We start from the raw sequence: 113,271 nt of genomic DNA on the forward strand, positions 1-113,271 counted from the left end.
GCGTCGAACCAGCCGATCGGATCGGCCATCAGCCGGTCCACGACCGCGTCGGGCAGCGACCGGCGCGGTGCCGAACCGGGGGCGGCGGCCAGCAGCCCGCCGGGCAGCCGGTCGGTGCCGCGCCCGACCAGATCGAGCCACACGGACAGCACCCGGATGATCGCGTCCCGCTTGTCCGCCGTGGGCAGCGGGGCAGCGGCCTCCATGGCACAGGTCCTGATCAGGTCGTGCAGTCGGTAGCGCGGCTCGCCGAGGGCGTCGGTGGCGGTCAGCCGCACCAGGCTGGCATCGACGAGGGTGTCGAGTACTTCTTCGCCGTCCGGGCGGTCCAGGAGGGGGCCCACTACCCAGCCGGGCAGGGTGTAGGCGCCGAGCAGACCCAGCAGACTGAGGGCGCGCACCGCGTCGGCCGGCAGCAGCCGTAGGCTCAGATCGACGCTGGCCCGGACGCTGAGGTCCCCGATCCTCAGCTCGGCCAGCCGCCGTGACTCGTCCTCGATCCGCTCCCTCAGCACCCGCAACGACCAGGCCGGGCGGCCGGTGAGTTTGCCGCTCGCGATGCGGATCGCCAGCGGCAGATTGCCACAGCAGTCGAGGATCGCGTCGGCTTCGCCCGGTTCCCGTTCGACCCGCCCCCGGCCGACGATCCCGGTGAACAACTCCCGTGCCTCTGCCGGGCTCAGCACGTCCAGGTCGATGTGCCGGGCGCCGGGAAGCTGCGTGAGGAGAGTGCGGCTGGTGATCAACACGGCGCAGCCCTCGGCGCCGGGCAGCAGGGGCAGCACCTGATCGGCGTGACCGGCATCGTCGAGGACCACCAGCATGCGACGGTCCACCAGTAACGAACGGTAGAGCGCGGCCCGCTCGGAGAGGGCGTTCGGGATCGCGCTGCCCGCGATCGAAAGCGCGCGCAGCGCTTCGGCCAGCATCAGTCCCGGGTCGCGGGGCTCGTCCGATGTCGCCGCGAGGTTGAGGTAGAGCTGGCCGTCGGGGAAGTTGGCGCTCGCCAGCCGCGCGGCATGCGTCACCAGGCAGGACTTGCCGACACCGGGACCGCCCACGACGACGGCCACCCGGGCCCGGTTCGGCGCCGACCCGCCGAGCAGTCCGGCGATCTCGGCGAGTACTTCTGCGCGGCCCACGAAGTCGGGTACGTCGAGGGGTAGTTGACGCACCGGCATCGCCATGGCCGACCCGGGGGACGCCGGGGCAGGGCTGTCCGGTGGCGCGGCCGGGCGGGCATGTGAGGGAACCGGGGCCGCCAGGGCGGGGTCCGCCGTCAGGATGCGCCGGTGCAGCGCCTGGAGCGGCGGGGTGGGGTCGACGCCGAGTTCGTCGGCCAGGGTCCGGCGCAGCCGCTCGTACACCTGCAGCGCCTCGCCTTGTCTTCGACACCGGTAGAGGGCGACCATCAGGTGTTCGGCGACCTGCTCGTCGTAGGGGTGCTCGCGGAGCAGGGCGGTCAGTTCATCGATGACCTCTCGATGGAGCCCCAGGCCGAGTTCGATGGCCAGGCACTGCTTGTGCGTGGCCGCGCGTTGCTCGTTCAGCCGTGCCGCATCGATCTCCAGGACTTGGCTGGGGGTGTCGACCAGGGCGTCTCCGCGCCAGCAGGCGAGCGCCCGCCGCAGCGCGCCCGCTGTCTCCAACGGAGTCGTGTGCTTTTCGGCGAGGTGTCGCTCGTGATCGAACTCCAGCAGGTCGAGCTGGTCTTGAGCCAGGTGGATCTCGTAGCCGCCGCGCCGCGTGCTGATCAGGGTGCCGGGCGCTCCGCAGGCGGCGAGGTTGCGGCGCAGCCCGGAGACGGCGTCCTGGACCTGGCGGACCGCGGTGGCGGGCGCGTTCGCGTCCCACATCACGGCGACGAGCCGTTCCATGGCGACGACGTTGTTGGCGTCGATCAGCAGTGCTGCCAGCATCTTGGCCTGCCGCGGGCCGTTCAACAGGACCGCACGTCCGGCGATCTGGGCGTGCAACGGCCCCAGTAAGCCGAATCTCATGCTCCCCCTGCTACGTGACGATGAGCGCCGTTCCCCCTGGCCTACCTCGCACTAGGACGAATCTAGGACGGCCCACGGAGCGGTGTCCATAGCGTCTCCGCAGCACGGCTCGATACGTACGCCGCACCACTTCCGATCGGCACCACCACAGAGGGAGCAGTGATCAACCGTGCTTCGCGGCTGGAAGACCTTCGGCGTAGCCGGGCAGGACCGCGGCAAGGGCATGGCCCACTGTCTCCGGGGCAACGGCGGTAGCAACTGGTACGAGTCCTCGATCGTCGCGCGCAATGGCACGGACTCCTCGCACTACGACTGCACCGACAACGGCACCTACAACCAGGGTTTCGATCTGGTCGGCGTCGATCTGAGCAACTGGTGACAGGTGCCTGAACAGGCAACAGGAGCCCTGGTGCGCACCGTTCGGAGCGCACCAGGGCACACCGGTCGAGGGAGGAGGCCGGACGGCGCTGGGCAAACACAAGACCCTTGCGGTCACGCTGGGCGTAATCATTGCCGCGATGGTCGCGGCCGGTTTCGCGTACTTTCCGTCCGACGACACGGAAGCCAAGAGCTACGTGAAGACCCTTTCGGCCGCTTCCTTCAAGGCTCACGATGCGGCCGTTCCCGGCTGCGTCGACAGCTCGCAGCATACGGCCGAAAAGGAATACGGAATCCCGGAGGCGAACTCCGAGTGGGCTCGGGTGGACGGTTAGGTGCCACACGACAGCCGCTACCGGTCGGCATTTCGGACGTGGAGTTCTTGCGCCACGGCTGCCGGTCATCCGGCGCAATCCCGTCTCGCGCTCATCACGGACCTGCGCAAGGAATACACGTCCGTGGTGGCCGGCGTTCAGGGTGGGAACCACATGCCGCCCCAGAACGAATTGGCAGCGCTGGCCGCTCAGAATCCCGCGTGGCAGAAATTCCATCAAGCGGAACTCGATGCCGCGGAGGCCGCATTTCCCTGCTCACAAGCCACCGATCGGACGTACGTGTCCCTATTCCTGGAACGCCTGAGCCGGAAGGGTTGAGGGCGACGCGCCGGAGGGAGCCCCCGGCGGTTCGGCCGGGCGCTCAGTCGGCGTGAGGTGCTGTCGGCGTCGGCTTGTCGAACATGGCGCAGATCGTGGCGGACTGGAGGGCTTTGGAGGCCCTGGTGAGGCCGGGAAACGCGGCGGGCGTCTCGGCGAAGGCTTCCGTCGAGACGAGAACGGACGCCGTGCGGTGGCCGGTGGAGTCGGTGATGTTGGTGCTGAGGTATCCGGGAATGCCGCCGTCGTGAGCCCACACCGTGCCGCACGGGGTCGTGACAGTTTCGATGCCGAGACCGTAGCCGGGCCCGTCCGGCCGGTCCGGGTCGACCGGCACGGTCGTACGCATCTGCGCGAGCTGGGCGGCGGGCAGCAGTCTGCCGGACATCAAAGCGGTGGAGAACCGGCCCCAGTCCTGCGCGGTGGACACCACCGCCCCGGCCGCGCCGCCCCACGAGACGTTGTTGTCGGAGACGTTCACATGACCGTCGTGATGGGCCCCCGCGTAGTCCCTGACCTCGGCCGGCACCCCCGGCGGCATATGGGCGGCATCGGGTTCGTAGCCATGGGCGTGGCGACCGCGCCAGGTGGAGTCCGTCGGGTAATAGGTGTGCCGGAGGTGGAGCGGCCGCGCGATCCGGTCGCGGACCAGATCCGCCAGGCTCCTGCCGGTGGCCTTCTCCAGGACGGCGCCGATCGCCGCGTAATCGGTGTTGCTGTACGCCCACGCGGCGCCCGGCGCGAAGACCGGATCGTGGCGCACTCCGACGGCGAGCAGCTGTGCAGACGTCCACTGCCTCGCATCCTTGCCCAGGATCGACGGCAGGAGCACGGGATCCTGCGTGTAGTCGTACAGGCCGCTGGTGTGATTGAGGAGCATGCGCAGCGTGATCTCCCTGCCGTCGGGCACCTGGCCGGGCAGCCACTTCTCCACCGGGTCGGTGAGGGCGAGCCTGCCCTCACCGACCAGTTGCAGTACGAGCGTGGCCATCATGGTCTTGGTGTTGGACCCCATCCGGAACTCGTCCTCCGCCTGGAGCCGGTGTTGCTGCCTGCTCCACTCGGTCTGCCCGGCGATCTGGATCGGCCGGCCGCGGCCGTCGTCCACCCGCACGATCACGCCGGGCGCCCCGGTGGACAGCAACTGCCGTACCACACCTTCCAGTTGGGCCTGTCGCGCTGCATCGCCAAGGCTCCCCACGGAAGGAGGCGCGACCTGCACGCTGATGTGAGTGGTGACCGGTTGGGCGGCTGCGAGTCCTGGCCGGTCGAGTACGGCGACCAGGCAGGACACGGCAAGTAAGGAGGTTGCCACACGCCACCCGCGAGCAGGGCGGCGTCGGGACGGTGCGGGCACGGTGATGGGCTGTGACCCTGTTGTCATGCCGACCACTGTGGCGTACGGGGCGGCCCGGAGTCACGGGCGGACGCCCCCGGCGTCCCCAACCCCCCTCCAGTCACAGCTTGATAACGTCCCGTCAGTTCTCTAGCTGTAAAATTTCACATATCACATCATGCTCTCCATGAGAAAAGTCATCGCCCTGCTCTCGGCAGCCACTGCCGTCGCGGCCCTCACTGGAACGTCCGCCAGCGCGGCACCCGAGGCGGCCGTCCCCGCGGACACCGGACAGGGGAAGCTCGTCTGGAGTTCCTGCAACGACACCGGCACACCCGCGCTCCAGTGCGCGATGCTCGACGTGCCGGTGGACTACGCCGACCCGCACGGCCGGAAGATCAAGATCAAGCTGAACCGGCTCCCCGCCACCGCGCCCAAGAGCAAGCAGCAGGGCCCGATCCTGCTCAACCCCGGTGGCCCCGGGGACTCCGGGCTCTGGATGCCCGCCTACATCTCCGGCCGGATCCCGAAGGACGTCGCCTCGACCTACGACTGGATCGGCTTCGACCCGCGGGGCACCAACGGCAGCGAGCCCCATGTCCTCTGCGACGCCCACTACTTCGACGGCGAGCGGCCCGACTACCAGGTCAGCCAGGGCACTTCGAAGGCATGGCTCAAGAAGGCCGCCGGGTACGCCGCGGACTGCGCGGGCGACTGGTCCTGGCTCATGCCGCACATGACCACCGTCGACAACGCGCGCGACATGGACAGCATCCGCCGGGCACTCGGTGCGCCGAAGATCAACTTCTACGGCGGCTCCTGGGGCACCTCGCTGGGCTCCACCTACGGCCAGCTCTTCCCCTCGCGCGTCCGGCGGATGGTGCTCGACAGCATCGTCGGCCCCACCATCAGCTGGTACGACCACAACGTCCTGCAGGACAAGGAGCACCAGCGCCGCTTCGACGCCTTCGCGGCATGGGCGGCCAAGGCGGACCCGGTCTACCACCTGGGCACGGACGCCGCCGCAGTCGAGAAGGCGTACCAGCAGGTCGAAGCCGACCTGCGGAGCAACCCCGTGGAGGCGGCCCCGGCTCCCGGCAAGATCGGCCCGGCCGAGTTCGAGGACACCTTCTACGGCGGTGGGTACAACTTCCTGCGCTGGCCGCGGATGGCCACCGTGCTCTCCGCCTACGTCGCCCACCACGACACCCGGCCGTTGAGCATCGCCTACAACCTGTACGCGGCGCCGGGCGCCGACGACGGCACCTTCCCCGCATACAACGCGGCGCAGTGCACCGAGAGCGCCTGGCCGCGTGACTGGGAGTTCTGGAAGAAGGACCAGGCCAAGGTCAACACCTCGGCACCCTTCTACACGTACAACAACATGTGGTACAACGCCGCCTGTATGTTCTGGCCCTACCAGGGCAACCCGGCGGGGCGTATGAAGATCACCGGCAAGGGCCTGCCGCCCGTGCTGCTCTTCCAGGCCACCGAGGACGCCGCCACCCCGTACGAGGGCGGGCTCGCCATGCACGACGCTCTGCCCGGTTCGAAGCTGGTCGTCCAGAACGGCGGCAGCTTCCACGAGATCCTCTTCCACGGCAACGCCTGTCTGGACGACACCTTCACCGACTACCTCCGCGACGGCAGCCTCCCCAAGGGCGGCGGCCGCATAGCGAAAACCTGCGCTCCCGAAGCCGACCCCACCCCCACCTACGTGACTCCGCCGTCCGCCCTCACCCGCAAGACCGCCATCAGCCCCCTCTCCCCCACCGACCCCGAGGCCGTGCACGGCGTCCTGCGGTAGCCGAAGCGTCAACTCGGCCCCGTGCGGCGGCAGTCGGCGCCATGCCGACTGCCGCCGCGCTCGGGCATTGGCGTCGACCCCACGCCTCAGATGTAGCCTGCGGGCTCGGTGGCGTAACGGCTCATCGTCTGCGCGGTCGCATGCGGGGTCATGGGCCGGCCACTGGTGATCATGTCCTGCAGATCGCGGAAGTACTGCACGTACAGGTCCGGTGTGAACGTGCTGAGCATGACGGCCGGTTGGTCTCTCACGTTGGCGAAGGTGTGCGGGGTTCCGGGCGGGACCACCACCAGGGTGCCCGCGGGCGCGTCGTGGTCGTTCACTCCGACGGTGAACCGCACGGAACCCGAGATGATGTAGAAAGCTTCGTCGTGCTGAGCGTGACGGTGCTGCGGCGGCCCGGGCGTGTGCGGCGCGAGGACGGACTCGGCGACCCCGAGGCGGTGCCCGGTGGTGCTGCCGTCTTCGAGGATGCGCATGCGTGTGGTGCCCAGAACGATCGTCTCGCCGTCGCCCGGACCGACCACCGAGACGGCAGGATCGGTGATCGGCTCAGTCGCCTTCGTTTCTTCAGTCATGCCTCGATTCCACCGCCGGGAACGGCACATCGTCCAAGACCCGTTCGGGAGCGCCGATACCGTGCGGGTATCGTCACAGCATGGAGCTACGCACGCTGCGCTATTTCGTGGCGGTCGCCGAGGAACTCCATTTCGGCCGGGCCGCCGGGCGGCTGCACATGAGTCAGCCGCCACTGAGCCGGGCGATCAAGCAGTTGGAGACCGAGCTCGGCGCCGCGCTGTTCGACCGCTCCCCGGGCGGTGTCACGCTCACTTCGGTGGGAGCGGTGCTGCTCGACGAGGCCCGCGCCCTGCTCGCGCAAGCCGATCGGGTACGGGGACGTGTGGCCGCGGCGGTCGGCGCCACGGCCATCACCGTCGGCATCCTGGGTGACAGCACCGACCCGGGCGCGACACGGCTGGCCGCCGCCTACCGCCGTCGGCACCCGCATGCCGAGGTCCACGTCCGCGGCACCACCCTGAACGATCCCACCTGCGGGCTGCACGCCGGGACGGTCGACGTCGCCCTGACCCGCGGGCCTTTCGACGAGACCGGCCTCACCGTGCGCGAGCTCCGCACCGACCCGGTGGGGGCGCTGCTCCGCGCCGACGATGTGCTGGCCGGGCGTGACGGCCTGAAACCGGCCGATCTGGCCGACCGCCGCTGGTTCCGCTTCCCGGAAGGCACCGACCCTCTCTGGCAGGCGTACTGGAACGGAGGCGAGCCGCGCGAAGGGCCGGTGGTACGCACCGTCCAGGAATGCCGGCAAGCCGTGCTCTGGAACGGCACGGTCGGCATGACGCTCCTGGACCACGAGCCGGGAGAGGGGCTCACCGTGGTACCGCTGATCGACATGCCGCCGAGCCGCATGGTGGTGGCCTGGAAGGAGGGCGACACGAATCCCGTCATCCGGTCGTTCGTCCAGATCGCGATCGCCGCCTACGAGGATTGAGTACTCACCGGGAAGCCCGCCCGGCCGACGTGGGTGCGGGTGCGGGCCGCAGGACCGATGAGTTCCGCCTCGCCGCGTCGTCTACCTGTCGGGGAACGTCCCTCCTCCGCGTCGGCGGGACGCCCGGGACGAGATGACGAGGAGCATGCACACCATGGCCGAGGACAACGTGAGCGCCACCCTGACGGTCGCCGTGCCCGCCGCGAGGGTGTTCGCGGTGCTGGCGGACCCGACGACCCATGCCGCGATCGACGGCACCGGCTGGGTTCAGGAACCCGTCGACCGGGCGCCGCTGACCGAGGTGGAGCAGATTTTCCGGATGGACATGTACCACCCCAACCATCCCGACGGTGACTACCAGGTGGCCAACAAGGTCCACGTATTCGACCCACCGCGCACCATCGGCTGGCTGACGGGATACGACCCGAAGGGCGACGGTCACCTGGAGTTCGGCGGCTGGCTCTGGCGTTACGACCTCGTATCGCTCGGCCCGTCCGAGACCGAGATCACGCTCACCTACGACTGGTCGGCGGTGCCGCAGTCCGTCCGCGAGCACATCCAGTTCCCGCCGTTCGGCCCCGAGCACCTGCCCAACTCACTGCGCCACCTGGCCGAGCTGGCCTCCGGTGGGTGAGCTCACCTGGAATGCAGGGCCTGGCCGACTGCCTTCGTCAGGCACTCCGTCGGTGTCCGGGGCACACCGGACAGTTGCTCAGAACGGAACTATTGCTTGCCGATCTGGGCATTGCCGTCGCGTCATCGCGTACCAAGACTCAAGGAGTCCGCGTCCGCGGACGATGCCGTCACCGGCGTCACGTCCCAAGCACTGGGAGAAGCCGTGCGCAACAGGAATGTTCTGATCTCCGGAGCGAGTGTCGCCGGGCTGACGCTGGCTCACTGGTTGCAGCGCGCAGGGTTCCATCCGACGATCGTGGAGCGGGCGCCCGGCCTGCGCAGGGGTGGGCAGGCCATCGACATCCGCGGCGTCGCGTTACAGGTCGTGGAACGGATGTGGCTGCTCGACAAGGTGCGGGCAGCCACCACCGACATGCGCGGGATGTCGTTCGTGGACGGTCGGGGTGAGGAGCTGTCCAGGTCCACCGAGGCCACGCTGACCGGCGGGTTGATCGACAACGACGACGTCGAAATCATGCGGGACGACCTGACGACCCTGCTGTTCGACGCGACTCGTTACGGCAATGAGTACTTGTTCGGCGATGTCATCACCTCCCTCACACAGGACGACGACGCGGTCGAGGTCCGCTTCCGGCACGAACGTCCGCGTCGCTTCGACCTGGTGATCGGCGCGGACGGGCTGCATTCCGGGGTGCGCCGGCTGGCCTTCGGCCCGGAGTCGGAGTTCCTCCACTTCCTCGGCAGCTATCTCGCCATCTTCAGCGTGGACAACTTCCTCGGACTCGACCACTGGCAGATGTACCACACCACCGATGACGCGCTGGTCGGCGTCTACAGCGCCCGGCACAACACCGAGGCCCGGGCGATGCTGCTGTTCGAGTCCGCGGAACTCGCCTTCGACCACCGCGATCCCGAGCAGCAGAAGAACATCCTCGCCGAGCGCTTCGCCGACGTCGGCTGGGAAACGCCCCGCCTCCTTGCGAGCATGTGGGACGCGCCGGACTTCTACTTCGACACGATGAGCCAGGTCCACCTCGACCACTGGTCGAACGGGCGGATCGGGCTCGTCGGCGACGCGGGCTACTGCGCTTCGCCGCGCTCCGGCCAGGGCACCAGCATCGCCATGGTCGGCGCCTACGTACTCGCGGGAGAACTCGCCAACCACCCGGACGACCACCGCGCGGCCTTCGCCCGCTACGAGCAGGTGATGCGGGAGTACGTCCACGAGAACCAGCGGCTCGCCCATCGCAGGGCCGACGGCACGTCGAGCTCGTCCGACGGGCTCGCCCACGCGGCCAACGCCATCGCACTCCCCGGCTACCCCCACCACAGCTGACGTTCCCCAAGGCCCCGAGGTCTGCCGCCGGTGGCCGCTCCTCCGCCTCGTCATGCAGACTTGACGAGGCGACCAGTGGCGCCTCAGCACCAACTCGCTTGGCCACCAAGGGAGATGGGCCAGGCGCCGTGAGTGCCGGACGATGTCGAAGGAGCGCCTTGTGAGGGACTACGTCAAGCGCCTGCCGCCGGGAGCTCGGCCCGAGGGCGACATCGGGGTGTGGCCTCTCGTCGATGCCGAGCGGTGGCTCAAGGCCCGAGTCCCGGCCGTCTTCGCCCCGGTCGCGGGCAGTTGGGCCCTGCTCGTCGCGGTCGTCGCGTCGTACGTGCTGACCTCCGGCTGGTCGGGCGCCGCGTCCGGGGGTACGGACTGGCAGGGTTATCCCGCGACGGTCCTGCTGGCCGCGCTGCCGTTCTGGTATCGCTTCCTTCCGGTTCCGACCGTTCCGGCCGCGCTCCTGGTCGCGGGGAACGCGGCCATCTCGTGGGCATCGACCGACACCTTGGACCAGCGTGCCAAGATCGGACACCTCCTCGAACTGGCCGTTGCCGCCTGGGCGTTGACCGGTGCGGGCCTGCGGCTGCGGGCCCGGCGCCGCCAGCGTGCACTCGTGCTCGCCACGGCGGGGCAGCGCCGCTACGCGCTTCCGGGCCGGGTGCCCGAGTCGGACGGCTACCGAGGGTTCCGGCAGTTCTACCTCGGGCTCGCCCTCTGTCTCACCGGCGTCGCCATCCTGGCCGACGGCCTCGTCGCGAGCCTGTCCGTGCCGGACGGCACACCCGCCTACAACGCCATCGGACAGCAGACCACGGCCCTGCTCCTGTTCGTCGCCGGAACCACCGTGTACGGGTGGGGCCATGTCGCCTTCCGCGCGGCGCGGCGCCTGCACGACGAGTCCCAGCCGGCCCTCGGGGTGGGTGTGCGCATCGGCGCCGACGGCTACCACTGGCTGTATCCGGACGCCCTCACCACCTCCGCCCGCCCCCTGATCGCGTACTTTCCCAAGGGCCGCGACACCGTCCACGAGGCGCGCTTCCTGGGCACCAGTTCCGCCTACGGGCCGGACGACGGGCACTACGACATCGACCCGCGCAGCGAGCCCTTCGAGGCGGTGCTGTACGGCGTGCCCTGCGAAGGCGCCGAGATCGCCGTCGAGTACGCGGTCATCGAGCGCTCCGCCTACGCGGCGCAGGAGCGCACCCACGCGGCGGTCACGGTCGCCGCGCTGCTGCCTCGGCGTCGTCACGGGTTCGGCCCGTGGCAGCCCGCCGACGGCGCGGTTCGCGATGCGACGCGGCGCGATCGGATCCGCGAGGAGGAGCGTGCGGAGCGCCAGCGGGAGGTGCGCCGGGAAGCACGCCAACGGCAGCAGGACACGAAGTCGGCAGCCCGGCCCCGGACGGGTCAGGGTGGGCGGAGCCGCCCTACGCGGAGCGGCAGGCCCAAGCGCTGGGACGGCGGCGGATCGGGCTGCGGCGGCGGGGCAGCAGGCTGCGGAAGTGGAGGCGGGCACGGAGGGGGCCACAGCTGCGGTGGACACGGCTGTGGCGGGCACGGCTGCGGAGGCCACTGAGTCCCGTCGCACCTGGGGGTGCCCAGTGGCCATCCGGCGGACCGACGCGGCAGGTCCCCGGCCAGATCCCGGGCCGGGGACCTGAACCACACCGCGTCGGCCAAGCCGTACGAACGGAGCCTGCGAGAACCGCTACGGCGCCATCTCGTACGTTCCCGCCAGCGCCTCGACGCGCTCCCAGACGCGGGCCGAGCGGGCCTCGTCGACGACCGGGCGCCGCACCGCGCCCAGCGCCCAGTTCTGCTGTGCCTCGGTCGCGGAGTCCTTGCCGTGGAGCTCGACGGCGTGCGCGGAGAAGTCGCGCACCAGGACGGCGAAGAGTTCGTCGAGCACGTCCTGCTCCAGGCCCGTCAGGCGTGCCTGCTCCAGGATCAGCTGGCCGTGCACGACCAGCGCGAACAGCTGGCCGACGGCGAGCAGCAGGTCGAGGTCGCGGCTCTGCTCCTCGTCGGGGGCGGCCGTCGTGACGAACTCGCAGAGCGCGTCGGCCTGTTCGCGCAAGCGGGCGACATTGGGCACCTCGGCGTACGCGTCGAAGGCGGTGCGCCAGTCGTGGAAGCGGATGGCACCGAGGCCCCGGGCCGGTCCCTGCCGGAAGAGGAAGGCGTCGTCGGCCGCGTCGAGGCGGGTCGGCACGGGCGCGTACTCGGCCGGCTTCAGGAGGTGGTTGCCCATGAACTTCAGGATCAGGGCGAGGTTGACGTGGACCGTGCCCTCCAGCTTGGGCAGGCCGCGGATCTCCACGGCCGCCTGGGCGAAGTAGTTGTCCTTCTCGAAGCCCTTGGCGGCGATGACGTCCCACATCAGGTCGATGACCTTCTCGCCCTCCGTGGTCACCTTCATCTTCGTCATCGGGTTGAAGAGGAGGTAGCGGCGGTCGTCGGGTCCCGCGGTGCGGAAGTAGTCCACGGCACGGTCGCTGAACAGCTTCATGCCGACGAGGCGGACGTAGGCGTCGGTCAGCTCGCGGCGCACGTGCGGGAAGGCGGTGACGGGGCGGCCGTAGAGAATGCGCTGATGAGCGTGGGTGACGGCCTCGTACATCGCGTGTTCGCAGATGCCGATCGAGGCGGTGCACAGGTTGAACTTGCCGACGTTGACGGTGTTCAGGGCGGCGTCGAAGGCGGCTCGGCCGGTGTGCAGGACGTCCTCGGCGCCGACCGGGTAGTTCTCCAGGCGGAACTCGCTGACGTACTTGGAGGAGTCGACGACGTTCTTCACCAGGTGGTACGCCTCGTGGCGGCTGTCGGCGGCGAAGAAGACGTAGCCGTCGGGGCCCTCGACGTCGGTGCGGCGGCCGAACACCGAGACGAGGCCGGCCGCGTTGCCGTTGCCGATGTAGTACTTGGAGCCGGTGGCCCGGAAGCCGCCGTCGCCGTCCGGCTCCAGGAGCATGTCGGTGGAGTAGATGTCCGCGCCGTGGGTCTTCTCGGACAGGCCGAACGCGAACACCTCGCCCTGGTCGAGGAGTTCGGCCGCGCGGGTACGGGCCACCTCGTTGTCGCTCTGCCAGACCGGGCCGAGGCCCAGGATGGTGACCTGCCAGGCGTACCAGTAGTCGAGGCCGTAGAACCCGAAGATCTCGTTGAGGGCGGCGATCCGCGCGGTGTCCCAGCGCTTGTCCTCCTGGCCCTCCCCGGCGGCGGAAGCCGGGGTGAGGAAGGTGGCGAACAGCCCTTCCTTGGCGGAGAACGCGAGGAAGTCAGCCAGCCAGGCGCGCGAGCGGTAGTCCTCGATCAGCCGGCGCTTGCCGCGCTGCTCGAACCAGTCGACGGTCGCGCGCAGCAGCCTGCGGGTCTCGGGGTCGAAGTGGGTCGGGTCATAGGTGCGCGGGTTGAACAGCAGCGCGTCGGCCATGCCATTCGCCTTTCCGGGTCGGGAGGTCGGGGACTGAGAACGTGTGATGCTCAGGGGCAGCTTGCTCCACCGGCTCAGCGCTGGGCGCCGAGCCGGTGGAGAGTGGCGATCACGTCGTCGAGCCAGGCGAGCGTCATGCGTTCGTACGCGATGCCGCCGCGCAGCACGACGTGCTGGAGCTCCTGCCCGGCGTCGGGTCTTTCGGGGGCGTCGGGCCCCGTGAAGTCGCGCTGCTCCCCAGCGAGGTAATGCGCGAGCCGGTCGGCGTGCGCCCGGCGGTGCCGCTCCACCTCGTCGAGCAGTGCGGCCGGGTCGTCGAAGGCGGCGCCGCGGATCTTCACGGCCAGCTCGTGCCGGACGCTCTCGGGTTCGATCGGCTCGTGCAGCCACCGGGAGAGTGCGGCCCGGCCGGGCGCCGCGACGGAGTACTCCTTCTTGTCCGGCCGGCTCTGCTGCGCCACCTCGCGGGCGTCGATCCAGCCGTCGTTCTCCATGCGCTTGAGGATGCGGTAGATCTGCTGGTGCGTGGCGGCCCAGAAATAGCCGATGGACCGGTCGAAGCGCCGGGCCAGCTCATAACCGGAGCCCGGCTTCTCCAACAGCGAGACGAGAATCGCGTGCTCAAGCGCCATGCCCGAATCCTTCTATGCAACTCGTTGCATAGACAAGCGGCACCGCCCAGGTGAGACACGGCTCACCTGGACGGTGCCTTCAGCAGCGACGCGCCGTCGCCGGGCGCTGTGCCTTGCAGAGCCCGCTCTCGATGCCGTCGAGGTCGCGGATGGCAGATCCTCCTGGTCGGTGGATGAGCGGTAGGCGCGGCCGCGGCCCGCTCAGTTGTCGGTGAGCCAGGTGCCCCGGCTCGCGGTCCAGTGGATGGTGACCTTCTGGAACCGCTGGGCCTTGCCGCCCGCCTCGTCGACCTCGTCGGTCATGGGGTAGCCCAGTGCCTTCTCGTGGCCCGCGGCGTGGAAGGCGTCGTAGATCGCGCCCTGCACGGTGTGCGCGCCGGTCGGCGGTGACCACGTGAACAGGCCGCGCTCGAAGAACTGGTAGCGGCCCCGGGTCCCGTCCGGCGCCTGCGCTCCGTCGGCCTCGTCCATCGTCGGGAAGCCCCAGCGCTGCTCCGAGTCGGTGTCCCAGTACTTCTTGAGGATGTCCCCGTAGATGGCGAAGGCCGAGTCGGGGTGCCAGAGGACGATGCCGTTCTGGAAGAGCTGGAAGCGTCCGCCGAGCCGGGCGTCCTCCTCGGCGCGCAGCGGCAGGCCGAGCGGGCCGTTCGGGCCGCCGAGGCCCGCGTACTTCGCCCCGATCGTGCCGTACGGCTGGAACGCCTCACCCATCAACTCCCGTGCGTAGCCCTCCGCCTGGGGGTAGCGCTCGGGGTAGGCGGAGCGCTGGACGGCCTGGGCGAGCTCGCCCGCGGTGTTCCAGTTCGGCTCCATCTGCTGAGCCACTTCGAAGAACTTGTTCGCCGCGTAGTCGACGTCCAGGCACTGGTCGGGGTTGCACCACCCCTGCGAGGGCCGCTGCTGGAAGACGCCGAGCGAGTCCCGGTCCCCGCAGTTCAGGTTGTTCATACGGGACTCGACCCAGCCCGTCTCGAAGCCGGCGAGCATCACCTTGTCGGACACGCCGCGGCGCTGGCCGACCTCGTACACCTTGCGGGTCACCGCGATGTCCCGCTCGGCGGGGATGCCGCAGAACAGCTCGGCCGTCGCGGCGTGCCCGAGCGGACCGGGTACGTCCTTGGCACTCTGTGCCCGCGCCGGTCCGGCCAGGGTGGAGACGGCGGTCGCGACCAGCAGCATCACTGTTCCGAGTCTCGCGCGCCGTGCGGTTGAACCATGCACGTGGCTGCTCCTTCGTCGATCGGGATACGTGCCTCGTGGGAGGTTCGTGGCCCGGTGAGGGGTGGGCGCGGTCCGGGGACCGACGGTCCGCAAGGTAGCCGCGGGAGCGCGCGGCCCGGCATCCGGAACGATCCGGAGTGACACGGGCGAGGATCCGCGATGGAGTCGAGTCGTGCGCCGGTGCCCCACAGCCGCGGCCCAACTACCCTGCCGAGCAAGGTGATGGGCCGTGGCGAGGTACGGGGGCGGGCATCGGACACCCGTAGCGGTGGGGGTTTTCGGCGGGTTCGCCGGGAACCCCTCACCGGGCGGGGGTGGGAGCCGGGCAGTCGGGGACGGCAGGGCGGTCCTTGGTGCGCACGGCGGGCAGCCAGGCGGTGGGCCGGCCGGAGTCCCGCGGCAGCCGGACGCGATACCACTCGGCCGAGTGCGTGTCGGCCTCGTCGATGATCTGCATGCCTGCGGCGAGCCAGCAGTCGACGGCGAGTTCGTCGCCGTGCCACACCCGGGTCGGCACGACGTTGTCGACGGTGTAGGGCCGCATCGGGTCGATCGCCAGGCCGAGGCTGCACTGCGGGTCCTTGTCGGTACGGCCCCGGCATCCCTGGTCGGCGTTGAACACCCGGATCCGGCCGGGCGGTTCGGCGGCCGTGGCGCCGGAAGCGGTGCCGCCCTCGACGTGCGGCCAGATCGTGGCGCCCACCGCGCACACCGCGAGGGTGACGAACGCGGCCCGTCTTCGTCCGAGTCGGCGGACCCCGGGCCGCCCGGACGGCGCAGGGGCGTCCGTCTCTGTGGGCGGCCGCTCGGCGATGCGCGCGAGGAGGCTCTCGGCCGTGTGCTCGGCGCGGGCGGCGTGCGTCGGGGCCAGGCAGTCGGCGGTCAGCGCCCGCCAGAACGGCGGCACCGCACCGTCCAGGCGCAGCGGCGCCCGCCCGTCGGCGTATTCCTGTGTCGCGGCGCCGCGCGCCATGGGGGTGGCGCCGGGGAACGGCGAGGCGCCGGAGGCGAAGAGCTCGTGGATGGTGATGCCCAGGGCCCAGATGTCGGCGCTCGGCCGGACTTCGACGCCCTGCTCGCCGAGCGGCGCCTTCCAGCGCTCGGGCGGCAGGTAGTCGAAGGTGCCCATCGGGGGCGCGTACCCATGGGTGCCGTGGGTGCCGGTCAGCTCGGTGACGAGCCCGAAGTCGGAGAGCTTCACCGAACCGTCCGCCATGAGCAGGATGTTGTCCGGTTTGAGGTCGCCGTGCACCCACCCGCTGCGATGCAGATGGGCGAGGCCCTCACAGATCTCGGTGACGAGCCGGGCGCCTTCGGCCTCACTCACCCCGGCATCGAGCAGATCCCGCAGACTGCGCTCGGCCCGCTCCATGACCAGCACGATCGCTCCGTCGAGGAAGGGGTGGTCGGGTTCGCTCAGTACGACGGTGTCAAGGAGGCGGATCAGCCTCGGGTGCGAGGACCGGCGGCCGAACTCGACCTCCCGCCGGGCGGTTTCGGCCACCTTGCGGGCCTGGCGCGGGGCGAGCCCGGCGGTCGGCAGCACCTTGAGCGCGACGGCCTCCTGCTCATCTGCGTCACCCTCAACCAGCCGTCCCGCATGGACAGTTGCCCATCCGCCGGCACCGATCGACTCGGTGACCTCCCAGCGGCTCACGCGGTAGCCGGGCGGCAGCAGTTCCGTACGGTCACTTCCCGAAGTGTCGGCCGGACGGTGCACCGTATCCCCTCCGGTCCGCCGGCCGTCACGGTGTGCGGGCATGTCTGTCATCCCGCCGTCCCCCGCTCCTGCGCGGCGCCCCCGGTCCGGGGCGGCAACAGCGCGAGGTGTTCCTCCCGTACGAGGCCGAAGCGCAGCACGAGCCCGACGATCGCCTCCCGCTTGCCGTTGCGGCGGGCTTCCCTGCGGGGCCCGGACTCGGCGGGTGCGCTGATCCGCATCTTCTCGTCGGCGAGGTAGTCGATGTGCGAGCTGACCGCCCGCGCCGTGAGCCGGGCGCACGCGGGGTGCCCCTTGAGCCGTTCGACGATCTGGGGCGTGGTCGGCACCGCGACGGGCGACTCGTCGCGCAGCCGCGGTTCGCAGAGCGCTACGAGGATCAGGAAGTAGAGGGCCGTCTCGTCCAGGGAGTACGCCGTGACGGTTCGGCTTCCCCACTGGCCGCCCATGCCGTCCGGGTCGAGGTAGACGTGGTCCGGTGCGAACACCTGGAAGGCGACCGTGGTGTTGCGGCGGGTGGGCAGCACGACCCGGGAGAACTCGAAGGGGATGGGGGCTCCGGCCCGCCGTGGCGGCACGCGCAGATACTCCCCGGCCCCTTCCGGGTTCTCGACGAGATAGCTCTGCGTCGTACTGAGGTTGCTGAGCTGCCAGTGGTCGTCCGTCACCCTGATCTCGCCCGCGAGCCGGGAGATCGCCTCGTCGTCGAGGCGGAGCTCGACGGGGGTCGTCGCGGAGCCCCGCCCGAAGCGTGCCACCTCGCCCGGTCCGAGCCGCAGCGTCACCGCGTCACCGGACGGCTCACCCGCGACCTCGCCGTACCCCTGCGGCACATGGATCACTACCCCACTCACTGCCCCCTCCTCGCCCCCGCGTCACCGAACCTCACTCAGATCGAACGTTACACATCCTGACGATCGGTCAACTCCTGGGATCTGGCCGATTTCGTACGCGGGAAGCGGGGTTGTTCTGTCCGGATCCATCGGGGTGCCGCCGGGGCTCGCGTCGGCCTCCACCGGCTTCCTTCACAGGCGGGCGGCGGATGTCTTCTCCCCGGCCGTTTGTCAGCCCGTAGCGTTCCGGGTGCCGCCGCGGGGCGTACGCGGCTACCGTCCACCCCGACCCGTTCTCAAGGCATCCCAAAGGGATCTCGAAGGGATCGCAAGGGATCCCGAGGGGGAGGAACGCCACGTGCTTCACGGTCTTTCCCGGCGCGCGCTGGGTTTCGCGCTCGCCGCGGCCGCCGCCGTACTGCCGTCGCTGGTGACCGCGTCCCCGGCGGCCGCCCAAACCGCCGGATTCGCCGGATCGTGCCCCACCACCGGCTTCGTGTCCCAGCGCTACAGCGACGCCCACGACGGGATCGACATCGCCGACGCCTACGGGACACCCATCTACGCTGTCGGCGACGGCGACGTCATCAACTCCGGCCCGGCGCAGGGCTACGGCCAGTGGATCCGCATTCTGCACCCGGACGGCACGGTGACCGAGTACGGGCACATGTACCAGCGGGACGTCGCCGTCGGCGAGCACGTGGTGGCCGGGCAGCGCATCGCGCTCATGGGCAGCGAGGGCGAGTCCAGCGGCCCGCACCTCCACCTGCGGGTGCGCGTGGGTACCTCGACCGACATCCGCGGCATCGACCCCATCCCCTACCTCGAAGAACGCGGCGTGGGACTGCCGTGCACCCCTGGCGGCGGGCCCCGGCCCAAGCCGTTGGTGTATCCGGTCGAGTCGGGCCGGATGGTCTCGACGCGCTCGGCCGACGGACGGCTCGAAGCGTTCGCCGCCGGGGCCGACGGGGTCCATCACGCGTGGCAGTCGCAGGTGAACGGCGCCTGGTCGGAGTGGGAGGCGCTGGGCGGGCCGGGCAGCGCGGAGCTCGCGGTCGCACCCAACGCCGACGGACGCCTGGAGGTGTTCGCGCTCAACGGTGACGTACTCCAGCACCGTTACCAGACGTCCCCGTCCGGCGGCTGGTCGGGCTGGGAGAGCTTCGGCACCGGTGGGCGTTACGTCACCGCCGGGGCCAACGCCGATGGACGGCTCGAGGTGTTCGCCTCCGGCCCGTCCGGGGTGTTCCACACGTACCAGACCGCTCCCAACAGCGGGTGGTCCGCATGGGAGTCCACGGGAGGCGGGCCGAGCTCCGGCCGTATCGAGATGGAGAAGGCGCCCGACGGCCGCCTCGAAGTTTTCGCGCTCAACGACAACACCTTCCAGCACCAGTACCAGACCGCCGTCAACGGCGGCTGGTCGGCGTGGGACGACTTCGGCGGCGGAGGGCACGACCTGACGGTCGACCACAACGCCGACGGGCGCCTGGAGGTGTTCGCCTCCGGCCCGGTGGGCGTCTTCCACAAGTACCAGACGGGGAGCGCCAGCTGGTCGGAGTGGGAGCCCGCGGCAGGACCCGCCAACTCCCAGCTCGCCAGCGACCGCACTCCCGACGGCCGGGTCGAGGTGTTCGCCATCAACGGCGACGTGGCCATGCACACCTGGCAGACCGGAGTCAACGCCCGCTACGGAGACTGGGCCGCCTTCGGCGAGGGTGGCACCGAGATCGCGGCCACCACCAACGCGGACGGCCGGATCGAGGTGTTCGGCACCAGCCGCGCGGGAGTCCACCACAGGTGGCAGACGGGCTTCAGCACGTGGTCCGAATGGTCCTGGCTCGCCAACAGTCCTGGCCCTGGGGTGAGTTGAGCCTCACACGACAAAGCGCCTCGCGCGGAGACAGAGCCGATGTCAGACTGCCCAGGTGATCGAAGATCTTCCCGCCGGCCTCAGCGCCCGGCACCCTGCCTGTGACGACCATCTCCGCGTGCTCGCCGTACTGGACACCTGGTGGGGCGGCCTCAAGGGGGCGGAAGGGGCGACGGAACGCGCGCTGCTTCTGCCCCGGCTGTACTTCCAGCACTTCACCACCACCAGTTTTCTGGTCGAGCGTGCCGACGGCGAGGTCGCGGCGTTCCTGGTCGGCTTCCTGTCGCAGACAGAGCCCGAAACCGCCTATGTGCACTTCGTCGGCGTGGACCCGGCTCTGCACGGACGGGGCATCGGACGCACCCTTTACCGGGCCTTCTTCGCACTCGCCCGGTCACAGGGCCGCCGCTATGTGCACTGCATCACCAGCCCGGAGAACACCGCGTCACAGGCATTCCACACCCGGCTCGGCTTCTCGGCCTCCGAGGTGAAGCCGGACTACGACGGGCCCGGGCTCGACCGGGTGGCGTTCACCCTCGACCTGGCTACGGAGCCGACGGCGAGCCACTGACGCGGGAGGAAGGGCTCTGGTGGACGACGCGTGAATCGCGGATGCTCATGGACATGTTCCGAAAACCATGAGGAGCGGCCATGAACATCCCCGGTCCCGAGCCCCGTACGGACGACGGTGTCGGCGCGATCGCGGCGGCGGGCGGACTGCACAACTACCAGCGGTGGCTGCACGCCGAGTACGGGCCGGTCGTACGGTTCCAGCTCCCGGGCGCGGAGACGGCCGTCTCGGTCGCCGATCCCGTACTCCTTGAGGCCACGGCGCACATCAACAAGCGACCGGAGCGGCTCTTCGACTTCCTGGCCCCGCTGTTCGAGGCGGGGAACCTGCAGGTGCTTCCGGCCGACGAGCACACGCCCTTACGGCGCCTGCTGCTCTCGGTGCTGGCCGGACGCCCGTCGCACGAGCGGCACTTCGCGCGGTTCACCGAGCTGACGACAGCGCTCGCGGACCGCTGGGCCGAACGGGCCGGCCAGGAGCCCGTCGCGCTGCAGAAGGACCTCACCACGCTGACGCTACGGATGATCTGTGCGTACGCGCTGGGAGGCGACGCCGAGGACCCGGACGCCGTCATCGCCGCGTTCGAGGAAGTGCTCACCGCATACCTGGGGCGGCTCTACGAGGCGCCGGCCCCGGATGCCGGAGAGGAGGGCGCCAAGGGGGCGGAGGAGGCTCTCGCCTACCTCCGGGCGACGGTCGACCGCATCGTCGCCGCGCACGAATCCGGCGGCGGCACGGACAGGAGCGACCTGATCGGCGCGCTCGTCGAGGCGGGCGAGCGGCCGGCCCGGATCCGCGACACCGTCATGATGTCGCTCCTCGCCTCCCACCACACCACCGGCGTGGCCGTCTCCTGGACCCTGCATCTGCTGGGCAGCCATCCCGAGGCGGCCGACCGCGTCGCCGACGAGCTGGACCGCGTACTCGGTGACCGCCCGGCGCCCGAGTACGCCGACCTACGACGGCTCACCCACCTCGACATGGTCTTCAAGGAGTCGATGCGGCTCTATCCGCCCGGCCCGTACGGTGCGCGCGAGACGACCGAGGCCATCGCCCTGGGCAAGTACGAGATCCCGGCCGGGACGACGGTGTTCTATCCGTTCTGGGCGGTGCACATGAACCCCGATTACTGGCCCGAGCCGGAGAAGTTCGTGCCCGAGCGGTTCACCCCTCAGGAGGTGGCCAAGCGGCCGCGGCTGGCCTACATTCCCTTCGGTATCGGGTCGCGCAGCTGCGAGGGAGCCGGCCTGGCGGTGATCGAGGCCCAACTGGTCCTTGCCGTCCTGCTCAAACGCTTCCGGTTCCGGCCCGTGCCCGGACACGATGTGACTCCGATCGAGCGGTTCGTGCTGTGGGCGGAGGATGACATCCGTATGACCGTGAGCCCGCGCCGCTGACCGGGGACCGGGGTGGTGAAGCGGACGCCGCTCCACCACCCCGGCGACCTCCGATGTGCTCAGACCAGCATGTTCTCGATGAGGTCGGCCGCGCGCCGGGTGCCGCCCTCGGACCGTGCGTCGGCACGCAGCTGTGCCGAACGCCGGGCGACCTCCGGGTCGGTGACCAGGTCGTCGAGGGCTGCCCGGAGGGCCTCGGCGGTGGCGTCCGGGGTGTCGATGCGGCGGGCCACGCCCAGTTCCACGAGCCGATCGGCGTTCATGGGCTGTTCGGCCCCCTGCGGCACGGCGATCATCGGGACACCGGACATGAGTCCTTCGCTGCAGCCGCCCATACCGGCGTGCGTGACGAAGGCGTCCGCCTGCTCCAGGATCGCCCGCTGCGGGACCCAGGAGTGCACCTCGACGTTGGAGGGGATGTCGCCGAGTTCGCGCGGGTCGGTGTACTTGCCGATCTGGAGGACGACGTGCCAGCCGGGCAGGTCGCCGTAGGCCGCGAGGCACTGCCGGTAGAACTCGGGCTGACGGGTGAACGCCGACCCCAGGGACACGAGGAGCACATGCTCCACATACGCCGGGCGGGTCCAACCAGCCATCTCCGAACGTGGGTCGAAGCAGGGCCCGACGAAGGTCACCGTGTCGGTGTCGACCCGGTCGGCGTGCGGCTGCATCGCCCGGCTGATCAGCGCCAGGGCCCGGGCGGGAGGACCGGAGAATTCGTCCACGCCCGTGGTGGTCGCTCCACAACTCGCCAGCCACTGCGCGAACTTGGCGTGGTACGCGTCGGCGCCCGGCAGCTTCCGGAGATGGACCGCAACCTCCTCTTCGTAGCCGTCCCAGCCGACGAACGTCGGGTACAGCTGCATGAGCGGCCGGCCCTGGGACTCGGCGAGGGCACGCGCGGCGTAGGCGCCGATGTCGTACAGGTACAGGTCCGCCGGGGCCCGGTCGTAAACGGCGCGCAGCTGCGGGAGCGCCTGCATGGCGTCGTCGAGGAAGAGCCCCATCGCGGCGAAGGGTTCGTCGGGCCAGTTGTTGTCGGCGACCGGCAGCACGGAGGTGCAGGGAACGAATTCGGCGCCGGTGGGTGTGATCAGGCCGGCCACGGCCGGGTCGTTGGCGTAGCTCACCCGGTGACCCCGCGCCACCAGCTCGCGGATGATCTCAAGACTGGGCAGGACGTGACTGACGGCGGGGATGCCGACCATCGCGATGTGGGCACGGCGAGGGAACGCGGAAGGCACAGTGGGTCACTCATTTCAGGTCTACGGCGAAAGGGACACGGCAAGCCGGTGCGTCGGCCTTGCCCGAGAGACTCGGTCGCAGGCGCGTACGCACGCGGGTGTGCGGGGTGAAGCGGGACGCTTCCCCGACCGCGTGTCAGCCGTAGAGCTGGAAGAGGTTCATGCCGGCGACCCTAACCCGCCGCCCGCCTTCCAGCACCTCTTTTTCGGTCGACCGCACGTGTGGAGTGTTCCGCCCAGGGTCGACGCACCGGCATGCACGGCAACTTCCCTGGCCCCCCTACGGGTTGACGCTCTTCGGGGCGGCGGCTTCCAGCTCGTCGACGCGGCTCGCGGCTCGGGTACCGGTTCGCCGCGGCAGGGCTGACGCCCGCGGATGCCGAAGAGCTGGTGCCTGAGCTGCTGGCTTTCGCGGACCGGCCGCGGAGCATGGCTGAGATGCGGGCGTGGGTAGAGGAGCGGCTCGGTGTCGAGAAGGCGGAAGGCGGTTGGTGGGGGCTGAAGGCGTACGCGCCGCTGCGCCACGCTCCGTCGGGCCCGCCGTGGTCGTTCGGTGCCCGGTCGTCCTTCGTGGCGGCCGGGACGGGGCCGGGGCCCACCGGCCGGGCAGCGGACCCGGAGGCCCTGCGGACCCTGATCCTGCGCTACCTGGCAGGGTTCGGGCCGGCCTCGGTGGCGGACGTGGCGCAGTTCGCGATGGTGCATCGCGCGCCGGTACGTGAGTCACCCGGGTCACCGCGAAGACCGTCACCCAGTTGACCGAGATGGACGCCCACGCGGACGGTTTTCGTGATCTGGCCGAGCTCCACGACAGGCTGCGGTTCCACTACCCCGACATCGGGCCGGCCGACGACGTCACCATCGTTCACTTCCGGTTGGCGGAACGGAAGGCCTGACCCCGGGCATCAACGGGAGTGTCCATCCGCGTGGTCACACCGCGGGGCGGCCCCCGCGGTGTCACGTTCAGGGTTCCCATAGAGGACCGAACCTGACCCAGACCATGACTACTGTCATCACCACGTCGAGCCAGGACACTCCCACCCCAGGAGGCAGTCACATGTCGGTCCAGCCGGTTCCCCAGGGATACAGCACCGTGACGCCGTGGATCATCTCGCGGGACACGCTGCAACTCATCGACTACCTGAAGAGGGCCTTCGGGGCGGTGGAACTCGCGTGCCTCGTCGGCGCGGACGGAACCGTCGAGCACGCCGAGGTGCGGATCGGCGACTCGGTGGTGATGATGTTCGACGCACGCCCGGAGTGGCCGCCGACACCTGCCTTCCTCCGCCTGTACGTCGAGGACGCCGACGCCGTGCACCGTCAGGCCGTCGCGGCCGGGGGTACTTCGGTCACCGAGGTCACCCACCTGTCCTTCGGCGACCGCGTCGGGCGGGTGCGCGATCCCCTGGGCAACCTGTACTGGATCCAGACGCACGTGGAAGACGTGAGCCCGCAGGAGATGCAACGCCGCTTCGGCGACCCGGAGTTCACCAAGGCCATGGAGTACGTCCAGGGCGCCGACTTCTTCCCCGGCCGTAAGCCCGACCTCGGCTGACGGGGGGCAGGCCGGCGTCGGCCACGGAGAATCCGGGCTGCTTGTCCAAGCCCCGAGGTCAGAGGTCCGAGGTCCGACGCCATCAGGCCGACTGATCGCCCCCCGGATCCGACACATCCGGAAACGAGTGGTGGGGTCTCGTGCGCCACCACCCAACGGCCGCGCTCCTCACGCAGCCCGAGCGACAGCCGCAAACGTAAATCCAGGCGACCGGCCAGCTCCTCGGGCGTGCCGCAGCGCAGCAGGGCGTGGGCGAAAGCCACTGCAGGAAGTTGTCGTAGGCCGCCGGCGGTGGCGTGGGCTTTCCGCGTTCCGTCCCCGACGCCCCCACAACCGGACATAGCATCGCCGAAACCGGCTTAAAACAGCCTAAACCACAAGTTTATCGGCTATTCCGCCGGGGAGTGATCACTCGTTCCCACCATTGCTCGCCGCGGTGACACTCACAACAGCCACCTCGGCCACATCCCTCAGCCACGTCATCGAGACAGGAGCCCCACACATGCTTCCCTCCATGCCACGTCAGGACCGCGAGCGATTCCTCGCGGAGCCACGCGTCGGTGTCCTCGGCGTCACCGACTCCCGCGGCGGCGACCGGGCGCCCCTGATCGTGCCGGTGTGGTACGGGTACGAGCCCGGAGGCGAGGTGGTCGTCGGTACGAACCGGGAGAACATCAAGTCGCGCCTCCTGCGCACCGCAGCGCGCTTCAGCCTCTGCGTGCAGGACGAGCGGCGGCCGTACCGGTACGTCAGCGTCGAGGGGCCGGTCACGGCGATCGAGGACCCGATACCCCCGGCCGTGCGCGAAGCACTGGCCCATCGCTATCTGGACCCCGAGGAGGCGCGCGCGTACCTGACGGCCACCTCCGCCCAGCTCACCGACGACATCCTCTTCCGCATGCGCCCCGAACGCTGGCGCAGCGCCGACTTCGCCGCGTTCGCGGCCGACTTCGCCGAAGAAGGGGCGGGTGGCAACACCGGCTGAGCGCCCCCACCCCGCAATCCCCGCGCCGGCCGCGTCAACGGCCCGGCGCACGCAAGCCGTTCGACCGAGAAGGACTTGATGAACCACACCGATGTTCCGTTAGCCCCGTCACGCCCGTTATCCGTTCCTCCGCGCCCGGCGGCCGGCACGCCCGCGCCCGGCTACCCGCGGGACAGCGTCATCCCGGAGCTGTTCGAGTCGCAGGCCGCGGCCCGGCCGGACGCCCCGGCGGCGCGGCACGGAGAGCGCGTCGTGACGTACGGCCAACTTGACGCCCATGCAGATGACTTGGCGGCGCGCCTGACCGCGCACGGCATACGCCCCGGAGAGCTGATAGGCGTGTGCGGCAGCCGCTCGCTGGAGGCGCTGGTGGCGATGCTCGGCATCCTCAAGGCGGGCTGCGCGTACGTACCGCTCGACGAGGACCTTCCGCCGGCCCGGCTGCGGGCCATGGCCGAGGACGCGGGGCTCAGTGCCGCGGTCACCCTGCCGGGCAGTACGCGCCGCGTGCGTGGTCTACGCGCGTCGGTCGAGGTCGGTCCGCTCGGCCGCGCCACCGACGGACTCACCCGGCCGGGCTCCACCGCCCGGACCGGCTCCGCGACGGACTGCGCCTACGTGGCCTTCACCTCCGGCACGACCGGCCGCCCCAAGCCCGTCGCCGTACCCCACCGCGGCGTGGTGCGCCTGGTTCTCTCCGAGCCCCAACTGCCCCCGCCCGGACCGGGGGACGCGGTGTTGCACGCGTACGGCCTGTCCTCGGACGCCTCGACCATCGAGATCTGGGGCGCGCTGCTCACCGGGGCCTGCCTGGTCGTGGCCGACCGCGAGGAGCTGCTCTCCCCCGCCGCGCTGGAACGGCTCTTCCAGGCGGCCGGCGTCACCGTGGCGTATCTGACGACGAGCGTGTTCCACCTGGTCGCCCGGACGTGTCCCGAGGCGCTGGCCTCGCTGCGCTTCGTCTCCGCGGGCGGGGAGGCGATGGACCCGCGCCTCGCGAACGCTGTCCTCGCGGCCTGCCCCGACACGACGGTGGTCAACTTCTACGGCCCGACCGAGAACGCCGTGGTCTCCACCGCGCACGTGCTGAGCCCGCTGCCCGAGGACGCCGCGAGCGTGCCCCTCGGCCGCCCCTTCGGCGCCTCCACCTGCCATGTCCTGCGGCCGGACGGATCGGTGGCGAGGCCCGGCGAGGAAGGCGAGTTGTACGTCGGCGGGGACGGCCTTGCCCTCGGCTACCTCGGCGACCCTCGGCTGACCGCCGAGCGGTTCGTCGCACTGCCCGCCGTCGAACCGGGCGGCGGCCTTCTGTACCGGACCGGCGACCGGGCCGTGGTGAGCGCCGACGGGCTCCTTGAGTACCGCGGCCGCCTCGACCGCCAGGTCAAGCTGCGCGGCGTGCGTATCGAACTCGACGAGGTGGAGGCCCGATTACGAGCCCACCCCGAGGTCGGCGAAGCCGTCGTCGAGGCCGATTGCGGCACCCTGACCGCCTACGTCACCGCCGTCACACCCGGGAGCCCCCCGCCGCTGGCCGCCCTGCGCACGTACTGCGCCCAGTGGCTGCCCCCGCAGGCCGTCCCCGCCCTCATACCCATGGAGCGCTTGCCGGTGACCAGCGGCGGCAAGATCGACCGCAGTCGTCTGAAGTCCACCGCACCCCTCACCGGCGATCACCCCACACAGGGCAAGGTCGAGGGCCTGCTCGACGTCCTCACCGAAGTGTGGCAGCAGGTGCTGCGCGTACGCCCCCTGCCCGAGGACGACTTCTTCCTCCTCGGCGGCGACTCCCTGCTCGCCTCCGAGGTCGTCACCCGCGCACTCGCCGTGCTCAACCTCGACGCCGCCCTCGGCTCGACCCTGATCAGGGCCCTCCTTGCCACGCCCACGCTGGAGGGCTTCACCGCCGCCGTACGCGACGCCCGGAGCGGGTCCGGCCGGGCGGCCGGGCCGGAGCCCGTCGTCGACTTCGTGGGCGAGACCGAGCTCGGCTTCGCGCTGCCGCCCGCCGAAGGCCCGGCCCCGCGCCCGCGGGATCCCAAGGACGTACTGCTCACCGGAGCGTCGGGGTTCGTCGGCGCGTTCCTGCTGCACCGTCTGCTGCGCTCGACGGGCGCCCGCGTCCACTGCCCCGTACGGGCGACGAGCCCGGCACACGCCGAGCAGCGGGTGCGCACCACGCTCGCCCGCTACGGGCTGCGCCTCGACGAGGCCGACTGGCGTCGCGTGGAGTGCTTCCCCGGCGACCTGACTCAGCCGGGCCTTGGCCTGTCGACCACACACACCGCCGAGCTGGCCCGCCGCCTCGACCTTGTCGTGCACAACGGAGCGAGGGTCAACTTCCTTTATCCGTACGAGCAGTTGCGTCCGGCGAACGTCGACGGGACCCGGGAGGTCATCCGCATCGCGGCGCCCCGACGCGTGCCGGTGCACTTCGTGTCGACCGTCGCCGTCGTCGCCGGATTCGGCACCGCGGGGGTCCGCGAGGTCGCCGAGGACCTGCCGCCCGCCCACGCCGACGGGCTCACCATGGGCTACGCGGAGAGCAAGTGGGTCGCCGAAGGTGTCCTGCGGCGGGCGGCCGAACAGGGACTGCCGGTGGCCGTGTACCGGCCGTACGAGGTGACCGGCGACCGGGTGCACGGCGCCTGCAACACCGAGACGGCGATCTGCTCACTGTTCAAGACGATCGCCGAAACGGGTCTGGCCCCCGACATCGAGCTGCCGATGGACTTCGTCCCCGTCGACCACCTCGCCGACTCGGTGGTCCACATCGCCACCCACCAGCAGGCCGACGGCCGGGTCTACCACCTCACCAACCCCCGCCCGGCGATGCTGTCGGACGTCCTGGAGCGGATGCGCGCGACGGGTATCGCCCTGCGCACGCTGCCGTACGCCCAGTGGGTCGGTGAGCTGGTGCGGTACGTCGCCGCGAACCCGACCAGCGCCACGACGCCCTTCGTGTCGCTGTGCGTGGACCGCAGCCGCCACGCCGACATGTCCGTCAAGGAGATGTACCTCAAGGGCACCTTCCCGGTCCTGGGCCGGAGCAACGCCGAACAGGCGCTGGCCGGCAGCGGACTGCACTGCCCGCCGGTCGACTCCGCGCTGCTCGACCGCTACCTGGAGTACTTCTTCACGTCCGGCTACATCGCGCGCCCCGCACACGCGCCGGGCCTTGGCACGCCGCGCGCCGCCGCGGCGGAATCGGAGCACGCCGCATGAGTCGTCCGGAAGCCCTCATCCCCGTCCCGGACGTCGAGCCGGGCACCGCGGGACCACCCTGCGCATACGCCCGGTTGCGCGCCGAACAGCCAGTAGTTCAGGCGGAGTTGCCCAACGGCGAGACCGGATGGCTGATCAGCCGCTACGAGGAGGCGCGCGCCGCGTTCGCCGACCCCCGGCTGATCCGGCCGCTCCTTTCGGCCTGGCCGCCGCGCGAAGGGGCCGACGCCCCGCCGCCCGCCCTGCCGACCTTCCTGGAGATGACCGGCGAGCACCACGAGCGCGTGCGCCGCGCCGTCCTGCCGATGTTCGGGCGGCGGCAGCTGGAGTTCATGCGGCCCCGGATCCGGGCGATGGCCGAAGAACTCGTCGACGCGATGGTGGGCGAAGCAGCGGATGGCAAGGCGGCCGATCTCGTCGCCTCCTACGCCGAGCCGCTGCCGCTGCGTGTGCTGTGCGAGACCGTCGGCCTGCCGTACGAGGACCGCGAGGTCTACCTTCCGCACACCCTCACACTCCTGGGCGCATCCGGGCTTTCGATGGAGGAGGTGCTCGCGGCGCTGTACGCCTTGCAGGACTACGCCGACCACCTCATCTCCCGCCGGGAGAAGGACGGCTACGGCGAGGACTACATCGGGTTGCTCCTGGCGCAGGCACACCGCCCCGGGGACCGGCTGACCCGGGACGATGTCGTCAGCTTCGTCGTCACGATGCTCATGGCCGGCTACAAGACCAACATCCAGCACACCGGCAACGCCCTGCTCGCGCTGCTCACCCACCCCGAGCAGCTGGGCAGGCTGCGCGAGGCACCCGAGGGGATCGGCACCGCGGTGGAGGAGCTGCTGCGGTACGTGCCGCTGATGAACGCCATCAACATCCTCGTCGCGACGGAGGACTTCACCCTGCACGGGCAGGAGATCCGCGCCGGTGACGCGGTCGTGCCGGTGCCCGCGTCCGCCAACCGCGACCCGGAGCAGTTCGCCGATGCCGACCGCCTCGACCTCACCCGCACCCCCAACGCCCACATCGCCTTCGGGCACGGCCCGCACTCCTGCATGGGCGGGCACCTGACCCGTCTCCAACTCGCCACCGCCATCGAGGTACTGCTCGAACGGCTCCCCGGCATCGAACTGGCCGTGCCCGCGCAGACCATCCCCTGGGACGAGTCCACCCCGCTGCGCGCCCCGGCCGTGCTGCCCGTGCGCTGGTGACGACACCCCCGCTCCCGTACGCAACCCAGGAGAAAGGCCCGCACCCCGTGACCACCCCCCAAGCACCCGCCTCCAAGGAAACCCCGACCGAGGATCCCCTCCCCCACTACCCCTTCAGCACCCGGGGCGACGGGCTCGCACCCGAGCTCGCCGAACTCCAGGGCCGCTGTCCCGTGGCGCGGGTCAGGACCAACTCCGGCGACGAGGCATGGCTGGTCACCAACTACGAGCTGACCCAGCACGTGCTCCGCGACCGCGCCTTCGGCCGCTCCGTGCTGGGCCAGGCGGACAGCCCGGGGCAGGACGCCCCGATCATCGCGCCCGAACTCCTGGACGCGATGAACCACCTCCAGAAGGCGGGCCTGCGCGACGAGGTGCTCAAGGCCCTCGGCCGCGACCAGCCCGCGCTGCCCGCCGACTGGGTCGAAGGCGTGACCCGCGAGGGCCTGGACGCGATGGTCCGCGAAGGCGGCCCGGCCGACCTGCAGTACCACTTCGCGGAGCGGGTCGCCGCCCAGTGCATGTGCCGACTGCTCGGCCTGCCCTTCGAGGACCACGCCTGGCTCGCCGTGCGGGCCGACCTGGACCTGACCATGGTCACACCCACCCACGAGGAACTCGCCCGCAACTGGGAGGAGATCCGCGTATACATGCACGAGCACATGGCCGCCCGCAGCCCCGGCGAGCCCCGCGGCCTGGCGGACCGCCTGGCCGACCTCAATGCCGCACACCGTGGCTTGACGGACCGTCAGCTCTCCAACGTCGTGTCCGTCCTCTTCGTCAGCGGATACGAGGACTTCGCGAGCTTCCTGGGCGTGGCGGCCTTCAACCTCCTCCAGCACCCCGAGGCCATGGCCGCCGTACGAGCCCGCCCGGAAACGATGCCGAGTTGCGTCGAAGAACTGCTGCGCTGCAGCGTCGTCCTGGGCAACGCGATCCCGCGCTTCGTCACCCAGGACGCACGGCTCGGCTCCGCCGAGGTGAAGGAGGGCGAGATGATCCTGCTCTCCCTGGACGCGGTGAACCACGACCCGGCGGCGTTCTCCGACCCCGAGACGTTCGACCCCACCCGTTCCCCCAACCCGCATCTCCGCTTCGGCTACGGCCGCCACCACTGCCCCGGCGCCCACCTGGTCCGCCGCCAGTCCGACGTGGCCTTCCGCACCCTCCTCGCCCGCCTGCCCGAACTCCGCCTGGCCGTACCGCCGGAGAAGGTCACCTGGCATCCTCACCGCATGGCCATCATGGCGTCGGAGATCCCTGTTAGGTGGTGAGAGCCCAGCGGGCTGTTCCGGCCGTGAGGAGCCGCGGCACAGCCGTTGGAGCCAAGCGCTCGATCATGGCAGTCGGCTGCGGGTCCCGGCGTTCGGGTGGCGCTGGGCCCGGAGCCGTTCGCGCCGCTCGACCTCCTCGGCTGCGTTGCGCGCGACGCGCTTGAGCTCGTGCACGGTGAAGATGCCTGCGCCCGGCGCAGGGGTTCGAGCTGGTCCTCGGCCTGTACGACCGTATCCCGGTCGAGGCCACGGGTCGCGGAACAGCCGACCCCGGTGCTGCGCCGGGCTGGCTGCCCGCGCCTCCATGGAGGGGGAACGACCCCTGCGGGGTTCTCGCCCAACTCGCCGCCCACGCAGGTACGTTGGCGATGCAGATACATACAGCGTCGCGTCAGGAGTGCCGAAACCATGGACTACGTCGCCCAGTTCCGTCGCGAGGTCGAGGCTTTCGAAGGCGCGGCCCGTGCGGCGTCGAGGGAGGTGGGAGGCGACGGGGTGGCACTCGTCCCGTCGTGCCCGGACTGGTCGGTGGCCGATCTCGTGTTTCATCTGGGTGCCGTGCACCGCTATGTGATCCACGTGATCAGCGAGGGGCTGGTAGACCGCCCGGACGACAACGACTTCACCTTCCTGCCCCTGCCGGCAGACACCGCGGGCTGGCCCGATCCCCAACTCGCCCCGAATCGCGGCCCGTTGCCCGTCGGGCTCCTCGACTGGTTCCACGACGGGGCGTCCGCCCTGGCCTCGCTGTTCGCCCAACACGATCCCGCCGAGCGGGTGTGGTCCTGGTCGGACGAGCAGTCCGTGGGGTTCTGGCGGCGCATGCAGGCCATCGAGGCGGCCGTACACCGCTGGGACATCGAGCACGCCCTGGGGACGGCCCAGCCCGTGGACCGGCAGCTTGCGGCCGACGCCGTGAGCCACACCTTCGAGGTCATGGCTCCCGCCCGCCGCGCCCGCCAGAACGCACCGGCGGGGCAGGGCGAACGGCTCCGGTTCCGGCAGTCCGACGGCTTCGGCCTCTGGGTCGTGCAGATGGATCCCGAGGGCGTCCTGCTGAACGAGGGCACCGGATACTGCGACGTCGAACTGACCGCCACTGCTTCGCAGTTGATGCTGTTCCTGTGGCACCGGATCCCCTCCGACAACCTGGAGGTCCGAGGCGATGCCGCACTCCTGGAGCGCTACTTCAAGTTGGTCCCGCCGCTTTAAAAGGCTCCTTCGTGTGGGGGCGGACTGCGGCCGCAGATGCCCCCCGTTGTCCTCTCGGGGGCTACAGTTGGTCACTTCCAGAACGGCCACTTATTGCTTGCCTTGCACGTAACGGCTCGGACAGCCCCACTGCCGACCGCAAGGCACCTGCCCGAGCCGGCGTTCTTGAGAAGCTGAACCAGGGGCAGCAGGTGAGCGTGCTGCGACGGGGCGTTCCATGGCCCCTCGTTGTCGGCCCAGCCGATGAGAGGTGTCGAGTCCGCGACGGGCCGTGCGGGGACGTGATCGGCGCGTCACGCGGCGAAGGCCAGGATCTCCGGGACCGCTGCGCTCAGCGTCTCGAAGTGCCGGTGTACGCCCGCCACCGCGACCGCCGCGTTGACGCCCCACACCGTCATGCCGGCCCGCACTCCCGCCGTCACACCCGAGGGGGCGTCCTCGATTACCAGGCAGTCCGCGGGCTCGACACCGAGCCGCTCGGCGGCCAGCAAGTACGGCACGGGCGACGGCTTGCCCTCGGCCACGGCGGCCGCGTCCACGACGACGCCCGGCATCGGGAGCCCCGTACGGGCGAATCGCCCCCGCACCCGGTGCTCATAGTTGGAGGTCACCAACGCCCAGGTGCCGGGCACCAGGCCGGTCAGCAGTTCCCGCGCGCCGTCGAACGCCGAGTAGACCCCCGACCGTACGTCCTCGTCCTCCAGCGCGTGGAATGCGGCCAGGCACTCCCGCGGGTCCTGGTCCGGGACGACTTCCGCGAAGGTCTCGATGGGCCTGGTGCGGAGCGCCACCCGGTAGGTCTCCTCCGGGTCGCGCCCGTACCGGGCCGCCCATGCCGCCCACACCCGGCGCTGGTTCTCCACGGCATCGATCAACGTGCCGTCGACATCGAAGAGGACACGCTTCCCGGTCCCGGGCTGCCGTACATGTTCGTCAATCACGCCGTGATCATGCCAGCCGCCGCGCGCCCGGGCCGCCGGAGGCTACCCGCTGACCAGCGGCAGTACCGGGAACGCATGGTCCCGCCAGATCAGGCGTGAGGACTCCTCCGGGTACGCGGTGACAGCGGGCCGGGCGTCGAAGAGCTGGACTCGGCGTCGGCGGGTGTCGTACGCGGGCCAGCCGGGGTCACCGTGGGCGGCGAACGACGTCCACGCCGTACGCATGTGGGCGGACAGGGCCTCTGCCTCCGGAGAAGGTCCCGCGCCGATCAGCATCGCGGGCCGGCCGCGGTCCAGGTTGCCGAAGACCAGGGGTACGTCCAGGCCGTGGCAGGCGCCGAAGGCAGCGCCCATGCCCGGTGCGGGCCAGGTCAGCTCGTAGACGTGGGCTCGGCCTCCGGCGGCGATCTGGGACTCGGCGAGGTGGAGTGACGGCATGCGGAACAGCCAGTCGGAGTGGACCAGTTCGTACAGCTCGTCCGGACTCGCCGTCGGGAACGCCTCCCGATAGCGGCGCTCACCGTCCGGACCGGGGGCGAAGGTGCGAAGGGCGGTCGCTGCCTGCTCCTCGGTCACCGCGCCGAGCAGGCCGTCGAGCGCGCTGAACAGGCGCTGCTCCTGGCGGGTGTGACCGACGAGCAGGTCGACGTCACGGCCTGCACCGTCGGCCAGGGCCTGCCACGGCGTGGTGGCCAGGACCTCGCCGTCGACGACGGGCGCGAAGAGGATCGACCGGTGCGCGGGCCGGCCCCAGCGGTGCGCCCACTGGTCGATCTTCGCGGTGACCGCGTCCCCGGCGGCGGACAGCCGGTCCGGGGTGACACCGGCCAGGTCGGCCACCGTGGGACTCAGCCCCAGCTCTGCGGCGCAGGCGGCCGTGATGTCCGCGGCGAGCTCGGGCGAGAAGAACGTGCCGGGGGCACTCTGTACGACAGCCCGGCGCAAGAGCCCGGCCGTACGGTCCATCGCAAGGAGCGAGGCGATCGATCCCCCGCCCGCCGACTGGCCGAAGACGGTGACCTGGCCCGGGTCGCCGCCGAAGGCCTCGATGTTGTCGCGCACCCACTCCAGCGCGGCGATCTGGTCGAGCAGCCCCCGGTTGGCCGGAGCGCCCTCGACCCGCGCGAAACCCTCGAGCCCCACACGGTAGTTGAACGTCACCACGACGACGCCGCCGTCCCGAGCGAGCCTGCCGCCGTCGTACTCCGGGAGGCCGGACATGCCGATCGTGTACGCGCCGCCGTGGAACCACACCATCACCGGCAGCCCCGCGCCCGGGCCCGGTTCGGGCGACCAGACGTTGACCGTCAGCCAGTCGTGGTCGCCCGTGTCCCGCGCCAGCGCGTCCATGCCGAAGTGGCCACCCTGCGGGGGCGGCGTGCCGTACGAGACCGCCTCCCGCACCCCGCTCCATCCCCGTACCGGCCGCGGCTCGGCGAACCGCAACGCGCCGACCGGGGGCTCGGCGAACGGGACGCCACGGAACACCGCTGTCCCCGCCTCCCAGCAACCCCGCAACTCCCCGCCCATCGCACGGACTTGGGGCCGCGTACCGGCCGCCCCGGACCCGGCAACAGTCATCGCGGCCCCCTCAGGAACGTCAGGATTCCCGGAAATCTCAGGTTTCCCAGGAAGCCGGCGGGCGCACGGCCCCCTGCTCTCCGGATGATCCGCCGTGTCCGCATGCCGCGCCAGCCATTTTCCGAGCCGGCCACTCCCCTGCGGCTCGCGGACCCTGTCGCCAGTCGCTGACGAAGGGGCCGAGTGCTACCGGCCCTGCCCGGACCGGTCCGAGATCGAAGCGAGGAAATCGTCGAGCATGGCGATCTGTACGGCCTCGGTGAACCGGGCCGGATCGAAGAGGGCCTGGACCACGAGCCCGTGGGTGAACGCCACGGCCGTAGCGGCGAGTTGCTCCGGATCCGCCGACTCCGGCAACTCCCCGGCGGCGCGCGCGGCTTCGAGGTGCGGGCTGATCGATGCGCGCAGCCGGGTGTAGCGATCTGCCTGTTCCGCGCCGAGCCCGTCGTCGGCGAGGGCAAGGTCCCAGGAGCTGACCCAGATCCGGTTGCGGGCGGTGTCGCCCGGGGTGAGCGGCAGGATGTCGAGGAGCATCGCCCGCAGCGCGGCGATCCCCTCGGTGGGGCGTTCCCGGCGGGGCCGCTGCGCGGTGCGGGTCTCCAGCAGGTGCAGCGCGTGCGCGACCAGGGCCCTTTTGGTCGGGAAGTAGTGCATGAGCATGCCGGTCGAGACGCCCATCGATGTGGCGACGGCCCGCAGGGTGAGCCCCCCGAACCCCCGGTCGGCGAGGACTTCCCACACCGCTTGGCTTACGTCTTCACGGCGTGCTTCACGGTCTCCTGGCGCGGGTGGCATGCTGCTACCTTACATACCGAACGCTTGTTACGTACCCATGGAAACGAGGGATCCGTGTTCGCACTGCCGCTCGGCGACGACGCTCAGCTCCGCCCCCTGGAACCCTGGCAGGCGCGGGAGTTCCTGGAGCACATGGACCGCGCCCGCCCGTATGTCGACCCGTGGATACCGTGGGCGACGTTCAGCACCGACCTCGCCACGGCCGAGGCCACCCTTCGGCGTTATGCGACGGCGACGGCCGAGGACTCCCGCCGGATCTACGGGATCTGGCTCGACGGCACGCTGGTCGGCGGAGTCATGTTCACGAGCTTCGACACGGCTTCGGGCGTCTGCGAGATCGGCTGCTGGCTGGAGGAGAAGGGCGCGGGCCGTGGCCTGGTGACGCGGGCGTGCCGGGTGCTGATCGACTGGGCCTTCACGGAACGGGCGATGAGCCGCGTCGAATGGTGGGTCGCGGCCGGCAACACCCGCAGCATCGAGGCCGCGCGCCGGCTCGGGATGACGCGCGATGGCGTACTGCGCGGGCGCTACCCGTACCGGGGCACGCGGCACGACTCCGAGATCTGGGCGGTACTCGCCGAAGAGTGGCCCCCGGCGCAGGGGCCCGCGCCCGACGTCAAGGCCGAACTCGACCAGTTGATGAGCACCTTCCTCCGCGCGTTCACCAACACCGGTGGCGGCCGGCCGGACGTCGGCATCGTCCGGGAGGTCTTCATTCCGCAGGGAATGATCATCAGCAACGTCGGGGGCGAGCCCGTGATCTACGATCTCGACTCGTTCGTGGCGCCCCGCGAGAAGATCCTTAACGACGGCACGTTGACGGAGTTCTCCGAGTGGGAGGTCTCCGAACGGACCGAGATCTTCGGCACGATCGCGCACCGGTTCAGCGAGTACCGCAAGTCCGGATACCTCAACGGCGAATGGTTCGAGGGCTCCGGCCACAAAACGACCCAGTTCATACGGACACCCGCCGGCTGGAAGATGAGCTCACTGTCCTGGGACGACGAGTAGGCCCCGTCGTCGGACATCCGGGCGCATCAGCATCAGAAGACGAAGTAACTCGCCCCGAACGTCGTCGCGGACTGCCCGGGGTCGACCTCCGCCGTCACCGGCCCCTGACAGTTCGCGGCAGCGTGCACCAGAACAAACGAGTTCGTGTGGTTCTGGACGGAAACCGGTGACGAAGTCGCGTAGCAGCCGCGCGCGGGGTTCCGATGCGGAACCCCGTTCACGACCAGGAGTCCCGTCGCCGCCTGAGCGGGAACGGCGAGCGCGAGCAGGACAGCGGTGGCCAGCATGCCGATCGCGGCGATGTGACGGCGCATGACGATTCTCCCTCCCACAGGGGTGCGCGGCCGGAAGCCGCACCCCCTCCAGAACATGCCTGACTTGCCCATCTTTTCCATGACACGAGGCGCACCGCCATACCTCAATGAGCCGATGCCGCATGGGACTTCGCCGCCTCGGGAGGTGCGATGTCGCGCGGATGACACCGCAGGCGAACCTCCCCGACCTACAACATCACGCTTCGTAACCACCCTGCTGTCCGCCCCTTGGCCCCTCGGCGGGCTCGACCACTGCCCCCGTCGACCCGGCAATCGCCCACTCGCCGACACGGAATCCCCCAGGCATCCAGGGCAATGAACAGGTCAAGCATTTCCCATCCAGGTCAAGATTCGCGCTCCGGCGGGATTCGGCCACGTTCTCCGGAATAGTCGCCTGGGGAAACGGGTTCAAGCTGCACGTACCCAGTCCAGGTGCCGCCGCCGACCTCACCCCGCCTCCGGAGGCCCCGTAATGTCCCAGCCGACGACCGACCAGCAGGCCGCGCCGCGCGGCACACGCGGTGTCGTCCCCGTGCTCGCCTTCGCCGGTATCACGGTCGCGGTGATGCAGACGCTGCTCGTCCCGGTCATCAAGGACCTGCCGACACTGCTCAGCACCTCGCCCTCCAACGCCACCTGGGTCATGACCTCGACCCTGCTCGCCGGAGCCGTGGCCACCCCGATCATGGGCCGGCTCGGCGATCTGTACGGCAAGCGCCGCATGCTGCTTGCCAGCCTCGCCATCATGGTGGTCGGCTCTCTGATCGCCGGCTTCACCAGCCAGCTGCTCGTGATGATCGTCGGCCGCGCGCTGCAGGGCTTCGCCATGGGCGCCATTCCGCTCGGCATCGGCCTGATGCGGGACGAGCTGCCCCGCGAGAAGCTCGGTTCGGCGATGGCCCTGATGAGCTCCTCCATAGGCGTCGGCGGCGGACTCGCCCTGCCGCTCGCGGCCCTGGTCGCCCAGCACGCCGACTGGCACGCCCTGTTCTTCGGCTCGGCGGGCCTGGGCGTGGTGGCCATGCTGCTCACCCTCCTCTTCGTACCGGAGAGCAAGGTCAAGGCGGAGGGCACCTTCGACGTACTCGGCGCGATCGGCCTCTCCGCGGGCCTGGTCCTGCTGCTGCTTCCGATCACCAAGGGCAGCGACTGGGGCTGGGCGTCGACCACCACGCTCGGCCTGCTCGGCGCGGCGCTGGTCGTCCTCGTCCTGTGGGGCGTGATGGAGCTGCGCGTCAAGGCGCCGCTGGTGAACCTGCGCACCACCGCCCGGCGCGAGGTGCTGCTCACCAACCTCGCCTCGACGATGGTCGGCGTCGCCTTCTACGCGATCTCGCTCGTGCTGCCCCAGTTGCTCCAGCTTCCCAAGGCCACCGGGTACGGCCTCGGGCAGTCGATGGTCGTCGCCGGTCTCTGCGTCGCACCGCTCGGCCTGACGATGATGCTGACCGCGCCGGTATACGCCCGCCTCTCGGCCAAGTACGGCCCGAAGACCACCCTCATCCTCGGCATGCTGATCATCGCGATCGGGTATGGGGCGGGGCTCGGCCTGATGAACGCCGCCTGGCAGACCATCGTCATCTCCGTGGTCGTCGGCGCGGGCATCGGCCTCGCCTACTCCTCGCTCCCCGCACTGATCATCGGCGCGGTCGACCCGTCAGAGACGGGCGCGGCCAACGGCCTCAACACTCTGATGCGCTCGATCGGTACGTCGGTGTCGAGCGCCGTCATCGGCATGGTCCTCGCGAACACCGCGCAGCCCTTCGGCCCGGTCGAGCTCCCGACCATGCACGGCTTCCGCGTCTCGTTCCTGATCGCGACGGCCGCGGTGGCCGGCGGGCTGCTGCTCGCCGTCTTCCTGCCCAAGGGACGCCCCGCCGCGAAGCCGCAGCTGCGGGCCAGCAGCGAGGAGGACGCGGTGCTTGAGCGGGCCACGGAGGTCCTTGCCGCGTTCCACGGCCGGGTCGTGGCCGCGTCCGGCGCGCCCGTGCCGCACGCCAAGGTCACGCTGATCGATCATGCCGGCCGCCAGGCGGGGTCCGCCCACACCGACGAGACCGGCCGGTACGCGGTGCCGGTCCCGCGGGGCGGCTCGTACGTCCTGGCCGCGACGGCCGCGGGCCACGCGCCCCTGGCGTCCTCGGCCACCCACCATGGCGGCGAGGGCCCGGTGACGGTGGACCTGGCACTGCCCGTGCCGGTCCAGTAAGCCGCCACCGTCACTCCCCACCCGTCCGGACCGCGCCCTGCTCCGGCGCCCCCCAACCGCGCGCCGCCGCAGTCCGCCGACGCCCGCGCACGCCCCACGCTCCACCACAGGAGCAGCTCGATCGCCGCGACCTGCAAGGCGGCACAATTTTCCCGAGGCGCCGACGCCCGGCTCTCTCAACCAGCCGCCTCCACCGACGAGTTGACGTCAGCTTCCGGCCGATGTCAGCTCGGCGATGATCTCGGTACCGAGTGCATAGGCCGGCACGCCCGCCGTAATCAGCGCGGTCTCGGCGACGCCGATGAGGTCCGGGATGCCTGCCCCTGCGTGGAGTGCGCCCTGGGCGTGGATCCGGGCGGGATGCGCCCGGCCGAGAGCGAGCAGCTGTCCGAAGTGGACGAGCTGCTGCACCCGGCTTCCCAGCGGGCTGTCGGTCAGCACGATGTGCCGCAGCGCCGCGATCGCCTCTTCGGTGGGCAGCCGGTCGAAGTCCTGGGCCAGGCCCAGTCGTTCCTGCACCCCGTTCGGAACGGCTCCGAGCGTGGAGCGGTAGCGGTCCCGTACGGCCTCGACACGGCGGGCGGAGGTGTCGTCCGTCATGACGAGGCCCGCGCGATCGAGGCGCGCACGGCCTCCTGGGCCCCCGGGGGAAAGTCCACGCCCCCTCCGATCGCGGCCGCCGCGATCTCCGCCTCGGCGCTCTCCTCGATCGCCACCACGAGGTGGGCGGTGGCGGCCGGATCCGGGCCGAACACCAGGAGGCCGTGGTTGGCCAGCAGGACGGAGGCCGTAGTCGGGCGCTGCTCCAGGACCTCGGCCATGCCCCGCACCGATACGTCCGACCCGCGCGGCCCCCAGGGAACCACGGGGACGTCCTCGGCCTGCCCGAAGCGCAGCATCGGCTCGGTCCGGCACGGCAGCGGCCGGTTGGCCACGGCGAAGGCGGTCGCGGAGGGCGAGTGGGTGTGGATGACCGCGCCCACGTGCGGGCGGGCCTTGTAGATGGTGCTGTGCATGGCGATGATCTCGGTACTCACGGACTGCAGCTCGCCTTCGAGCACCTGCCCGTCGAAGCCGACGACCGCGAGTTGTTCGGGCCGCAGTCCGCGGACGAATCCCGGCGTCAGCAGAAGCCGCTCCCCGTCGAGCCGGGCGCTCAGATTGGCGTGCCCCGAGTGGGACATCACCCCCGCCGCGAAAAGGCTCTCGGCGGCGTCGGCCAGCTGCCGGGCCCGCTCTTGCTTCACCGTGTCTGCGTCCGTAGTAGCCATGAGCCATCTCCCAGGTCTGTCGCGGCGGCCGCTGATGGTTCGCCGCTGTCCACGTGCCGACCACTCTTCAACTTGAACTAAGGTTTAAGTCAAATGCGGCCGGGACGAGGAGCGCGACATGCGGATGACAATCGGCCAACTCTCCGACATGACCGGCGTTCCGGCCTCGGCGATCCGGTACTGGGAACGCCACGGCCTGCTGCCCGCCCCCGAACGGCAGGGCGGCCAGCGGCGCTACGTACCGGAGGACGCCGAGCGGATCAAGGTGCTGCGCAAGTGCCAGCAGGCCGGGCTGACCCTGGTCGAGATCGGTGAACTCCAGCAGGACCAGCCGCGTCGGCAGGCGATGATGCGGGCCAAGGTTGTCGAGATCGAGCAACGCATGCTCGACCTGGATCACGCCCACCAGCTCCTCACCCATGCCCTTCAGTGCAGCGAGGAGGACATCGTCACATGCCCCAAGTTCCGGGAGCAGATGGCGACTTGGGAGACGAGCGGCCGACCGCCGACCCGATCGCGCTCCACACGATGACGGCCAACGGCTCATCCGGCCCCGCCCCGCCGTGAACCCCGCCACCGGCAGGACGACCTCACTCGGAACGAAGGGGAGCACCGTGTCGACGGCGTTGGTGAGACCGGCGCCCGGCGCCCCCAGGGTCTCCACGATGTGAACGGCCCATCCGGCGATTCCGTCGGCCGGCTCCGCTCCACTGCTCGCTGCAATCATGGCCTCGACGCCAGGAGTTGGGGCGGCCGGGCACCATGCGGTCAACCGTCGGCCGTACTGCGGAAAACCGCAGGTCGATGACCGGCTCCGCGAAGCCGGCGCCGAACTCCTGCGCTGCCACGCCGTAGGGTGAGTCGCCCTGCACGTGTACGCGAAGGACGACGGGGCTCCGCGACTCGCGGCGGAGCCCCGTCGTCCGCCGATGGCTGCCGGTCGCGATCAGTACAGCTTCTGGTACGTTTCCCAGCCGCTGCCGAGCTTCGTCCGGGGGCCGTAGGTGCCGTTGCCCAGACCGTTGTAGCGCCACAGCACACCGGCGTTGTCCCGGGCCACCAAGTCGTTGCGGCCATCACCGGTGACGTCTCCGACGCCGGCCATGGCGTTGTAGACGTCCCAGCCACCACCGAGCTTCACACGGTCGCCGAAGCCGCCCTTGCCGTTGCCGTCGTAGCGCCACAGCACACCCGAGGCATCCCGGGCCAGCAGGTCACCGAACCCGTCACCATTGAGGTCACCGGCTCCGACGACGGTGTTGTAGATCTGCCAGCCGAACCCGGCCTTGACCCGGTCACCGGGGCGCCCGGTTCCGTTGTCCGGGTACAGGTACAGGTCGCCGGCCGGGGTGCGGGCGAGCAGGTCGGTGCGGCCGTCACCGGTCAGGTCTCCGGGCGAGGTCAGCACGTCGAAGGCGTTCCAGCCCCCGCCGAGCGCCAGGTGGCCTCCGGCCGGGGTGAATGCGGTGCCACAGCCACCGTCGTACCGGTTCAGCTGACCGGACGGATCGCGGACCAGCAAGTCATTGCACCGGTCGCCGGTCATGTCCCCCATGGGCACGACGTAGCTCCCCGACGGCCAACCGGCGCCCACAGGGCCGGACGTGAGACCGCCCGCGCCGTCGCCGGTGCGTATGGCGAGTGAGCCCGTGGAGGTGGTGGCCAGCAGGTCGCCCTTGCCGTCGCCACTGAAGTCCCGCCAGAGAGGCTTGTCGCGTGTGGTGGCTGTGTACAGGACAGAGTTCCCCATGTCGTCCCACAGCACGGTGGGGCGGTTGTCGGGTCCGCCGACAGTGATGCGGCCGAGGGCAATATTGGCCGTGTTGGTGCTGAGCTGCTTCAGGGGCGTCCATGTGCCATTGACGCGGGAGGCGGTGACGAAGTCGCGGTGTCCGTCGGCCGCGTACTGGGTCCAGGCGGCATGGACGGTGCCGTCTGCGGCGACGGTGAAGTCGTACTGGTCGTCCTGAACGGCCCCGGTGGACAGGGTCTCGATGGGCGACCAAGTGACGGTTGCGGCGGAGCGCGTCGTGGTGCGCAGTCCGAACCCGGTGCCGGTTTGGCCGACCCAGACCAGGGTCACGTCGCCGTTCGGACCCACCAGAGGGTCGATGCGCCCGGTATCGGCAGCGCCGTCGGGGAGCTTTACGGGAGCGCTCCAGACGTTGCTCCCGGGGCGCCGCTCTGCGAAGGCACGGACTCGGGTGCCGTTCTCGTCAACCGTGCCGTTCGCAAAGAGCCCACCCTGCAGGCCGGTGACCAGGTGCTCCGGGGTGAAACCCGCCGGAGCGGGGAGTTCCTTGGGAACCGACCACCCGGTAGCGTCGGCTGCCTTCTCCACGACCTTCAGCCCTGTGCTGTCGCCCGTGTCCGCCCGCCGCTCGGACCAGACGACCGTCATACTGCCGTCCGGCGCCACCGACGGCTGGGCTCCGCCCTCGATGAAGTCGGCACCAGTCGTGTCCAGACGCACCGTGGGCGACCATGCGCCGTCGGCTCCTGTGCGCTCAGAGGCGAAGATCTCGGTCTGCCGCCCCACCGAACGCTCCCACACCGCAAGGACCTTGCCGGAGGGGTCGCCCACGAGCTGGGCGTAGAAGATCTTGTCGGACTGAGCGACCGTCAGTGGCGTCGACACCGTGGTGGCGCCGGGGGCCACCACGGCCGTACGCAGCTGCGCCGTGCCGGAATACTCCTCGACCCAGCTGAGAGTGACCGAACCGTCCGGGGTCGTCAGCAGAGCACCGTTGATTCGCGCACCGACCTCGAAGGTCGAGGTGAACAGGGTCTTGGGCGCTCCCCAGGCCGACTTGCCCGCAGGGCGCACAGCCACCAGGAGGGACCGCTGGGAGTTGTCCTTGGCGGTGCTGTACCAAAGGGCGACCGTCGTCCCGTCCTTGGCGGTCTTGACGTCGATCACGCTCTCGACCGCAGCTCCTTGGGTGAGGGCGGTGGGTGCTCCCCAGGGCTGTGCCTCGGCAGCCGCGGCCACTGCCGGCGGAGCTACCAGCACCGACGCCCCCACCGCGCTCAGCGCCAACGCGGGCGCGACCGCCGTTCCGAGGATGCTGCGCAGCAAATGCTTCTTCGTCATCGTCACGCGTACTCCGACTCACAGATGAAGGCATGGTGAGGCGGCGAAAGTGAACAAGCCCTTCGGCTTCGCCCCCCCCAGGCGCAGCCCCCCATGCGAAGTATCCGGAGATTAACAGCAGGCGCTGGCACCCCAAAGGACAGCTGGGTCCCGGAACTACGCCCCCGGCGCGGTCAACCGACCCGGCGCCTTCGCCATCTTGGCGGCGCCGGCCACGATCGCGGATCCGACGCCCAGTCGAGCACCCCTTCCCACAGGTGGTCGCCCCGCGACGGGATGGCCCACCGCTGACCGCACCCTTCAGAGTCCCACCTCCTTGTCCGCCAGATGCTCACGGGTTAAGGTCCGCGAGCCATCTATCGGGGCACGTATCGGGGGATCAATGCAGGCGCGGGACATGGCCGGGGACAGGGCAGAAGGCGTCGACTCGCCCACGGAAAGCGGGAGGCCGTGGCTGCAGGCCGTCGCGGCCGTGGGGCTGGTGGCGGCGCTCTGTACCGGTGTGTGGGTGTCCGGGGCGCTGTCGGACTCCGGCAATGCCGCGAAGCCTGCCACGTGCTCGGGCGGGGAACCCACCACGGCGGCGGGGAAGGCCCATGTCTCCGGGGCGCAGCTCTGCAAGGCGTTGAACCGCCCCGATCTCGCCGAACTCCTCGGCACGCCGGGGCAGATCGCGAAGACCGCCAGCGGTAGTGACAGCTCGATGCGTCTTTTCGACAGCAAGGAGGTCGCCACTCCCACGGCCCGGGTCGAGTTCGAGACGTACACCGTGACGCTGAACGGCACGTTCGACCGTCTTCCCGTAGCCGGGTCGGCCTCACTGCTGGGCAAAGACGCACAGCAGCGGACGCTGCTGGGCCGGCCGGCGGTTCTCTACTCGGACCAGACCATCAGCATCCGCTTCCGGCTCGGCGGGGGCGACACCCAAACCGGCCCCGGCGTCCCGGCCCGCGTAGTCAGCGTGGCCCGGAACGCGAAGGACAGCGGGGGCTCTTTCGAGGTGACCCTGTGGCGTTCGGACGGCCGGGTGCCCGACGACGCGGTACTGCTCCGCATCGCCGAGCAGGTGCTGCCGATGGTCCCGGGGTGGACCGCCAACGGGTGAGCCCCTGGTCCCTTTCCGGCGCCACGGGAGGGGCTGCCCAATGTGTCAGGACAGGATCTCGACGTACCCGTCGGTTCCGTGCACGCGGATCCGCTGCCCGTCCCGGATGAGCCGGGTGGCCCGATCCACGCCCACCACGGCCGGCAGGCCGTACTCCCGGGCGATCACCGCGCCATGGGTCATCAGGCCGCCCACCTCCGTCACCAGGCCCGCGACCGCGACGAACAGCGGCGACCAGCTGGGGTCGGTGAACGTCGTGACCAGGATGTCGCCCGCTTCGAGATCGGCGTCCGCCATGTCGAGGATGACGCGGGCCCTTCCCTCGATGGTCCCGGCGGAGACCGGCAGGCCGATCAGCGCGCCGGCCGGCACGTCGTCGCGCCGGTACGCCCCCGTCACGGCCTCACCTTCCGAGGTGAGCACCCGGGGCGGTGTGAGCGCCTGGTACGACCGGAACGCGTCCATGCGCTGCTGGATGAGCCGGTGATCCACCCGCTGCGAGCGCACGACGTCGTGCAGTTCCTGGAACGTGAGGTAGAAGATGTCCTCCTTCGCATGCAGCACACCGGCCCGCGCGAGGCGCTCGGCCTCCGCCATCAGGGCCTGCTTGTAGACGAAGTAGCGGCTGACGATGTCGTACTTCGGGTACTCCCGGTATCCGACGAACGCCCTGACCTGGTCGATCATCCGCTTCGTATCGTCCGCCTTCCGGTCCCCGTCCGGCAGGTCCCGCAGGCGTGACAGCACCTCCTGTTCCTTTTCCCGCGCCTTCTGCCGCCCTTGCTCGAAGCGCCGCTCGGCAACACCCGGCTCGAAGTTCCTGACGTTGTCGAGGATCACGGGCACGAGCGAGGTGGGCCGCTCGCGCCAACGTGGCCTCGAAATGTCGATCTCGGCGACGCAGCGCATGCCGTACCGGTCGAGGTAGGCCTCGATGGCGTCACGTGCTTCGGTCCCGCCCGCGAGCTTCGCCAGCTCGTCCAGGAAGCCCTCGTCCTCGACGCCTTCCAGGTACGCCACCACTTCGGGATGCGGGCGGATCACGTCCGCGACGTCGAGCAGCGCCAGTCCCATCTCCGACGTGATGTTGTCGGGGGCGGACAGCGTCAGCGTGTCAGCCGCGTTCTTCTCGCCCAGCCACTCCAGCAGCTTGTCGTTGAGCCACCAGGTGGCCTCCATCCCGGCCATGATCGCCTGCATGTTCAGCGGATCACCGAGGACTCGCTTGTGCTCCTCGAAGGCCTCGATGAGGAAGTCGAACAGCGCCGGCCCGGACTTCGTCCGGATGTCGCGCTCCAGGGCGGCGATGGACTGCCGGCTGCGCTCGATCAGCTCGGTGACGATGGACGGATCGGGTTCGACCAAGGCGGATGCACCGCCTGCCGGCGGCCCTCCGGGACTCGCGTCCGGGACCGAGGGGACGAAATCGCCGCGGTCGAGGACGGTCTCCAGCGCGTCCCTCACCAGCGGATCTCCTCTCCCCACGAGGTCGAGGAGGCCGGCACGGCTCGCGGGCGAGGCCAGTCTTCCGGTGACATCGACGAACAGCCTGCCGCCGGCCTCGTGCATGGCCACCATGGCCGTCTGCTGCCACATGGAGAGCCCCAGCGGCTTCATGGCGTCGGTCATCATCTGCTGATGGCCGACGGAGACGTAGACGTGATTCTCCTCGTCGCCGGTCTCGGGGACGGGGAACAGCGTGGTGATCGGCCGGCTCTGAACGATCTGGAAGTCATCGTCGACCAGGCACCATTCGATGTCCTGCGGGCTGCCGAAGTGTGCTTCGATCCGCCGCCCGAGCTGCACGAGCCGTACGGCCTGAGCATCCGTCAGGGCCGGCTGCTCCTGCTGCTGCGCGTCGATCGCCACTTCCCGCGTACCGCCGGCCGGCAGGGCGTGAATGGCACGCTGTTTGGCGGCGATCGCCCTGGCGACCACCTCGCCGTCCCGCACCTTGAAGACATCCGGGTTCACCAGGCCGGACACCAGGGCCTCGCCGAGGCCGAAGCCGGCGTCCACGGTCGCGACCTTCCGGTTGCCCGTGACGGGGTCGGCGGTGAACAGGATGCCGGCCGCTTGCGAGAAAGCCATCCGCTGCACGACCACGGCCATCTGGACCGTACGGTGGTCGATGCCGCCGCGCCGGCGGTAGGTCACGGCCCGCTCGGTGAACAGCGAGGCCCAGCACCGGCTGACGTGCTGGAGGATCGCCGTCGGCCCCACGATGTTCAGGTACGTGTCCTGCTGGCCGGCGAAGGAAGCCGTCGGCAGGTCCTCGGCCGTGGCACTGGACCGGACGGCGTAGGCGGCTTGCTCGCCGTGCCGGGCGAGCGCGCCAGTGATCGCCGCCGCGACATCGGCCGGGATCGCGATTCCTTCGATGGTCCGGCGGATCTGCGCGCTGAGCGTGCGGATCGCCTCCCGGTCGTCCCCCTCGCTGTCGGAGCGAGTCAGACGCGACAGCTGATCGAGCCGATCGTCGATCGACGGCGCTTCCGCCATGATCCGCCGGAAGGCGTCCGTCGTCACGCAGAAACCGTCCGGCACGCGGATGCCTTCGATCCGCGAAAGCCCGCCCAGGTGCGCGCCCTTGCCGCCGACGACCGCGACCCGCGTCTCGTCGACCTCGTGAAGATCCAGCACGTACTGCTCAGTCATGGCGATACCTCCGAGGCGCCCGTGTTCCGTTTCCCTGCGCCGGCCGATCGCATCGCCGGTGTCTCCCACTCTGCCGAACCTCTTGTCGAGCACGTCCTCATCCCTGCTTGCCTTCCCTCTGACGAGCCGTGATTCTGCGCCATGACCCGGGCCTTGCGGCAAGCCCCCCAACGCGCTATATGTTGATAGTGGCAAGGAGAGAGCGCTCTCCTTGCCTTTGTATTTTGCCGTCCGACGGAACGGACCAGCCTCTCGCGAAGCGGTGGCGGGCCGCCGTCCCCCGGGAGCGTCGCGCCCCGCGAGTGCTGGGACAAACTCGCCGAACGGACGCCTCACGGTCGCCGCGCCTGGGAGCCGTCCGACGCCGATGCCCTGGGGGCGAACGCCGCTTCTTCCGGCTCCACCCCCCTCCACCCAACGGTGCAGACGGCCCTGCGAACCTCCACCGAGGGCCTCAAGACGCTTACGGCTGGGGGAAGTTAACGTCGGTTGCGATCGAGAGAAAAGCATTCTCGCCTTGCATGGAATGCATTGCGTACGTCTCCCCCGAGGGCATCACCGAAGCAATTCATGGATGCGTGCCCGAATGCGGGAATGCGCTCGAACCGCTTTCCTCTACGCGGCCAACTGGAGTCGACATGCAACCGACCTCGTCCGATCCCGCCACCGATTCCCCTGCCACACCGCCCCGCAGGCGGCTCGACCCGGCCATGCGGGCGATGGCTTTCACCCTCTTCTACGACGTCGGGCTCTCGGTGATCACCTACTTCACCGCCGGGCTGTTCGGTGCGAGCAACTACCTCGCCCTGCTGCTGGCCACCGTCGTCGCCGGGCTGCGCACACTCTGGGTGGCCCTGCGCCACCGCAGGCTCGACCCGTTCGCGCTGTTCTTGCTCACCCTGTTCGGTGCGGGGCTCGCACTGAGCTTCACCACCGGTGATGCCCGGTTCGTTCTCGCCAAGGACGCGGCAGGGTCCTTCACGGCGGGGCTCGTCTTCGTCGGCAGCTGTGTCATCGGGCGTCCGCTCGCCTACTATGCGGCGCTGCGCTTCGCCCGCTCGGCCGGTTCCGAGCAGCACGACGCGTTCCGCAGCACGGCGGACACCACCGCCATGCGGGCCCGTTGGCTCCGCGTCTCGCTGGTCTGGGGGATCTCGCTCCTCGTCGACGCCGGGCTGCGGATCGCGGCCGTGTACCTGCTGCCGATCGGGCCCGCTGCCAATGTCTCGCAGTTCCTCATGCTCGCGGTCTACGGACCGCTGGCCCTGTGGACCGTCCACTCGGCGAAGAAGGCCCAGGCCGCCGACCGGAACGGGATGAGGTCCTGAGCCCCGGTCCACCACCGGAGCGAACACGGCGTCGCCGTCGGCGGGTTCGTGAAGCGGCGCCGCCCGGTCGATAGGCTCGCCCCATGCCCGACGCCCTGCCTCGCCCCGAGTCGTTCATCCCTCAGACCTCCCCGGCCGCGCTCGCGGATCTCCGAGCGCGGCTGCGTGCGACGCGCTGGCCGGACGCGCCCGAGGATGCGGGGTGGACGCTCGGCACCGATCTGGGCTATCTGCGCGAGCTCGTCGCGTACTGGGCGGACGGGTTCGACTGGCCGGTGCAGGAGGCCGCGCTCGCCCGGCTCCCGCGCTTCCGCGTGCCGCTCCGCGGGCTCGGGGTCCACTTCGTGCATGCCCGGGCCGTGGGGCCGGCCGGGCCCGTGCTGCCGCTGGTCCTCTGCCACGGCTGGCCGGACTCGTTCTGGCGCTACTCGAAGGTCGTCCCGCTCCTCACCGACCCCGGCGCGCACGGAGGTGATCCGGCCGACGCGTTCGACGTGGTCGTACCCGACATGCCGGGCTTCGGATACTCCGACCGCCCCACCGGCCCGCCCCTGGACACCATCGCCGTCGCCGGACTGTGGGCCGAGCTCATGGGCGTCCTGGGTTACGAGCGGTTCGGCGCGGCGGGCGGGGACATGGGCAGTCACGTCAGCCGCTACCTCGCCCTCGACCACCCCGACCGGGTCGTGGCTGTCCACCGCACCGACGCGGGCCTGCCCGTCTTCCGGGGCGACCCGGCAGAACTCGCACCGGAGGAACGCGCCTGGCTGGAGGACGCGGTGGCCTGGGGCGGTACCGAGGGCGCGTACGCCGCCATGCACCGTACGAAGCCGCAGACCGCCGCCTTCGGACTCACCGACTCGCCGGCCGGGCTCGCCGCGTGGATCGTCGAGAAGCTCCGGGGATGGAGCGACTGCGACGGCGACGTCGAGCGGAGCTTCACGAAGGACGAGATCCTCACGAACGTGACGCTCTACTGGCTCACGGAGACCATCGGCTCGTCGATGCGCACGTACCACGCGAACGCCGCGATCCCGCCCGCCCAGCACGCCCGCCGGGTCGAAGTGCCGTCCGGCTTCTCGCTGTTCCGCGGCGACGTCGTCCGCCCGCCCCGGGCGTGGCTCGAACGCACCGCGAACGTGGCGTACGTGACCGAGCCGGCCCGGGGCGGACACTTCGCCCCGTTCGAGGAGCCGGAGCTGTACGCCGAGGAACTGCGCGCCTTCTTCCGGCCGTACCGGGAGGCGGCGCTGGGCTGAGGACGGAGGCCGCCGTCCGGTACGCGGTGGGCGAGGCACCACGCGCTCGCGCTTCTCCATCAGCGACGACCCGGTCGAGCAGGTCAAGTCCGGCAGTCAGCGCGACAGTGGCCCCGCCGGCAGGGCACGGTAGGCGCGGGCGACCTGGACCAGATAGGCGGTTTCGGCGGCGATGTCCTCGCCGCCCGCCTCGGCGACGTTCACGTCGGGGGTGCGGGGGTCCTGTCCGTCCAGCTTGTTGCGGCGGGCGTCCCGCAGCAGCCGGGCCATCGCGGCGGGGTCGGTCACAGGCCGCTCGGGCTGTACATAGTCGCGCAGCACGAGGATCGCGTCCCGGATCTCGACGATGGTGCGGTAGACCGCGAAGTGCCGGGGGCCGCACGGCCGCAGCAACTCCATCAGCCAGGGCCGTCGTTCGGCCAGCGTGACGGTCGGCACCGCTTCGACGAGGTCGCGCCACAGGGGCCACAGTCGGTGGAAGGTGAGCAGTTCGGCTCCCGCTCCGCGCAGCAGGACAGCGGCTGGGACGCCGAGCGCGGCAGCCCGGAGCAGCCCGTGCAGGCCCATCAGGTACGGCAGAAGCGGAGGCACCCACGCCGGGCTCAGCAGGAGGTCGGCCAGGTAGGCACACCAGAAGAGACCGGCACACGCCGTGCCCAGACCGAACAGCCTCAGGCTGGTGCGCAGCGCACGATTGGAGCCGCAGCCGCTGTAGCGCAGGCAGACCCGTGCGCAGACGAGGTTCGCGCTGAGGTGGGTCGCGATGATGACGAGCCAGTACGCTGTCGACGGCGTGGCCGGCCCGGCACCGAGCGATGTGTGCCGCGCATGGTGGGGTGAGGTCAGGTCGAGCGTGACGAGCGTGACCAGCACCAGGCCGAAGACAGCGTGCAGTTGGGGTCTGCGGCAGCCGCCGGTGGCGACTGTGGTGAAGTCGAGTACGGCGGCCGCGGAGAGGACTCCGCACAGGTTCACGGCAAGGGCGGTGAGGTGCGTGGGACCGGTGATGTGTTCCACGAGACGTGTGACCGGCGGCAGGTTGAGCGTCGTGGCGGCCGCCGCCGTGGCGACCGCCAGCCAGATGCCGCGCTGCCGCGTACAACGAAGGGCCGCTCGGGCGCGCAGCACCACAACGGGCCACATGCAGAGCATACTTACGGCCTCGACCGTCTTCCCGAGGTCTGTCACCTCATTCCCCACGTCGGTTCGCCTCACCCTCGTACGGTTCACCCACGCCCAGTCCCGCCTGAAGCTCCCCGAGGACACCGCCGGGCCGCGTGCCGCGCCCGCGCAGGGCGCTCGCCTTGAGGAGGCTCGCCAGCATCTCGGCCTCCTGTTCCTGAACGGTGGAGTAGCCGGTGCGGGCGAACAGACGCCGGATCAGGCTCGGGTCCAGGTCGGGCAGCAGGCCGGCGGTGGCCGAGTCGTCGGCGCCGCCGAGTGTGTGGTGGTTGAACAGCAGGTGAGCCAGCTCGTGCAGGATGATGTGTTCCTGGTGCGGCTTCGTGGTCTGGGGCTCGTAGAAGATGTGGTCGTCGGTGTCGGTGGCCAGCCACAGCCCGCAGGCTCCGGCGGTGGCGGCCCGGCCGGGCAGCGGGTGCAGGTGCAGGGGGCGGCCGCGCGACTGCGACAGGTGCCGGCAGAAGGCGTCGAGGGAGAACGGCCTGGGCATCGTGAGCCGGTCGAGCACCTCTTGGCAACGACGGGTCAGTTCCTTGCGCCCGTATAACATCCCTGCCCCTTCCCCCAGAACTCAGCGCTCGTCGTTGCCCGGCTTCGCATCCACCACGTTCTCATCCACCACGGGCGACAACTGCTGCAGCTTGCGGGCCTCGCTGACCATCGCGAGCAGCGCGTCCAGACTCTCGGTGGAGAGCCCGTCGGCGCGCAGCGCAAGGTTGCGCACGCGGGCGTCACGGAGCGCGGTGGCGAGCTTGAGCTGGGCGTTGACCCGGTCGGCGACCTCTTCATTGAGGAAGTACTCCGGCGGGACACCGAAGAACTCGGCCAGCACGTCGAGCTGTTCAAGCGTGACGTTGCGCTTCTTGCCGGTGGCGAGCTCCCACAGGTAGGTGCCGGAGATGGCCCCGCCGGTCGTCTGGCGGATCTCGGCGGCGAGTTTCGCGTACCCCGGGCGCTTGCGCTCGTCGGGGTAGAGGGCCGCGATCAGGTCGTTGAGGCGCTGGTCGAGCTTGCGCAGCAGGGGCCGGCCGGGCGGCACGGAGGAGCCTTCGTGACCGGTCATGAGCCCATCCTTCGCATGGAGGACCCGCCGAGAGCCCTGCTGTCCGCTGTTGTGGACCGAGCATACCGCCAGGAGGGGCACCTATCAGCCAGTGTTGACAGGCAAGATCATGATTAGCGTATGCTCCTGGAACCCACTGTCCGCTATAGCGGACAGGCGGATCGATGCGTGATGTACGGAGCCACAACGAACCGGGAGCCGGCAATGGACCGAGTACGGGAAACGACCAGGACGGATCTGTCCCACGACGACGTTCTCTCACTTGTCAAGAAGGAGACCCTGGCGATCCACATCAAGGGGTTCTGCCGGGGCGAGTCACTGGCGACCGCCCGCAGGAAGCTGCTCGATCACGAAGACCGCGGCGAATTGAGCCAGGCACACGAATTCGGCCGGATCGGCTTCGCCTACTCGGAGATCAGCGACGAGGAATCGCGCCGGACCCACCACGAGCAGGCCCTGCCGAACATAGCCAAGCTGCGCGAGGTCTTCGCCCCTTACCCATCGCCCACCGATGAACTGCGCCTGCTTCTTGACGAGTTGTGGCCCGCAGGCGCCCACCTCATGGAAGTGGACGGCAAGAAGTGCTTCATCGGCATCTGCCGCTACCAGGACCGCAACGTCGATCTCAATCCGCACACCGACGCCCTTGAGCGGAACCTGCCGGCCCACTATCAGGGGCATCTCCAGGCGCAGCTCTCCGCCAACATCTACGTCAACATCCCAGAACAGGGCGGCGAGCTGGAGCTGTGGGACATCGAGCCCAGCGAAGGCGACTACCAGGGTCTGATGGGCGAACGCGCCTATGGCATCGAGCGGGAAAAGCTGCCCGCCCCGGCCGCCGTCGTCAAGCCTGCCGCCGGTGACCTCATGCTGCTCAACCCGCGCGTGATCCACGCCGTACGGCCCTCTCACGACAGTTCTCGGGTCACCCTCGGGCATTTCCTGGGGTTCATGGGCAGCGACCGACCCCTCGTCTTCTGGAGCTGAGCCACGACCATGGACAACCGCACCAAGGCATCGTTCGGGAAACAGGCGGAGGGGCTCACCCTCGACGGCGCCCGCACCATCCTGCTCGTCAGTGTCGGTCAGCGCTATCACGAGGGCGACAAACTCAGGGCCACCATCGACCTCATCAACCGGTCCGGGTTCGGCCTGTGCACGATAGCCGTGGCCGACACCCTCCAGCGCAACAACTACCTCGACATGTCCGAGGACGAGGCACACGCGCACTCGCTGCGCGCCGGGGACGAGTGGCTGACCCGTAACGCCGACACCCTCAAAGGCTTACAGGTCGAGCACGAAGTCCTGCGCTGGGACGAGGCGCTCGCGCACGAGGACTACGCGGGGCTCAAGAAACTGGTCGAGGACGAATACCACACCAATCCGGTGTACCGGGGAGCGGTCAACTCCACCATCGGGAAGTTCATGGAGCGCCTCACCAAGCGCGACGAGGGCGCCGACCTCGAAGCGGCCTTCAACGGCTGCCTGAAGTACCTCATCGAGGAGTGCCCGATCATCATGCCGCTCTGGGCGGCACAGGGTTACGACACCGTCATCTATCCGCAGCCCATGACCTCGGCCATGGCCATGACGTACGAGATTTTCGTCAAGCCGTTCCACCCCGGCAAGGGGAACTGGCTGTCCCTGAAGTTCAAGAAGCGCGCGCAGGCCGCGGCGTAGCTCACGCCGCCAAGGACCCGGTACCGGCGCCCGAGAGATGAGTAGCAGTGATCACTGAAGCGAACAGAAAATGGTGGGCATTCACCGGGGTCGGCATCATCAGCTTCCTCGGCTGTATCGACCTCACCATCGTCAACACGGCAGCACCGGACATCCAGAGCGATCTCCACGCGACGGTCACCGACCTTCAGCTGATCGTCAACATCTTCATCGTCGCCCTCTCCATGTTCATGGTGACGATGGGACGGCTCGCCGACACCCATGGGCGGCGGCGCGTCCTCTACGCCGGTACCGCGGTCTTCGGCCTGGCCTCGTTAGGAGCGGGCTTCACCACCGACGTCCGCTGGCTCATCGCGTGCCGCTTCGTCCAGGGCGCCGCGTGCGCCGTCCTCTACACCAGTACGAGCGCGATCGTCGCCCATGCCTTCCCCGAGGAGCAGCGGGGCAAGGCGATCGGCGCGCTGTACGGCGTCAACGGCATCGGCCTGGCCATCGGCCCCATGCTGGGCGGGGTCATCGTCAGCTGGCTGAACTGGCACTGGGTGTTCTGGCTGAACGTCCCTCTGGTGGTCATCGCCCTGCTGATCTGCTCGGTCAGTGTCACCGAGTCCCGCAGTGACGACCTGGGCACCCGCGTCGACTGGCTGGGGCTGGTCCTCATCACCATCGGCCTGCCCGCCCTCGTCCTCGGCTTCACGCTCGGCGACACCTGGGGCTGGGCCTCGGGCCGGATCGTGGGCGCGTTCGCCGTCGGCGTCGTGGCCCTCGTCGCCTTCTACGTGGTCGAGCGCAGGGTCCCCTCCCCCATCATCCAGTTCCACCTCTTCGCCAACCGGACGTTCATCAGCGCGATCACCGCCGACTTCTCACTGGCGTTCTTCTACTGCCTGGCGTTCTTCCTCATGCCGCTCTATCTGCACTCGGTGCTGCACTACGAGGGTTACAAGACCGGCCTGATGCTGTTGCCGTGCACCGCTGTCGTAGCCGTCCTCTCACCCGTCGTCGGGCGGCTCGTCGACCGGTTCGGGCCGCGCAAGCTGCTGTGCGTCGGATTCACGGCGTTCGCGCTGTCGGCGCTGTTCCAGTCCCGGTTCAGCGACGACACCGGCATCGCGTACGTCGCCTTCTCCTTCGTCCTCATGGGCTTCGGCTGGGCCTTCGTCCTCGGCCCAGCCACGGTCGCCGCCCTGTCGTCGGTGCCCGAGCGCCTCGCGGGCACAGCCGTCGGATCGTCGTGGACCTTCCACAACCTCGGAGGCGCCATCGGGCTCGCGGCCGGCATGGCGGTCTACCGCTGGTCGGCGGAGGACTCGCTCACCGAAAGCCTGGCCAGGAACCACGTTCCGGGCGGCGACTGGACCCACGAGGTCGTCAGGAACCCCGAGGACGGCATCCAACTGCTCCGCGACCACACCGACCTCGGAGCCCAGCAGGTCTCCCAGGTCTACGAGTCGCTCTTCGCCCAGGGCAACCAGGCCGCGATGTGGCTGCTCTTCGCCACGTCCGCGATTGCGCTGTGCGTCATCGGGGCGCTGGGCCTGCGGCGCACGAAGGCGTCGGTTCCCGGCCCCGCTGCGGCAGAGACACAGCCCCTGCACAGCGAGCGGCGGTGAGCGGTCCTTCACCGTCACCGTGCTGGGGGTGACACACGGGGGCGGGGGCCGACCTGGGTCGGCCCCCGCCCTCTCGTTCAGGAGGCGCAATACTCCTGGCGGGTGCTCACCCTCCCGACACAGCCGCCGGTACGAAGCCGAGCGGGTGGCGGACCGTTTCCGGGCCGCGGACCCGCGTGCCGAAGACCACCAGTTCGCACGCGCCCGCGGCACGGCAGTCGATGGTGCGGCCGTCGATGGCGGTGAACGTCGCCGACAGGGTGACCGTCTCGTCCACCCGGCCCGCGTCACTGGTGGCCGGCGGCCTGGAGCGGGGGCGGCAGCCGAACGTGTCGGTCGAGCCGGTGGCGCACTCCATGATCAGCACGTGGTACTGCGGTTCGTAGCCCTTGCCCGTGGCCCGCACCGCCTGACCGTCCGTCAGCCCCGTGTCCGGGTCGACCCGCAAGGTGGGCGCCGCCTCCAGCGCCCCGTGCAGGGCGAAGTGCAGCGGCACGGTGGTGAGCAGCGCCCCGGTGTTGTCGGTCAGGGCGAGCGAGCACGGGTTGCTCGGTGACACCGTGCGGCAGTCGAACTTCCCTGCCGTGGTGCTCAGTTGGGCGTACAGCTTCTTCGGGGAGAGCTGGTACGTGCCGTCCGGGTACACCCGGAACTGGCGGCCCGTGTCGTCGTCACAGGTGGTCGTGGACGCCGAGGGGCCGCACTCCTTGACCCAGACGTAGTCCTTGGGCGGCCCGCCCGCGATGGTGAACTTGACGATGTCGCCGTCCCGGAGGCCGGTGGTGCGGTTCACCTTCAGCTGCGGGCCGGCGGGGGCGGCGAGCGCGGCCGGTGCCGCTGCCGCTGTCGGGGACATCAGCTGCCACGCGCCCCAGCCGGCGCCGGGAAGCGACTGGTAGATCTCCCACATGCGGTCCCGGTTCCACTCACGTACTGTCAAGTGGAGCCTGCCGTCAGGGAGTTGCTCCACCGTGCTCGGCTGGCTCAGTCCCACGTTCGGGTCGGGGACCTGACCCGTGGTCAGCACCGGGCCCCAGCCCGTATCCGCGTTCTGCTGGTGTCGCACCTGCATCGTGCTGCCGGTGTTCGACCCGGAGGCGAAGGCGTCGATGCTGCCGTCGCGCTCTTTGAACAGGACGACTCCGCCGTGGTACGGGGTCGGGGCGAGCCCGAACGCGTCCGGAGCGCTCCAGCCGCCCGCGCTGTCGTCCTCCACGGCGTGGCAGAACGTGCCGTACGTGGAGAACAGCAGCTCCAGGTCGCCCGCCGAGTTCTCCATCGCCGTGATGTAGTAGCTCTTCGGGCCCACGGTCGCGGCGCTCACACGCTGCCAGGCGCCGTACGCGCCGCCCGGCGTGTCCTGTTCGCGGTGCCACACGAAGGGCAGGCCCTTCGTCGCCGTGCTGTCGTAGAAGAGCTGGAACTGCGCGATCCGGCCGTCCGCGCGATCCACGGAGACCAGGCTGCCGGAGGCAGGCGAACTCGCCAGGCCCTTGGCTCCGGAATCCGTACCGCATGCGGACGTGGTCGTGGCCGCGGCGGGTGCCGCCTGCGCCACCGCGGGCACCCCGGCCAGTCCCGCGCAGGCGATCGCCACCGCGAGCATGCCCCGCATCAGCGCCCCGGCTCTCCCGTCCCGCGACGTTCTTCGTCGTAGCCTCATGTACTCCCGCCCCTCTCGGTCGCCCCACCCGGCAGGGGAGAATCCTCTCGACGCACGACGCCCACGAACAGCGCGCAATCGGCCAGCGTCACGGGCGAGAACAAGCCGTGGTCAGGGACGGTCCCCGTCGGTGTGCGCGCCGTTGCCGGACGGTGCGGCACGGTGGGCCTCGTCCTGGGCGAGGAGGCCGAGCAAGGAGGCCACGGTGAGGCCGGCCTCGGCCTCGGCGGGGTGCCGCAGGGTCTTTCCCGGCTCGATCCGGTAGGTATTGCCGCGTCCCTCACGGGCGTGGGAGAGGAAGCCGCTCTGCTCCAGGTCGGAAATGATCTTCTGAACGGCCCGTTCCGTGAGTCTGCAGCGGGCGGCGATATCTCGGATCCGCGCGTTCTGGTCCTCGGCAATGGTCGCGAGCACACGCGCATGGTTGGTGATGAACGTCCATCCCGTGTGCGGTTCCGGCACTCCACCCATGGGCGCATCGTAGGCCCGCCGGTTCGTGTTGAGGAATACCAGAACTTGGCTTCATGTATCTCTTGACGTATGTCGTCCGGGAGCGCGAACCTGGGCAGGGAGGAAATGCCGGAGTGCGCAGGGGAGATGGCCATGCCGCACTGTGAAGAGTCCGGGCCCGGGCAGGCGGGCACGTGCACGAGGCTGGCCGGTTCCACCGGCACGCATCGGCTGACCGGTCTGACGGTCTTCCGTCGCCCCGACGGCGACGGGACCGTCGTCGACGTGTGCGGCGAGCTCGACCTCGCCACGGACCAACAACTGCGACACGCTCTGGGCGCGGCCCCCGCCGGGTCGGACGGCTCTATCCAACTGGACCTCAGTGGCGTCGAGTTCTGCGGCTGCTCCGCCCTGAACATCCTGCTGCACATCAGGCAGCCGGCCCTGGACCAACCCCCTGCGGTCCTCGGGCCCGACGGCACCGCAGCCCCCCGCATCGCCCCGCCGCCGGACGAACCGGAGCCGGGCGCGGACCTCGCCGCCGACCGCGACTGCGCCCCTGACCCCGACATGGATCTCCGGCTCGAACTCGGCCAGCTGCGGCAGGCGATGGAGAGCCGGGGCACCATCGATCTGGCCCGCGGCATCCTCATGGCCGCTTTCGCCCTCACTCCCGAGGACGCGTGGAAGGTCCTTGTCGTCACCTCTCAGCACACCAACACCAAACTGCGCCGCCTCGCCGAGCAGGTGGTGGACTCCGCAGGGGGAACGCCGCTGCCCGAGCACGTACGCAAACACCTGTCCGCCGCGGTCGCCGAGGCCGTGCCCCCGGGGCCCCAGCCTCCTCGGAGTCCCGCGGGCTGAGCCTCAGGACGAGGTCACCCTGATGGGCTGCGCGGCGTACGTCTGCTCGCGGACCGCGTCGAACACGGCGCCGACCTCCTGCTCGGTCAGCCCCATGGCCATGGCCTCCCGCATCCAGTCGGCGAGTTGGGCCCGCAGCGGTGACTCGGGGTCGCTCTGCGGGGCGGCCAGGGAGCGGGTGATGAAGGTGCCCGCGCCCTGGCGCACCTCAACGAGGCCGGACCGCTCCAGCTCCCGGTAGGCCTTGAGCGTGGTGTTCGGGTTGACCTTCGTGTCGGCGGCGACCTGTGCCGCAGTGGGCAGCCGGTCGCCCTCGCCCAACGCCCCCATGCGCAGCGCCTGCTGCACCTGCTGCACGATCTGGAGGTACGCGGGCACTCCGCTGCGTCGCTCGATGCGGAACACGACCATCGCACCCGCCTCCTTCCCATCCTCTCCGTACGGCTACAGGGCCGTGCGCCGCGTGCGCAACACGGCCACGGCTACGAAGACCACGCCGGCGCCCACCAGCAGACCTGCCGCGGTCCACTGGAGCGTGGCCATCTGGTCGTAGCCGAAGTAGTCCCACACCGAGTTGACGATCCCCAGTTTGGCGCGGCAGGCCTCGGGGGCGGCGTCGTTCACACAGGTACCCCAGCCATAGACCTTGCCGGAGGCGGTGCCGACCCACTGGTCGACCTGGACCGCGTCGGTGAGCACCGCGGGGTGCGCGCCGTCGAGGGGGAAAGCTACCCGGCGCGGGGTGGCCAGCCGGTTCCTGAAGTAGTCGGCCCCCAGGAGCGCGGCCGCCGTGACGAAGAACGTGACGGTCATGGCGGCGACCGCGCGGCGCACGAGGGCTCCGACGACGATGCCGAGGGTGGTGGTGAACAGGACCAGCGCGGTCAGCACCGGCAGGGAGTTGTCGAAGACCGTGCCGTCGAGCCACGTACTGGACACCACGGGTCGGACGGCCCGCCACCACCAGCCGAACAGCGCGCCCAGAACCCCGGTGGTCATCAGGACCAGGCCCAGCGCGAAGCCCAGCTTCCAGAGCAGCCAGCGCAGCCGGGGCACCGACTGGGTCGACACGAGACGGGCGGTCCCGTGCTCCTGGTCGGCGGAGATGAGCGGGGCGCCGATGAACACGCCGAACAGCAGCGGCAGATATCCGATGTACCGGGCGACATCGCTGAAGGACCCGTCGAGGCGCTGGACCATGTCGGGGTCGAGGGTGTCGACGGGTTTCGCGGGCCACCCGGCCGCGTGCAGGGAGTCCAGCATGGTGCCGCGCTCGTGGATGATCCAGGCCGCTCCGATGACGGTCGCCGCGGTGCAGGCGATGAGGGCGGCCCGATGCTGACGCACCATCAGCCATGCGAGGCCGCGGAGCCGCCGTCGCCCGGCGAACGAGGTTTCCTGCTGTACGGGGGTGCGGGTGACGGTGCTCATGCCGCGTGCTCCTCTCGGTGGCCGGGGACGGCGGTCGGGGAGAGCAGCGCGGGCGCCTCCGGGTGGCGGAGGTAGCCGAGCAGCACCTCCTCCAGGCTGGGTTCGGCGAGCTGCCACGCGGGGTCGAGCGGGGCCTCGTGCCGGACGAGGGCGGTGAACTGGCGCCCTGCGGTGCGGACATCGATCACGGTGTGCGAGGCGAGCGCGTCGGGCAGGCGGCCGTCGGTGGTGACCCCGGTGACGACGGTGTGCAGCGGCACCAGCTCGTCGGTGTCACCGGCCATCCGGACCCGGCCGCCGGCCATCACCAGAAGGTAGTCACACATGTGCTCGACCTCGGAGAGCATGTGGGACGACATCAGTACGGTGGTGCCGCGTTCGGCCACCTCCGACATGAGAAGGGAGCCGATCTCGTCGCGGGCGAGCGGGTCGAGGTCGGACATCGGCTCGTCCAGGAGCAGCAGCTCGGGCCGTTTGCCGAAGGCGAGCGCGAACGCCACCCGGGTGCGCTGGCCGCCCGAGAGGCTGCCGATCCTGGCGCTCGGCGCCAGGTTGCCCTCGCGCACGATCCGTTCGGCCACCGCCTGGTCCCAGCCGGGGTTGAGCTCCTGGCCCATTCGCAGGCACTCCGCCACGGTGAACCGCTTGAACAGCGGCTTGTCCTGGCCGAGGTAGGCGAACCGGGGCATCACTGTCGGGTCGCCCACCGGCCGCCCGAAGATCCGCAGCTCGCCACGCGTCGGCTCGACGAGCCGGGCCGCGATCCCCAACAGGGTGCTCTTTCCAGCCCCGTTGGGCCCCACCAGGCCACAGACGCGCCCGGCCGGAACCCGGAAGGACTCCTCCCGCAGCGCCCACCCCCGGCGGTACTTCTTGCCGAGCCCGCGCGCTTCCAGGGCCCACCGACCGTCGTCCCCACCAGAAGTGGCCGTGCCGCTCATGCTCCCCCTCCCACTCGATTCCACTAGTCAACTAGTGGAATCATGGTGTTCGTGGCGCGAGCCTGTCAATCCGCTCCAGCCGGGAGCGGTCGGGCGGAGCCGCGCGGGGGCATCGCGGACAGGCCTGCAACGCGGCCGGAACGCAACAGAGTGCGCGCCGCAAACGCGCGCGAATCATTCAACTTGACCAGACCATTGCAACGTCCTGTTCATGATTCAAAGGTCCCTTGTCCCAACTCGCCGTGTAGTGCAGACTTTTACCTCCGAGAAAGCTCACAGAACAACGGGCCGATCGGATCCGCCGCTCTACCGTGAGGAACTTCCCTTGCATGGCGACAGCACATCCATCGCAGTTCAGGACCACGTCACCTCTGATTCGTTCCGGTCCGCGGTCGGCAGCTTCTGTACCGGCCTGACCGTCATCAGCGCCATAGGCCCAAAGGGCCCCGTCGGATTCACCTGCCAGGCTTTCTCGTCCCTCTCCCTGGACCCACCACGGGTTCTCGTCTCCGTCGGCCGCACGTCCACGACATGGCCGCACATCAAGGCCGCGGGCCGCTTCTGCGTCAACGTCCTTGCGGCGGACCAGATGGCCCTGAGCAGGCGTTTTGCCCGTCCGGGCGGCGACAAGTACGCAGGTGTGGGCTGGAGTTGCCCGCCCGGCGGGTCCCCCAGGCTCGACGGGGCGTGCTCCTGGTTCGAGTGCGCCATCGAGGCGGAGTTCGACGCGGGCGACCATCTTGTGGTCGCCGCCCGCGTGCTCGCCCTGGATACGGACGCGGACCGGAAGCCACTGCTGTATCACCGTGGCCGATACACATCGCCGGGCGAGAGCATGCCCGGCCCGGCATAACCCCCCAGATTCCGCTCACATTCGGGCGGGTGAAGCGATCCGCACCCCGGACGCACGCTATCACTTTCTCGCCAGGACCCCCGAATTCAGCCATGCAAAATGGCTCGATCCCACTCAGGTATTCCCTTCCGTCGGCAAGTCCTCGATGACGAGCCGACCCTCGGCGATGCCACTTCTTCAGCAAATCGGCGTTAATTTTCTGTCAGGAGAATTCACATGGCAATCACCCCTGACCGGTCGGGTCTGCTCACCGGCCTCGACGTGTTCGTGGGCGGTCCGATCCAGCACGCGATCCTGGCGAACGGCTTCGCGGGCGACCTCCAGTCCGCGATCACCAGGGCCATCGGCACCGTCCGCGAGAACGGTGGCAACGTGTTCTCCGCCCATGTGGCGGAGAAGTTCGGCGAGGACACCGCGCAGTTCACCCCCGAGCAGGTCTCGGTGCGCGACTTCCGGTGGATGCGCAAGTGCGACGTGTTCGTCCCCGTGCTTCCGGTGCTTCCCGACCTCACCCTGCGTCGTACCGACGGCACGCACGTGGAGCTGGGCTGGGCCACCGCGCTGGGCCGGCCCATCGTCCTGGTGACCAAGCAGCCCTTCGTGGACTCGGCCAGCCATCTGCTCAAGGGGCTGCACCGGGTGGGCTCGGTGCAGGTCATCGACTTCGACGAGTTCAACGAGAAGCCCGGGCTCCTTGTCGACGCCGTGCTCGCCGCCACCGAGGTGCAGCGCGAGGCCCTCGGTTCGGCCATCGTCGCCGGCGCCTGACGGCAGTCCTCTCACTCCCCCGCCCGGTCGTCACCCGGCCCGTGCCCGGTCGGCCGCGCATCCCGCACAGCCTCACCACGGAGACATCAATTGTCCGACGGCGTACGCATATTGGGACTCACGCTCAAGAATCCGGTCGTGGTCGGTTCCGGCCTGCTCACCGACCAGGAACGCAACATCCGCAAGCTCCTCGCGACCGGCGCGGGGGCCGTTGTCACCAAGACGATCCACCCCAGTCCGCCCCAGGGCCTCGACGAGCGGATCTTACGGTTGCCTTCGGGCATGCTGAACAGCACCACGTACTCCAAGAGGTCGGTCGAGCACTGGCTGGCGGTCCTCACGTCCTTCGCGGACGAGCGGTTACCCGTGATCGCCTCCGTGCACGCCGACACCCCGGCCGAGCTCGGTGAGCTCGCCGCCCGCGTGGCGGCCACCGGCTGTCCGGCCCTTGAGCTCGGCATCTCCTGCATCAACGAGGAACCCGGCGGTGAGGAGGAAACCCCCGACCGCGTCCACGCCTACACCGCGGCCACCCGGGCCCGCACCACACTGCCGATCTCGGTCAAACTCGCCATCGGCGAGGGACTGGTGGACCGCGTGCACGCGGCCGTCGCCGGTGGCGCGGACGCCGTCACGGTCAGCGACACGATCTCCGGCGCCGCCGTCTCCCCCGAGACCGGCGACCTCGAACTCGGCGGCATCTTCGGCTACTCGGGCCCCGCCATCAAACCCCTGGTCCTGGCCGCCATCTGGCAACTGCGCCGACGCGGCGTCGACCTGCCCGTCCTCGGCTGCGGCGGCGTGAGCTCCGGCCGGGACGTCGCCGACTATCTGAGCGTGGGCGCGAACGTGGCGCAGGTCTACACGGCGCTGCACACCGACATGTACGAGACGCTGGAGCGGATCGTGACCGAGACCGGTGCCGTGCTCGGGCGCCCGGCCGGCGCGACGGCGGGAGCCGCCCGGTGACCCACGCCGCGTACTCCGCCCTGACCAGCGCCGGCGTGAACCGGTCCGTCCAGGGCAGAACCCTGGTCTGGCCGATCGGCGCCACCGAACAGCACGGCCCGCACCTCCCGCTCAGCGTCGACTCGGACCTCGCCGAGGCGTTCGCGGCCGAGATCTCCGCCGGGCTCGACGGACTCACCCTGCCCGTCCACCAGATCGCCGCCCGCTCGCTCCCGCAGAGCGGCGGCGGGCTCTCCTTCCCCGGCACGGTGTACGTGGGCGGCGACACCCTCATCCGTTACGTACGGGACGTGCTGGAATCGCTCGTCGCGCTGCCCTTCGAGCGGCTGATCATCGTGAACGGGCACTTCGAGAACGAGCCCTTCCTCTTCGAGGCGCTCGACCAAGTGCGGGCTCGCGGGCTCCTGGACGGCCGCGAGGTGTACGCCTTCAGCTGGTGGAGCCTCGTCCAGGAATCGTGGATCGCCGCCGAGGTGCCCGGCTTCCCCGGCTGGCACGCGGAGCACGCGGGTGTGACCGAGACCAGCCTGATGCTGCACCTGCGCCCGGAGCTCGTGACCGAGAAGCGGCCCGAGCACGACAATCCGCCGCGCAGCGGGGTGTATCTGCACCCCATCGATGTCGAGCAGATCTCCAACAACGGGATCCTGTCGTCCACTTCGGGCTCCAGCGCGGAGCTCGGCGAGAAGCTCTTCCGGCATGTGACCGACGAGGCGCTCGCCATGGTCCGGCAGGGCGAGGGCCTGCTGCTCGCCCGCACCCGCCCGGACCGACGCGGCCGTACGTCGTCGAACGACACGAGCGACGCGACCGCACCGGCCTCACCCGCACCGAAGGGACGACGCGCATGACGAGCACCGCACCGCAGGGCCGGTCGGCGGGCAAGTTCCATCTCGCCTTCATCTTCAACTTCACACCCGACGACTGGCAGGGCCCGTTCGGGACGGGTGGGTCGCCGTGGGACGGGAAGTTCCACACCGAGGTGGCCCAGGCGCTGGAGCGCGCCTGCTTCGACTACGTCATCGTCGAGGACAAGCTGATGGTTCCGGAGTCGTACGGCGGCTCCGCCGAGGCGGCTCTCAAGCAGGCGATGGTGGTGCCCAAGCACGACCCCGTCCCGCTGGCGGTGGCCATGGGGGTGGCCACCTCTCGACTCGGCATCGTGGCCACCCTTTCCACGCTCGCGTACCCGCCGTTCATGACGGCCCGGCTCTCCTCGACCCTGGACAGCATGCTGGGCGGCCGCTTCGGCTGGAACATCGTCACCAGCGCGGAGGACCTGGCCGCGCAGAACTTCGGCCTCGACAAGCTGCCGCCGCGCGATGTCCGGTACGAGATGGCCGACGAGTACGTCGATGTCGTCAAGCAGCTCTTCGCCTCCTGGGACGCGGACGCCGTCGTACTCGACCGCGAGAAGGGTGTGTACGCGGACCACACCAAGGTGCGGCCCATCCACTTCAAGGGCAAGTACTTCCAGGTGCGCGGCCCGCTCAACACCGTGCCCTCGCCGCAGCACCGGCCGGCCTTCGTGCAGGCGGGTGCCTCTCCCCGGGGCCGGGCCTTCGCGGCCCGCAACGCGGACTCGATCATCGCCATCGCCAACGGCGTGGAGGGCATGAAGCAGTTCCGCGAGGACGTGCGGGCACACGCCAAGGACCAGGGGCGCGATCCGGACACCATCAAGACGCTGTTCTGTGTCACCCCCGTCCTGGGCGAGACGGAGCAGGACGCCCGGGAGAAGCAGGCCCGGATGGTGTCCTCGCCCCAGTTCATCCAGGACATCCTGGCCCAGACGTCGGCGCTCACCGAGATCGACTTCGCGCAGTTCGATCTGGACGAGCCGCTGCCGCGCCGCCTGGAGACCAACGGCGAGCAGGGCTCGCTCGACCAGCTCCAGCAGTGGGGCAGCGGGAAGACCCTGCGCGAGCTCGTCATCGACGCGGCGGGCGGGCTCGTCTCCTCCGTCGACCTGGTCGGTACGCCGGACCAGGTGGCCGAGCGGATGGGTGAGGTGATGGAGGAGGTCGGCGGCGACGGGTTCATGATCACGACACCGCTGCTCCGCCTGAACCGCCGCTACATCGCCGAAGTCACCGACGGACTCGTCCCGGCGCTGCAACGGCGAGGGCTGACCCGCTCCGCGTACACACCGGGCAACACGCTCCGGCAGAACCTGCTGGAGTTCTGAGCGGGTGGGCACGGGCGCCCCGCGTGGCTCATCGGCCGCGCGGGGTGGCTAGGGGGTGTCCGATGGGGAGTTCTGTGTCCGCATCACGAGAATCGGCCACCGGGAATTCGCGATCCGCGCCCGTTTCCACGGCCCGCGCAGTCCGGTACCAGCGCCCCCAGGTGTCGAGCTGTTCCGCGATGCGGTCCAGGCTGCGGCCGATCTCGGTGAGCGAATACTCGACCTTCGGCGGCACCTCCCGGTAAACGGTCCTTATGACCAGGCCGTCGGTCTCCATTTCACGCAGCTGGCGGGTCAGCATCCGCTGGGTGATCCGGGGCAGCGCTCGCTTGAGCTCGCTGAACCGCCTGGTCCCGGCCATGAGTTCCTTCAGGATGGCCAGTTTCCACCGGCCGCCCAGGACCTCCATGGCACTCTCGACCGCGCAATATTCCGGCGTGTTTTCCGCACGTTCCGAACCGTCGCGCACGACTCCACCTCCACCACGGTATACACCTTGACGGTATACATTTTGAAACCAGGTATACATCCTGATACTACGTCACATTCAAGTGCGTACTTGTGCCCTGCATTTGTATCCCACGATAGTGCGAGCATGACGAATAGCGACGCCCCCGCAAAGATTCCGGGCGAACCGGATGCCGCCGCGCGGCGGCGCAAATGGCTGGTCCTCGCGGTGGTCTCCACCAGCCTGCTGCTGTGCGGGATCGACCTGACCGTGCTGCACGCGGCCGTGCCGAGCATGTCCCTCGACCTGCATCCCAGCGGCGTCCAACTCCTGTGGATCGTCGACATCTACTCACTCACCCTCGCCTCGCTGCTCGTCACCTGCGGCACCCTCGGCGACCGCATCGGGCGCAAACGCATGGTGCTCAGCGGCTTCGCCGTGTTCGGGCTCGCGTCGGCGGCCGCCGCGTTCTCCCACTCCACGTCCCAGCTGATCGCCGCCCGCGTCGCGTTGGGCATCGGGGCCGCGATGATCATGGCGTCGACCGTGGCCATCATCCGCGTCGTGTTCACCGACGACCGGGAACGCGCCATCGCGATCGGCATCTGGACCTCGGCCCACAGCGTCGGCGCGACCCTCGGGCCGCTGCTCGGCGGCCTGATCACCGAGCGCTGGGGCTGGGGCGCGGTCTTCCTGGTCAACGTGCCGATCGTGCTCGTCATCCTGGTCGTGGGCGCCCGCGTGGTGCCCGAATCCCGCAACCCCTCCCCGCGCCACTGGGACATGGCGAGCGTCGCCCTGTCGATCACCGGGCTCGCGGGGGTCGTGTACGCGCTCAAGCAGGGCGGCGAGCACGTGGGCGTCGACCCGCTCATCCTGGCCGCGGCGGCCGGCGGAGCGCTGCTGCTCTTCCTCTTCGTACGCCGTCAACGACGCCTGGCGGAACCACTGTTGGACTTCTCGCTCTTCGCCGACCGCCGCTTCTCCACCGCGACGCTCTGCGTGATCGGCTGCTTCGGCAGCTATGTGGCGCTGCTGTTCTTCCTCACCCAGTGGTTCCAGCAGGTCGGCGGGTTCTCGCCGGTGCGGGCCGGGCTCGCCCTCATGCCGCTGGCCGCCGCGAACGCGGTGGGTGCCACGACCGCGCCCTGGGCCTCGGCCCGCTGGGGCAACCGCTGGGCGCTGACCGGTTCGCTCGGCCTGTTCGCGGCGGCGGCCGCTGCCCTGTCGCTGACCGGGGACACCTCGCACTACGCCAGGCTCGTGCTGCCGCTCATCGCGGCGGGGCTCGGCGCGGGGGTCGTGATGACGCTGGGCGCGGACTCCATCATGGCCGCGGCCGACCCCGAGCGCTCCGGCGAGGCCGCCGCGATCCAGGAGACGTCCTTCGAGCTCGGCGCGGGGCTCGGCGTCGCCGTCCTGGGCACCGCGCTGGCCGCGACCTACCGCACGTCGCTGCCCGAGGTCCCCGGGCTGAGCCCGGAGCAACAGAGCACCGCCCAGGAGTCGTTCGCCTCGGCGGAGGACGTGCTGAAGCAGCTCCCCGCCACTACTGCCACGCACCTCACCACAGCGGCCCGCCGCGCCTACGACCAAGGTTTCACGACGGTCACGGGGGTGGCCGCCGCCGTTCTCGTGGCCACGGCTGTGCTGGCCGCGACGATGCTGCGGCCGCGTGCGCCGGAGGTGGCGCGAGAGGACTCCGAGAAGGAGGTGCACGCGGCGCCGTAGGGGTGCCACAGGGCTGAAGGGTGCGTGCCGGTCCCGGGAATCGGGGCCGGTACGCGCCCTTCCCGTTCTGCCACAAACGTCCAGCACTTCTCTTGGCATGCTCCGATCAGACCTGCCAAGCTTCCCCCCAGCCGTCGCCCTGACCCCAGGAAGACGGCAGCACACGTCCCACTCAGTGATCGTGCACGTGCCGCGCACCGTCCGCGGCCGTCCTCCGGCGCACCCAAGCCGGGCCGGGCGGCCATCGAGCAGGCCGAAATCCCGGCCGCCTCAAAGGAGTTCCGTGTGAGACCCACCCCCCACAAGTCCCTCGCGGCGGCCGCATGCGCCGCCGCCGCGCTGGCTGCCGTATCCCTTCCCGCCACCCCGGCGTCGGCCCAGGCCCCGCGCGCCGACGCCTGCACACCGGCTCAGGTGGTCGCCAACGGCGGGTTCGAGAGCGGTACCTCACCCTGGACGCAGTCGTCGACGAGTGTGATCACCGATCGCACCGGTGAGAGCGCCCACGGCGGCACCCACTTCGCCTGGCTGAACGGTGTGGGCAGCACACACACCGACACCCTCTCCCAGAGCGTCACCATCCCCTCCGGATGCAGCAAGGCCACCCTCACGTTCTGGCTGCACATCGACACCGCCGAGACGACCTCGTCGACCGCCTACGACAAACTGACGGCGAAGATCGGCAGTACGACGCTGGCGACGTACTCGAACCTCGACAAGAACACCGGGTACGTGCAGAAGTCCTTCGACGTGTCGGGCTTCGCGGGGCAGACCGTCGACCTCGCGTTCACCGGCACGGAGGACTACAGCCTCCAGACGAGCTTCGTCATCGACGACGTCGCCCTCGACACCTCCGGCGGCTCGACCCCGCCCGCCGACTCCACCCGTACGCCGGCCGCTCCCTCGTACAACGTCAGTCTGACCAGCAACGCGAGCGGGAACGGCTGGACCGGGCACGAGAGTGCGACCTTCACCAACGCCTCGTCCACCGCGCTCAGCGAGGTGTATCTGAGGCTGTGGGACAACTACCACGGCACCTGCTCGGCGATGCCGATCACGGTCGGCAACGTCACCGGCGGCACCGCCGGCGCCCTCTCCGTCGGCTGCACAGCACTCAAGATCGACCTGCCGGCGCCGCTGCCCCAGGGGCAGAGCGCCACGATCGGCTTCGACCTGGGCATCAGTGTGCCGAGCGGCGCCGACCGGTTCGGCGCCGACGGCGCGTTCAACAACATAGGCAACGCCCTGCCGGTCCTGGCCATCCGTGACGCGGCGGGCTGGCACCTGGATCCGTACACCAACAACGGCGAGTCGTTCTACTCGCTGGCCGCCGACTTCAAGGTGACCCTCGACCACCCCACCGGCCTGCTCGTCCCGGCCACCGGCACCTCGGTCGACACCCCCGGCTCCAGCGGACGCACCGTCACCACGGCCACCGCCACCAAGGTCCGCGACTTCGCCTGGGCGGCCGGCCCATTCAGCAAGATCTCCGGCACCTCGCCCGCCGGCACCGCCATCAACATCTACTCGGTCTCGGGCATCAGCTCGTCCGACGCCCAGTCGATGCTGGCCACCGCCAAGTCCGCCGTGGACACGCACGCGGCCCGCTTCGGCGCCTACCCGTACGGCGAGCTGGACGCGGTGATCGACAACAACTACTGGTTCGGCGGCATGGAGTACCCCGGCTTCGTCCTCGACCTCGTCTCCACCACGGCGCTCACCCACGAGATCGGACACCAGTGGTGGTACGGCATCGTCGGCGACGACGAGTACAACAACCCCTGGCTCGACGAGGCGTTCGCCGACTACTCCACCGACCTCGCCCAGAACAAGACCGGCACCAACTGCTGGAACAGCGTCTCGTGGGCGTCGTCCGCCGAGAAGATCACCAACTCGATGGCGTACTGGGACGCCCACTCCTCCCGGTACTCGACCGTCGTCTACGGCTACGGGAAGTGCGCCCTGCACGACCTGCGGCGCGTACTCGGTGATGGCGTGATGGCCAAGTTGCTGAAGGACTACGCCACTTCACACTGGTACGGCGTCTCGACGACGGCCGAGTTCAAGGCGGCGGCCCAGGCGGCCACCTCCACGGACCTGACCTCGTTCTGGACCCAGCACCGCATCGACGGCTGACGGTTCATCAGTTCGCCGCGGAGGGCGTCCCGCACCACGCGTCGTCCGCGGCGAAGCCGCTTTCGGGCCGCGTCGAATGCCGCGAACATGTCGAGCAACGGCTGGGGCGCGTCCGCGCGGAAGGTGGCGTCGAGCCCATCGGCCGACTCCCGGGCGGTCGCTTCGGCGCTCGGGAGGAGATTCTCCTCGTACGCCGCCAGAGCCGCCTCGGCGGTGCGCAGCGCGGTGTAGATGTGCAGGCCGCTCAGCTGCCGACCCCCAACCGCTCGGCCAGAAAGCCGAGGATCTCGTCCCTGGCCCGCACCGTCGGGTGGCCGTCCTCGTCGACGAGGTGTGCGGTGACCACGCTGTGCGGGGTGACGACCCTGTTGACCGCCCGTCCGGAACCGGCGACGTACACCGCCTTCACCACCCCGTCCACGTCCACGAGTTGGCGGAGGAAGTCCGTGATCGGGTCGTCAAAGGTCTCAGCACTCATGACGGCAGCGTGGACCGGTGGACCTGGCAAAGCGATGGGCCGGATCGCCAGACATGGGGGTAATCTCGCCAAGGGCGAGAGGGGGCAGTCGTGAGTGCGCTGCGCATCGGAGTCCTGGCCTACCCGGGCTGCTTCGCGTCCGAAGTGTTCGGGGTGCCCGACCTCTTGACGATGGCGTCACACGTGGCCGGTCCCGGCCGCGCCGGATACGAGGTGTCGATCGTCTCGTCGCGCCGTCGGGTCACCGCGTCGGGCGGCGCGGAGCTGGCCGTCTCGCCGCCGCGCGAGGCCGACGTCCTTGTCGTGCCGGGCTTCGAGCTCGCACCTGGCCTCGACGTGGACGCGGAACTCGCCGCCCTCACCCCTGAGGTCGCCGTGATCCGCTCACACGCGGAGGCGGGCCGCATGGTCGTCTCGATCTGCGTCGGGGCGTTCCTGCTCGCCGAGGCCGGGCTGCTCAACGGGCGACGGGCGACGACCTGCTGGCTGCTCGCGGACGAACTGGCCCGGCGCTGCCCGGGCGCCGATGTCCGGCCCGAACACCTCGTCGTCACCGACAAGGGTGTGACGACGACGGCCGCCTTCAGTGCCATGTACGACTTCGCCCTCGGCCTGATCCGCGAGCACAGCGGCGCCGAAGTGGCGCGGACGACCGCACGGATGGCACTGCTCGACGACGCCCGCTCGTCCCAGACTCCCTACGTCGACGTCGCCCTTCTTCCGCAGCCGGGATCCGATTTCTCACGCCGGGTCATGCGCCGGCTCGACCAGAACCTCGCCGAGCGATACGACCTTGCCGCGCTGTCGGACGCGTTCCATGTCAGCACGCGTACGCTGCTGCGGCGCTTCGCCGACGAGACGGGCCAGAGTCCGCTGGAATACCTGCAGTTGTCGCGCGTCCGGCGCGCCCGTCACCTCCTGGAAACCACGGACCGGACCGTCGCCGGCATCGCCACGGCGGTCGGGTACCGCGACCCGGGAACCTTTGCCGCACTCTTCGCCAGACACACCGGCCGACGTCCGCGGGACTACCGCGCCACCTTTCGGCGCAACGCCCGGTGATCCCGGAGCCTGGCGGTCCGCGTACCGCCCCTCCCTCGTCGGACCGCCGCCTTCGAGGGCGCCGGAAGGCGGCCCGGGTCGAAGGCGGTCGCGGCGAGCGTGCCATCCCGGGTGATCAAGCGGAAGACCGGGTATCCGGTGCTGTCGAAGGCCTCGCCGAGCGGCCCGTCGCCGGGCTCGGCCACGACGTGGGCGACCTCGGACAGGGCCGCCACCTGTTCGCGGGCCTCCTCCTCGGTGCCGTGCACGACGGCGAGACGCTGCGGCCGGTCTCGCGTGCGGTCGTGCGGGCCTGCTCCACGAAGAGCGGCAGCCGTTCCTTGCAGGCCCGGCAATCGGGCGAGAAGAAGCCGGGCATGGTCTCGCCGATGCTCTCGCGCGTGACCGGCTCGCCCGCGGTGGTGACCACCGAGAAGGGCGGGGCCGGTGAGCCCGCCGGAATGATCAGGCCCTCCGCCACCGAGTCGGCCTTCCGCTCTGCCTGGGCGCGGAGTTTGCGGATGACGCCGAAGGTGAGCAGCGGGTTCAGCAGGCAGAGCACGGCGATGAGGTCGAGCGGACCCTGTTCGCCAAGGTCGACGAGTTCCACGGGCTTCGCCGGTTCGAGGATCTCGGCGCTGCCCGGCGACCCCGTGCCGCCCGAGGTCCGCGCCGCCGTCGAGGCCCCGGACGGCTCGCTGGTGCCGTCCGGGGCGCTGGTCGTCCGGGGCGACGCGGCCCGCACCCAGGACTCCCGTCACTTCGGCTACGCGCCCCGGTCGGCCCTGCTCGGCGTGGTGGTCACCCGACCGGCCGCTCGTGAGCGGAGGCCCCTCCGGCCGCATCTGGATCCGGCGCACTGATTCACGCGGGCTCCTGATGCCTCGTCATGTTCCGCTCGGCGTGCGACTGTCGGGCCAGTGCGGCGTCGGCCGCTTCGAGGATGCTGCCGAAGGAGCGGGTGATCATCGGCCGCACCATGAGCCGGGTCAGGACGGGGCCGAGCACCGGCAGCGCCATCTCGGCGCGCGTGGTCCACACGACCCGGGTGCCGCCGTCGACCTCGCTGAACGTCATGCTGCCGAACTCGTGCCGCGACGGCGGCACGCTCCGCTCGACGACGTACTCGGTGGTGTACGGCGCCTCGTAGCGGGTGATGCGCTCCCTGAGCCAGCCGATGGCCCAGAGGTGGCTGCGCACCGCGCCCACGCCGTAGGGCGTGGACTCGCCCTGCCGGGTCAGCCGGCAGCGCAGCACCACGGGTGAGCGCTCGTAGTTGGTGGTCGTGGTGAGCCAGGCGAAGACATCGTCGATGGGGGCGTCGATGACGCGCTCGACCGTCATGGTTTCCACAGTCAACGCACTCCTCTGTCGAGTGGGCGCACCGCGTCGTCACGGTGCAGCTTGTCGGGATTGCGCACGGCGTAGAGGCCGGTGATCCGTCCGTCGTGGATCTCGAAGGCGACCAGCCAGTCGAGTTCGCCGTCGGTGAGGAACCGGGCCGCGGGCATGCCGTTGTAGGTGGCGTGCTCGATCCGGGTGTCGGGGGTGACGCTGGTGCGGGTCACGCCGAGAACGAACCGCGCGACCTCCTCGTTGCCGGTGATCGGGCGGCGCGCCGCGGTCACCTTCCCGCCGCCGTCGGCGATCTGGACGACGTCGGGCGCCATGAGATCCATCAGCGCCTGGATCTCACCGGCCGACGTCGCGAGCAGGAACCGCTGGACGATCTCACGCGTTGCTTCCGAGTCGGGTTCGAAGCGGCGGCGCCGCGCGTGGACGTGCTGCCGCGCGCGGTGCGCGATTTGACGGACCGTCACCTCGGTCTTGCCGACCGAGACGGCGATCTCGCCATGGCTGTAGCCGAACACGTCGTGCAGCACGAACACCGCGCGCTCGGTCGGGTTCAGGGTCTCCAGGACGAGCATCAGGGCCATCGACACCGATTCGGCGAGGATCGCGTCCTCGCTCACCGCGGGTCCGGTACGGATCGGCTCGGGCAGCCAGGTGCCGATGTACTCCTCGCGCCGCGCCTTGACCGCGCGCAGATGGTTGAGGGACTGCCGGGTCACGATGCGCACCAGGTAGGCGCGCGGGTGCTCGACCTCGGCCGGGTCCACCGCGCTCCAGCGCAGATAGCTCTCCTGGAGCACGTCCTCGGCATCCGCGGCGCTGCCCAGCATCTCGTAGGCGATGGTGAAAAGCAGCGGCCGGTGCTCACTGAAGGCGTCCTCGGTCACGGCCTGCCTCCCCCCGCCGCCCCGCACACGTACCCCGGCATCCCACCAGACCTCTCTCGACCGTTCATGCCTGCCCACCTGTCCACGCATGACCATCGAGACACTCCGCCCCGGCAGAACGTGACACCCCGCCGGTGTGATCCGCTTCACAATGACGGGCCCCGCCGGGGCGTCGGGCGGAGATGTGACAGTTGCTTCGTGAAATGTGTTTCGCCTGATTGTTTGCGCGAATGCCTCGTCCTACCCTGAGGGGATGGGTGCCGTACCTGAACCACATGCAGGCTGGACGTTCCTCACCAACCACGCCCGCGTACTGGCCGCGATCGCCGACGACCCCTCGACCCGCATACGCGACATCGCGGCGCACTGCCGGCTCACCGAGCGCGCCGTCCAGCGGATCATCGCCGACCTGGAGGAGGCCGGATACCTCTCGCACACCCGGCACGGGCGCTCCAACACGTACCGCATCGAACCGGGCACGCCGCTGAGGCACCCCGCCGAGGCCGGACTGACGGTGGCCACTCTCCTCGCGGTCCTGGCCCAGCACGACGAGCAGCGCGGAAAGCCCCGTCCGCAGGAGCTGCGGGCGGCGCCCGAGCGGGACCGGGAGGCGCAGCCCGAACGGTCGCGCTGACCGTCCGCCCGCCTCGGGCGGCCCCGGGCGCCCGAGGTCACTCAGCGTGTGCGACCTGGCCCTTTTCCGGTATCTGCTCTGCCGATCTCCGCGTGCCGGGGGAAGATGGTGAAGGCGCTGGGACAGGAGTGAGGCGCCGGGCGGGCGGACGAAGGGCCGACGATGAACGCATCCGAGGTATTCGGGGAGCGGCTCGGGCCCCTGCGCGTCGCCGCCTCCGAGCCGGGCGGCCTTCTCGACGTGCTGGGGGTTGCCGCCATCGTCCTGGACGAGACCGGCCGGATCGCCCTGTGGAGCCCGCAGGCTCACGAGCTGTTCGGCTGGGACGCACAGGAGGCCCTCGGCCATTCCGCCGCGAAGCTCCTGGTCTCCGAGGAGCACCGCCCGCAGGTTCTCGACCTGTTCGCCCGGGTGATGAGCGGCGGCGGGGCTTGGGCGGGCGTCTTCCCGGTCCGGCACAAGGACGGCCGCACGCGGATGGTGGAGTTCCGCAACATGCGGCTCCAGGACGAGCACGGCGGCCTGTACGCCCTTGGAATCGCCACCGACGAGCCGACGCTGCGCGCCGTCGAGCGCGACCTGGCCCTTTCGGTACGCCTCGTGTCGCAGTCGCCGATCGGCCTCGCGGTGCTGGACACCGAGCTGCGCTACGTCCTGGTCAACCCGGCGCTGGCACGGATCAACGGGGTGTCGTCCGCCGACCACATGGGGCGTACGGTCCATGATGCCCTGCCGTTCCTGGACAGCGCGCACATCGAGTCCGCGATGCGCCGGGTCCTGGAGACGGGCGTGCCACTGCTCGACCAGACGGCCATCGGCCGGACCCTCGCCGATTCGGCCGAGCACGCCTGGAACGTGTCGTACTACCGCCTGGAGGACCCAGCCGGCCGGGTCCTCGGCGTCGCGACATCGGTCGTCGATGTCAGCGAGCAGTACCACGCGGCGAACGAGGCCGCCGAGGCCCGCAGGCGCCTCGACCTCATCGCGCGCGCGTCGGTGCGCGTGGGCACCACCCTCGATCTGAGCCGCACCGCCCACGAGCTGGCCGATCTCGTGGTGACCGACCTCGCCGACATAGCGGCCGTCGACCTCCTCGACTCCATCCTGGAAGGCCACAACGCCACCAAGGATCTTTCGACGGGACCGGTGTCCATCCGCGCCCTGGCCGTCGCGGCCGCCTATCCCACCGACGCCCTGCGGGCCGCCGATCCACCGGGCAACATCGCGAAGTACAACGCCGAACGCCTGGTCACCCGGTGTGTCACCACGGCCAGGCCCGTGCTGATCAGCCATGTCGGGCCGGGGGATCTGGCGAACATCGCCCGTGACGACGAGGCCGCCGCCCTCCTGGACCGCGCCGGCCTGCACTCCTATCTGGCGGTCCCGCTGATCGCGCGCGGTGAGGTGCTCGGCGCCCTCGACCTCAAGCGCGCCCGCAACCCGCAGCCCTTCACCCACGACGACGCCGTCCTGGCCCTCGAACTCGCCACCCGGGCCGCCGTCTCCATCGACAACGCGCGCTGGTACCAGCAGCAGCGCAACGCCGCCCTCTCGCTCCAGCGCCACCTCCTGCCGCGCCAGCCGCCCCAGCCCACGGGGCTCGACGTCGCCTACCGCTACCAGCCCGCGGCGGCCCTCGGCGAGGCCGGCGGCGACTGGTTCGACGCCATCCCCGTGGCCGGCGACAAGACCGCGCTCGTCGTCGGCGACGTGATGGGCCACGGCATCAACGCGGCTGCCACGATGGGCCAGTTGCGCACCGCCACCCGCACCCTGGCCGGCCTCGACCTCGACCCCGCCGATGTCCTGCGCCACCTCGACCGCATCACCGCGGAGCTGGACGAGACGACCGCCACCTGTGTGTACGCCGTCTACGACCCGCACCGCACGCACTGCCGCATCGCCCTCGCCGGCCACCTGCCGCCCATCTGGGACCGCCCGGGCCGGGCCCCCCGCTTTCTGCAACTCCCCACCGGCGCGCCGCTCGGCGTCGGCGGCGTCCCCTTCAAGGCCACCACGGTGGAGGCCGCGCCCGGCGACCGGCTCGTCCTGTACACCGACGGCCTCGTCGAGACCCGCGACCAGCCCATCGACGACCGGCTGCGCGCCCTGCTCGACGCGCTCACCCACCACCGCCTGCCCCTGGAGGCGACCTGCGACCGCCTCCTGGCCGCGCTGCCCCCGCCGCAGGGCCACGACGACATCGCCCTGCTCATCGCCCAGGTCATCCCGTCCCGCCGCCCGGCCTGAAGCGGCCCGCTCATCAGGGCGCCGCACCCCGTTCGCTGTACGCCGGGGTGTACGAAGCCAGTCCGCGGGGCACCCCGTAGCTCTATGACCACCTATGTCGTAACGATCCCCGGAACCCTTCTCGCGAAGCGCACCGACGCGACCACCGAGATCCTCGAACGCGCCCTGCGCCCCGCCGACCCGCGCGGCACCCGCGCCGGACAGGCGGAACATCTGGAGATGCTCACCTTCTACAGCGGATCCTCGGCGTTCAGCATCCGCCTCGAAGTCGAGGCCGACGACACCGAGGCCGCCGAGCGGGAGGCCCGCCGGACGGTCACCGCCGCACTGCGCACGGCCGGCTACGCGGAGGACGAGGCCCCGCTGGGCGACGCGGTCATCACCGGAATCACCACGGAGTGAGGGGTACGGGGTGAGTGCCGGCTGCCGATGGGGCCCGGGAGGCGGCACAACCCCACGGCCGGTCCGGCGCTCACGGGGCCGGCTTGCGCACCGCCCGCAGAATCGCGGGCAGGCGCGGCTTCGGCCCGCCGGGATCGGGAGGGCTGTCGGCCGAGGCCTCGGCGTCGGCGTCGGCGTCGGCCGGGCGGCGTTGCCACCAATGGTGGCGCCGGGGGTGCAGGGCGCGGCCGAGCCGGCGGCCCAGGAGCAGGTAACCGGCAAAGGAACCGAGCGAGTTGAGGATGACGTCGTCGATGTCGAAGGCGCGGCCCGTGACCAGCAGACCCTGGGCCGCCTCGACGGTGAGCATCACGAATGCGGTCATCAGGACCACGCGCAGGAGACCGCGCGTCCGGGGAAACAGCACGGGCAGGAGCACCCCGAAGGGCAGGCCGAGCAGGACGTTTCCGCCGATCTGCTTCACAGCGTCCCGCCAGTGGGGCTGTGTGAGATAGGCGCGTATCGAGTCACCCGGGTGCAGGTTGGTGTGCGTCAGCCGCACGGACGCGGGTGACGGGACGAGGGTGGCCCGGGCCAGTACCACCGCGAAAGCCACCATGCAGACGAACCCCACGATCAGCACGGCCCCACGAGCCACCGCCGCTCGCCAAGTACGCCGCTGGAGCCGGGGTCCTGTTGCCATGTCACCCCGGGTACCCCGTCCGCCGTTCACCGAACAGCGGGCCCCCAGATCGATTGACGCGCCTCTATTGACGCGCCCACGCCAGGGTCCTACGGTTTCCCCGTTCATATCCGAGCATTGCGTTCAACATACGGAACAGGACATGGAGAGGTCCGCGCGCCCGCCGGCCGTCGAGTCGCCAACACCCCCCACAAGAAGGTCCTTTGATGCGCATACGCCCCCTGCTCCTCCCCCTCACCACAGCTGCCGCCATCCTCGGCACCCTGGCCTTCGTGGCCCCGGCATCCTCAACACCACTGTTCCTCAAGGGAGTTGACGCCAAGGGTGGCAGCAGCGTTTCCAGCGTCGGCACCGGCGCTCTCACGAACGCGTCGGCCGCGCCCGGCGGCAGCTTCGACCTGTCGGTGTGGGAACTCCAGGAGCCGGTGGGCTCCCCCGGATCGCCGACCACGATCCCGCCGTCCCGGCTCCAAGGCGGCAACGGCTTCCAGGACGCGTACTTCTACGGCGACGCGCGCGACGGCGCGATGACGTTCTGGGCGCCGGAAAAGGGTGTCACGACACCGAACTCCCACTACGCCCGCTCCGAGCTGCGCGAGATGAACCGCGACGGCAGCCCTGCGAACTGGTCGCTCGACGGAACCCACCGGCTGAACGCGACGCTGCGCGTGGTGTCGGTGACGTCCAACGTCTGCGTCGGCCAGATTCACCTCGGCACGGGCGGCCCCTCCACGAAACCGCTGCTGGAGCTCTACTACCGCGCCAACGGTGACATCGTCCTGGGCACGGAGAACTCGCCCTCGGGCGGGCAGACGACACACGCCGTGGGCCATGTACCGGTCGGCAAGACATGGAGTTACACGATCGGCGTCTCCGGGGGCCACACCATCGACCTGACGGCCAACGGAAGCACCACCCACTACGCGATCCCGTCCTCCTTCAACAGCTACCAGCAGTACTTCAAGGCGGGCTCCTACAACCAGTCGTCCTCCAGCAGCACGACCAAGGGCGCCCGCGTCGCCTTCTACAAGCTCACCGTCGCGCACAGCTGATTTCGCGGGCGCCGGTCCACCCATGTGAACGCGGGCTGTGCGAACACGGGCAGGCCGGCGCCGAGGCGTACGGGACCGTCAGTTGTCCTCCGCCTGGAACATCCACGCGTGCTTCTCCAGCTCGCCCGTCAGCGTGATGAGCATGTCCTGGGTCACCGGGTCGGGTTCGTCCGTCACCCGGATCCGGTCGCGCATCCGCTCGATGATCCGGCCGAGGGCGACGACCAGCACCTGGACGGCATCGGAGTCCTTGATCCAGCCCTCCGGCACGGTGCCGATCGCGCCGGCCCCGGCAACCGTGGCGGCCCGGCCGTCGGGGCTCACACCGAGCGCCGAGGCACGCTCGGCGACCTTGTCGGAGTGCTGACGCGCCGTGGTCACCACCTCGTCGAGTTGCAGATGGACGGAGCGGAAGCGCGGGCCGACCACGTTCCAGTGCACCTGCTTGGCCACCAGCGCCAGATCGACCAGATCGACCAGCGCACCCTGCAACGCCGTGCCGACCACCTTCAGGTCCGCGTCGGACAGGGAACCCTTGACCACAGACACCGCTTCTCCCTTCGCGATTCCCTCTTGTGATGACCAGAGGGCTTGTGATTGCCAGAGGCGTGGGCCGTCGCATCGGCACATCGGCCTCACCAGTGCGCGTTCCTCGGAAGGCGCACGTCAAACACCGCGCCGCCGTGTCCCGCCGTCCGGCTGCCGGACGAATCCGCCACTCGGACGCCGGCCGGCTCCGGTCGCGGGAAGGACCCGTACGGGCGCGGTCGGCGCATGCGGGATGCGGGCGCACCGGCCGGAGCAAGGCCGCTCAGCGGGCGCGACTGCTCCCCACGCACTCCCGGCCCACCCCCCGATGGCCGATACACGGGCATAGCGATTCCCGGCCGGGGCACTCTTCCAGACAAGGCCCTCGGCCACCCGGAACAGCCCACCTCCCGCACCGCGCCCGCGTCGGCGCGGTCACCCCGACCTTGGGACGGAACTCACCATGAGCATCATCGCCTGGATCCTCATCGGCCTTCTCGCGGGCGCCATCGCCAAGGCCATCATGCCCGGCAGGGACCCGGGCGGCTGCCTCGTCACCATGGTCATCGGCATTGTGGGCGGACTCCTCGGCGGGTGGCTCGGGAAGGTCATCTTCCACGTCCACTCCATCAATGGCTTCTTCCACCTCTCGACGTGGATCGCCGCCATCGTCGGCTCCGTCATCGTGCTCATCGTCTACCGCCTCCTCATCGGCAACCGAAGCCGCCACTGAGGCTTCCTCTCCAGCCCGGGGCACAGCGCTCCTCAGCCACACATCAGCAGCCCCTCGACCCCATCGTCGGAATTTCCCCCACCCTGCCCCCTGTTGACGCACACTCTTACAGTGCCGGAAGATCCCGGAGCCGAAGTGTTGCCCAACAGCCCGTGCAGGAAAGGGACTTGATGAGGTCGACGACCATGCCCCGCACCGCGATACGAGGCCCGCGCGCCCTGCTTGCGGTCGCGCTGGCCGCAGCCGCGGCTCTGCTGTCCCCGGCCCCCGCCCATGCGGCGCCCGCGTGCGAGGCCACCGCGGCCGCGCCACCGGTCCAGGTCGCGCACGTGCCCGACTGGGCCGAGTCGATCATCGTCGACCAGCGGGGCCGCATGTTCGCCACCGCCTACTTCACGGGCCGCGTCTACCGCATCGACGCTCCGGGCAGCACCCCCGTGGCCCTCACCGGCAACATCGGTGCCAACGGCGGCATCGTCGTCCGCGACGACGGCCGACTCCTCGTCGGCACCGGGAATGACCTCGGCCATTCGCTCACCGGCGACCTCTTCCCGGTCTCCAAGCTCCTCCTGGTGGACCCGGACTCCGGCAAGGTCAGCACATACGCCTCAGGACTCGGCGGCATCGACGGAGTCGCCCTCGCACCCGACGGCACCGTCTACACCACCACCGTGGGCGGCCGGAACATCGGCCGCGTCACCCCCGACGGCCGGGTCGACCCGGCGTGGGCCCACGTCCTGATGCCGAACGGCATCGCCGTCTCCCCCCGGGGCAACGAGGTGTACGTCATCCAGACGACCCCGGCCCCGGCGCTGTATCGCATCCCCGCCGACGACCCGGCGCACCCCGAACGCTGGATCCCCGCCGGCCTGTCCGACGCCCTCGGCCTCCCCGACGGCCTCACCCTCGACAGCCGGGGCCGCCCCCTGATCGCCACCCACGCGGCCGGCCAGATCTGGCGGGCCGAACAGGGAACGCTGTGCTCCGTGCAGTCGGGCCTGTACCTGTCCACCCAGATCACCTACGGACACGGCGACCGCGGGTTCTCCGCGGGCAAGCTCTACCGGGCCGGCGTCGACGGAAAGATCTACGAGGTCCCGGCGGGAGCCGAGCCGGGGGCCCGCTAGACGGACCGGGAGGACGCGCGTCTCGGATACGCGCGCCCTCCCTCAGATCCGCGCGTCCTCGACGGCCGGGATCGCGTGGGCCTCGCCCGGATCGCCGACGCGTGTGTGACGCGGGGCGGCGGCCGGCGGCTTGCCGCAGAACGCGGGCTCAAGGGCGCCCATCAACCCCTCCGTCACGGCACCGTTGTTGGAGGCGTTGGCGAAGACGACGACCGTGCGCCGGCCGCCCGGCATGGAGAACGCCTGCGACTGGTAGCCCTGGACGATGCCGCCGTGGCCCAGCACCGTGCCGCAGGACAGGGAGATCTGCCGGATTCCGAGCCCGTAGGCGATCGTCGGCGTGCCCGTGGGCAGCACCGTGGTCATCTGCCGCAGCGAGTCGTCCGAGACAAGCCCTCCGGCGCTCCCGGCGAGCAGAGCGGTCAGGAAGCGGTCGAGGTCGAGGGAGGAGGAGACGATCCCACCCGCGCTCCAGATCCAGGACGCGGTCTGCTCGGTCGCGTCGAGGAGCGGCGCGCGGCGGTCGTCGTGGGTCAGGTAGCCCGTGATGTGACGCCCCGCGATGCTCTTCCCGGGCACGGTGAAGGACGTCGCGCGCAGCCCGAGCGGCTCGAAGATCTGCCGGCGCAGCAACTCGGCGTAGGGGCGCCCGGTGAGGTGTTCGGCGGCCAGCGCCAGCAGGACGAAGCCGGTGTTCGAGTACGCGTAGGCCGTCCCCGGCGTGTACTGCAACCCGTGCTTCACCGAGAGGGCCACAAGATCCTGGGGCTCGTACACGGTGTTGCGGATGCGCTGCTCGAAGGCGGCGGTGGTTTCCTCGCCGCTGCGCTCAAGGAGATCGTTGATGTGGTCGTACACTCCGGCGCGGTGTTCCAGGACCTGGCGTGCGGTGATCGGCCAGTTCTCCGGCAGCGTCCCGGCCGGCAGGTAGTCGCGCAGCGGCTTGTCGAGGTCGATGCGGCCCTGTTCGGCGAGGCGCATCACGATGACCGCGGTGAACATCTTGGTGTTGCTGCCGACCCGGAAGCGCGCGTCGCCACTCATCGGGGTGCCGGCCAAGTCGGCGTCGCCGACGGACAGGGATCGGTCGACCCCTGGGGCGCGATGATCCCGGATCACGGCGAACGCACCCGGCGCCCCTGCCTCGGTCACGCGGAGCAGCGCGGCACGCACCCCGGTCATGTCCGGCTCGGTCCGCGTCTGCTCTCCGGACGCGCCGGACGCGCTCCCGGCCACCAGGGCGACAGCGGCCGCGAGTGTGGTCACCGAACGGGCGAGCCCTGTTCTCATCACTGGAGCGTTCCTTCCGCATACCGCTGCATCGCGGCGGCTCGTGCAGGGGCCCGGACGCGACACCCTGTGCGGCCGAGATCGTATAGGTATGCCGGGTTTCTCCCCTGCGAGCGCGGGCTGTTCGGCGTTTCGGCGCTCCCCGGGCGTCGCCGCGTATAGGCGAGCTGTCGGTGAGATGTCGGCCGGGAACGTGAGACTGGGGGCCTGCGGCTGAGGGGAAGCACCCCCGCAGCCGACCACCCAGGCTCAAGGAGCGTCCATGCGGCCCACTGCACCCCCGTCCCGGCCATGGGACGTGCGCCGACCGCCGCGCGCGGAGGGCAAGAACTTCCTGGTGACAGGGGGAAACGCCGGCATCGGATATTTCGTGGCGGAGCAGCTCGCCGGAACCGGTGCCACCGTCGTGCTGGGCAGCCGGAACCCGGCCAAGGCCGAGGCCGCCGCGGACTCGATCCGGTCCCGCGTTCCTGGTGCGCGGATCCGCCACATACGCCTGGATCTGGCCGAGTTGACGTCTCTGCGATCCTCCGTGGAAACACTGGAGGTGGACCGCCTCGACGCGGTGGTCCACAACGCGGGGGTGGCGCTCGACGATCCGCCGCGCCGCGAGACCCGGGACGGCCACGAGCTGATGTTCGCCACCAACCACCTCGGGCACCTCGCGCTGACCCGATGGCTCGCACCCCTGCTGTCGGCCGCGGCGGCCGCCCGCATCGTGACGGTGGGCAGCTTCGCGGCGAAGTCCGAACGGCTCGACCTGGACGACCTGCAATCCACTCAGGACTACCAGGCCAAGCGCACCTACGGACGGTCGAAGCTGGCCCAGATGCACTTCGGCCTCGAACTCGACCGCCGTCTGCGTGCGTCCGGCAGTCCGGTGACCAGTGTGGTGGTCCACCCCGGCGGCGCCCTGGACTCACTCACCCCCTCGCGGCCACCCGTACATGTGCGAACTGCGGGCGAGCGGCTGCGCGGGCTGCCCGCCGGCCTCGTCCTCCAGGGCAAGCACGCCGGGGCGTGGCCCGCGGTGAGGGCCGTACTCGATCCGCAGGTTGCCGGCGGCCAACTGTGGGGGCCGCGAGTCTTCGCCCTGCGCGGCACACCGCGGTGCGAGCGACTGTGGACCCACCTCGCCGACACGGCCGTGGCAGCCCAACTGTGGGACGTCAGTTGCGAGTTGGCGGACGTCGACCCGCGCCTCGGCCTCGTCGCACGGGAAGCATCGGGAACACAGGGGGCATGCTCCGACGATTCGGGGGCAGGCGCACCCTACAGCTGAGGGTGCGAAGGGGAGGTTGCTGCGATGTCGGTGCTTGGGCGTTTTCCTGCCGGTGGCCCGCGCGGCTCATGGCCGGCCGAGGAGTATGCGGCTCAGCTCAGGAGGCACGGCCGCGCGGCCACGGTCGTGATGGACCTCGACAGTGACACCTTCCTGGTGGTCGAGCACCACCAGGACGAAGCGGCGTAACCGGCTTCGGCTCACCCACCCACATACGCCGCCAGATGCTGCCCCGTAAGCGTCGAGCGGTCGGCGATCAGATCGGCCGGGGTGCCTTCGAAGACGATCCGGCCTCCGTCGTGGCCGGCGCCGGGGCCGAGGTCGATGATCCAGTCGGCATGGGCCATGACCGCCTGGTGGTGCTCGACGACGATCACGGACTTGCCGGAGTCCACCAACCGGTCGAGCAGGCCGAGGAGTTGCTCGACGTCGGCGAGGTGCAGTCCGGTCGTCGGCTCGTCCAGGACGTAGACACCGCCCTTGTCGCCCATGTGGGTCGCCAGCTTGAGCCGCTGCCGCTCGCCGCCGGACAGGGTGGTCAGTGGCTGGCCGATGGTGAGGTAGCCGAGCCCGACGTCCACGAGGCGATCGAGAATCCGGTGCGCGGCCGGGGTGTGTGCCTCGCCCGCGCCGAAGAACTCCTCGGCCTCGGTCACCGACATCGCGAGGACCTCGCTGATGTCGCGGCCGCCGAGGTGGTAGTCGAGCACGGAGGCGTCGAACCGCTTGCCCTCGCAGTCCTCGCAGGTGGTGGCGGTGCCCGCCATCATGCCGAGGTCGGTGTAGATGACTCCGGCACCGTTGCAGGTGGGGCAGGCGCCCTCGGAGTTGGCGCTGAACAGCGCCGGCTTCACGCCGTTGGCCTTGGCGAACGCCTTGCGGATCGGGTCGAGCAGCCCGGTGTACGTCGCCGGGTTGCTGCGCCGCGAGCCCTTGATCGGGCTCTGGTCGACCGAGATCACACCTTCGCCGGCCGGGATCGAACCGTGCACGAGCGAGCTCTTGCCGGAGCCGGCGACACCGGTGACGACCGTCAGCACACCGAGGGGAATGTCGATGTCGACGTCGCGCAGGTTGTTCGCCGTCGCGCCGCGGATCTTCAGCGCGTGGCTGGACTCGCGCACCGTCTCCTTGACGGTGGTGCGGTCGTCCAGGTGCCGCCCGGTGATCGTGTCGCCCGCTCGCAACGCCTCCACGGTGCCCTCGAAGCAGACCGCGCCGCCCGCCGCGCCGGCGCCGGGCCCGAGGTCCACGACATGGTCGGCGATGGCGATCATCTCGGGCTTGTGCTCCACGACCAGCACCGTGTTGCCCTTGTCCCGCAGCCGGAGCAGCAGCTCGTTCATCCGCTGGATGTCGTGCGGGTGCAGGCCCGCGGTCGGCTCGTCGAAGACGTAGGTGACATCGGTGAGCGAGGACCCGAGGTGGCGGATCATCTTGACGCGCTGCGCCTCACCGCCGGACAGGGTGCCCGCGGGCCGGTCGAGCGCGAGGTAGCCGAGGCCGATCTCGACGAACGAGTCGAGGGTCTGCTGGAGTGCGGTGAGCAGCGGCGCGACCGAAGGCTCCTTGAGGCCGCGTACCCACTCCGCCAGGTCGCGGATCTCCATCGCGCAGGCGTCCGCGATGCTGATCCGCTTGATCTTCGACGACCTGGCGCCCTCGCTGAGCCGGGTGCCGTCGCACTCGGGGCAGGTGGTGAAGGTGACGGCGCGCTCCACGAAGGCCCGGATGTGCGGCTGCAGCGCCTCCTTGTCCTTGGCCAGGAACGACTTCTGGATCTTGGGGATGAGGCCTTCGTAGGTGAGGTTCACCCCGTTGACCTTCACCTTGACCGGCTCCCCGTACAGGAAGTCCCGCAGTTCCTTCTTGGTGTACTCGCGGATCGGCTTGTCCGGGTCGACGAAGCCGGACTGGGCGTAGACCTGCACGGTCCACTGGCTGTCCGACTTCCAGCCGGGGATGGTGAACGCGCCCTCGGCGAGCGACTTCGAGTCGTCGTACAGCTGGGTGAGGTCGATGTCGGAGACCGCGCCCCGGCCCTCGCAGCGGGTGCACATGCCGCCGGTGCGGCTGAAGGTCGCCTTCTGCGCCTTGGTCTTGTTGCCGCGCTCGACGGTGATCGCACCGCTCGCCCTCACCGACGCGGTGTTGAAGGAGTACGCGCTGGGCGGGCCGATGTGCGGCTTGCCGAGCCGGCTGAAGAGGATGCGCAGCATCGCGTTGGCGTCGGTGGCGGTGCCGACCGTGGAGCGCGGGTCGGCGCCCATCCGCTGCTGGTCGACGGTGATCACGGTGGTCAGGCCGTCAAGGACGTCGACCTCGGGCCGTGCCAGGCTCGGCATGAAGCCCTGCACGAAGGCGCTGTACGTCTCGTTGATCAGCCGCTGCGATTCGGCGGCGATCGTGTTGAACACCAGCGAGCTCTTGCCCGATCCGGAGACGCCGGTGAACACCGTGAGGCGGCGCTTCGGGATCTGGATGCTGACGTCCTTGAGGTTGTTCTCGCGAGCGCCGTGCACACGGATCAGGTCGTGGCTGTCGGCAGCGTGCGGCGCGGGCGACTGCGGGTCCGTCCTCTTGGCCATGCTTATCGTGTTCTCCATCTGTGGGACGGGCCGCCTGCGCGGTCCCCGCCGGTGTCGCCCGACTCGGCCCGCCCGGCGCTGCGAGCGGCGGCGGGCGGTACGTACGGTTCTACTTCGTTGCCGCGGCCGCGGCAATGGTCCGACGTGATCCGCGGGACCGGCCGGGGCGGCGATGCCGCCGCGGCCGGCGTGCGGTCCGCGCTCATCGGTCCTGGAGCACCCCGAGGACATTGCCGTCGGGGTCGGTGAAGGTGGCCACCAGGCGGCCGCCGCCCACGTCGCGCGGGGAGTCCTTCACCTTGGCGCCCGCGGCGGTCACCTCGGCGAGCTTGGCCTCGATGTCGGCCACGTGCCAGTAGGCGACCGGCCCGGTCATGCCCTGCTCCGCGCCGCCCGGGACAAGCCCGATCTGCTGGCCCTCGGCCTCGTAGCCGACGTAGTAGGGCTCGTCGCTCTGCGGCGCCACGCCGAGCAGAGCGGTGTACACGGCCTTGGCCGCCGCCAGGTCGGTGACGGGGTGCAGCACGGTCTTGACGCCCTGGGTGGAAGAGCCGGTGGTGGTCATGATCGCTCCTGAATTCGTGGGTCACACCGCCCCGGTGTGCCTCATGACGACCACGCTAATTGCGGCCCGGTGGCCGCGCTTCTCCATTCCTGACCGGTTCGGTCGCACCCTCGCGACGGCTGTGCGCGGGCGTCCTGAAGCCCCCGGCCGAGATCGGCCGGGGGCTTCAGGACCCTGCGCGGGCGGGCGACGCGCAATGATGACCTCATGAGCCTTCCCGACGCCATCACCTCCACCCTCGCCGCCCGCGACAAGGTCGACTTCGAGCAGGACTTCGCGCGCACCCGTCAGATCATGACGTTCGTCCATACGACGGACAGCGCCGAGGCGGTCGAACTCGGCATGTTCGAGGGCCCGTTGCCCATCCCCGCCGTCGGGCAGACCGTCACCCTGTGGCGCACCGGCCATCCACTCGTGGTCGAACGCGTGGAGACCCATTACGGTCTCGGTGGCGCGGACACCCACCCGAAGCGGGAGCAGGTCGCCTCCGTCATCGTGTTCGTCGGACCACGAACTCCCTGATGGGCAGGGCTTGTTGAACGACAGGGAACGACAGGGCCGGGATCGGGACCGTTCACACCCCCGTCGACACCGAGTCCTGTCGGGGGCGGGGCGCCGACGCCGCCGCGGGGGCGGTCACACCGGTGGTCGTTCGGCTCGGCGGTCGTACGAGGGCCAGGACGATCAGCCCGCCGAAGGCCGCCGCGATCGCCGACAGCAGGAACACCCGGTCGAGGCCGCTTGCGAAGGCCTGGTGCACGAGGTGCCGCGCCGCGTCGTGGTGCGCGGCGGGCGCCGCGTCGACGAGGTGCTGTGCCTGGCCCGCGGCCAGCGCGCCCGCCCCCTTGTCGGCGTCCGGCATGGTGCCGGAGGCATCGAGCAGGGTGGCCGCACGGCTGGTGAAGACCGCGCCGAGGACGGCGATGGCCAGGGTCATGCCCAGCTGGCGGAACGTGTTGACCGCACCGCCCGCCATGCCCGCCCGCTGGGGCGGCACGGTCGAGGTCGCGGCCGAGACGAGCACCGGCGTGGCCAGACCCACGCCTACCCCGGTGACCACGAGGCCCCACAGAAGCGAGGCCCGCCCCGCGTCCGCGGTCATCCCGGCCCGCAGCACCAGCATGCCCGCCGCGACAAGCAGCAGACCCGCGCCGATCGGCACACGCGGGGCAAGGCGCTGGATGTGCCGCCCGGCGAAGACGGCGACGACGAAGGACGCCGCGGCCAGCGGGGTCAGGGCAAGACCCGCCGCGACCGGGCTGAGCCCCAGTACGGACTGCAGCCACAGCGAGACCAGGACCAGACAGCCGAACGCGCTGCCCTGGAGCAGCAGCGCACCGCTCATCAGACCCGCGAACGACGGGCGGCGCAGCAGTGCCAGATCCAGCATCGGCGCGCCGCCGCGTCGGGCCGTACGGTGCTCGATCACCACGAACGCGACGAGCGCCAGTGCGGTGACGGCGAACGTCGCCAGGGTCTCGGCCGCGGTCCAGCCCGCCTCCCCGCCACGGATGAGTCCATAGGTGAGGCTGCCGGCGGCGACGGTGAAGGCCGTCGCACCGGGGATGTCGATACGGGTCTTCGCGGCTGCCGCACGAGGCCGGTCGGGCCGGACCACGCGCAGGGTCATGGCGATGGCGACGGCCGCGACGGGCAGGTTGACCCAGAAGATCGTCGGCCAGCTGATGTGCTCGGTGAGCAGACCGCCGAGCAGCGGGCCCGCCGCGGCGGCGGCGCCGTTGGCCGCGCCCCACACCCCGAAGGCCGTGCCCCGGTCCCTGCCCTGGTACGAGGTGAGCAGGAGGGCGGGGGCCGTGGCGAACATGGCGGCGCCGCCGATGCCCTGCACCACGCGGGCGGCGATCAGCACGTCCACGCTCGGCGCGAGGCCGCACACCAGGGAGGCCGCGGCGAAGAGTGCCAGGCCGTAGACATAGGACCGCCGGTGGCCGAATCGGTCCGCCAGGGAGCCGGAGGCCAGGAGCAGGGCGGCGAGGGCCAGGGCGTATCCGTCGATCACCCATTGCAGCGAGGTGAATGAGGCGCCGAGGTCGTCAGCCATGCTGGGCAGTGCCACGTTCACGATGGTCACGTCCACCAGCAGGATGAAGGCGCCAAGGCAGACCGCCGTCAGGGGCCACCACTTGCGCATGTCAGGTTTCTCCGATCGGATCGAGCATGTTTCGGGGGGCCGGAAAGGCGGCCGCGACGGCGGCGTGGCCCCTGTGAACGAGTCTTGGACACCGCAGGCGATTCCCATGAGCCAGGGACGGTGATGTGCGCGGATCCGACATCATGGGTTCCATGAAGACGTATCTCGACACTCTGAGCCGTGCGGATCGCGCATTGTCGGAGGAGGACCTGGCGCTCGCGCACGCCCTTCAGATCAATGGCCGGGCCTCGTTCCGGGAGATCGCCGATGCTCTCGGGGTGTCCGACCAGACGGCCGCCCGCCGCTGGTCCCGACTGCGCTCCGCGGGCAAGCTCCGGGTTCTGGGCCTGACCGACCCGCAGCGGCTCGGCGACTCACCCTGGGTCGTGCGCGTACGGTGCACACCCGATGCGGCGGCTTCGATCGGCGAGGCGATGGCACGGCGCACGGACACGACGTGGGTCAACCTCAGCTCGGGCGGCACCGAGATCTCCTGCTCGGTGCGGACGCGCGGTCCCGGGATGGAGGAGTCACCGCTTCTGCAGAAGCTGCCGCGCACACCTCAGGTGGTGGATGTCTCGGCGCACTGCCTGTTGCACGTCTTCTTCGGTCAGGACCTCAGCACCATCAACAAGAGCGGACCCCTGACGGCCGCGCAGGTCGCGCAGCTCACGCCTTCCGGCGCCCCGGAGCAGGCCACGGCCGACACGCCCTGGGTGACGCTGGACGCCGGCGACCGGCAGCTGCTCGATCTGCTGGCGCGGGACGGCCGGGCGGCGCCCGGTGAACTGGCCGCCGCGACCGGCCTGTCCCCCTCGACGGTGCGCCGCCGCATCGCGGAACTCAGAGCGGCCGGGGTCCTCTACTTCGACGTCGAGTACCACCCGGACGTTCTGCAGCGGAACTTCCGGGCGGCCCTGTGGCTGGAGGTCGACCCGTCGCGGCTGGCGGAGGCGGGCGAGGCGCTCGCCGCGCACCCGGAGGTGTCCTTCGCCGCCGCCGTGACCGGCACGGCCAATCTGTACGCCAGCATCGATGTCGCGACGGCACAGCTCTTCTACCGCTACCTCACCGAGTCGGTGGCCGCCCTGCCGGGTCTGCGCCACACGGCGACCGTCCCCATCCACCGCACCCTGAAGGGCCCCGGACCCTATCTCCCGACGAGGGCATGACCCGCCCGCGTCAGAGAGCCCGGTCCGGCGCCAGAGCGACGTTCGGCAGCACCACGCCGCGGCTGCGGGCGAGGTAGCGCTCGGCCGCTTCCACGGCGGCGGCCCTGGTCCGCTCCCCCATCAGGACGCACAGGGTGTACGCCGCGTCGTCCCGCGCCTGGAGTGCGCGGGCGTCCCACGGCGACTGGGCGGCCCTGCGTTCCCGGCTGCGCAGGAGAGCCAGGAGTTCATGGACGACGTACCAATGGGGCGACAGCATCATGTGCTCCGGGATCGGACGAAGGACGAGGAAGGTGTGGCGGCGTCGACGCCCCTCCGGGCGCCGGTGTCACCGTCGGACGGCCGGCCCTGGAGCGCCTCCCATCGTGACCCCACATCCGCATGTTTCGCACCCCGGAGCGTCACACCGAGTAACCGTGCGGGAAGTGGGCCGAGGTGCAGCACGCGCGCCACCGACGTACGTTCACGGCAATCGGCAACGGCCCGACCACCCGCACCGGAGAGGCACGATGGTGAGCGACGAAATCTGGAAGTTTCAGCCAACTGCCGGATACCGGGCGGGAGTTGACCTCGTCGGCTACCGGGTGGAGGCCACCGACGGACACATCGGGAAGATCGACAAGCACTCCGAGGCGACCGACGTCGCGCACCTCGTGGTCGATACCGGAGGGTGGATCTTCGGCAAACACGTACTCCTGCCCGTCGGGACCATCGAGCGCATCGACGCCACCAACCGGACGGTCCACGTGAACCGCACCAAGGACCAGATCAAACGCGCCCCCGAGTACGACGCGGCCAAGCACGCCGGTGAGCCCTCCTACCTGGAGCAGTTCGCGCGGTACTACGGCCAACCCCACATGTAGCCTCGACGCGAGCCACTGCCCCGTACCCGCACAGTCACGCAAAGTAATTTCCGCCGATGTTCATCGATCCGGAATTTATTGGCGAACCTCAATGGTTGCCATATGCATCGAACCCATCGGCCCGACCTCACCGCCCTCCCGGCGGCCAGGTCACTGATCAGCGAGGCACCGTGAACGACCACACCCCCGAACAGCCCGCCGAGACCGTCGCCCGGCTGCGCGCCACCTTCCGCTCCGGCCGCACCAAGCCCGTCGAGTGGCGCACCACCCAGCTGCGCCGGCTCCGCGAGATGCTCACGGCCCACGGTGCCGAGCTCGCGGAAGCCCTCCACGCCGACCTGGGCAAGAGCCCGACCGAAGCCTTCCGGACCGAGATCGACTTCACCCTTCGCGAGATCGACCACACCCTGGAGCACCTCGCCGAGTGGCTGCGGCCGGAGTCCGCCCCGGTTCCGGCGCATCTCGGCGCGGACGCGACGGCCCGGACGCAGTACGACCCGCTGGGCGTGGTCCTCGTCATCGCCCCCTGGAACTATCCGGTCCAGCTCCTCCTGACGCCGATGCTCGGCGCGCTGGCCTCCGGCAACGCGGTCGTCGTCAAGCCCAGCGAGCTGGCCCCCGCCGCCTCCGCGGCCATCGCCCGTCTGCTGCCGCAGTACCTCGACACCTCCGCGGTCGCCGTCGTCGAAGGCGCCGTACCCGAGACCACCGCGCTGCTCGCCGAGCGCTTCGACCACATCTTCTACACCGGCAACGGCGTGGTCGGACGCATCGTGATGCGGGCCGCCGCCGAACACCTCACCCCGGTCACTCTCGAACTGGGCGGCAAGTCCCCGGCGTTCGTCGACCGCGGCGCCGACCTGTCCGTCGTCGCCGACCGGCTGGCCCGGGGCAAGTTCCTCAACGCCGGCCAGACCTGTGTCGCGCCCGACTACGTCCTGACCGATCCGGAGACCGCGCGCGCCCTGGAGCCCCTGTTCGCCCGCGCCGTCGAGGCACTCTTCGGCACCGATCCGCAGAGCTCGAAGGAGTACGGCCGGATCGTCAACGAGCGGCACTTCGACCGGCTCAGCTCGCTGCTCGGCTCGGGCCGTGCCGTGACCGGCGGCGCCACCGACCGGGCCACCAAATACATCGCGCCCACCGTCCTGGCCGACGTCGATCCCAAGTCCCCGGTCATGCAGGAGGAGATCTTCGGCCCGATCCTGCCGGTCGTCACCGTGCCGGGCCTCGACGAGGCCATCGAGTTCATCAACGACCGCGACAAGCCGCTGGCCCTGTACGCCTTCACCGACTCGGACACCACGCGCGAACGCCTGGCCGCCGAGACCTCGTCGGGAGGCCTCGGGTTCGGCCTGCCGCTCGCCCATCTGACCGTCTCCGACCTGCCGTTCGGCGGGGTCGGCGAGAGCGGCATGGGCAGCTACCACGGCCGCTACTCGATCGAGACGTTCAGCCACCGCAAGTCCGTACTGGAGAAGCCGCTCGCCTGAGCCGGCCGTGCTGTGTCCCGGGCAGGTCGGCGACCGCCCGGGGCACAGCCGCCTGCCATCAACTCCCGTACAGAGCCTGCCAGTTACCCACCCATCACAGCGCGGATCACATGGCGGGCGTTGTGGGCCATCGCCGGGTTCGTCGTGCGGTAGTAGGGCAGCGCGATCAGCGCCTGGGAGAGCGTTCGCGCCCGGCCGCGGTTCCAGGTCGCGTCATCGACATCGACCGCCTCGCGGAAGACCTGCCTCGCATCGGCCGGGAGCAGGTTCCAGGCGGGGAACAGATCGCAGGCCGGGTCGCCCGTCCCCAGGCACCCGAAGTCGATCACCGCGGTGAGTCTGCCCGCGTCCACCAGGAGATTGCCCGGCATGAGATCGGCGTGCAGCCACACCGGCGGTCCGTCCCAGTCCGGGGCCCGCAGGGCGTCCTCCCACACGGCGGTCACGGCATCGCAGTCGATGCCCTCCTGAGGGAGGGCACGCAGGTGCTCGATCGCGGCGCGGGTCTCGGTGTCGAGCAAGCCGACTGTGCCTCCGCGATGCGCAGTTGGGGCTCCCGGCAGGTCGATGCTCCGCATCGCGGTCACGAACCCGGCGAGATCCTCGGCAAGGAGCGAGGGCTCTGCGAGCGCTCCGGCCTCGGGGTTCGTCCCGCCCAGCCACCGATACACCGACCACGGCCACGGATACCCCTCGGCGGGCCGCCCGAAGCCGACCACCTCGGGAATGGCGGTGGGCAGCAGGGGCGCGAGACGGGGCAGCCACTCCCGCTCCAGCGCTACGTCCGAGGCCCCGCCCTCGACCAGCGGCAGTCGCACGACCATGTCGTCGCCCAGGCGATACATGGCGTTGACGGTCCCGCCGGACGGAAACCGCTCCACCGCGAGCCCGGCCCACTGCGGCAACTGCCCGGCGATCAGCGCCCGTACCAGATCGTCGTCCAGAGGGTACTGGCCGGGGTGCATCCGCTCTGCGCTCATGGGTCGCCATCCCACCGCCGGGCGCTGCCGCCGGTCAAACCGTTTTGCGGCCGTGGCCCCCTGTCCGGGCAGCGGTCCGGCTCGTTGTCAGTGCCGCCTCGTACGGTGGTGGCATGACGGGGATCATCTACACACGGGGAGACGCCACTACGCCCCAGGGCAAGGGCGTCAAGCTGATCGCGCATGTGTGCAACGACCTCGGCGGCTGGGGCAAGGGCTTCGTCGTCTCGATATCGCGCCGGTGGCCCGAGCCGGAGGCGGCCTACCGGCGCTGGCACCGCGAGCGGGCGGGCAACGAATTCGGCCTGGGGGCAGTGCAGTTCGTTCAGGTCACCCCATACGTGTGGGTGGCGAACATGGTGGGACAGCGCGGCATGCGCACGGGCAGCAAGGGGGTGCCCGTGCGGTACGAAGCCATCGACACGGCCCTCGGCGTCGTCGCCGACAAGGCCCTTGAGCTCGGCGCCTCGGTCCACATGCCAAGGATCGGCTGCGGGCTGGCCGGCGGCAGGTGGTCCAGGGTGGAACCGCTGATCATGGAGCGGCTGGCCGCCCGGAACATACCGGTGACCGTGTACGACCACGAGGGCCGGGGCTAGCCGAGGGGCGGCCGTTCGCGCCCCTCGGCTCGCCCCGTCAGCCCACCCGCTCCCTAGGGGGTGTCCGCCCCGCCCGCACGCTCCAGCGGCCGTCCGTGCGGGTGAGGTGGATCGGGTGGGCGAAGCACGCGCTCACCCGGTCGCTGGTCAGAACGTCCTGCGCCGGGCCGGAGGCCAGTGCACGGCCTTCGCGCAGGAGCAGCACGTGGGTCGTGCCCGGCGGGAGCTCCTCCAGGTGGTGGGTGACCAGGACCGACGACAGCTCCTGGTCCGCGAGTTGGAGCGCGTCCACGCGCTCGATGAGCTGCTCCCGTCCGGCGACATCGAGACCGGTCGCCGGTTCGTCGAGCAGGAGCAGCCGGGGTCCGGGCATGAGGGCTCGGGCGATCAGCGTCCGGCCTCGTTCGCCCTGGGACAGGGTCGGCCATCGCGCCTCGCGGCGTTCGCCGAGGCCGAGCAGGGCGATGAGTTCCTCGGCCCGCGCAGCCTGCTCCGCCGTGGGCGTCCAGCGCGGCACCCACTCACTCGTATTCGTCAGCCCAGTCAGTACGACGTCACGGACCCTGAGAGGGGAGCGCAGCTCATGCCGAGGGTCGACATGGCCGATGTACGTGCGCAGGTGGCGCATGTCGACCCGGCCCAGTGCGTGCCCCAGCACCTCGACCGTGCCCCGGGTGGGGTGCACGAGCGCTCCCAGAAGGCTGAGCAGCGTGCTCTTGCCCGCGCCGTTGGCGCCGAGCAGCGCCCAGTGTTCTCCCGGCCGTACCGTCAGCGAGACGTCGCGCAGAATGGGATTGCCTTCGCGGACGATGTCGACGTTCCGTACCCGGATCACCGGAGTCGCGCCCATGGTCAGCCCTTCCGGGCACGGTTGACGGCGGCCATGACCGCGTGGACCGACGCGGAGAGGATGGAGGTGTCCCAGCCCGCGCCCCAGCAGATGTCGTCACCCACCCGGCATTCGGCATAGGCGACAGCGGGGCTGCCCGGTCCGGTGCCTGTGGAGTGCTCGGCGTAGGTGAGGATGTCGACCGTGATCCCGGCCGTCGCGAGGGCGCCGGTGAAGGCCGACAGCGGCCCGTTGCCGGTTCCGTCCAGCGTGCGCTCCTCCCCGTCCGTACGCAGGACACAGGTGAACTCGTGCTCGCCCGGGCGCACTTCACCCGTCTCCCAGGACGCCAGGGTGAGACGCCCGTCCACACCGGGTGTGATGTAGGTGGTGCGGAACAGTTCCCACAGGTCCTTGTGGGAGAGCTCCCGGCCGCTGGCGTCGGTGGCCCGCTGCACCGTGCGGGAGAAGTCCGGACGCATGGCCTTGGGCAGGTCCAGGCCGTGGTGGGTGTGCAGCAGGTGGGCGATACCGCCCTTGCCGGACTGGGAGTTGATGCGGATGACTTCCTCATACGTACGCCCGATGTCACTCGGGTCGATGGGCAGGTACGGGACCTCCCAGGGTGCCTCCGCCGGCAGGACGCCCAGCTCCGCCGCCCGCTTCGCATGGTGGGCCATGCCCTTGGAAATGGCGTCCTGGTGTGTGCCGGAGAAGGCGGTGTGGACGAGGTCACCGGCATAAGGGTGCCGCGGGTGGACCGGCAGCCGGTTGCAGTGCTCGACCACCTCGCGTACCGCGTCGATGTCGGAGAAGTCGATCATCGGGTTCACACCCTGCGCGTACAGGTTCAGGGCCAGCGTGACCAGGTCGACGTTGCCGGTCCGCTCACCGTTGCCGAAGAGGCAGCCCTCCACGCGCTGAGCCCCGGCCAGGACCGCGAGTTCGGCGCAGGCGACACCGGTCCCCCGGTCGTTGTGGGGGTGCACGGACAGGATGACCGAGTCGCGCCGGGCCAGATGGCGGTGCATGTACTCGATCTGGTCCGCATACACATTGGGCGTGGCGATCTCGACCGTGGCCGGCAGATTGTGCACCACGGGGCGGTCCGGGCTCGCCTCCCACAGCTCGGTCATGCTGTCGCAGACCTCCAGGACGAAGTCCGGCTCTGTGAGGTTGAAGACCTCCGGGGAGAACTCGAACCGGACGTCCGTGCCCCTCAGTTGCTCGGCCCGCCGCATCAGATGCGTCCCGGCGTCGAGGATGAGTTGGTGCACCTCCGTCCGGGAACGCCCCAGAACCACATCCCGCCACACCGGCGCGGTGGCGGTGTAGAGGTGGACCAAGGTGCGCGGCAGCCCCTCGATGGAGTCGATGGTCCGGTCGATCAGGTCGCGGCGGGCCGGGGTGAAGACGGAGATGGTCACGTCCTCGGGCACGGCGCCGCTCGTCACCAGATGGCGTACGAAATCGAAGTCGGTCTGGCTCGCCGAGGGGTAGCCGACCTCGATCTCCTTGAACCCCATGGTGACCAGGAGGTCGAACATCCGGCGCTTGCGCTCGGTGTCCATGGGTTCGGCGAGCGCCTGGTTGCCGTCGCGCAGGTCGACCGGCACCCACAATGGGGCCTGCTTCAGCCGCCGCGACGGCCAGGTCCGGTCGGTCAGCGGCAGCGCGACCCGCTCGTGCGCGGGCCGGTAGCGGTGGTGCGGCATCGCGCTCGGGCGCTGCGGATTCCAGGCGGGAGCGCCCTGCGGTACGGCGGCGGACGGGCGCGGAGCGCGGGAGACATCCTCGTGCTGGACGAAGCCATGAGACGCAGTCATGAAACGGAGCTTCTTTCAGTCGGCCAGATGGCGACCGGCGCAGCCCGACACCCGCTGCGGGGTGCCGGTCGTGTCAGACCCCGCAGCGGCAGCCGAGGAGAAGCTCGCGCAGCAACATGCCGGTACAGTAACCACAGTTGAACTCCTCAGACAACCTGAGAACTGAAAGAAGGTGACCCCGGATGCCGTTGGGTGCTCTGCGGGCAACTCCCTTGGTCGAGCAGGCGACCGCCCGGCTGCGCGAACAGATCGTCGGGGAGGAATGGCCCGTCGGGACGAAGCTCCCCGGCGAGACCTCCCTGGCGCAGCTGCTCGGCGTGGGACGCTCGACGGTGCGCGAAGCCCTGCGCGCACTGGCCGGGGCGGGGCTTGTACAGGCGCGCCAAGGCTCCGGCGTCTTCGTCATCGCGACCAAACCCAAGGAGGACTGGTCCACCCAGCTCCGCCGGGCGGCCGTGGCCGATGTCTACGAGGTCCGTATGGTCATGGAGGTCGAGGCGGCCCAACTGGCCGCCCTGCGGCGCACCGAAGAAGACCTCACCGCCATGAAATCGGCGCTTGCCGGGCGCCGCAGCGCCCTGAGCGGCAGCAACGCGGAGTTCGTCGACGCCGACATCGCCCTGCACGCCGCCGTCGTTGCCTCGGCGCACAACCCCGTCCTCACCGCTCTGTTCGCCGAATTCGTCCCCGCGCTGCGCCAGGGTCTGATCGACCTCGTGGAGCTCCTCGACCTGCGGACCAAGGAGCCGGACCATTCGGAGGCCGGGCATGCCGCCCTGGTGGACGCCATCGCCGAGGGCGACCCCGAGGCGGCGGGACGCACCCTGCGCGAGGAACTGCGCCGGACACTGACCCAGCTCCAGGCGCCCTGAGCCACAAGAAGCGGGGCCAACTCCGCGTCACAACTGAGGAGTTGGCAGGCAGAAAGGGCGTCCTCTACGTCCGGCGGACGGGGGCGACGTCCCGGCATTTGAGGTGTCGGCCGTGGGCCCGGCACTCGGCGTGGCTACCGGTGCCGACCGGGGCGAGCGCGATCGATGACGGGGCAAAGCCCCTCCCGGAGGGCAATACGGAGCCCGGCTCGGGAGGCCATGCGCCTGGTCGGCAGGCCGAGCCTCACGAAATGGGGCTCGCCCTGCGTCCCGTACCAGATCGCCCCCGTGAACACCCTCTCGTGGACGCGTTTGCCGGTGGAATCCGCCGGCCATTCCGGGAGTTCCAGCTGCGGTTTTCCGTCCGGCTTCCTGGGCATCGTCTCGCCGGCCCGGGCCCGGAACGTCTCGTACGCTTCGGGGTCCATCGGGACGAGGACGACGAGGCGCTCCGGCGGCAGCTTGCGCGCGGCCTCACCGATCTCCCACAGGACCCCGGCGGTCAGCCCGGCCGTGAGCACGACGAGCCGCGCCCTGCCCATGAGTTGACTCACCGTGTCCTGCCAGTCGTCCAGCGGCAGGTAGAACCGGCGCGCCCCCGCCAGCGGGAGGCGTTCGCCCGGTTCGCCGACGGCGACGACCGGGGCGACCGGCGCCAGGACCCGGGTCAGCTGCTCCTCCTCGGTCAGCCCGGAGACGTACAGGAACGAGAAGACGCTGCCGATGCCCCGCGCGCGGGACTCCTCCAGGCCGGCCCGGCGCCGGTCGTCCTCGAAAGGCCGCAGGTAGAGGACGAACGACCGCGCCGCCAGTTCAGCGGGGCGGACGGGGGCCGCGCGCCTGCGTCGGCCCTGCACCCCCGCCTGCTGGCCGAGCAGGAAGAGCAGGCCTCCGCCGGTCAGGAGGAGCGGGAAGAGCACGTACGTCTGCCACCAAGCGGGAGGCTCGAAATAGGGGCCGGGCCGGGACGCGGACTTCCAGCGGGCGAAGCCGGCGACCGCGCAGCCGAGCCCCACGACGCGCAGCACCCAGCCGCCGACCGTGAACAGCGCGGCCGGCGGTACGGATCGCCCCGACCGGGCCTTGTCGCGCGCCACGACCATCCCCCTCCCCCGCCCTCACCGCCAGCATGCGCCAGACCGGCCGCATGCGACAGCGGCTCGATCCGGCCGAAGTGGCAAGCAACGAGGGGTGGTTCACCGGCTGGACGAAGAACGCCGCAGGCCCACGAGCTCGAACTCGGCGAAGACCGCGACGACCACCGCTCCGATCGCCATGAACCCGCGCCCCAGGCCGGTGAGCGGCACGACGTCCGTGAACGCCAGGAGGACGAGCGCCACACAGGACAGGATGTTGCCCACAACGACGGTCGCAGCGAGGCGGAAGGGGATCTTCGGATAGCCGACGACGAGGGCCAGCGCCGCGGCCCCGCCCAGCATGGCGACCCCGAAGGGCACGGACCACGTGGTCGGCAGCCCGAGCGGGTCGCTGAGCCACTTGCCGCCGACCAGCATGACGACACCGAAGACCGCCGTGCTCCAGCTGTCGATGCGCAGGGTCGTACGCAGGTGGTCCGGCCCCGCGCGGTCGGCGGCCGGGCTCTGCGCGGTCATGGCGGGAGTGCTCACAGGGGCTCCTCTGGGTGGGGGCCGGGCCTGAACCGGCCTCGGTCGTAAGGAGACCGTGGCATCGCGGGGCCATGACCTCAATGACCTCCGAGGTCATGGCCGCCTTGATCCGGGCCCGGATATTCTCGCGATCATGGATGTCCAGCAGCAGTCTCGAATAGGGATCCTGATACGGGAGTGGCGTCGCCGTCGCAGGCTCAGCCAGCTCGAACTCGCCCTCCTCGCCGACACATCGGCCCGGCATCTGTCCTGCGTGGAGACCGGCCGCGCGCACCCGAGCCGGACGATGGTGCTCCGCCTCTCCACCGCCCTGGACGTCCCCTTGCGTGAGCGCAACACCCTGTTGGTGGCGGCTGGTTACGCGCCCGCCTACCGCGAGAGCAGCCTCGACGACGAGGACATGGCGGCGGTCAGGTCCGCGCTCGACACGATGCTGAACGCGCACGAGCCGTACCCCGCCGTGGTTGTCGACCGCTGCTGGAACGTGCTGACCGGCAACCGGGCCATGGCCGTCCTCATGGACGGCATACCGGCCCACCTGCTGGAACCCCGGCCGAACGTGTACCGCCTGACTCTCCACCCCGACGGGCTCGCCGCACGTCTCGCCAACCTCGGCGAGGTCCGGGCGCTCTTCCTCGAACGGCTCCAGCGCCAGGTGCACGCCACCGGCGACACGGATCTCCGGACGCTGTACGAGGAGGTGAGCGGCTACCCGGCGCTGCCGGGCGAGGAGACGGCCGGGCCCGAGGACCCGCAAGCGCGGCCGAGCCCGATCCAGGTGCCGTTGCGGGTCCGTACCCCGTTCGGCGAGCTGTCCCTGTTCGGCACCATGGCCACGTTCGGGGCCCCGGCCGACGTGACACTCTCGGAACTCGCCATCGAGCTGTTCTACCCCCTCGACGACTTCACCGCCCAAGCCCTGCGGGCCCTCGCCGAGACTCCACCATCTTTTACGTAGTCCGCCTGTTTAAGATCCGCTGGAACGGCGATGCGTATCTATGTCGGATTACGCGATCGACCGCATGTGGAGGTATTTCCATGTCGCGCGACGAGAAGGCCAAGGCAAAGGCCGAGCAGGCCAAGGGCAAGGCAAAGGAAGCGCTCGGGCGCATGGTGGGCAATGAGCGCCGCACCGCGGAAGGGCGTATCGACCAGGCCAAGGGTGATGCCCGCCAGGCCAAGGAGAAGGCCAAGGACGCCATGAAGGACTGAGGCGCCGACTGAGAGCAGAATGTGGCGAGCGTGGCGCGGACGTGTCGCGTCACGCTCGCCTTTGCGTGCCGCGACTCGCGTTGTGCGTGGCCGGAAATACGTGCCCGCAACCGCAGGGCCGGAAATATCCAGTGCCGAGAGGGGAGAACTCCGCTGGAATTCCACGGAGTTCGGCCCACCTCCCGCTCCCGCGGCACCCCGGCTCCAGGAGTCCCTTTTGCTGCGATGGGGGACCTGAGCCCCGGGACCGCCCCGGGACTTAGGTCCGGCGAGTGGGGACTTTCACCGCGCAACCGCGTCGCATCGAAGTAGTTCCATGTAGGGCGCGCCCTACTGTCGCCGAAATCGCCTAACGAAAGAGTCGCTGCGTGCTGAGCACCGAGGATCATCCGCCCGAGGCAGTAGCCAGGCACCGTTCGCTGTTCCGGGCGGTCCACCGCAGACGCAATCCGGTGCTGCGCCGCTCGGACATCACCGTCACGGACGAGGCCGCCGTCAAGCGCGCGGTCAAGGCCACGGCGCTGGGCAACGCCATGGAGTGGTTCGACTTCGGGGTGTACTCCTACCTCGCCGTGATCATCGGCAAGGTGTTCTTCTCCGGCGCCGGAGACACCATGCAGGTCATCGCGTCACTGGCGACGTTCGCCGCGGCGTTCCTGGTGAGGCCGCTCGGCGGCATGTTCTTCGGGCCGCTCGGCGACCGGGTCGGCCGGAAGAAGATCCTGGCTCTCACCATGATCATGATGGCCGCGGCGACGCTGTCCATCGGCCTGATCCCGAGCTACGCGACGATCGGCGTCTGGGCGCCCGTCCTGCTGATCCTCTGCCGCATGGTGCAGGGCTTCTCGACCGGCGGCGAGTACGGCGGGGCCGCAACCTTCATCGCGGAGTACGCGCCGGACAAGCGCCGCGGGTTCTGGGGCTCCTTCCTGGAGTTCGGCACGCTGATCGGCTACACCGTGGCCGCCTCGCTCGTGACCGCTCTCACCCTGCTGCTCAGCGACGACGCGATGCAGCAGTGGGGCTGGCGGATCCCGTTCCTGGTGGCGGGCCCTCTCGGGATTGTCGGCCTCTACCTGCGCCTGAAGCTCGACGAGTCACCCGCGTTCAAGAAGCTGGAGGAGGCGGGCTCGCCCGCGGCCGAGCACGAGAAGGTGCCGCTCAAGCGCATCCTCTTCGGCAACGGGCGGGCGATGCTGCTGTGCCTGGCGCTGGTCGCCGCGTTCAACATCACCGACTACATGCTGCTGTCGTACATGCCGACGTACCTCTCGACGCTCGGCTTCGACGAGACCGGCGGGCTGATGTCCATCGTGGTCGTGATGATCGTCCTGATGGCGCTCATCAACTCCGTCGGCCGGCTCTCCGACCAGGTGGGCCGCAGGCCGGTCCTCATCGGCGGCTCGCTGGGCTTCATCGTGCTCGCGGTGCCCAGCTTCCTGCTGATCAAGCAGGGCGGTACGGCCGCGATCTTCGCCGGGCTCCTCGCCCTCGGTCTCGCCCTGGTCTGCTACCTGGGCACGATGTCGTCGGCGCTGCCCGCGCTCTTCCCGACCGCGATCCGTTACGGCTCGCTCTCCATCGGGTTCAACATCTCTGTATCGCTGTTCGGCGGCACGACGCCGCTGGTGGTCCAGGGCTTGATCGGAGCTACCGGCAACGACCTGATGCCCGCGTTCTACACGATGCTGGCCGGTCTGGTCGGTCTGGTGGCCGCGCTCGCCATGAAGGAGACGGCCCGCAAGCCGCTGGAGGGATCCCCGCCCTCGGTGGCCACGGACGAGGAGGCGGCGGAACTGATCGCGGCGCAGCGCGGCTGAGGGCTTGGCCGCTCGGCCACGGGCCAACACCGAGGCCTCCGGCCCGTATCGGCGTCCATCACCCGGCTACCCGAAGCTGACGCGCTCCAGCCAGAAGTCGAGCAGCTTCGCATCGCCAAGGACTTCGAGGCGTTCCCCAGGGACGGGGCGTCGCTTGTAGACGGCGAGGAGCAGCTCGGTCAGCGGGCCGCGCACCGTGACGGCGGCTTTCTCGGGTGCCCGGCGCCAGGTGATGGTCTCGCCGGTGAGATCGACCAGCCATGCCGGTCCGCCCTCCGACTCGGCGTCCGTGGCCAGGAGTTGGATGGTCCGGCCCTCACCGAGCAGCTCTCGCATCCAGGGGTGCACCTCGAAGTGGAAGGGCAGGGAGCCGAGTTCCATCCACTCGTCCATGGCATCGGCGGCGACCGCCTCGTCGAGGGCGTACTCGGCGCCGAGGGCCAGCGTGGCGTCGGCGCGGTGGACGGCCGTCTCGTGCGTGAAGCGGCGGGCGTAGAACGCGGGAGTGCCGTCGGGCACCGGCGTCCACAGCGGTGCGTCGGGCCCGGCCTCGCGCAGCGTCCGCGCCAGCCGTCCGGCGCCTTCCACGAGCCAGGGACCGACCACGGCGGGGTCCTCATGGGTGTAGGCGGACAGGTCACGGAAGTGCGCGTCCGGTACGGGCCCCGCCGCGCGGGTCCGCACGACCTCCTCGGCCCACCGCTGGGCACCCCCGAGATGCCGCAGCAACTGGCCGACGTTCCACCCGGGGCAGGACGGTACGTCCACCGTCAGGTCCGCCCCCTCGATGAGGGACCTCAACAGCTCGGTCTGCTCCACGATCGCGGCGCAGTACTGCTCATGACGGAAGCGACTCACGCCTCACACTCCAGGGCGTTCGATGGAACAGGGGGCTGGACCGTCCGGCGCGATCTCAGCGAGACGAGGTCCCGCAGATGCGCTTCTCGAACCAATGATGAGCGTAGGGCTCGTCGTTGAAGGCGGGAACCTCTTCGAATCCGCACGAGTGGTACAGGCCGATCGCGGCGCTGAGTGCCTTGTTCGTGTCCAGGCGCAGTACGTCGCGGCCGCGCTCGACGGCCCGGGCCTCCAGTTCGGCCAGGAACCGGCGGCCGAGGCCGAGGCCCCGTGCGGCGGGCGCCACCCACATGCGCTTGATCTCGGCCGGGGCGCCGGCCGGCAGCTTCAGACCCGCGCACCCGATGGGCTCGCCGTGCATCCGGGCCACGAGGAACAGGCCGTGCGGAGGCCGGAGTTCACCGGCGTCGGGCAGCAGGCTCATCGCCGGGTCGAAGCCCGTGTCGAAGCGCTCCTGCAACTCGGTGAAGTACGCGCGCAGACAGTCCTTGGCGTCGGGACTGTCCGGGTCGACGGCGTCCACCATGACCGTCGCGGCGGTCAGCAACCGGTCGACCTCGGCCATGGCGGCGACCAGTCGGGCGCGCTGGGCGGTGTTGAGCGGCTCGATGAGGGAGCCCGCCAGCTCGTCGCTGCGCCGGTCGAGCACGGCGCGCTCCGCGCGGCCGGCGTCGGTGAGTTTGACGGTGCGCACCCGCCGGTCCCGGGGCTGCGGCTCGACCGTCACGAGCCCGTCGCGCTCCAGGGAGCGCAGCAGCCGGCTGACGTACCCGGAGTCGAGCCCGAGGCGCTCGCGCAGTCCCCGTACGTCCTGCCCCTGCTCGCCGATCTCCCAGAGGAGCCGGGCCTCGCCGATGGGGCGGTCGCGGCCGAGGTAGCGGTCGTGGAGCACCCCCACGCGTTCGGTGACGGTGCGGTTGAAGCGGCGTACCTGCTCGATCTGCCCTGCGTCCATTCTCTGACCATAGTCAGAGAATGGACGGATGGCCACGGGCGGGCAGGGGGCGCCCGAGATCAGGATCGGCCATGGGTGCATTAATCCAGAGTGCTGCTTACACCACGACCGGGATCGCTCCCGGCTGCCGGGGCTCGAACCCGGACCACTGAAACCGAAGTACCCATTTCCTACGCACCGGGCGCCCCTGCTCCGTCACCGTATCCGGACCGGGCTCGACCGCGCATGCGGTTTGACACGGCCCGGATCCCCGCAGCGCGAAGCCCCCGCCGCTCGATGAGCGATGAGGAACATGGCCAGGTCAACCGGCAGGAGCTGGTTGCCGGTTGACCCCTCGCAGGGTCGCGTGGAGCGGGGTGGCCGGCTGCAGGAGCAGGCCCGCGCGTGGGGGTACCTCCGCGTCGGGCAGGTCGAGGTGGAAGCGCTGGGCGAGCGTGGCGAGGACCAGGGCCGCCTCGACCTGGGCGAAGCGGGCGCCGAGGCAGGTGCGCGGGCCCCCGCCGAACGGGTACCAGGCGTGGTCGGGCACCACGTCGGGGGCGTCGGCGTCCCAGCGTTCCGGGCGGAACCGGTCGGGCTCCGGAAACCAGCGGGGGTCCCGGTGCGTGGTCCACGTACTGCACCAGACGATGGTGCCGGCCGGGATGCGGGTGCCGCCCAGCGTGGCGCCTTCGCGGGCGACGGCGGGGATGAGCCACACCGGCGGGTAGAGCCGCATCGCCTCCTTGATGATCTGCTGGGTCCAGGTGAGGCGCTCGTAGTCGTCGATGGCGGGCGGGCGCCCGGCCAGCACCTCCTGAAGTTCGGCCTCAAGGCGGGCGCGGGCCTCGGGCGCACGGGCGAGCAGGTGGAACGCCCAGGTCAGCGCCGTGGAGGTCGTCTCGTGGCCGGCGGCCCAGAGAGTGACGGCCTCGTTGCGCACCTCCTTGGGCGAGAGCGGGCGCCCCTCTTCGTCGCGGGCCGCGAGGAGCCGGGTGAGCAGATCGTCACGCTCTTCGGCGGCGTGCGCCGGGTCCCCTACGGCGCCGGTCCGGTCTCGTCGCTCACCGATGAGCCGGTGCACTTCGCCGTCGATGGTGGCCACCGCCGCGAGCAGGCGCCGCCGGGACGGGGTGCGCACCCAGGCGGGCAGGAAGAGGCCGATGCCGCGCAACTCGGCGCCCACCGCCTGCTCGGCGACGTCCATCGCATCACCCAGGGCGTCGGTCTGCTGCCCCAGATCGTTGCCGAACAGGGTGCGCAGGACGATCCGCTGGGTGATCAGCGCCATCTCCCGGCGGACGTCGATGCGCCCACCGTCACGCCATCCGTCGGCCGCGGCTCCGGCGCACTCGACCATGGCATCGGCGTACGAGCGGACCTGGCGCGGCCGGACGGTCGGCTGGACCAGGGAGCGTTTGCGCCGCCAGTCGTCGCCCTTGCTGAGAATGACGCTCTGCCCGGTGATCTGCCGGAACGCCCAGCCGATTTCGAGGATCTCGTACGTGTCCTCACGCGCCGCGAGCAGCTCACGGATGTGTCCGGGGTGGGAGATGAACAGGCTGCGCCTCGGCCCGAGGGACCAGGTCACGGCGTCCCCGAAGTCGTCGCGCAGCCGGGTCAGGAAGCCCAGGGGATCCTTCCCGAAGGCGAAGAGATGGCCCAGCGGCGGGAGGCCGCGCGGGCCGCGGACGGGGTTGAGCGGCGGCGTGGATACGGGCAACGGAACTCCCCGGGTATGGCTGTTGGGCCCCAACGTAACGACTCCCTACCCGCCATTCCCCCGCGACAGGCGACCGGGCGCGGACTCGGTCCCCGGACGCCCGGGGCACTCGGGGTTGTGCGGGCCCCTCCCCGAGACCCCTTGCAGGCCGAGGCCCCCGGGGGAATGCCGCCCCGCCACCTGCGCACCACCACACGACCCCTGTCGTAGGGTGGTGCAGTCGTGCAGTGCCGCAGGAATCCGGAGCAAGTTGAGCGTGTCCTCGTCCTTTCAGTCGGTCCTGGACCGCATCGCCACCGAGATCGCGGCCACCCCGGGCCGCGGCCGCCCGGCCGACTACATCCCGGTCCTCGCCTCGGCCGACCCGCGGCGCTTCGGGATGGCCGTCGCCGAGCTCGACGGCACGGTGTACGGGGTGGGCGACTGGCAGCACCCCTTCTCGACGCAGTCCATCACCAAGGTCTTCACTCTCGCGCTGTGCCTCTCCCGCGAGGGCGAGGAGCTGTGGGAGCACGTCGGCCGCGAGCCCTCCGGCAACCCGTTCAACTCCCTGGTGCAGCTGGAGTACGAGGCCGGCATCCCGCGCAACCCGTTCATCAACGCGGGCGCCCTGGTCGTCACCGACCGCCTCCAGACCCTGACCGGCGCCGCGGCCGACACGCTGCGCACCTTCCTGCGTACCGAGTCCGGCAACGCCCACCTCGACTTCGACCAGCAGGTCGCCACGTCCGAGGCCGACCACAGCGACCGCAACGCCGCGCTCGCCCACTTCATGGCGTCGTACGGCAACATCACCACCCCGGTCCCGCATCTCCTCGACCAGTACATCCGCCAGTGCTCCCTGGAGGCGTCCTGCGCGGACCTGGCACGGGCCGCCGGATTCCTGGCCCGGCACGGGATACTGGCCGACGGCACGTCCCTGCTCACCCGCAGCCAGGCCAAGCAGATCAACGCGGTCATGCTGACCTGCGGCACGTACGACGCGGCCGGCGACTTCGCCCACCGCGTGGGCCTGCCGGGCAAGAGCGGCGTCGGCGGCGGCATCATCGCCGTCGTCCCGGGCCGCTGCACCATCTGCGTCTGGAGCCCGGGCCTCGACGAACGCGGCAACTCGGTGGCGGGAGTCGCCGCCCTGGACCGCTTCACGACCCTGACGGGCCTCTCGGTCTTCTGACACTTCATCAGGGGCCTTGCCGCCGGGCGAGGCCCCTTTTCGATGCCCTGGTTGTACCTACTAGTATGTACAGTCGAAGACGCAGCGACACCCGGATCCAGACCTCGACTTCCCAAGGGGGAACCCGACATGCCGTTCGTCCGCATCGACGCGCTGGGGACCGACAGCGATCGTCTCGACGCGCTCGGCCGTGCCGTGCACGACGCCCTGGTCGAGACGATCGGCATCCCGCCCGACGACCGGTTCCAGGTCCTGACCGGGCACGACGGGACCCGCAGCACCCTGCGCTACGACAACTACCTCGGCGTCTCCCGCGATCACGGCATCGTGTACGTCGCGATCACCCTGCGCGCCGGGCGGACGCCCGACCGGAAGCGGGCGCTCTACAGGCGGATCGCCGAGCTGGCCCACGCGTACGCGGGCACCGAGCCCCGCAACGTCTTCGTCACCCTCAACGAGAACGAGTCGATCGACTGGTCCCTCGGCAACGGCGCCGCGCAGTACGCCCCCTCCCCCGACGCCTGACCCCGCCCCGCCCCGCCCCGCCTGAGCCATTACCCCGCGTGTAATCGCGCACGGCCCCACCCCGCGCCACAGTATGAACACGCCGCACCGCAGCGGCCGGTCACACCACACGACGGGGAGATGCACATGCCGTACTTCACCAGCGCCACCGACAAGACCAAGCTCCACTTCATCGACTACGGACCGGCCGACGGACCCACCCTCGTCTTCGTCAACAGCGCTTATTTCGGTACCGAGATGTGGGAGTTCCAGATGCTCCCGCTCGCCGCCGAGGGCTACCGCTGCATAGGCCTGGACCGGCGCGGGCACGGCAAGTCGGAGGACGTCTGGGGCGGGTTCGACCTCGACACGCTCGCCGACGACCTCGGCTCGCTCCTGGACCACCTGGACCTGCGGGACGTCACCCTGATCGGCCACTCGCTCGGCTCGAACGAGGCAGTGCGGTATCTGACCCGGCACGGCAGCGGCCGGGTGGCGCGGCTCGCTCTGGTGGCCGGCATGGCGCCGGGCATCGTGCGCGGCGACGACAACCCGCAGGGGCTGCCCGCCGAGGCGATCGCCGCGGCCAACGAGACGTTCCGCAGGGACCGCGCCGAGTTCTTCGCGACCGGCGGCGACGCCTACTTCGCCCTCGGCCTGCCCGGCAACGACGTCTCGGCCGCGTACGTCCAGAAGGTGATCCAGGACTGTCACGGCGCCACCGCCCGGGCCGCGACCGCGCTCGTGGCCAACTTGGAGACCCTGGAGATGGCTCCCGAGGTTCGGAAGATCGACATCCCTACGCTGGTGATCCACGGCGACCAGGACGCCTCCGCCCCCATCGACCTCACCGGCCGCCGCGCCGCCGCCCTCATCCCCGGCAGCACCTTCAAGCTGTACGAGAACGGGGGCCACGGCCTGTACGTGACGCACGCCGAGCGACTCAACGCGGATCTGCGGGAGTTCAGCGGTCGCTGATGCCGAACGCCGCGGGAAGGGGAGTTCAGGTGCCGCTCGGGGCCGGCTCCCCCTCCCGCACCGGCGTGCGGGCCCGGCGGGGAAGGAGGAGCGGGGTCGCGAGCATGAGGACACCGGCGGCAGCGATCGCGGTGCGCGGTCCGGTCAGGCCGGCCAGCACGCCCCACAGGGCGGTGGTGACAGCGGTGGTGACCTTGGTGGTGACCGACCAGGCGGACAGGGTGCGGGCGACCCGGTCCGCCCCGGTCTGTTCGAGCCGGTACGTGGCGAGCACCGGGTTGAAGATCCCGCAGCACGTGATCAGCCCGAGCTCGACGAGGACGACGAGCACGAGACCGGCGACGCCGGGGCCGACGCACGCGAGCCACAGCACCCAGCATGCGCGCAGCGCCCCGGACGTGAACATGACCTTGTGCTGCCCGAACCGCGCGACGAGCCGGCGCGCGAGCCGGGAGCCGATGAGCCCGCCGATGCACGGGACGCCGAACGCGAGCCCGTACTGCCAGGGCGCGAACCCGAGGGGGCCGAGCATCAGCGTGGCCATCAACGGTGCGGTCGCCATGATCAGGCCGTTGTTCAGGGCCGCGTTGAAGAACAACGGGCGCAGCGCCGGGTGCGCCAGGATGAAGCGCCACCCTTCCAGCAGCTCGCCCCGCCTCGGCCCGCGCACCGACGATGCGGTGGCACGCTGCGGCGGCGGCTCCTCCTTCCCTCCGATCGCCCGGATCCCCAGGGCCGAGAGCAGATAGCTGACCGCGTCGGCCGTCACCGTGGTGACCGGCCCGAACAGTCCGATCGCGGCCGTGCCGAGCGGCGGGCCGATCATGGTGGCGGTCCAGCTGGTCGACTCGAACCGGCCGTTCGCGACGAGCAGGTCCTCGGGCGGTACGAGCGCTTTGAGGCAGGCCCCGCTCGCCGCCCGGGAGGTGAGGTCGGCCGCGCCGACGACGACCGACACGACCACGAGCTGGACGAAACCGAGCACGCCGAGCGCGAACGCGGCGGGGATGCTCAGCAGGGTCGCGAACCGGATCAGGTCCGTCGCGATCATCACCGGCCGCTTGCGACGGAACTCCACCCACGGGCCGAGCGGCACCGCGAGCGCGGCCCCCACCGCGAGCCCGGTGGCGGCAAGCGCCGACACCGCGGCCGGCCCGGCGTGCAGCGCGAGGATCGCGATGATCGGCAGCGCGTCGAACGCCAGCATCGTGCCGAGCGTACTCACCCCGTACGCGGCCCACAGCCACCCGAACTGCCGCCCAAGGGGCCGTCTGCCCGCCATGCTCCGCACACCCTTCGCCGCCCCTGCCCAACAACCTCGCGTCGACCAGCGAGATCAAAGCGGCCGGCCCGTGCGCCGGTCAAACAACCACCCGGACGCCGAGCCACAACCAGAAATTGTGCACTAGGGTCGCCCAGCGTGGATCTCAACGCCGTACGCACCTATGTCGCCGTCGCGGACGCGGGCCAGTTCCAGCAGGCCGCCGCCGACCTCGCCATCACCCAGCAGGCCGTCTCCAAGCGCATCGCCTCGCTGGAGAAGGAGCTGGGCGTGCGGCTGTTCACACGCACCCCGCGCGGGGCCCGGCCCACCGTGGACGGGCAGGCGTTCCTGCCCCACGCCCGGGCCCTGCTGCAGGCCGAGGAACGGGCGGCGGCCTCGGTCAGGCCCGGCCGCCGCGCGCTGCGCATCGACGTGATCGGACGGCGCCTCGCACCCGCCGATCTGCTGCGCGACTTCCACCGGGCCCACCCCGGGACCGAGCTCGACGTGGTGACCCTCTTCGACGCGGACGCCGCCTTCGCCGCGGTCCTCTCCGGCACGATCGACGCGTCCTTCCGTGCGGTCACCCTGCCCGAGCGGCAGCTGCCCGAGGGGATCGCGACCGCCCGGGTCCATGACGAGCCCGTGCAGCTCCTGACCGGGCCGGGCCACGCGTTCGCCACCGCCCGCTCGGTCACGCCCGCCGAGCTCGCCGGGCACCGGATCTGGATGCCCGGGCTGGTCGCCGGTACGGAGTGGGCGGCGTACTACGAAGACCTCGCCGCCGCGTTCGGGCTCACCATCGAGGCGACCGGCCCCGACTTCGGCACCGAGCCGCTGCTCGACACGATCGCCGACTCCCCGGCCCTTGCGACCCTCGTCGGCGAGCAGACCCGTTTCGCCTGGCCCGCCGACCAGGGCCTGCGGCGCATTCCCTTCGTCGACCCGACACCGGTCTACCCGCACTCCCTGATCTGGCACCGCGACAACCCCCACCCCGCGCTCACCGCACTGCGGGGCCATCTCGCGCAGCGCCACCACCCCAACCCCCTTGACTGGAAGCCCAGTTGGGCCAACTGAAGATCGCGCCATCGACAGAACCCGCACGGGACATACACAGTGACCTCCTCAGCCTTCGTGACCCAGCCAGCAGCGAGGAGCCACCGTGACCCAGTGGGCAGGCCGGACCGCCGTCGACATAGCCGAGGCGGTGCGCCGCAAGGAAGCCACGCCCCGCGAGGTGGTCGCCGGCCATCTGGCCCGGATCGCCGCGGTGGACGGCCGTGTCGGCGCGTTCCGCGTGGTGCGTGCGGCCGCCGCCCTTGAGGAGGCGGACGCGGTCGGCGCGCGGGCCGATCTCGGCCGACTGCCTCTCGCGGGCGTGCCCGTGGCCGTCAAGGACAATCTGCCGGTACGCGGCGAGAGCACCCGCAACGGCTCGGCGGCCACCCCTGCGACGCCGGCCGCCGAGGACCATGTCACCGTGGCCCGGCTCCGTGCGGCCGGCGCGGTGATGGTCGGCCTCACCCACGTACCGGAGCTATGTGTCTTCGGCACCACGGACGGGGTGCACGGCATCGCCCGCAACCCCTGGGATCCCTCGCGCACGGCGGGCGGCTCGTCCGGGGGCAGCGCGGCCGCGGTGGCGGCGGGCCTGGTGCCGATCGCTCTCGGCAACGACGGCATGGGCTCGCTGCGCATTCCCGCCGCGCACTGCGGCCTCATCGGCCTCAAGCCGGGCACCGGGCGGGTACCCCTGGACCTCGGCGGCGGCTGGTTCGGCATGTCGGAGAACGGCCCGCTCGCGACGACGGCGGCGGACGCACGCCTGATGTTCTCGGTACTCGCGGGCGAACCGGTCACGGACTTCGGCGAGGGCACATCGACCGCCAGGGGCACCGGCCTGGACATCGCCTTCTCGACTCGCAGCCCCATAGCCGGAGTTCGGGTCGGCGCGACCTATGCGGCGCTCGCCCGCCAGGCCGCACGGGCCCTCGCCGGGGCCGGCCACCGCCTCGCGACCGCCCACCCTCCCTACCCCCTCTCCTTCGGGACCACCATCCTGGCCCGCTGGACGGGCGGCACCGCGCAGGACGCCCGGGGCCTCGATGCGCGGCTGCTCGCGCCCCGCACCCGGCGCCACGCGGCGATCGGACGCCTCGCCGGACGGCTCGGCATGCTCAACACCGACCACCGGGCTGCGCTGAATCAGCGGCTGGAGCCGTTCTTCGAGAAGTACGACGTGCTGGTCACTCCCGCGCTCGCCCGGCCGGGCCCGGCGGCCGACGCCTGGCACGAACGCGGCTGGCTGGCCAACATGCTGGTGAACACCGCCTGCTCGCCGATGACCCCGCCGTGGAACCTCTCCGGCCGGCCCGCCCTCACCGTGCCGTTCGGCTCGCTTCCGTCGGGCCTGCCGGGTTCCGTCCAGCTCGTCGGAGGACCGGGTGCGGAACATCAACTGCTCGATCTTGCCGCCCAGTTGGAGGAGCTCCACCCCTGGCGGCGCACCGCACCCCTGGGGATGCCGGGTCCCACTCGTAGGTGAAGCTTCAACGTACCTGCCCAGTAGGCGAGTTGGCGGGCTCCGAAGATGACCACAGCCGTGCGCACATGGCATGATCACCTTCACGTTACCTGTCGGTAACGGCCACCCCCCAACCTGAAGGTCACACCTACGTGCGCATGCTCACCAGACGCCTCCTGCTCCCCGGCCTGACCGCCCTCGCGCTGGCCGGTACGGGCTGCTCCTCGCCCGGCCACAGCGCGGCGGCCGGGCCGGGAAGCGCCGCGACTCCCGCGGCGACGTCCGACGGCACCCAGCAGCTCGACGTGAACGCCGCCCCGCAGGGCTCGGCCGCGCCGACGCCGCTGGCCCGCACCCGTACCGGCAAGGGCCAGCCGGAGAAGTCCTCCCTGAAGGTCGCCTCGTACGACAAGGCGAGCGGACGCGCCGTCATAGCCACGGCCCCGGAGGCCCCCACCGCGAAGCCGAGCCACTCCCCCGCCCCCGGCAAGACGGCCGGCAAACCGACCGCCAAGCCGGTCGACAAGCCCGTCGAGGTGGGCGACATCATCGCCAGCGCGCCGGCCCCCGGCGCCCCCAACGGCCTGCTCGCCAAGGTCACCGAGGTCGTCGGCAAGAACGACCGCGGCACCGAGGTGAAGACCGCCTCCACCACGCTCGCCTCGGTCCTCAAGGACGACAAGGCCGACGGCAAGGTCCCGGTCGACCCCGCCTCGGTCAGCGTCGTGCCCCTGATGAAGGGCGTCACCTTCTCCTACGCCAAGAGCCAGGGCGTACGGTTCGGCCCGCAGGGCGCCAAGCTGCCCCTCGGCAACCTGCGCCTCGACGTGAACGCGGCCGTCGACACCGCCAAGGACGCCCCCGCCTCGGCCGGGGCTTCGGTCTCCGGCTTCGTACAGCTCGCTCCCCAGGTGGAGTTCTCGTACGACGGCAGCAAGGACGGCGGGCTCGGGCTGAGCTCCGCGTTCCTCGGCATGAGCGGTGACTGGTCCTCGCAGTGGGCGCTCAAGGGCCGCGCCGCCGCGAGCACGGGCGCGCCGAAGCGCATCCCGTTCGCCAAGCTGCACAGCGCGCCGGTCATCCAGGTGGGCCCGGTGCCCGTCGTGGTCAACCTCGACCTGACCTGTTACGTACAGGTGGAGGCCGACGGCCATGTCACCCTCGATGTCCAGCAGGACGTCAAGGGCGACTTCCGGGTCGGCGGCAGCTACGCGGCGGGCAAGGGCTGGTCCCCGGTCAGCACGTCGGCCGTGCACAGCACGCCGGTGAACGCGAGCGTCTCCGCCGCCGGACAGGTCAAGGGCGCCCTCGGCGCCGAGGCCTCGGTCGGCCTGTACGGGGCCGTCGGCGTCACCGCCGACTTCGCGCCCTATCTGCGCGGCGAGG

At 70.4% G+C, this 113,271-nt stretch carries 105 protein-coding genes and 2 pseudogenes (2 of these 107 only partly in view); 60 read left to right on the plus strand and 47 right to left on the minus strand.

Annotated elements, in window-relative coordinates; translation table 11 throughout:
• A protein-coding gene (locus IE206_RS01105) for an AfsR/SARP family transcriptional regulator (RefSeq protein WP_189959655.1) crosses the window boundary here: on the minus strand, positions 1–2,000 show its 5' portion. The gene continues 934 nt to the left of window position 1, outside the view; only the first 2,000 of its 2,934 coding nucleotides appear in the window; it begins with the start codon at positions 1,998–2,000; its stop codon lies beyond the left edge, outside the window.
• A 169-nt stretch (positions 2,001–2,169) separates the two neighbouring features.
• On the opposite strand from IE206_RS01105, the gene IE206_RS01110 reads away from it, so the two are divergent.
• Both IE206_RS01110 and IE206_RS01115 read left to right on the plus strand, forming a co-directional pair.
• Positions 2,170–2,379, plus strand: a complete 210-nt coding sequence (locus tag IE206_RS01110) for a hypothetical protein (protein WP_189959657.1) — start codon at positions 2,170–2,172, stop codon at positions 2,377–2,379.
• Positions 2,380–2,518: 139 nt separating this feature from the next.
• Entirely contained in the window at positions 2,519–2,713 is a 195-nt protein-coding gene (locus IE206_RS01115) for a hypothetical protein (protein ID WP_189959659.1), read from the plus strand.
• A 361-nt stretch (positions 2,714–3,074) separates the two neighbouring features.
• Here the strand turns inward: IE206_RS01115 and IE206_RS01120 are convergent, their stop codons facing one another.
• A complete protein-coding gene (locus IE206_RS01120) occupies positions 3,075–4,175 on the minus strand; it encodes a serine hydrolase domain-containing protein (protein ID WP_226598607.1) in 1,101 nt (366 codons plus the stop codon).
• A gap of 379 nt (positions 4,176–4,554) precedes the next feature.
• Between IE206_RS01120 and IE206_RS01125 the strand changes: the two genes are divergently transcribed.
• Positions 4,555–6,174, plus strand: a complete 1,620-nt coding sequence (locus IE206_RS01125) for an alpha/beta hydrolase (RefSeq protein WP_189959663.1) — start codon at positions 4,555–4,557, stop codon at positions 6,172–6,174.
• Between the two features lie 86 nt (positions 6,175–6,260).
• On the opposite strand, the gene IE206_RS01130 is transcribed toward IE206_RS01125, so the two are convergent.
• Positions 6,261–6,752, minus strand: coding sequence for a cupin domain-containing protein (locus IE206_RS01130; RefSeq protein WP_189959665.1), 492 nt, complete (start codon positions 6,750–6,752; stop codon positions 6,261–6,263).
• A gap of 80 nt (positions 6,753–6,832) precedes the next feature.
• Between IE206_RS01130 and IE206_RS01135 the strand changes: the two genes are divergently transcribed.
• The 4 genes from IE206_RS01135 (at position 6,833) to IE206_RS01150 (ending at position 11,229) form a co-directional block, all read left to right on the plus strand.
• On the plus strand, positions 6,833–7,684 hold the full coding sequence (locus IE206_RS01135; RefSeq protein ID WP_189959666.1) for a LysR family transcriptional regulator: 852 nt from the start codon (positions 6,833–6,835) through the stop codon (positions 7,682–7,684).
• Between the two features lie 154 nt (positions 7,685–7,838).
• Positions 7,839–8,318, plus strand: a complete 480-nt coding sequence (locus tag IE206_RS01140; protein WP_226598609.1) for an SRPBCC family protein — start codon at positions 7,839–7,841, stop codon at positions 8,316–8,318.
• 204 nt (positions 8,319–8,522) lie between these two features.
• Positions 8,523–9,656 (plus strand): FAD-dependent monooxygenase, encoded by a 1,134-nt coding sequence (locus IE206_RS01145; RefSeq protein WP_189959670.1) that lies wholly within the window; start codon positions 8,523–8,525, stop codon positions 9,654–9,656.
• A gap of 160 nt (positions 9,657–9,816) precedes the next feature.
• Positions 9,817–11,229: a hypothetical protein gene (locus IE206_RS01150; RefSeq protein ID WP_189959671.1), complete on the plus strand. Its 1,413-nt coding sequence runs from the start codon at positions 9,817–9,819 to the stop codon at positions 11,227–11,229.
• A gap of 132 nt (positions 11,230–11,361) precedes the next feature.
• Here IE206_RS01150 and IE206_RS01155 read toward each other — a convergent pair whose 3' ends face one another.
• From IE206_RS01155 to IE206_RS01175, 5 genes are all read right to left on the minus strand, one after another.
• Entirely contained in the window at positions 11,362–13,086 is a 1,725-nt protein-coding gene (locus tag IE206_RS01155; RefSeq protein ID WP_189959673.1) for an acyl-CoA dehydrogenase family protein, read from the minus strand.
• 74 nt (positions 13,087–13,160) lie between these two features.
• Positions 13,161–13,718, minus strand: a complete 558-nt coding sequence (locus IE206_RS01160; RefSeq protein ID WP_189959675.1) for a PadR family transcriptional regulator — start codon at positions 13,716–13,718, stop codon at positions 13,161–13,163.
• A gap of 201 nt (positions 13,719–13,919) precedes the next feature.
• On the minus strand, positions 13,920–14,939 hold the full coding sequence (locus IE206_RS01165) for an LGFP repeat-containing protein (RefSeq protein WP_226598611.1): 1,020 nt from the start codon (positions 14,937–14,939) through the stop codon (positions 13,920–13,922).
• Between the two features lie 301 nt (positions 14,940–15,240).
• On the minus strand, positions 15,241–16,701 hold the full coding sequence (locus tag IE206_RS01170) for a serine/threonine-protein kinase (RefSeq protein ID WP_189959677.1): 1,461 nt from the start codon (positions 16,699–16,701) through the stop codon (positions 15,241–15,243).
• Between the two features lie 5 nt (positions 16,702–16,706).
• Positions 16,707–17,513: an FHA domain-containing protein gene (locus IE206_RS01175; RefSeq protein WP_189959679.1), complete on the minus strand. Its 807-nt coding sequence runs from the start codon at positions 17,511–17,513 to the stop codon at positions 16,707–16,709.
• 337 nt (positions 17,514–17,850) lie between these two features.
• Between IE206_RS01175 and IE206_RS01180 the strand changes: the two genes are divergently transcribed.
• The 3 genes from IE206_RS01180 (at position 17,851) to IE206_RS01190 (ending at position 21,333) form a co-directional block, all read left to right on the plus strand.
• A complete protein-coding gene (locus IE206_RS01180; protein ID WP_189959681.1) occupies positions 17,851–19,365 on the plus strand; it encodes a DUF8189 domain-containing protein in 1,515 nt (504 codons plus the stop codon).
• 55 nt (positions 19,366–19,420) lie between these two features.
• On the plus strand, positions 19,421–19,936 hold the full coding sequence (locus tag IE206_RS01185; protein WP_189959683.1) for a GNAT family N-acetyltransferase: 516 nt from the start codon (positions 19,421–19,423) through the stop codon (positions 19,934–19,936).
• Between the two features lie 80 nt (positions 19,937–20,016).
• On the plus strand, positions 20,017–21,333 hold the full coding sequence (locus tag IE206_RS01190; RefSeq protein ID WP_189959685.1) for a cytochrome P450: 1,317 nt from the start codon (positions 20,017–20,019) through the stop codon (positions 21,331–21,333).
• 59 nt (positions 21,334–21,392) lie between these two features.
• Here IE206_RS01190 and IE206_RS01195 read toward each other — a convergent pair whose 3' ends face one another.
• Entirely contained in the window at positions 21,393–22,541 is a 1,149-nt protein-coding gene (locus IE206_RS01195; RefSeq protein WP_189960715.1) for a macrolide family glycosyltransferase, read from the minus strand.
• 354 nt (positions 22,542–22,895) lie between these two features.
• On the opposite strand from IE206_RS01195, the pseudogene IE206_RS01200 reads away from it, so the two are divergent.
• From IE206_RS01200 to IE206_RS01210, 3 genes and pseudogenes are all read left to right on the plus strand, one after another.
• Positions 22,896–23,303 (plus strand): annotated as a pseudogene (locus tag IE206_RS01200) (DNA glycosylase AlkZ-like family protein); the annotation flags it as partial.
• Between the two features lie 29 nt (positions 23,304–23,332).
• Complete coding sequence (locus IE206_RS01205) at positions 23,333–23,473, plus strand: ASCH domain-containing protein (RefSeq protein WP_189959687.1); 141 nt, start codon at positions 23,333–23,335, stop codon at positions 23,471–23,473.
• Between the two features lie 161 nt (positions 23,474–23,634).
• Positions 23,635–24,132 (plus strand): VOC family protein, encoded by a 498-nt coding sequence (locus IE206_RS01210; protein WP_189959689.1) that lies wholly within the window; start codon positions 23,635–23,637, stop codon positions 24,130–24,132.
• A gap of 82 nt (positions 24,133–24,214) precedes the next feature.
• Here IE206_RS01210 and IE206_RS42300 read toward each other — a convergent pair.
• Positions 24,215–24,395, minus strand: a pseudogene (locus IE206_RS42300) (DUF4440 domain-containing protein); the annotation flags it as partial.
• 251 nt (positions 24,396–24,646) lie between these two features.
• Here IE206_RS42300 and IE206_RS01215 point away from each other — a divergent pair.
• The 5 genes from IE206_RS01215 to IE206_RS01235 all read left to right on the plus strand — a co-directional run bounded on the left by IE206_RS01215 (position 24,647) and on the right by IE206_RS01235 (position 32,039).
• The gene (locus IE206_RS01215) at positions 24,647–25,117 is read left to right on the plus strand and encodes a pyridoxamine 5'-phosphate oxidase family protein (protein ID WP_226598613.1); all 471 of its coding nucleotides are present in this window, start codon (positions 24,647–24,649) and stop codon (positions 25,115–25,117) included.
• A 78-nt stretch (positions 25,118–25,195) separates the two neighbouring features.
• Positions 25,196–28,342: an amino acid adenylation domain-containing protein gene (locus tag IE206_RS01220; RefSeq protein WP_189959693.1), complete on the plus strand. Its 3,147-nt coding sequence runs from the start codon at positions 25,196–25,198 to the stop codon at positions 28,340–28,342.
• The gene (locus tag IE206_RS01225) at positions 28,339–29,553 is read left to right on the plus strand and encodes a cytochrome P450 family protein (RefSeq protein ID WP_189959695.1); all 1,215 of its coding nucleotides are present in this window, start codon (positions 28,339–28,341) and stop codon (positions 29,551–29,553) included. The genes IE206_RS01220 and IE206_RS01225 overlap by 4 nt, the downstream gene beginning before the upstream one ends.
• A gap of 47 nt (positions 29,554–29,600) precedes the next feature.
• Complete coding sequence (locus IE206_RS01230; protein WP_189959697.1) at positions 29,601–30,827, plus strand: cytochrome P450; 1,227 nt, start codon at positions 29,601–29,603, stop codon at positions 30,825–30,827.
• Between the two features lie 408 nt (positions 30,828–31,235).
• Positions 31,236–32,039: a maleylpyruvate isomerase family mycothiol-dependent enzyme gene (locus IE206_RS01235; RefSeq protein ID WP_189959700.1), complete on the plus strand. Its 804-nt coding sequence runs from the start codon at positions 31,236–31,238 to the stop codon at positions 32,037–32,039.
• A gap of 293 nt (positions 32,040–32,332) precedes the next feature.
• On the opposite strand, the gene IE206_RS01240 is transcribed toward IE206_RS01235, so the two are convergent.
• From IE206_RS01240 to IE206_RS01250, 3 genes are all read right to left on the minus strand, one after another.
• Positions 32,333–32,980 (minus strand): HAD-IA family hydrolase, encoded by a 648-nt coding sequence (locus IE206_RS01240; protein ID WP_189959702.1) that lies wholly within the window; start codon positions 32,978–32,980, stop codon positions 32,333–32,335.
• A 42-nt stretch (positions 32,981–33,022) separates the two neighbouring features.
• On the minus strand, positions 33,023–34,561 hold the full coding sequence (locus IE206_RS01245; protein WP_189959704.1) for a carboxylesterase/lipase family protein: 1,539 nt from the start codon (positions 34,559–34,561) through the stop codon (positions 33,023–33,025).
• 186 nt (positions 34,562–34,747) lie between these two features.
• On the minus strand, positions 34,748–35,356 hold the full coding sequence (locus IE206_RS01250) for a TetR/AcrR family transcriptional regulator (protein ID WP_189959705.1): 609 nt from the start codon (positions 35,354–35,356) through the stop codon (positions 34,748–34,750).
• Positions 35,357–35,410: 54 nt separating this feature from the next.
• On the opposite strand from IE206_RS01250, the gene IE206_RS01255 reads away from it, so the two are divergent.
• Positions 35,411–36,367 carry a GNAT family N-acetyltransferase gene (locus IE206_RS01255; RefSeq protein WP_189959707.1) on the plus strand — a complete coding sequence of 319 codons (957 nt, stop codon included), beginning with the start codon at positions 35,411–35,413 and terminating at the stop codon, positions 36,365–36,367.
• A gap of 32 nt (positions 36,368–36,399) precedes the next feature.
• Here the strand turns inward: IE206_RS01255 and IE206_RS01260 are convergent, their stop codons facing one another.
• Positions 36,400–36,681, minus strand: a complete 282-nt coding sequence (locus tag IE206_RS01260) for a hypothetical protein (protein WP_189959709.1) — start codon at positions 36,679–36,681, stop codon at positions 36,400–36,402.
• Positions 36,682–37,153: 472 nt separating this feature from the next.
• Between IE206_RS01260 and IE206_RS01265 the strand changes: the two genes are divergently transcribed.
• Entirely contained in the window at positions 37,154–38,890 is a 1,737-nt protein-coding gene (locus tag IE206_RS01265) for an MFS transporter (RefSeq protein ID WP_189959711.1), read from the plus strand.
• Between the two features lie 207 nt (positions 38,891–39,097).
• Here the strand turns inward: IE206_RS01265 and IE206_RS01270 are convergent, their stop codons facing one another.
• Together IE206_RS01270 and IE206_RS01275 are read right to left on the minus strand one after the other, a co-directional pair.
• On the minus strand, positions 39,098–39,490 hold the full coding sequence (locus tag IE206_RS01270) for a carboxymuconolactone decarboxylase family protein (RefSeq protein WP_189959713.1): 393 nt from the start codon (positions 39,488–39,490) through the stop codon (positions 39,098–39,100).
• Positions 39,487–40,161: a class II aldolase/adducin family protein gene (locus IE206_RS01275; RefSeq protein ID WP_189959716.1), complete on the minus strand. Its 675-nt coding sequence runs from the start codon at positions 40,159–40,161 to the stop codon at positions 39,487–39,489. The genes IE206_RS01270 and IE206_RS01275 overlap by 4 nt, the downstream gene beginning before the upstream one ends.
• Positions 40,162–40,279: 118 nt before the next feature.
• Between IE206_RS01275 and IE206_RS01280 the strand changes: the two genes are divergently transcribed.
• Positions 40,280–40,693, plus strand: coding sequence for a MerR family transcriptional regulator (locus tag IE206_RS01280; protein ID WP_189959718.1), 414 nt, complete (start codon positions 40,280–40,282; stop codon positions 40,691–40,693).
• A gap of 414 nt (positions 40,694–41,107) precedes the next feature.
• Here the strand turns inward: IE206_RS01280 and IE206_RS01285 are convergent, their stop codons facing one another.
• On the minus strand, positions 41,108–43,255 hold the full coding sequence (locus IE206_RS01285) for an FG-GAP repeat domain-containing protein (protein WP_189959720.1): 2,148 nt from the start codon (positions 43,253–43,255) through the stop codon (positions 41,108–41,110).
• Positions 43,256–43,652: 397 nt separating this feature from the next.
• Here IE206_RS01285 and IE206_RS01290 point away from each other — a divergent pair, with 397 nt between their 5' ends.
• Positions 43,653–44,360 (plus strand): DUF6215 domain-containing protein, encoded by a 708-nt coding sequence (locus IE206_RS01290; protein WP_189959721.1) that lies wholly within the window; start codon positions 43,653–43,655, stop codon positions 44,358–44,360.
• A gap of 45 nt (positions 44,361–44,405) precedes the next feature.
• On the opposite strand, the gene rph is transcribed toward IE206_RS01290, so the two are convergent.
• Complete coding sequence (gene rph, locus IE206_RS01295) at positions 44,406–47,018, minus strand: rifamycin-inactivating phosphotransferase (protein ID WP_189960717.1); 2,613 nt, start codon at positions 47,016–47,018, stop codon at positions 44,406–44,408.
• Positions 47,019–47,656: 638 nt separating this feature from the next.
• Here rph and IE206_RS01300 point away from each other — a divergent pair.
• Positions 47,657–48,346 carry a VC0807 family protein gene (locus tag IE206_RS01300; RefSeq protein ID WP_226598618.1) on the plus strand — a complete coding sequence of 230 codons (690 nt, stop codon included), beginning with the start codon at positions 47,657–47,659 and terminating at the stop codon, positions 48,344–48,346.
• An 83-nt stretch (positions 48,347–48,429) separates the two neighbouring features.
• On the plus strand, positions 48,430–49,605 hold the full coding sequence (locus IE206_RS01305) for an epoxide hydrolase family protein (protein ID WP_189959723.1): 1,176 nt from the start codon (positions 48,430–48,432) through the stop codon (positions 49,603–49,605).
• A gap of 96 nt (positions 49,606–49,701) precedes the next feature.
• Here the strand turns inward: IE206_RS01305 and IE206_RS01310 are convergent, their stop codons facing one another.
• The 3 genes from IE206_RS01310 to IE206_RS01320 are packed head-to-tail and all read right to left on the minus strand — an operon-like array spanning position 49,702 to position 51,850.
• Entirely contained in the window at positions 49,702–50,757 is a 1,056-nt protein-coding gene (locus IE206_RS01310; protein ID WP_308433906.1) for an MAB_1171c family putative transporter, read from the minus strand.
• A gap of 37 nt (positions 50,758–50,794) precedes the next feature.
• Positions 50,795–51,337, minus strand: coding sequence for a hypothetical protein (locus IE206_RS01315; protein WP_189959727.1), 543 nt, complete (start codon positions 51,335–51,337; stop codon positions 50,795–50,797).
• Positions 51,338–51,358: 21 nt separating this feature from the next.
• Positions 51,359–51,850 carry a hypothetical protein gene (locus IE206_RS01320; protein WP_189959729.1) on the minus strand — a complete coding sequence of 164 codons (492 nt, stop codon included), beginning with the start codon at positions 51,848–51,850 and terminating at the stop codon, positions 51,359–51,361.
• Positions 51,851–52,054: 204 nt separating this feature from the next.
• Between IE206_RS01320 and IE206_RS01325 the strand changes: the two genes are divergently transcribed.
• From IE206_RS01325 to IE206_RS01335, 3 genes are read left to right on the plus strand one after another with little or no spacing between them, the layout of a single operon-like run.
• On the plus strand, positions 52,055–52,837 hold the full coding sequence (locus IE206_RS01325; protein ID WP_189959731.1) for a 2OG-Fe(II)-dependent halogenase WelO5 family protein: 783 nt from the start codon (positions 52,055–52,057) through the stop codon (positions 52,835–52,837).
• A gap of 9 nt (positions 52,838–52,846) precedes the next feature.
• Entirely contained in the window at positions 52,847–53,530 is a 684-nt protein-coding gene (locus IE206_RS01330) for a tRNA-dependent cyclodipeptide synthase (RefSeq protein WP_189959734.1), read from the plus strand.
• Positions 53,531–53,577: 47 nt separating this feature from the next.
• Positions 53,578–55,143, plus strand: a complete 1,566-nt coding sequence (locus tag IE206_RS01335; protein WP_226598619.1) for an MFS transporter — start codon at positions 53,578–53,580, stop codon at positions 55,141–55,143.
• Positions 55,144–55,249: 106 nt separating this feature from the next.
• Here the strand turns inward: IE206_RS01335 and IE206_RS01340 are convergent, their stop codons facing one another.
• Both IE206_RS01340 and IE206_RS01345 read right to left on the minus strand, forming a co-directional pair.
• Positions 55,250–56,806 carry a neocarzinostatin apoprotein domain-containing protein gene (locus IE206_RS01340; protein ID WP_189959736.1) on the minus strand — a complete coding sequence of 519 codons (1,557 nt, stop codon included), beginning with the start codon at positions 56,804–56,806 and terminating at the stop codon, positions 55,250–55,252.
• 111 nt (positions 56,807–56,917) lie between these two features.
• Positions 56,918–57,277 (minus strand): winged helix-turn-helix domain-containing protein, encoded by a 360-nt coding sequence (locus IE206_RS01345; protein WP_189959738.1) that lies wholly within the window; start codon positions 57,275–57,277, stop codon positions 56,918–56,920.
• A gap of 132 nt (positions 57,278–57,409) precedes the next feature.
• On the opposite strand from IE206_RS01345, the gene IE206_RS01350 reads away from it, so the two are divergent.
• On the plus strand, positions 57,410–58,120 hold the full coding sequence (locus tag IE206_RS01350; protein WP_189959741.1) for an ANTAR domain-containing protein: 711 nt from the start codon (positions 57,410–57,412) through the stop codon (positions 58,118–58,120).
• 3 nt (positions 58,121–58,123) lie between these two features.
• Here IE206_RS01350 and IE206_RS01355 read toward each other — a convergent pair whose 3' ends face one another.
• From IE206_RS01355 to IE206_RS01365, 3 genes are read right to left on the minus strand one after another with little or no spacing between them, the layout of a single operon-like run.
• On the minus strand, positions 58,124–58,531 hold the full coding sequence (locus IE206_RS01355; protein ID WP_189959743.1) for a GntR family transcriptional regulator: 408 nt from the start codon (positions 58,529–58,531) through the stop codon (positions 58,124–58,126).
• A gap of 33 nt (positions 58,532–58,564) precedes the next feature.
• Positions 58,565–59,551 (minus strand): ABC-2 membrane transporter-related protein, encoded by a 987-nt coding sequence (locus tag IE206_RS01360; RefSeq protein ID WP_189959745.1) that lies wholly within the window; start codon positions 59,549–59,551, stop codon positions 58,565–58,567.
• On the minus strand, positions 59,548–60,492 hold the full coding sequence (locus tag IE206_RS01365) for an ABC transporter ATP-binding protein (protein WP_189959747.1): 945 nt from the start codon (positions 60,490–60,492) through the stop codon (positions 59,548–59,550). Before IE206_RS01365 ends, IE206_RS01360 begins: the two co-directional genes overlap by 4 nt.
• A 325-nt stretch (positions 60,493–60,817) precedes the next feature.
• On the opposite strand from IE206_RS01365, the gene IE206_RS01370 reads away from it, so the two are divergent.
• The 5 genes from IE206_RS01370 to IE206_RS01390 all read left to right on the plus strand — a co-directional run bounded on the left by IE206_RS01370 (position 60,818) and on the right by IE206_RS01390 (position 65,270).
• Complete coding sequence (locus IE206_RS01370; protein WP_226598621.1) at positions 60,818–61,345, plus strand: flavin reductase family protein; 528 nt, start codon at positions 60,818–60,820, stop codon at positions 61,343–61,345.
• A gap of 216 nt (positions 61,346–61,561) precedes the next feature.
• A complete protein-coding gene (locus tag IE206_RS01375; protein WP_189959751.1) occupies positions 61,562–62,113 on the plus strand; it encodes a nucleoside 2-deoxyribosyltransferase in 552 nt (183 codons plus the stop codon).
• 90 nt (positions 62,114–62,203) lie between these two features.
• Complete coding sequence (locus IE206_RS01380) at positions 62,204–63,082, plus strand: beta/alpha barrel domain-containing protein (protein WP_189959754.1); 879 nt, start codon at positions 62,204–62,206, stop codon at positions 63,080–63,082.
• Positions 63,079–63,933: a creatininase family protein gene (locus tag IE206_RS01385; RefSeq protein WP_189959756.1), complete on the plus strand. Its 855-nt coding sequence runs from the start codon at positions 63,079–63,081 to the stop codon at positions 63,931–63,933. Before IE206_RS01380 ends, IE206_RS01385 begins: the two co-directional genes overlap by 4 nt.
• Entirely contained in the window at positions 63,930–65,270 is a 1,341-nt protein-coding gene (locus IE206_RS01390) for an NtaA/DmoA family FMN-dependent monooxygenase (protein ID WP_189959757.1), read from the plus strand. The genes IE206_RS01385 and IE206_RS01390 overlap by 4 nt, the downstream gene beginning before the upstream one ends.
• 28 nt (positions 65,271–65,298) lie before the next feature.
• Here the strand turns inward: IE206_RS01390 and IE206_RS01395 are convergent, their stop codons facing one another.
• Positions 65,299–65,739: a winged helix-turn-helix transcriptional regulator gene (locus tag IE206_RS01395; protein ID WP_226598622.1), complete on the minus strand. Its 441-nt coding sequence runs from the start codon at positions 65,737–65,739 to the stop codon at positions 65,299–65,301.
• A 126-nt stretch (positions 65,740–65,865) separates the two neighbouring features.
• Here IE206_RS01395 and IE206_RS01400 point away from each other — a divergent pair, with 126 nt between their 5' ends.
• A complete protein-coding gene (locus IE206_RS01400; RefSeq protein ID WP_189959760.1) occupies positions 65,866–67,449 on the plus strand; it encodes an MFS transporter in 1,584 nt (527 codons plus the stop codon).
• Between the two features lie 285 nt (positions 67,450–67,734).
• Entirely contained in the window at positions 67,735–69,585 is a 1,851-nt protein-coding gene (locus tag IE206_RS01405) for a M1 family aminopeptidase (RefSeq protein ID WP_189959762.1), read from the plus strand.
• Positions 69,586–69,829: 244 nt separating this feature from the next.
• On the opposite strand, the gene IE206_RS42305 is transcribed toward IE206_RS01405, so the two are convergent.
• Positions 69,830–70,063: a hypothetical protein gene (locus IE206_RS42305; protein WP_226598623.1), complete on the minus strand. Its 234-nt coding sequence runs from the start codon at positions 70,061–70,063 to the stop codon at positions 69,830–69,832.
• 90 nt (positions 70,064–70,153) lie between these two features.
• Here IE206_RS42305 and IE206_RS01415 point away from each other — a divergent pair, with 90 nt between their 5' ends.
• The gene (locus IE206_RS01415) at positions 70,154–71,125 is read left to right on the plus strand and encodes a GlxA family transcriptional regulator (RefSeq protein WP_189959764.1); all 972 of its coding nucleotides are present in this window, start codon (positions 70,154–70,156) and stop codon (positions 71,123–71,125) included.
• Here IE206_RS01415 and IE206_RS01420 read toward each other — a convergent pair.
• Positions 71,092–71,373, minus strand: coding sequence for a hypothetical protein (locus tag IE206_RS01420; protein WP_189959767.1), 282 nt, complete (start codon positions 71,371–71,373; stop codon positions 71,092–71,094). The two genes, IE206_RS01415 and IE206_RS01420, sit on opposite strands and share 34 nt — an antisense overlap.
• Between IE206_RS01420 and IE206_RS01425 the strand changes: the two genes are divergently transcribed.
• The gene (locus IE206_RS01425; protein ID WP_189959769.1) at positions 71,368–71,967 is read left to right on the plus strand and encodes a S26 family signal peptidase; all 600 of its coding nucleotides are present in this window, start codon (positions 71,368–71,370) and stop codon (positions 71,965–71,967) included. The two genes, IE206_RS01420 and IE206_RS01425, sit on opposite strands and share 6 nt — an antisense overlap.
• Before the next feature lies 1 nt (position 71,968).
• Here IE206_RS01425 and IE206_RS01430 read toward each other — a convergent pair whose 3' ends face one another.
• Both IE206_RS01430 and IE206_RS01435 read right to left on the minus strand, forming a co-directional pair.
• Positions 71,969–72,457, minus strand: coding sequence for an SRPBCC family protein (locus tag IE206_RS01430; protein WP_189959772.1), 489 nt, complete (start codon positions 72,455–72,457; stop codon positions 71,969–71,971).
• Between the two features lie 2 nt (positions 72,458–72,459).
• Complete coding sequence (locus IE206_RS01435; RefSeq protein ID WP_189959774.1) at positions 72,460–73,344, minus strand: RNA polymerase sigma-70 factor; 885 nt, start codon at positions 73,342–73,344, stop codon at positions 72,460–72,462.
• Positions 73,345–73,597: 253 nt separating this feature from the next.
• Here IE206_RS01435 and IE206_RS01440 point away from each other — a divergent pair, with 253 nt between their 5' ends.
• The 3 genes from IE206_RS01440 (at position 73,598) to IE206_RS01450 (ending at position 76,630) form a co-directional block, all read left to right on the plus strand.
• A complete protein-coding gene (locus IE206_RS01440; protein ID WP_189959775.1) occupies positions 73,598–73,978 on the plus strand; it encodes a helix-turn-helix transcriptional regulator in 381 nt (126 codons plus the stop codon).
• Between the two features lie 162 nt (positions 73,979–74,140).
• Entirely contained in the window at positions 74,141–76,228 is a 2,088-nt protein-coding gene (locus IE206_RS01445; RefSeq protein WP_189959777.1) for a SpoIIE family protein phosphatase, read from the plus strand.
• An 84-nt stretch (positions 76,229–76,312) separates the two neighbouring features.
• On the plus strand, positions 76,313–76,630 hold the full coding sequence (locus IE206_RS01450) for a hypothetical protein (RefSeq protein WP_189959779.1): 318 nt from the start codon (positions 76,313–76,315) through the stop codon (positions 76,628–76,630).
• A gap of 70 nt (positions 76,631–76,700) precedes the next feature.
• On the opposite strand, the gene IE206_RS01455 is transcribed toward IE206_RS01450, so the two are convergent.
• The gene (locus tag IE206_RS01455; protein ID WP_189959781.1) at positions 76,701–77,312 is read right to left on the minus strand and encodes a VanZ family protein; all 612 of its coding nucleotides are present in this window, start codon (positions 77,310–77,312) and stop codon (positions 76,701–76,703) included.
• 206 nt (positions 77,313–77,518) lie between these two features.
• Between IE206_RS01455 and IE206_RS01460 the strand changes: the two genes are divergently transcribed.
• Entirely contained in the window at positions 77,519–78,364 is an 846-nt protein-coding gene (locus IE206_RS01460; protein WP_189959784.1) for a polysaccharide lyase family 7 protein, read from the plus strand.
• 78 nt (positions 78,365–78,442) lie between these two features.
• Here the strand turns inward: IE206_RS01460 and IE206_RS01465 are convergent, their stop codons facing one another.
• A complete protein-coding gene (locus IE206_RS01465; protein WP_189959786.1) occupies positions 78,443–78,913 on the minus strand; it encodes a Dps family protein in 471 nt (156 codons plus the stop codon).
• A 442-nt stretch (positions 78,914–79,355) separates the two neighbouring features.
• On the opposite strand from IE206_RS01465, the gene IE206_RS01470 reads away from it, so the two are divergent.
• Positions 79,356–79,625: a GlsB/YeaQ/YmgE family stress response membrane protein gene (locus tag IE206_RS01470; RefSeq protein WP_189959788.1), complete on the plus strand. Its 270-nt coding sequence runs from the start codon at positions 79,356–79,358 to the stop codon at positions 79,623–79,625.
• A 170-nt stretch (positions 79,626–79,795) separates the two neighbouring features.
• The gene (locus IE206_RS01475) at positions 79,796–80,752 is read left to right on the plus strand and encodes an SMP-30/gluconolactonase/LRE family protein (protein ID WP_189959790.1); all 957 of its coding nucleotides are present in this window, start codon (positions 79,796–79,798) and stop codon (positions 80,750–80,752) included.
• Between the two features lie 42 nt (positions 80,753–80,794).
• Here IE206_RS01475 and IE206_RS01480 read toward each other — a convergent pair whose 3' ends face one another.
• Positions 80,795–82,042, minus strand: a complete 1,248-nt coding sequence (locus IE206_RS01480) for a serine hydrolase domain-containing protein (RefSeq protein ID WP_189959792.1) — start codon at positions 82,040–82,042, stop codon at positions 80,795–80,797.
• Between the two features lie 262 nt (positions 82,043–82,304).
• Between IE206_RS01480 and IE206_RS01485 the strand changes: the two genes are divergently transcribed.
• Positions 82,305–83,324 (plus strand): SDR family NAD(P)-dependent oxidoreductase, encoded by a 1,020-nt coding sequence (locus IE206_RS01485; protein ID WP_189959795.1) that lies wholly within the window; start codon positions 82,305–82,307, stop codon positions 83,322–83,324.
• A 24-nt stretch (positions 83,325–83,348) separates the two neighbouring features.
• Positions 83,349–83,513: a DUF8839 family protein gene (locus tag IE206_RS01490; RefSeq protein ID WP_189959797.1), complete on the plus strand. Its 165-nt coding sequence runs from the start codon at positions 83,349–83,351 to the stop codon at positions 83,511–83,513.
• Between the two features lie 11 nt (positions 83,514–83,524).
• On the opposite strand, the gene IE206_RS01495 is transcribed toward IE206_RS01490, so the two are convergent.
• Together IE206_RS01495 and IE206_RS01500 are read right to left on the minus strand one after the other, a co-directional pair.
• The gene (locus IE206_RS01495; protein ID WP_373300861.1) at positions 83,525–85,918 is read right to left on the minus strand and encodes an ATP-binding cassette domain-containing protein; all 2,394 of its coding nucleotides are present in this window, start codon (positions 85,916–85,918) and stop codon (positions 83,525–83,527) included.
• A 196-nt stretch (positions 85,919–86,114) separates the two neighbouring features.
• A complete protein-coding gene (locus IE206_RS01500) occupies positions 86,115–86,477 on the minus strand; it encodes a VOC family protein (RefSeq protein ID WP_189959801.1) in 363 nt (120 codons plus the stop codon).
• Between the two features lie 207 nt (positions 86,478–86,684).
• On the opposite strand from IE206_RS01500, the gene IE206_RS01505 reads away from it, so the two are divergent.
• Positions 86,685–86,999, plus strand: coding sequence for a hypothetical protein (locus tag IE206_RS01505; RefSeq protein ID WP_189959803.1), 315 nt, complete (start codon positions 86,685–86,687; stop codon positions 86,997–86,999).
• A 52-nt stretch (positions 87,000–87,051) separates the two neighbouring features.
• On the opposite strand, the gene IE206_RS01510 is transcribed toward IE206_RS01505, so the two are convergent.
• The gene (locus IE206_RS01510; RefSeq protein ID WP_189959805.1) at positions 87,052–88,629 is read right to left on the minus strand and encodes an MFS transporter; all 1,578 of its coding nucleotides are present in this window, start codon (positions 88,627–88,629) and stop codon (positions 87,052–87,054) included.
• A 152-nt stretch (positions 88,630–88,781) separates the two neighbouring features.
• Here IE206_RS01510 and IE206_RS01515 point away from each other — a divergent pair, with 152 nt between their 5' ends.
• A complete protein-coding gene (locus tag IE206_RS01515; RefSeq protein WP_189959807.1) occupies positions 88,782–89,801 on the plus strand; it encodes an Lrp/AsnC family transcriptional regulator in 1,020 nt (339 codons plus the stop codon).
• A gap of 10 nt (positions 89,802–89,811) precedes the next feature.
• On the opposite strand, the gene IE206_RS01520 is transcribed toward IE206_RS01515, so the two are convergent.
• A complete protein-coding gene (locus IE206_RS01520; RefSeq protein ID WP_189959809.1) occupies positions 89,812–90,060 on the minus strand; it encodes a DUF5133 domain-containing protein in 249 nt (82 codons plus the stop codon).
• A 253-nt stretch (positions 90,061–90,313) separates the two neighbouring features.
• On the opposite strand from IE206_RS01520, the gene IE206_RS01525 reads away from it, so the two are divergent.
• Both IE206_RS01525 and IE206_RS01530 read left to right on the plus strand, forming a co-directional pair.
• Positions 90,314–90,664: a PRC-barrel domain-containing protein gene (locus IE206_RS01525; RefSeq protein ID WP_189960721.1), complete on the plus strand. Its 351-nt coding sequence runs from the start codon at positions 90,314–90,316 to the stop codon at positions 90,662–90,664.
• Positions 90,665–90,834: 170 nt separating this feature from the next.
• Entirely contained in the window at positions 90,835–92,157 is a 1,323-nt protein-coding gene (locus tag IE206_RS01530) for an aldehyde dehydrogenase family protein (RefSeq protein ID WP_189959811.1), read from the plus strand.
• An 83-nt stretch (positions 92,158–92,240) separates the two neighbouring features.
• Here the strand turns inward: IE206_RS01530 and IE206_RS01535 are convergent, their stop codons facing one another.
• A complete protein-coding gene (locus IE206_RS01535) occupies positions 92,241–93,122 on the minus strand; it encodes an aminoglycoside phosphotransferase family protein (RefSeq protein ID WP_189960722.1) in 882 nt (293 codons plus the stop codon).
• A 128-nt stretch (positions 93,123–93,250) separates the two neighbouring features.
• Here IE206_RS01535 and IE206_RS01540 point away from each other — a divergent pair, with 128 nt between their 5' ends.
• Positions 93,251–93,736: a macro domain-containing protein gene (locus IE206_RS01540; protein WP_189959819.1), complete on the plus strand. Its 486-nt coding sequence runs from the start codon at positions 93,251–93,253 to the stop codon at positions 93,734–93,736.
• 37 nt (positions 93,737–93,773) lie between these two features.
• Here IE206_RS01540 and IE206_RS01545 read toward each other — a convergent pair whose 3' ends face one another.
• Positions 93,774–94,586 (minus strand): ABC transporter ATP-binding protein, encoded by an 813-nt coding sequence (locus IE206_RS01545; protein ID WP_189959821.1) that lies wholly within the window; start codon positions 94,584–94,586, stop codon positions 93,774–93,776.
• Positions 94,587–94,588: 2 nt separating this feature from the next.
• Complete coding sequence (gene leuA / locus IE206_RS01550; protein WP_226598819.1) at positions 94,589–96,280, minus strand: 2-isopropylmalate synthase; 1,692 nt, start codon at positions 96,278–96,280, stop codon at positions 94,589–94,591.
• 293 nt (positions 96,281–96,573) lie between these two features.
• Here leuA and IE206_RS01555 point away from each other — a divergent pair, with 293 nt between their 5' ends.
• Positions 96,574–97,263, plus strand: coding sequence for a FadR/GntR family transcriptional regulator (locus IE206_RS01555; RefSeq protein WP_189959825.1), 690 nt, complete (start codon positions 96,574–96,576; stop codon positions 97,261–97,263).
• 134 nt (positions 97,264–97,397) lie between these two features.
• Here IE206_RS01555 and IE206_RS01560 read toward each other — a convergent pair whose 3' ends face one another.
• The gene (locus IE206_RS01560; RefSeq protein WP_189959827.1) at positions 97,398–98,360 is read right to left on the minus strand and encodes a hypothetical protein; all 963 of its coding nucleotides are present in this window, start codon (positions 98,358–98,360) and stop codon (positions 97,398–97,400) included.
• A 99-nt stretch (positions 98,361–98,459) separates the two neighbouring features.
• Positions 98,460–98,891: a hypothetical protein gene (locus IE206_RS01565; protein WP_226598627.1), complete on the minus strand. Its 432-nt coding sequence runs from the start codon at positions 98,889–98,891 to the stop codon at positions 98,460–98,462.
• 133 nt (positions 98,892–99,024) lie between these two features.
• Here IE206_RS01565 and IE206_RS01570 point away from each other — a divergent pair, with 133 nt between their 5' ends.
• The 3 genes from IE206_RS01570 (at position 99,025) to proP (ending at position 101,923) form a co-directional block, all read left to right on the plus strand.
• A complete protein-coding gene (locus IE206_RS01570) occupies positions 99,025–99,849 on the plus strand; it encodes a helix-turn-helix domain-containing protein (protein ID WP_189959828.1) in 825 nt (274 codons plus the stop codon).
• A gap of 80 nt (positions 99,850–99,929) precedes the next feature.
• The gene (locus IE206_RS01575) at positions 99,930–100,103 is read left to right on the plus strand and encodes a CsbD family protein (protein ID WP_189959829.1); all 174 of its coding nucleotides are present in this window, start codon (positions 99,930–99,932) and stop codon (positions 100,101–100,103) included.
• A 368-nt stretch (positions 100,104–100,471) separates the two neighbouring features.
• Positions 100,472–101,923 (plus strand): glycine betaine/L-proline transporter ProP, encoded by a 1,452-nt coding sequence (gene proP, locus IE206_RS01580; protein ID WP_189959830.1) that lies wholly within the window; start codon positions 100,472–100,474, stop codon positions 101,921–101,923.
• A gap of 66 nt (positions 101,924–101,989) precedes the next feature.
• Here proP and IE206_RS01585 read toward each other — a convergent pair whose 3' ends face one another.
• From IE206_RS01585 to IE206_RS01595, 3 genes are all read right to left on the minus strand, one after another.
• Positions 101,990–102,781 carry a maleylpyruvate isomerase family mycothiol-dependent enzyme gene (locus IE206_RS01585; RefSeq protein ID WP_189959831.1) on the minus strand — a complete coding sequence of 264 codons (792 nt, stop codon included), beginning with the start codon at positions 102,779–102,781 and terminating at the stop codon, positions 101,990–101,992.
• A 55-nt stretch (positions 102,782–102,836) separates the two neighbouring features.
• Entirely contained in the window at positions 102,837–103,736 is a 900-nt protein-coding gene (locus IE206_RS01590) for a bifunctional helix-turn-helix transcriptional regulator/GNAT family N-acetyltransferase (protein ID WP_189959832.1), read from the minus strand.
• Positions 103,737–104,037: 301 nt separating this feature from the next.
• Positions 104,038–105,438, minus strand: a complete 1,401-nt coding sequence (locus IE206_RS01595) for a cytochrome P450 (protein ID WP_189959833.1) — start codon at positions 105,436–105,438, stop codon at positions 104,038–104,040.
• A gap of 256 nt (positions 105,439–105,694) precedes the next feature.
• Between IE206_RS01595 and IE206_RS01600 the strand changes: the two genes are divergently transcribed.
• From IE206_RS01600 to IE206_RS01610, 3 genes are all read left to right on the plus strand, one after another.
• On the plus strand, positions 105,695–106,612 hold the full coding sequence (locus IE206_RS01600; protein WP_373300850.1) for a glutaminase: 918 nt from the start codon (positions 105,695–105,697) through the stop codon (positions 106,610–106,612).
• A 129-nt stretch (positions 106,613–106,741) separates the two neighbouring features.
• The gene (locus IE206_RS01605; protein ID WP_189959835.1) at positions 106,742–107,137 is read left to right on the plus strand and encodes a tautomerase family protein; all 396 of its coding nucleotides are present in this window, start codon (positions 106,742–106,744) and stop codon (positions 107,135–107,137) included.
• A 126-nt stretch (positions 107,138–107,263) separates the two neighbouring features.
• Positions 107,264–108,094, plus strand: coding sequence for an alpha/beta fold hydrolase (locus IE206_RS01610; protein ID WP_189959837.1), 831 nt, complete (start codon positions 107,264–107,266; stop codon positions 108,092–108,094).
• A gap of 25 nt (positions 108,095–108,119) precedes the next feature.
• Here the strand turns inward: IE206_RS01610 and IE206_RS01615 are convergent, their stop codons facing one another.
• Positions 108,120–109,376, minus strand: a complete 1,257-nt coding sequence (locus IE206_RS01615; protein WP_189959839.1) for an MFS transporter — start codon at positions 109,374–109,376, stop codon at positions 108,120–108,122.
• A gap of 138 nt (positions 109,377–109,514) precedes the next feature.
• Here IE206_RS01615 and IE206_RS01620 point away from each other — a divergent pair, with 138 nt between their 5' ends.
• The 3 genes from IE206_RS01620 to IE206_RS01630 form a co-directional block, all read left to right on the plus strand.
• Positions 109,515–110,438, plus strand: a complete 924-nt coding sequence (locus IE206_RS01620) for a LysR family transcriptional regulator (RefSeq protein WP_189959841.1) — start codon at positions 109,515–109,517, stop codon at positions 110,436–110,438.
• Between the two features lie 85 nt (positions 110,439–110,523).
• Positions 110,524–111,906, plus strand: a complete 1,383-nt coding sequence (locus tag IE206_RS01625) for an amidase (RefSeq protein WP_189959843.1) — start codon at positions 110,524–110,526, stop codon at positions 111,904–111,906.
• Between the two features lie 131 nt (positions 111,907–112,037).
• Positions 112,038–113,271, plus strand: the 5' portion of a protein-coding gene (locus IE206_RS01630; protein WP_189959845.1) for a hypothetical protein. It continues 197 nt past the right edge of the window; 1,234 of the gene's 1,431 nt are visible here — the first part of the coding sequence; the start codon lies at positions 112,038–112,040; its stop codon lies off the right edge, out of view.

The sequence above is a fragment of the Streptomyces violascens genome, assembly GCF_014649955.1.
Classification (GTDB): domain Bacteria; phylum Actinomycetota; class Actinomycetes; order Streptomycetales; family Streptomycetaceae; genus Streptomyces; species Streptomyces violascens.

What these genes read in the sequence shown, in the direction of transcription:
- IE206_RS01215 (WP_226598613.1), top strand. Translation starts at nt 24,647, where the DNA reads ATGCCACGTCAGGACCGCGAGCGATTCCTCGCGGAGCCACGCGTCGGT.
- IE206_RS01505 (WP_189959803.1), top strand. Translation starts at nt 86,685, where the DNA reads ATGAGCCTTCCCGACGCCATCACCTCCACCCTCGCCGCCCGCGACAAG.
- IE206_RS01305 (WP_189959723.1), top strand. Translation starts at nt 48,430, where the DNA reads ATGCCCGACGCCCTGCCTCGCCCCGAGTCGTTCATCCCTCAGACCTCC.
- IE206_RS01135 (WP_189959666.1), top strand. Translation starts at nt 6,833, where the DNA reads ATGGAGCTACGCACGCTGCGCTATTTCGTGGCGGTCGCCGAGGAACTC.
- IE206_RS01455 (WP_189959781.1), bottom strand. Translation starts at nt 77,312, where the DNA reads ATGGCAACAGGACCCCGGCTCCAGCGGCGTACTTGGCGAGCGGCGGTG.
- IE206_RS01250 (WP_189959705.1), bottom strand. Translation starts at nt 35,356, where the DNA reads ATGCCACCCGCGCCAGGAGACCGTGAAGCACGCCGTGAAGACGTAAGC.
- IE206_RS01330 (WP_189959734.1), top strand. Translation starts at nt 52,847, where the DNA reads ATGGACAACCGCACCAAGGCATCGTTCGGGAAACAGGCGGAGGGGCTC.
- IE206_RS01605 (WP_189959835.1), top strand. Translation starts at nt 106,742, where the DNA reads ATGCCGTTCGTCCGCATCGACGCGCTGGGGACCGACAGCGATCGTCTC.
- IE206_RS01485 (WP_189959795.1), top strand. Translation starts at nt 82,305, where the DNA reads ATGCGGCCCACTGCACCCCCGTCCCGGCCATGGGACGTGCGCCGACCG.
- IE206_RS01445 (WP_189959777.1), top strand. Translation starts at nt 74,141, where the DNA reads ATGAACGCATCCGAGGTATTCGGGGAGCGGCTCGGGCCCCTGCGCGTC.
- IE206_RS01285 (WP_189959720.1), bottom strand. Translation starts at nt 43,255, where the DNA reads ATGACGAAGAAGCATTTGCTGCGCAGCATCCTCGGAACGGCGGTCGCG.
- IE206_RS01340 (WP_189959736.1), bottom strand. Translation starts at nt 56,806, where the DNA reads ATGAGGCTACGACGAAGAACGTCGCGGGACGGGAGAGCCGGGGCGCTG.
- IE206_RS01315 (WP_189959727.1), bottom strand. Translation starts at nt 51,337, where the DNA reads ATGTTATACGGGCGCAAGGAACTGACCCGTCGTTGCCAAGAGGTGCTC.
- IE206_RS01575 (WP_189959829.1), top strand. Translation starts at nt 99,930, where the DNA reads ATGTCGCGCGACGAGAAGGCCAAGGCAAAGGCCGAGCAGGCCAAGGGC.
- IE206_RS01390 (WP_189959757.1), top strand. Translation starts at nt 63,930, where the DNA reads ATGACGAGCACCGCACCGCAGGGCCGGTCGGCGGGCAAGTTCCATCTC.
- IE206_RS01450 (WP_189959779.1), top strand. Translation starts at nt 76,313, where the DNA reads ATGACCACCTATGTCGTAACGATCCCCGGAACCCTTCTCGCGAAGCGC.
- IE206_RS01290 (WP_189959721.1), top strand. Translation starts at nt 43,653, where the DNA reads ATGGCCGGGGACAGGGCAGAAGGCGTCGACTCGCCCACGGAAAGCGGG.
- IE206_RS01400 (WP_189959760.1), top strand. Translation starts at nt 65,866, where the DNA reads ATGACGAATAGCGACGCCCCCGCAAAGATTCCGGGCGAACCGGATGCC.
- IE206_RS01325 (WP_189959731.1), top strand. Translation starts at nt 52,055, where the DNA reads ATGGACCGAGTACGGGAAACGACCAGGACGGATCTGTCCCACGACGAC.
- IE206_RS01140 (WP_226598609.1), top strand. Translation starts at nt 7,839, where the DNA reads ATGGCCGAGGACAACGTGAGCGCCACCCTGACGGTCGCCGTGCCCGCC.
- IE206_RS01570 (WP_189959828.1), top strand. Translation starts at nt 99,025, where the DNA reads ATGGATGTCCAGCAGCAGTCTCGAATAGGGATCCTGATACGGGAGTGG.
- IE206_RS01350 (WP_189959741.1), top strand. Translation starts at nt 57,410, where the DNA reads ATGCCGCACTGTGAAGAGTCCGGGCCCGGGCAGGCGGGCACGTGCACG.
- IE206_RS01590 (WP_189959832.1), bottom strand. Translation starts at nt 103,736, where the DNA reads ATGGACGCAGGGCAGATCGAGCAGGTACGCCGCTTCAACCGCACCGTC.
- IE206_RS42305 (WP_226598623.1), bottom strand. Translation starts at nt 70,063, where the DNA reads ATGAGTGCTGAGACCTTTGACGACCCGATCACGGACTTCCTCCGCCAA.
- IE206_RS01170 (WP_189959677.1), bottom strand. Translation starts at nt 16,701, where the DNA reads ATGCCCGCACACCGTGACGGCCGGCGGACCGGAGGGGATACGGTGCAC.
- IE206_RS01555 (WP_189959825.1), top strand. Translation starts at nt 96,574, where the DNA reads ATGCCGTTGGGTGCTCTGCGGGCAACTCCCTTGGTCGAGCAGGCGACC.
- IE206_RS01260 (WP_189959709.1), bottom strand. Translation starts at nt 36,681, where the DNA reads ATGCGCCGTCACATCGCCGCGATCGGCATGCTGGCCACCGCTGTCCTG.
- IE206_RS01235 (WP_189959700.1), top strand. Translation starts at nt 31,236, where the DNA reads ATGGACTACGTCGCCCAGTTCCGTCGCGAGGTCGAGGCTTTCGAAGGC.
- IE206_RS01265 (WP_189959711.1), top strand. Translation starts at nt 37,154, where the DNA reads ATGTCCCAGCCGACGACCGACCAGCAGGCCGCGCCGCGCGGCACACGC.
- IE206_RS01515 (WP_189959807.1), top strand. Translation starts at nt 88,782, where the DNA reads ATGAAGACGTATCTCGACACTCTGAGCCGTGCGGATCGCGCATTGTCG.
- IE206_RS01460 (WP_189959784.1), top strand. Translation starts at nt 77,519, where the DNA reads ATGCGCATACGCCCCCTGCTCCTCCCCCTCACCACAGCTGCCGCCATC.
- IE206_RS01470 (WP_189959788.1), top strand. Translation starts at nt 79,356, where the DNA reads ATGAGCATCATCGCCTGGATCCTCATCGGCCTTCTCGCGGGCGCCATC.
- IE206_RS01220 (WP_189959693.1), top strand. Translation starts at nt 25,196, where the DNA reads ATGAACCACACCGATGTTCCGTTAGCCCCGTCACGCCCGTTATCCGTT.
- IE206_RS01280 (WP_189959718.1), top strand. Translation starts at nt 40,280, where the DNA reads ATGCGGATGACAATCGGCCAACTCTCCGACATGACCGGCGTTCCGGCC.
- rph (WP_189960717.1), bottom strand. Translation starts at nt 47,018, where the DNA reads ATGACTGAGCAGTACGTGCTGGATCTTCACGAGGTCGACGAGACGCGG.
- IE206_RS01520 (WP_189959809.1), bottom strand. Translation starts at nt 90,060, where the DNA reads ATGCTGTCGCCCCATTGGTACGTCGTCCATGAACTCCTGGCTCTCCTG.
- IE206_RS01480 (WP_189959792.1), bottom strand. Translation starts at nt 82,042, where the DNA reads ATGAGAACAGGGCTCGCCCGTTCGGTGACCACACTCGCGGCCGCTGTC.
- IE206_RS01130 (WP_189959665.1), bottom strand. Translation starts at nt 6,752, where the DNA reads ATGACTGAAGAAACGAAGGCGACTGAGCCGATCACCGATCCTGCCGTC.
- IE206_RS01500 (WP_189959801.1), bottom strand. Translation starts at nt 86,477, where the DNA reads ATGACCACCACCGGCTCTTCCACCCAGGGCGTCAAGACCGTGCTGCAC.
- IE206_RS01195 (WP_189960715.1), bottom strand. Translation starts at nt 22,541, where the DNA reads ATGGTCGGCATCCCCGCCGTCAGTCACGTCCTGCCCAGTCTTGAGATC.
- IE206_RS01115 (WP_189959659.1), top strand. Translation starts at nt 2,519, where the DNA reads ATGGTCGCGGCCGGTTTCGCGTACTTTCCGTCCGACGACACGGAAGCC.
- IE206_RS01225 (WP_189959695.1), top strand. Translation starts at nt 28,339, where the DNA reads ATGAGTCGTCCGGAAGCCCTCATCCCCGTCCCGGACGTCGAGCCGGGC.
- IE206_RS01535 (WP_189960722.1), bottom strand. Translation starts at nt 93,122, where the DNA reads ATGCACCCCGGCCAGTACCCTCTGGACGACGATCTGGTACGGGCGCTG.
- leuA (WP_226598819.1), bottom strand. Translation starts at nt 96,280, where the DNA reads ATGCCGCACCACCGCTACCGGCCCGCGCACGAGCGGGTCGCGCTGCCG.
- IE206_RS01160 (WP_189959675.1), bottom strand. Translation starts at nt 13,718, where the DNA reads ATGGCGCTTGAGCACGCGATTCTCGTCTCGCTGTTGGAGAAGCCGGGC.
- IE206_RS01210 (WP_189959689.1), top strand. Translation starts at nt 23,635, where the DNA reads ATGTCGGTCCAGCCGGTTCCCCAGGGATACAGCACCGTGACGCCGTGG.
- IE206_RS01125 (WP_189959663.1), top strand. Translation starts at nt 4,555, where the DNA reads ATGAGAAAAGTCATCGCCCTGCTCTCGGCAGCCACTGCCGTCGCGGCC.
- IE206_RS01360 (WP_189959745.1), bottom strand. Translation starts at nt 59,551, where the DNA reads ATGAGCACCGTCACCCGCACCCCCGTACAGCAGGAAACCTCGTTCGCC.
- IE206_RS01545 (WP_189959821.1), bottom strand. Translation starts at nt 94,586, where the DNA reads ATGGGCGCGACTCCGGTGATCCGGGTACGGAACGTCGACATCGTCCGC.
- IE206_RS01310 (WP_308433906.1), bottom strand. Translation starts at nt 50,757, where the DNA reads ATGCTCTGCATGTGGCCCGTTGTGGTGCTGCGCGCCCGAGCGGCCCTT.
- IE206_RS01490 (WP_189959797.1), top strand. Translation starts at nt 83,349, where the DNA reads ATGTCGGTGCTTGGGCGTTTTCCTGCCGGTGGCCCGCGCGGCTCATGG.
- IE206_RS01275 (WP_189959716.1), bottom strand. Translation starts at nt 40,161, where the DNA reads ATGGCTACTACGGACGCAGACACGGTGAAGCAAGAGCGGGCCCGGCAG.
- IE206_RS01270 (WP_189959713.1), bottom strand. Translation starts at nt 39,490, where the DNA reads ATGACGGACGACACCTCCGCCCGCCGTGTCGAGGCCGTACGGGACCGC.
- IE206_RS01155 (WP_189959673.1), bottom strand. Translation starts at nt 13,086, where the DNA reads ATGGCCGACGCGCTGCTGTTCAACCCGCGCACCTATGACCCGACCCAC.
- IE206_RS01540 (WP_189959819.1), top strand. Translation starts at nt 93,251, where the DNA reads ATGACGGGGATCATCTACACACGGGGAGACGCCACTACGCCCCAGGGC.
- IE206_RS01345 (WP_189959738.1), bottom strand. Translation starts at nt 57,277, where the DNA reads ATGGGTGGAGTGCCGGAACCGCACACGGGATGGACGTTCATCACCAAC.
- IE206_RS01355 (WP_189959743.1), bottom strand. Translation starts at nt 58,531, where the DNA reads ATGGTCGTGTTCCGCATCGAGCGACGCAGCGGAGTGCCCGCGTACCTC.
- IE206_RS01320 (WP_189959729.1), bottom strand. Translation starts at nt 51,850, where the DNA reads ATGACCGGTCACGAAGGCTCCTCCGTGCCGCCCGGCCGGCCCCTGCTG.
- IE206_RS01375 (WP_189959751.1), top strand. Translation starts at nt 61,562, where the DNA reads ATGGCAATCACCCCTGACCGGTCGGGTCTGCTCACCGGCCTCGACGTG.
- IE206_RS01615 (WP_189959839.1), bottom strand. Translation starts at nt 109,376, where the DNA reads ATGGCGGGCAGACGGCCCCTTGGGCGGCAGTTCGGGTGGCTGTGGGCC.
- IE206_RS01510 (WP_189959805.1), bottom strand. Translation starts at nt 88,629, where the DNA reads ATGCGCAAGTGGTGGCCCCTGACGGCGGTCTGCCTTGGCGCCTTCATC.
- IE206_RS01610 (WP_189959837.1), top strand. Translation starts at nt 107,264, where the DNA reads ATGCCGTACTTCACCAGCGCCACCGACAAGACCAAGCTCCACTTCATC.
- IE206_RS01190 (WP_189959685.1), top strand. Translation starts at nt 20,017, where the DNA reads ATGAACATCCCCGGTCCCGAGCCCCGTACGGACGACGGTGTCGGCGCG.
- IE206_RS01440 (WP_189959775.1), top strand. Translation starts at nt 73,598, where the DNA reads ATGGGTGCCGTACCTGAACCACATGCAGGCTGGACGTTCCTCACCAAC.
- IE206_RS01300 (WP_226598618.1), top strand. Translation starts at nt 47,657, where the DNA reads ATGCAACCGACCTCGTCCGATCCCGCCACCGATTCCCCTGCCACACCG.
- IE206_RS01245 (WP_189959704.1), bottom strand. Translation starts at nt 34,561, where the DNA reads ATGACTGTTGCCGGGTCCGGGGCGGCCGGTACGCGGCCCCAAGTCCGT.
- IE206_RS01365 (WP_189959747.1), bottom strand. Translation starts at nt 60,492, where the DNA reads ATGAGCGGCACGGCCACTTCTGGTGGGGACGACGGTCGGTGGGCCCTG.
- IE206_RS01475 (WP_189959790.1), top strand. Translation starts at nt 79,796, where the DNA reads ATGAGGTCGACGACCATGCCCCGCACCGCGATACGAGGCCCGCGCGCC.